General features: G+C 59.4%; 102 protein-coding genes and 3 pseudogenes (2 of these 105 running past the window's edge). 64 read left to right on the top strand and 41 right to left on the bottom strand.

Going from position 1 to position 115,343, the window contains the following annotated elements:
• The 4 genes in view from cobG to EV561_RS15575 are tightly spaced (at most 2 nt apart) and all read left to right on the top strand, a layout consistent with a single transcriptional unit that may run on beyond the window.
• Positions 1-104 carry the 3' portion of a precorrin-3B synthase gene (gene cobG, locus EV561_RS15560; RefSeq protein WP_245512680.1) on the top strand. Its footprint begins 1,312 nt before the window's first position, so only the last 104 of its 1,416 coding nucleotides appear in the window; its start codon lies off the left edge, out of view; it ends in the stop codon at positions 102-104.
• A 2-nt stretch (positions 105-106) separates the two neighbouring features.
• On the top strand, positions 107-739 hold the full coding sequence (locus EV561_RS15565; protein ID WP_132522979.1) for a precorrin-8X methylmutase: 633 nt from the start codon (positions 107-109) through the stop codon (positions 737-739).
• Positions 736-1,473, top strand: a complete 738-nt coding sequence (locus tag EV561_RS15570; protein WP_132522981.1) for a precorrin-2 C(20)-methyltransferase — start codon at positions 736-738, stop codon at positions 1,471-1,473. Before EV561_RS15565 ends, EV561_RS15570 begins: the two co-directional genes overlap by 4 nt.
• Positions 1,470-2,234 (top strand): precorrin-3B C(17)-methyltransferase, encoded by a 765-nt coding sequence (locus tag EV561_RS15575; RefSeq protein ID WP_132522983.1) that lies wholly within the window; start codon positions 1,470-1,472, stop codon positions 2,232-2,234. Before EV561_RS15570 ends, EV561_RS15575 begins: the two co-directional genes overlap by 4 nt.
• Here EV561_RS15575 and EV561_RS15580 read toward each other — a convergent pair.
• Positions 2,198-2,968: a cobalt-precorrin-6A reductase gene (locus tag EV561_RS15580; RefSeq protein WP_132522985.1), complete on the bottom strand. Its 771-nt coding sequence runs from the start codon at positions 2,966-2,968 to the stop codon at positions 2,198-2,200. The genes EV561_RS15575 and EV561_RS15580 overlap by 37 nt on opposite strands.
• Here EV561_RS15580 and cbiE point away from each other — a divergent pair.
• On the top strand, positions 2,967-4,193 hold the full coding sequence (cbiE, locus tag EV561_RS15585) for a precorrin-6y C5,15-methyltransferase (decarboxylating) subunit CbiE (protein ID WP_245512681.1): 1,227 nt from the start codon (positions 2,967-2,969) through the stop codon (positions 4,191-4,193). The genes EV561_RS15580 and cbiE overlap by 2 nt on opposite strands.
• Positions 4,194-4,212: 19 nt before the next feature.
• On the top strand, positions 4,213-4,971 hold the full coding sequence (gene cobM, locus EV561_RS15590) for a precorrin-4 C(11)-methyltransferase (protein ID WP_132522989.1): 759 nt from the start codon (positions 4,213-4,215) through the stop codon (positions 4,969-4,971).
• 343 nt (positions 4,972-5,314) lie between these two features.
• On the opposite strand, the gene EV561_RS15595 is transcribed toward cobM, so the two are convergent.
• Both EV561_RS15595 and EV561_RS15600 read right to left on the bottom strand, forming a co-directional pair.
• Positions 5,315-6,127 carry a TIM barrel protein gene (locus EV561_RS15595; RefSeq protein WP_132522991.1) on the bottom strand — a complete coding sequence of 271 codons (813 nt, stop codon included), beginning with the start codon at positions 6,125-6,127 and terminating at the stop codon, positions 5,315-5,317.
• Between the two features lie 174 nt (positions 6,128-6,301).
• Complete coding sequence (locus EV561_RS15600; RefSeq protein WP_132522993.1) at positions 6,302-7,330, bottom strand: LacI family DNA-binding transcriptional regulator; 1,029 nt, start codon at positions 7,328-7,330, stop codon at positions 6,302-6,304.
• A gap of 150 nt (positions 7,331-7,480) precedes the next feature.
• Here EV561_RS15600 and EV561_RS15605 point away from each other — a divergent pair, with 150 nt between their 5' ends.
• The 6 genes and pseudogenes from EV561_RS15605 to EV561_RS15630 all read left to right on the top strand — a co-directional run bounded on the left by EV561_RS15605 (position 7,481) and on the right by EV561_RS15630 (position 12,821).
• Positions 7,481-8,569: a fatty acid desaturase family protein gene (locus EV561_RS15605; RefSeq protein WP_132522995.1), complete on the top strand. Its 1,089-nt coding sequence runs from the start codon at positions 7,481-7,483 to the stop codon at positions 8,567-8,569.
• Between the two features lie 33 nt (positions 8,570-8,602).
• On the top strand, positions 8,603-8,917 hold the full coding sequence (locus tag EV561_RS15610; protein WP_132522997.1) for a MocE family 2Fe-2S type ferredoxin: 315 nt from the start codon (positions 8,603-8,605) through the stop codon (positions 8,915-8,917).
• 10 nt (positions 8,918-8,927) lie between these two features.
• The gene (locus tag EV561_RS15615; protein ID WP_132522999.1) at positions 8,928-10,154 is read left to right on the top strand and encodes an FAD-dependent oxidoreductase; all 1,227 of its coding nucleotides are present in this window, start codon (positions 8,928-8,930) and stop codon (positions 10,152-10,154) included.
• 29 nt (positions 10,155-10,183) lie between these two features.
• A pseudogene (locus tag EV561_RS15620) lies at positions 10,184-10,986 on the top strand (3-methyl-2-oxobutanoate hydroxymethyltransferase).
• A gap of 218 nt (positions 10,987-11,204) precedes the next feature.
• Complete coding sequence (locus tag EV561_RS15625; RefSeq protein WP_132523001.1) at positions 11,205-11,651, top strand: SRPBCC family protein; 447 nt, start codon at positions 11,205-11,207, stop codon at positions 11,649-11,651.
• A 123-nt stretch (positions 11,652-11,774) separates the two neighbouring features.
• Positions 11,775-12,821 (top strand): adenylate/guanylate cyclase domain-containing protein, encoded by a 1,047-nt coding sequence (locus tag EV561_RS15630; RefSeq protein ID WP_132523003.1) that lies wholly within the window; start codon positions 11,775-11,777, stop codon positions 12,819-12,821.
• Between the two features lie 75 nt (positions 12,822-12,896).
• Here the strand turns inward: EV561_RS15630 and EV561_RS15635 are convergent, their stop codons facing one another.
• Positions 12,897-14,432, bottom strand: coding sequence for an MFS transporter (locus tag EV561_RS15635; protein WP_132523005.1), 1,536 nt, complete (start codon positions 14,430-14,432; stop codon positions 12,897-12,899).
• A 180-nt stretch (positions 14,433-14,612) separates the two neighbouring features.
• Between EV561_RS15635 and EV561_RS15640 the strand changes: the two genes are divergently transcribed.
• Complete coding sequence (locus EV561_RS15640; RefSeq protein WP_132523007.1) at positions 14,613-15,578, top strand: LysR family transcriptional regulator; 966 nt, start codon at positions 14,613-14,615, stop codon at positions 15,576-15,578.
• 676 nt (positions 15,579-16,254) lie between these two features.
• On the opposite strand, the gene EV561_RS37205 is transcribed toward EV561_RS15640, so the two are convergent.
• Positions 16,255-16,764 carry a glycerophosphodiester phosphodiesterase gene (locus EV561_RS37205; RefSeq protein ID WP_165927814.1) on the bottom strand — a complete coding sequence of 170 codons (510 nt, stop codon included), beginning with the start codon at positions 16,762-16,764 and terminating at the stop codon, positions 16,255-16,257.
• A gap of 27 nt (positions 16,765-16,791) precedes the next feature.
• Positions 16,792-17,058 carry a glycerophosphodiester phosphodiesterase family protein gene (locus EV561_RS37210; RefSeq protein ID WP_165927815.1) on the bottom strand — a complete coding sequence of 89 codons (267 nt, stop codon included), beginning with the start codon at positions 17,056-17,058 and terminating at the stop codon, positions 16,792-16,794.
• A 576-nt stretch (positions 17,059-17,634) separates the two neighbouring features.
• On the opposite strand from EV561_RS37210, the gene EV561_RS15650 reads away from it, so the two are divergent.
• Genes EV561_RS15650 through EV561_RS15660 form a run of 3 tightly spaced genes read left to right on the top strand, consistent with a single transcriptional unit; the run spans position 17,635 to position 18,874 of the window.
• Positions 17,635-17,964 (top strand): metalloregulator ArsR/SmtB family transcription factor, encoded by a 330-nt coding sequence (locus EV561_RS15650; RefSeq protein WP_132523009.1) that lies wholly within the window; start codon positions 17,635-17,637, stop codon positions 17,962-17,964.
• The gene (locus EV561_RS15655) at positions 17,961-18,440 is read left to right on the top strand and encodes an SRPBCC domain-containing protein (protein ID WP_132523011.1); all 480 of its coding nucleotides are present in this window, start codon (positions 17,961-17,963) and stop codon (positions 18,438-18,440) included. The genes EV561_RS15650 and EV561_RS15655 overlap by 4 nt, the downstream gene beginning before the upstream one ends.
• Before the next feature lie 17 nt (positions 18,441-18,457).
• Positions 18,458-18,874, top strand: coding sequence for a GFA family protein (locus EV561_RS15660; protein WP_132523013.1), 417 nt, complete (start codon positions 18,458-18,460; stop codon positions 18,872-18,874).
• 130 nt (positions 18,875-19,004) lie between these two features.
• Here EV561_RS15660 and EV561_RS15665 read toward each other — a convergent pair whose 3' ends face one another.
• The 3 genes from EV561_RS15665 to EV561_RS15675 form a co-directional block, all read right to left on the bottom strand.
• Complete coding sequence (locus EV561_RS15665) at positions 19,005-19,829, bottom strand: tetratricopeptide repeat protein (RefSeq protein WP_132523015.1); 825 nt, start codon at positions 19,827-19,829, stop codon at positions 19,005-19,007.
• A 107-nt stretch (positions 19,830-19,936) separates the two neighbouring features.
• Complete coding sequence (locus tag EV561_RS15670; RefSeq protein WP_165927816.1) at positions 19,937-21,778, bottom strand: adenylate/guanylate cyclase domain-containing protein; 1,842 nt, start codon at positions 21,776-21,778, stop codon at positions 19,937-19,939.
• A 125-nt stretch (positions 21,779-21,903) separates the two neighbouring features.
• Positions 21,904-22,881: a D-alanine--D-alanine ligase gene (locus tag EV561_RS15675; RefSeq protein ID WP_132523019.1), complete on the bottom strand. Its 978-nt coding sequence runs from the start codon at positions 22,879-22,881 to the stop codon at positions 21,904-21,906.
• Positions 22,882-23,345: 464 nt separating this feature from the next.
• On the opposite strand from EV561_RS15675, the gene EV561_RS15680 reads away from it, so the two are divergent.
• The 3 genes from EV561_RS15680 to EV561_RS15690 all read left to right on the top strand — a co-directional run bounded on the left by EV561_RS15680 (position 23,346) and on the right by EV561_RS15690 (position 27,044).
• The gene (locus EV561_RS15680; RefSeq protein WP_132523021.1) at positions 23,346-24,890 is read left to right on the top strand and encodes a hypothetical protein; all 1,545 of its coding nucleotides are present in this window, start codon (positions 23,346-23,348) and stop codon (positions 24,888-24,890) included.
• A 995-nt stretch (positions 24,891-25,885) separates the two neighbouring features.
• Complete coding sequence (locus EV561_RS15685) at positions 25,886-26,419, top strand: hypothetical protein (protein WP_132523023.1); 534 nt, start codon at positions 25,886-25,888, stop codon at positions 26,417-26,419.
• A 301-nt stretch (positions 26,420-26,720) separates the two neighbouring features.
• Entirely contained in the window at positions 26,721-27,044 is a 324-nt protein-coding gene (locus EV561_RS15690; RefSeq protein ID WP_132523025.1) for a hypothetical protein, read from the top strand.
• Positions 27,045-27,547: 503 nt separating this feature from the next.
• Here EV561_RS15690 and EV561_RS15695 read toward each other — a convergent pair.
• Genes EV561_RS15695 through EV561_RS15710 form a run of 4 tightly spaced genes read right to left on the bottom strand, consistent with a single transcriptional unit; the run spans position 27,548 to position 30,440 of the window.
• On the bottom strand, positions 27,548-27,988 hold the full coding sequence (locus tag EV561_RS15695) for an RbsD/FucU domain-containing protein (protein WP_132523027.1): 441 nt from the start codon (positions 27,986-27,988) through the stop codon (positions 27,548-27,550).
• 9 nt (positions 27,989-27,997) lie between these two features.
• Entirely contained in the window at positions 27,998-28,582 is a 585-nt protein-coding gene (locus EV561_RS15700) for a DUF1349 domain-containing protein (protein WP_132523029.1), read from the bottom strand.
• Positions 28,579-29,457: an amidohydrolase family protein gene (locus EV561_RS15705; protein ID WP_245512682.1), complete on the bottom strand. Its 879-nt coding sequence runs from the start codon at positions 29,455-29,457 to the stop codon at positions 28,579-28,581. The genes EV561_RS15700 and EV561_RS15705 overlap by 4 nt, the downstream gene beginning before the upstream one ends.
• Positions 29,454-30,440, bottom strand: coding sequence for an aldo/keto reductase (locus EV561_RS15710; protein ID WP_132523031.1), 987 nt, complete (start codon positions 30,438-30,440; stop codon positions 29,454-29,456). Before EV561_RS15710 ends, EV561_RS15705 begins: the two co-directional genes overlap by 4 nt.
• 159 nt (positions 30,441-30,599) lie before the next feature.
• On the opposite strand from EV561_RS15710, the gene EV561_RS15715 reads away from it, so the two are divergent.
• Genes EV561_RS15715 through EV561_RS15740 form a run of 6 tightly spaced genes read left to right on the top strand, consistent with a single transcriptional unit; the run spans position 30,600 to position 36,088 of the window.
• Positions 30,600-31,505, top strand: coding sequence for an aminotransferase class IV (locus EV561_RS15715; protein ID WP_132523033.1), 906 nt, complete (start codon positions 30,600-30,602; stop codon positions 31,503-31,505).
• A 26-nt stretch (positions 31,506-31,531) separates the two neighbouring features.
• Entirely contained in the window at positions 31,532-32,578 is a 1,047-nt protein-coding gene (locus tag EV561_RS15720) for an ABC transporter substrate-binding protein (RefSeq protein WP_132523035.1), read from the top strand.
• Between the two features lie 29 nt (positions 32,579-32,607).
• Positions 32,608-33,687, top strand: coding sequence for an ABC transporter ATP-binding protein (locus EV561_RS15725; protein ID WP_245512683.1), 1,080 nt, complete (start codon positions 32,608-32,610; stop codon positions 33,685-33,687).
• Positions 33,688-33,691: 4 nt separating this feature from the next.
• The gene (locus EV561_RS15730) at positions 33,692-34,591 is read left to right on the top strand and encodes an ABC transporter permease (RefSeq protein WP_132523039.1); all 900 of its coding nucleotides are present in this window, start codon (positions 33,692-33,694) and stop codon (positions 34,589-34,591) included.
• Complete coding sequence (locus tag EV561_RS15735; protein ID WP_132523041.1) at positions 34,588-35,385, top strand: ABC transporter permease; 798 nt, start codon at positions 34,588-34,590, stop codon at positions 35,383-35,385. The genes EV561_RS15730 and EV561_RS15735 overlap by 4 nt, the downstream gene beginning before the upstream one ends.
• Positions 35,386-35,428: 43 nt before the next feature.
• Entirely contained in the window at positions 35,429-36,088 is a 660-nt protein-coding gene (locus EV561_RS15740; RefSeq protein ID WP_132523043.1) for an XRE family transcriptional regulator, read from the top strand.
• A 10-nt stretch (positions 36,089-36,098) separates the two neighbouring features.
• Here the strand turns inward: EV561_RS15740 and EV561_RS15745 are convergent, their stop codons facing one another.
• Positions 36,099-37,070, bottom strand: a complete 972-nt coding sequence (locus tag EV561_RS15745) for a GntR family transcriptional regulator (RefSeq protein WP_132523045.1) — start codon at positions 37,068-37,070, stop codon at positions 36,099-36,101.
• 16 nt (positions 37,071-37,086) lie between these two features.
• Positions 37,087-38,616, bottom strand: coding sequence for an altronate dehydratase family protein (locus EV561_RS15750; RefSeq protein ID WP_132523047.1), 1,530 nt, complete (start codon positions 38,614-38,616; stop codon positions 37,087-37,089).
• Between the two features lie 107 nt (positions 38,617-38,723).
• On the opposite strand from EV561_RS15750, the gene EV561_RS15755 reads away from it, so the two are divergent.
• The 5 genes and pseudogenes from EV561_RS15755 (at position 38,724) to EV561_RS15775 (ending at position 44,642) form a co-directional block, all read left to right on the top strand.
• Entirely contained in the window at positions 38,724-39,647 is a 924-nt protein-coding gene (locus EV561_RS15755; RefSeq protein WP_132523049.1) for a dihydrodipicolinate synthase family protein, read from the top strand.
• Between the two features lie 12 nt (positions 39,648-39,659).
• On the top strand, positions 39,660-40,493 hold the full coding sequence (locus EV561_RS15760) for a shikimate dehydrogenase (protein ID WP_132523051.1): 834 nt from the start codon (positions 39,660-39,662) through the stop codon (positions 40,491-40,493).
• Between the two features lie 49 nt (positions 40,494-40,542).
• Entirely contained in the window at positions 40,543-41,802 is a 1,260-nt protein-coding gene (locus tag EV561_RS15765; protein WP_132523053.1) for a DegT/DnrJ/EryC1/StrS family aminotransferase, read from the top strand.
• Positions 41,803-41,812: 10 nt separating this feature from the next.
• Positions 41,813-43,240: an aldehyde dehydrogenase family protein gene (locus tag EV561_RS15770; protein WP_132523055.1), complete on the top strand. Its 1,428-nt coding sequence runs from the start codon at positions 41,813-41,815 to the stop codon at positions 43,238-43,240.
• Between the two features lie 150 nt (positions 43,241-43,390).
• Positions 43,391-44,642, top strand: a pseudogene (locus EV561_RS15775) (D-amino acid dehydrogenase).
• Positions 44,643-44,827: 185 nt separating this feature from the next.
• Here the strand turns inward: EV561_RS15775 and EV561_RS15780 are convergent.
• Positions 44,828-45,097 (bottom strand): hypothetical protein, encoded by a 270-nt coding sequence (locus tag EV561_RS15780; RefSeq protein WP_132523057.1) that lies wholly within the window; start codon positions 45,095-45,097, stop codon positions 44,828-44,830.
• Positions 45,098-45,781: 684 nt separating this feature from the next.
• On the opposite strand from EV561_RS15780, the gene EV561_RS15785 reads away from it, so the two are divergent.
• From EV561_RS15785 to EV561_RS15795, 3 genes are all read left to right on the top strand, one after another.
• Complete coding sequence (locus EV561_RS15785) at positions 45,782-46,051, top strand: hypothetical protein (protein ID WP_132523059.1); 270 nt, start codon at positions 45,782-45,784, stop codon at positions 46,049-46,051.
• Positions 46,052-46,084: 33 nt separating this feature from the next.
• Positions 46,085-46,327, top strand: a complete 243-nt coding sequence (locus EV561_RS15790; RefSeq protein WP_132523061.1) for a hypothetical protein — start codon at positions 46,085-46,087, stop codon at positions 46,325-46,327.
• Between the two features lie 170 nt (positions 46,328-46,497).
• Entirely contained in the window at positions 46,498-47,511 is a 1,014-nt protein-coding gene (locus EV561_RS15795; RefSeq protein WP_132523063.1) for a LacI family DNA-binding transcriptional regulator, read from the top strand.
• Here the strand turns inward: EV561_RS15795 and EV561_RS37875 are convergent.
• Entirely contained in the window at positions 47,479-47,757 is a 279-nt protein-coding gene (locus tag EV561_RS37875) for a hypothetical protein (RefSeq protein WP_245512692.1), read from the bottom strand. The genes EV561_RS15795 and EV561_RS37875 overlap by 33 nt on opposite strands.
• Between EV561_RS37875 and EV561_RS37880 the strand changes: the two are divergent.
• The 6 genes and pseudogenes from EV561_RS37880 to ugpC (EV561_RS15820) form a co-directional block, all read left to right on the top strand.
• Positions 47,716-48,030: pseudogene (locus EV561_RS37880) on the top strand (extracellular solute-binding protein); the annotation flags it as partial. The gene EV561_RS37875 and the pseudogene EV561_RS37880 sit on opposite strands and share 42 nt — an antisense overlap.
• Before the next feature lie 43 nt (positions 48,031-48,073).
• Positions 48,074-48,772 carry a hypothetical protein gene (locus EV561_RS37885; RefSeq protein ID WP_245512693.1) on the top strand — a complete coding sequence of 233 codons (699 nt, stop codon included), beginning with the start codon at positions 48,074-48,076 and terminating at the stop codon, positions 48,770-48,772.
• 61 nt (positions 48,773-48,833) lie between these two features.
• The gene (locus EV561_RS15805) at positions 48,834-49,679 is read left to right on the top strand and encodes a sugar ABC transporter permease (RefSeq protein ID WP_132523065.1); all 846 of its coding nucleotides are present in this window, start codon (positions 48,834-48,836) and stop codon (positions 49,677-49,679) included.
• Positions 49,676-50,509 carry a carbohydrate ABC transporter permease gene (locus tag EV561_RS15810; protein ID WP_132523067.1) on the top strand — a complete coding sequence of 278 codons (834 nt, stop codon included), beginning with the start codon at positions 49,676-49,678 and terminating at the stop codon, positions 50,507-50,509. Before EV561_RS15805 ends, EV561_RS15810 begins: the two co-directional genes overlap by 4 nt.
• A 28-nt stretch (positions 50,510-50,537) precedes the next feature.
• Positions 50,538-52,649 (top strand): ADP-ribosylglycohydrolase family protein, encoded by a 2,112-nt coding sequence (locus EV561_RS15815; RefSeq protein ID WP_132523069.1) that lies wholly within the window; start codon positions 50,538-50,540, stop codon positions 52,647-52,649.
• A gap of 28 nt (positions 52,650-52,677) precedes the next feature.
• Positions 52,678-53,751, top strand: a complete 1,074-nt coding sequence (gene ugpC, locus EV561_RS15820; protein WP_132523071.1) for a sn-glycerol-3-phosphate ABC transporter ATP-binding protein UgpC — start codon at positions 52,678-52,680, stop codon at positions 53,749-53,751.
• On the opposite strand, the gene EV561_RS15825 is transcribed toward ugpC (EV561_RS15820), so the two are convergent.
• Positions 53,748-55,916: a mechanosensitive ion channel family protein gene (locus EV561_RS15825; RefSeq protein WP_132523073.1), complete on the bottom strand. Its 2,169-nt coding sequence runs from the start codon at positions 55,914-55,916 to the stop codon at positions 53,748-53,750. The genes ugpC (EV561_RS15820) and EV561_RS15825 overlap by 4 nt on opposite strands.
• Positions 55,917-56,134: 218 nt before the next feature.
• Positions 56,135-57,919, bottom strand: a complete 1,785-nt coding sequence (locus EV561_RS15830; protein ID WP_132523075.1) for an APC family permease — start codon at positions 57,917-57,919, stop codon at positions 56,135-56,137.
• A gap of 244 nt (positions 57,920-58,163) precedes the next feature.
• Between EV561_RS15830 and EV561_RS15835 the strand changes: the two genes are divergently transcribed.
• A complete protein-coding gene (locus tag EV561_RS15835; protein ID WP_132523077.1) occupies positions 58,164-60,533 on the top strand; it encodes a DUF1989 domain-containing protein in 2,370 nt (789 codons plus the stop codon).
• Between the two features lie 22 nt (positions 60,534-60,555).
• Here EV561_RS15835 and EV561_RS15840 read toward each other — a convergent pair whose 3' ends face one another.
• The 5 genes from EV561_RS15840 to EV561_RS15860 all read right to left on the bottom strand — a co-directional run bounded on the left by EV561_RS15840 (position 60,556) and on the right by EV561_RS15860 (position 67,644).
• Positions 60,556-61,239, bottom strand: a complete 684-nt coding sequence (locus EV561_RS15840; RefSeq protein ID WP_132523079.1) for a response regulator transcription factor — start codon at positions 61,237-61,239, stop codon at positions 60,556-60,558.
• A gap of 1 nt (position 61,240) precedes the next feature.
• Entirely contained in the window at positions 61,241-61,618 is a 378-nt protein-coding gene (locus tag EV561_RS15845; RefSeq protein ID WP_132523081.1) for a response regulator, read from the bottom strand.
• Positions 61,619-61,620: 2 nt separating this feature from the next.
• Positions 61,621-62,262 (bottom strand): response regulator, encoded by a 642-nt coding sequence (locus EV561_RS15850; protein WP_132523083.1) that lies wholly within the window; start codon positions 62,260-62,262, stop codon positions 61,621-61,623.
• A complete protein-coding gene (locus tag EV561_RS15855; RefSeq protein ID WP_132523085.1) occupies positions 62,259-66,260 on the bottom strand; it encodes a PAS domain-containing protein in 4,002 nt (1,333 codons plus the stop codon). Before EV561_RS15855 ends, EV561_RS15850 begins: the two co-directional genes overlap by 4 nt.
• A gap of 397 nt (positions 66,261-66,657) precedes the next feature.
• A complete protein-coding gene (locus EV561_RS15860; protein ID WP_132523087.1) occupies positions 66,658-67,644 on the bottom strand; it encodes an alpha/beta hydrolase in 987 nt (328 codons plus the stop codon).
• Positions 67,645-67,919: 275 nt separating this feature from the next.
• Between EV561_RS15860 and EV561_RS37890 the strand changes: the two genes are divergently transcribed.
• On the top strand, positions 67,920-68,438 hold the full coding sequence (locus EV561_RS37890) for an AAA family ATPase (protein ID WP_132523089.1): 519 nt from the start codon (positions 67,920-67,922) through the stop codon (positions 68,436-68,438).
• A 172-nt stretch (positions 68,439-68,610) separates the two neighbouring features.
• On the opposite strand, the gene EV561_RS15870 is transcribed toward EV561_RS37890, so the two are convergent.
• Positions 68,611-69,366 carry an SDR family oxidoreductase gene (locus EV561_RS15870; RefSeq protein ID WP_132523091.1) on the bottom strand — a complete coding sequence of 252 codons (756 nt, stop codon included), beginning with the start codon at positions 69,364-69,366 and terminating at the stop codon, positions 68,611-68,613.
• Positions 69,367-69,656: 290 nt separating this feature from the next.
• Here EV561_RS15870 and EV561_RS15875 point away from each other — a divergent pair, with 290 nt between their 5' ends.
• The gene (locus EV561_RS15875; protein ID WP_132523093.1) at positions 69,657-70,112 is read left to right on the top strand and encodes a carboxymuconolactone decarboxylase family protein; all 456 of its coding nucleotides are present in this window, start codon (positions 69,657-69,659) and stop codon (positions 70,110-70,112) included.
• A gap of 62 nt (positions 70,113-70,174) precedes the next feature.
• Here the strand turns inward: EV561_RS15875 and EV561_RS15880 are convergent, their stop codons facing one another.
• Positions 70,175-70,810: an alpha/beta family hydrolase gene (locus tag EV561_RS15880; protein ID WP_132523095.1), complete on the bottom strand. Its 636-nt coding sequence runs from the start codon at positions 70,808-70,810 to the stop codon at positions 70,175-70,177.
• A 110-nt stretch (positions 70,811-70,920) separates the two neighbouring features.
• Positions 70,921-71,403 carry a MarR family winged helix-turn-helix transcriptional regulator gene (locus tag EV561_RS15885; protein ID WP_165927817.1) on the bottom strand — a complete coding sequence of 161 codons (483 nt, stop codon included), beginning with the start codon at positions 71,401-71,403 and terminating at the stop codon, positions 70,921-70,923.
• Between the two features lie 221 nt (positions 71,404-71,624).
• On the opposite strand from EV561_RS15885, the gene EV561_RS15890 reads away from it, so the two are divergent.
• Together EV561_RS15890 and EV561_RS15895 are read left to right on the top strand one after the other, a co-directional pair.
• A complete protein-coding gene (locus tag EV561_RS15890; protein ID WP_132523099.1) occupies positions 71,625-72,086 on the top strand; it encodes an Rrf2 family transcriptional regulator in 462 nt (153 codons plus the stop codon).
• A gap of 742 nt (positions 72,087-72,828) precedes the next feature.
• Complete coding sequence (locus EV561_RS15895; RefSeq protein WP_132523101.1) at positions 72,829-73,947, top strand: porin; 1,119 nt, start codon at positions 72,829-72,831, stop codon at positions 73,945-73,947.
• Between the two features lie 90 nt (positions 73,948-74,037).
• On the opposite strand, the gene EV561_RS15900 is transcribed toward EV561_RS15895, so the two are convergent.
• Positions 74,038-75,345: an aspartate aminotransferase family protein gene (locus EV561_RS15900; protein ID WP_132523103.1), complete on the bottom strand. Its 1,308-nt coding sequence runs from the start codon at positions 75,343-75,345 to the stop codon at positions 74,038-74,040.
• Positions 75,342-76,400 (bottom strand): phosphotransferase, encoded by a 1,059-nt coding sequence (locus EV561_RS15905; RefSeq protein WP_132523105.1) that lies wholly within the window; start codon positions 76,398-76,400, stop codon positions 75,342-75,344. Before EV561_RS15905 ends, EV561_RS15900 begins: the two co-directional genes overlap by 4 nt.
• 108 nt (positions 76,401-76,508) lie before the next feature.
• On the opposite strand from EV561_RS15905, the gene EV561_RS15910 reads away from it, so the two are divergent.
• Positions 76,509-77,720: an ROK family transcriptional regulator gene (locus EV561_RS15910; RefSeq protein WP_132523107.1), complete on the top strand. Its 1,212-nt coding sequence runs from the start codon at positions 76,509-76,511 to the stop codon at positions 77,718-77,720.
• 2 nt (positions 77,721-77,722) lie between these two features.
• On the opposite strand, the gene EV561_RS15915 is transcribed toward EV561_RS15910, so the two are convergent.
• Entirely contained in the window at positions 77,723-78,751 is a 1,029-nt protein-coding gene (locus tag EV561_RS15915; protein WP_132523109.1) for a sugar isomerase, read from the bottom strand.
• Complete coding sequence (locus EV561_RS15920; protein WP_132523111.1) at positions 78,741-79,664, bottom strand: BadF/BadG/BcrA/BcrD ATPase family protein; 924 nt, start codon at positions 79,662-79,664, stop codon at positions 78,741-78,743. The genes EV561_RS15915 and EV561_RS15920 overlap by 11 nt, the downstream gene beginning before the upstream one ends.
• Before the next feature lie 124 nt (positions 79,665-79,788).
• Between EV561_RS15920 and EV561_RS15925 the strand changes: the two genes are divergently transcribed.
• Genes EV561_RS15925 through EV561_RS15945 form a run of 5 tightly spaced genes read left to right on the top strand, consistent with a single transcriptional unit; the run spans position 79,789 to position 84,711 of the window.
• Positions 79,789-81,039: an extracellular solute-binding protein gene (locus tag EV561_RS15925; protein WP_132523113.1), complete on the top strand. Its 1,251-nt coding sequence runs from the start codon at positions 79,789-79,791 to the stop codon at positions 81,037-81,039.
• A gap of 1 nt (position 81,040) precedes the next feature.
• Positions 81,041-81,976 carry a sugar ABC transporter permease gene (locus EV561_RS15930; protein WP_132523115.1) on the top strand — a complete coding sequence of 312 codons (936 nt, stop codon included), beginning with the start codon at positions 81,041-81,043 and terminating at the stop codon, positions 81,974-81,976.
• Positions 81,977-82,021: 45 nt separating this feature from the next.
• The gene (locus EV561_RS15935) at positions 82,022-82,852 is read left to right on the top strand and encodes a carbohydrate ABC transporter permease (protein ID WP_132523117.1); all 831 of its coding nucleotides are present in this window, start codon (positions 82,022-82,024) and stop codon (positions 82,850-82,852) included.
• Between the two features lie 21 nt (positions 82,853-82,873).
• Positions 82,874-83,926 (top strand): sn-glycerol-3-phosphate ABC transporter ATP-binding protein UgpC, encoded by a 1,053-nt coding sequence (gene ugpC / locus EV561_RS15940; RefSeq protein WP_132523119.1) that lies wholly within the window; start codon positions 82,874-82,876, stop codon positions 83,924-83,926.
• A gap of 11 nt (positions 83,927-83,937) precedes the next feature.
• A complete protein-coding gene (locus EV561_RS15945; protein ID WP_132523121.1) occupies positions 83,938-84,711 on the top strand; it encodes an SDR family oxidoreductase in 774 nt (257 codons plus the stop codon).
• Positions 84,712-84,762: 51 nt separating this feature from the next.
• On the opposite strand, the gene EV561_RS15950 is transcribed toward EV561_RS15945, so the two are convergent.
• The 8 genes from EV561_RS15950 to tauA all read right to left on the bottom strand — a co-directional run bounded on the left by EV561_RS15950 (position 84,763) and on the right by tauA (position 92,780).
• Positions 84,763-85,752, bottom strand: a complete 990-nt coding sequence (locus tag EV561_RS15950; protein ID WP_245512684.1) for a beta-ketoacyl-ACP synthase III — start codon at positions 85,750-85,752, stop codon at positions 84,763-84,765.
• On the bottom strand, positions 85,752-87,017 hold the full coding sequence (locus tag EV561_RS15955; protein ID WP_132523123.1) for an adenosylmethionine--8-amino-7-oxononanoate transaminase: 1,266 nt from the start codon (positions 87,015-87,017) through the stop codon (positions 85,752-85,754). The genes EV561_RS15950 and EV561_RS15955 overlap by 1 nt, the downstream gene beginning before the upstream one ends.
• Positions 87,014-87,652 (bottom strand): dethiobiotin synthase, encoded by a 639-nt coding sequence (gene bioD, locus EV561_RS15960; RefSeq protein WP_132523125.1) that lies wholly within the window; start codon positions 87,650-87,652, stop codon positions 87,014-87,016. Before bioD ends, EV561_RS15955 begins: the two co-directional genes overlap by 4 nt.
• Positions 87,649-88,794 (bottom strand): 8-amino-7-oxononanoate synthase, encoded by a 1,146-nt coding sequence (locus tag EV561_RS15965; RefSeq protein WP_132523127.1) that lies wholly within the window; start codon positions 88,792-88,794, stop codon positions 87,649-87,651. Before EV561_RS15965 ends, bioD begins: the two co-directional genes overlap by 4 nt.
• Positions 88,791-89,726, bottom strand: a complete 936-nt coding sequence (bioB, locus tag EV561_RS15970) for a biotin synthase BioB (protein WP_245512691.1) — start codon at positions 89,724-89,726, stop codon at positions 88,791-88,793. The genes EV561_RS15965 and bioB overlap by 4 nt, the downstream gene beginning before the upstream one ends.
• A gap of 302 nt (positions 89,727-90,028) precedes the next feature.
• Positions 90,029-90,871 carry an ABC transporter permease subunit gene (locus tag EV561_RS15975; RefSeq protein WP_132523131.1) on the bottom strand — a complete coding sequence of 281 codons (843 nt, stop codon included), beginning with the start codon at positions 90,869-90,871 and terminating at the stop codon, positions 90,029-90,031.
• Positions 90,872-90,916: 45 nt separating this feature from the next.
• The gene (locus EV561_RS15980; protein ID WP_132523133.1) at positions 90,917-91,708 is read right to left on the bottom strand and encodes an ABC transporter ATP-binding protein; all 792 of its coding nucleotides are present in this window, start codon (positions 91,706-91,708) and stop codon (positions 90,917-90,919) included.
• A 64-nt stretch (positions 91,709-91,772) separates the two neighbouring features.
• A complete protein-coding gene (gene tauA, locus EV561_RS15985) occupies positions 91,773-92,780 on the bottom strand; it encodes a taurine ABC transporter substrate-binding protein (protein ID WP_132523135.1) in 1,008 nt (335 codons plus the stop codon).
• Positions 92,781-93,133: 353 nt separating this feature from the next.
• On the opposite strand from tauA, the gene EV561_RS15990 reads away from it, so the two are divergent.
• The 14 genes from EV561_RS15990 to panB all read left to right on the top strand — a co-directional run bounded on the left by EV561_RS15990 (position 93,134) and on the right by panB (position 111,774).
• The gene (locus EV561_RS15990) at positions 93,134-96,745 is read left to right on the top strand and encodes a hydantoinase B/oxoprolinase family protein (RefSeq protein WP_132523339.1); all 3,612 of its coding nucleotides are present in this window, start codon (positions 93,134-93,136) and stop codon (positions 96,743-96,745) included.
• Between the two features lie 147 nt (positions 96,746-96,892).
• Entirely contained in the window at positions 96,893-97,420 is a 528-nt protein-coding gene (locus EV561_RS15995) for a winged helix DNA-binding protein (RefSeq protein WP_132523137.1), read from the top strand.
• Positions 97,417-99,249, top strand: a complete 1,833-nt coding sequence (locus EV561_RS16000) for an ABC transporter ATP-binding protein (protein WP_132523139.1) — start codon at positions 97,417-97,419, stop codon at positions 99,247-99,249. Before EV561_RS15995 ends, EV561_RS16000 begins: the two co-directional genes overlap by 4 nt.
• A gap of 53 nt (positions 99,250-99,302) precedes the next feature.
• Positions 99,303-100,832, top strand: a complete 1,530-nt coding sequence (locus tag EV561_RS16005; RefSeq protein WP_132523141.1) for an ABC transporter substrate-binding protein — start codon at positions 99,303-99,305, stop codon at positions 100,830-100,832.
• 60 nt (positions 100,833-100,892) lie between these two features.
• Positions 100,893-101,816 carry an ABC transporter permease gene (locus EV561_RS16010; RefSeq protein WP_132523143.1) on the top strand — a complete coding sequence of 308 codons (924 nt, stop codon included), beginning with the start codon at positions 100,893-100,895 and terminating at the stop codon, positions 101,814-101,816.
• Between the two features lie 2 nt (positions 101,817-101,818).
• Entirely contained in the window at positions 101,819-102,670 is an 852-nt protein-coding gene (locus tag EV561_RS16015; protein ID WP_132523145.1) for an ABC transporter permease, read from the top strand.
• Complete coding sequence (locus tag EV561_RS16020; RefSeq protein ID WP_132523147.1) at positions 102,667-104,412, top strand: M14 family zinc carboxypeptidase; 1,746 nt, start codon at positions 102,667-102,669, stop codon at positions 104,410-104,412. Before EV561_RS16015 ends, EV561_RS16020 begins: the two co-directional genes overlap by 4 nt.
• Positions 104,413-104,520: 108 nt before the next feature.
• Complete coding sequence (locus tag EV561_RS16025; RefSeq protein WP_132523149.1) at positions 104,521-105,417, top strand: fructose bisphosphate aldolase; 897 nt, start codon at positions 104,521-104,523, stop codon at positions 105,415-105,417.
• Positions 105,418-105,610: 193 nt separating this feature from the next.
• A complete protein-coding gene (locus EV561_RS16030; protein ID WP_132523151.1) occupies positions 105,611-106,510 on the top strand; it encodes a hypothetical protein in 900 nt (299 codons plus the stop codon).
• Positions 106,511-106,577: 67 nt separating this feature from the next.
• Entirely contained in the window at positions 106,578-107,549 is a 972-nt protein-coding gene (gene nadA / locus EV561_RS16035) for a quinolinate synthase NadA (protein ID WP_132523153.1), read from the top strand.
• Positions 107,546-109,084, top strand: coding sequence for an L-aspartate oxidase (locus tag EV561_RS16040; protein ID WP_132523155.1), 1,539 nt, complete (start codon positions 107,546-107,548; stop codon positions 109,082-109,084). Before nadA ends, EV561_RS16040 begins: the two co-directional genes overlap by 4 nt.
• Position 109,085: 1 nt before the next feature.
• Complete coding sequence (gene nadC / locus EV561_RS16045) at positions 109,086-109,937, top strand: carboxylating nicotinate-nucleotide diphosphorylase (RefSeq protein ID WP_132523157.1); 852 nt, start codon at positions 109,086-109,088, stop codon at positions 109,935-109,937.
• Positions 109,938-110,080: 143 nt separating this feature from the next.
• Positions 110,081-110,956 carry a pantoate--beta-alanine ligase gene (gene panC / locus EV561_RS16050; RefSeq protein WP_132523159.1) on the top strand — a complete coding sequence of 292 codons (876 nt, stop codon included), beginning with the start codon at positions 110,081-110,083 and terminating at the stop codon, positions 110,954-110,956.
• Positions 110,953-111,774 (top strand): 3-methyl-2-oxobutanoate hydroxymethyltransferase, encoded by an 822-nt coding sequence (gene panB, locus EV561_RS16055; RefSeq protein ID WP_132523161.1) that lies wholly within the window; start codon positions 110,953-110,955, stop codon positions 111,772-111,774. The genes panC and panB overlap by 4 nt, the downstream gene beginning before the upstream one ends.
• Positions 111,775-111,837: 63 nt before the next feature.
• On the opposite strand, the gene EV561_RS16060 is transcribed toward panB, so the two are convergent.
• Together EV561_RS16060 and EV561_RS16065 are read right to left on the bottom strand one after the other, a co-directional pair.
• Positions 111,838-113,163 (bottom strand): glucoamylase family protein, encoded by a 1,326-nt coding sequence (locus EV561_RS16060; protein WP_132523163.1) that lies wholly within the window; start codon positions 113,161-113,163, stop codon positions 111,838-111,840.
• Positions 113,164-113,215: 52 nt separating this feature from the next.
• Positions 113,216-115,343, bottom strand: partial view of a phosphoketolase family protein gene (locus EV561_RS16065; RefSeq protein WP_132523165.1) — the 3' portion only. 335 nt of this gene lie beyond the right edge of the window; only the last 2,128 of its 2,463 coding nucleotides appear in the window; its start codon lies off the right edge, out of view; it ends in the stop codon at positions 113,216-113,218.

Consider the following 115,343-nt stretch of genomic DNA (forward strand, 5'->3'; position numbering starts at 1 on the left):
TTTCGCGTCTGGTGCTCAACGAGAAAGGTGCTGGCGAATCGGTTGATGCCTGCCTTACACGGCTTGGCAGCGACTATATCGCGAGTGCACTAAGACAGGGGTAGGAATGCCTGAATACGATTATATCCGGGAAGGCAACGCGATCTATGAGCGCTCCTTCGCGATCATTCGCGAGGAAGCCAATCTTTCGCGCTTTTCACCGGATGAGGCCGATATTGCCGTTCGGATGATCCATGCCTGCGGGTTGGTGGAAGCGGCAGCGCATTTTGCCTTTTCGCCGGACTTCGCGGCTGCTGGCCGAGACGCGTTGAATGAGGGTGCCCCTATATTCTGTGATGCGGAGATGGTGGCGCACGGCATCACTCGAGCCCGCCTTCCGGCTGCCAATGAAGTCATTTGCACATTGCGGGATCCGCGCACGCCTGAGCTTGCCGAAAGCATCGGCAATACCCGTTCCGCAGCCGCCATGGATCTCTGGCTGGATCGAATGGCCGGTTCCGTCATCGCGATCGGCAATGCTCCGACAGCCCTTTTCCGGCTTCTTGAAATGCTGCGGGATGGCGCGCCGAAGCCTGCGGCCATCATCGGCATGCCGGTCGGTTTCGTAGGTGCGGCGGAATCGAAAGATGCGCTGGCGGAAAACTCCTTTGGCGTGCCCTATGCGATTGTCAGAGGGCGACTTGGGGGAAGCGCCATTACGGCTGCGACCGTCAATGCACTGGCGAGGCCGGGACTATGAGGGTAAGCAATAACGGCCGATTGATCGGTGTCGGCACCGGCCCCGGTGATCCGGATCTTTTGACGGTCAAGGCCGTCAAGGCGTTGGAGGCAGCGGATGTTGTTGCTTATTTCGCCAAGCAGGGGCGTAGCGGCAACGGCCGTGCAGTCGTTGAGCATCTGCTTCGACCCGGCATCGTCCTCTTGCCGCTTTACTATCCTGTGACTACCGAAATTGAAAAAGACCAGGACGGTTATAAGACGCAGATAACAGCCTTCTACGATGAATCGGCCAACGCCGTCGCGCGGCATCTGGATGCCGGCCGAACGGTCGCGATCCTTAGTGAAGGCGATCCTCTTTTCTATGGCTCCTACATGCATCTGCATGTGCGGCTGGCGCATCGTTATCAGACCGACGTCATTCCCGGCATAACCGCGATGTCCGGTTGCTGGTCTCTGGCGGGCATGCCGATCGTGCAGGGAGATGACGTTCTGTCGGTATTGCCGGGAACGATGGCGGAGGTCGAACTGACGCGTCGTCTTGGCGATACCCAGGCTGCCGTCATCATGAAGGTGGGGCGGAATCTTCCGAAGATACGTCGCGCACTCGATGCGTCGGGTCGTCTCGATCAAGCGATTTACGTTGAACGTGGAACGATGCAGCACGGGGCGATGATCCGCCTTCGCGAAAGAGGTGACGACGAGGCGCCCTATTTCTCTCTCATCCTCGTTCCTGGCTGGGACGGTAGACCATGAGCGGCCGCCTCTATGTTATCGGCACCGGCCCCGGCAATCCCGAGCAAATGACGCCGGAGGCCTTGGCCGCGGTTTCGAACAGCACGGAATTTTTCGGCTACGGTCCTTATGTCGATCGCCTGTCACTCAGGCCGGATCAGCAACGCCGCATTTCCGATAATCGGGAGGAGCTCGATCGCGCAAGAGCCGCCCTGGATCGGGCGGCTTCTGAAGTGAATGTGTGTGTGGTATCGGGCGGCGATCCGGGTGTCTTTGCGATGGCCGCGGCGGTTTGCGAGGCGATCGACAACGGTCCTGCGGAGTGGCGGGATATCGATCTCGTCATCTTGCCAGGCATTACCGCCATGCTGGCCGTTGCCGCAAGAATCGGTGCGCCACTCGGCCATGATTTCTGCGCCATCTCGCTATCGGATAATCTGAAGCCTTGGGATGTGATCGAACGAAGGCTTCAATTGACGGCGAAGGCCGGCCTGGTGATCGCGCTTTACAATCCAATCAGCAAGGCCCGGCCCTGGCAGCTTGGCAAAGCCTTCGACATTCTCCGGGAGATCCTTCCTGCGCAGACGCCGGTGATCTTCGGCCGCGCCGCTGGCCGGCCGGACGAACGCATTGCTGTGACGCCGCTGGGGACAGCAGAGGCTGCCGATGCCGATATGGCAACATGCGTTATCATCGGCTCGGCAGAGACGCGTATCATCAGCCGCGACGGAAAACCCGACCTGGTCTATACGCCGCGCTTCACTGCCGGAGAAACGAAGTGAGCGATATGGGCAAGCGCCGTCTCGACCGTTTCGAACGTCAGCATGTCGGCGACTTGTGCGCGCTCGACCATGATGACGTCGATACCGAGACTACGCGCCGCCTCGATCTTCGCATAGGTGGCGCTTCCGCCGCTGTTCTTCGTGACGATGACATCGATGTCACGATCCTTCAGCAGATGCTGCTCTCTCTCAAGGGTGAATGGACCGGAGGAGAGGATGTAAGCCGCGTCGGGGACTTGCAGCGGCGGATCGACGGGATCGATGCTGCGTATCAGATAGCTATGCTGCGGGGCGCTGTTGAAATGATGGGCCTCCTGCCGCCCGATGGACAAAAACACTCGGCGCGGAGAGGAACCCAGGGCCAGAACCGCTTCCGGCATCGCGCTGACCAGATGCCAGCGATCGCCATCGACTGTGCGCCATGCCGGCCGCCGCAACGCGATTGCCGCAACATTCGCGGACTTCGCGGCAACGGCGGCGTTGGCCGATATCCTGTTGGCAAAGGGATGCGTGGCATCGACAAGCAGGTCGATAGCCTCCGTTTCCAAGTAGCTGGCAAGTCCGTCGCTGCCTCCGAAGCCACCGACGCGGACCGACCCCGGCTGGGTCAGTGGATCCATCGTGCGGCCGGCAAGGGAGAGAGTGGTATCGAGGTCTTCCCGTCCCACCAGCGCTTCAGCCAGCCGGCGGGCTTCGGTGGTGCCGCCCAGGATCAAAATGCGAGGCTTGGTCATGCCTGATCAGTCATCCGCTCAACGTTGGCTTACTGTTATCGGCATCGGCGAAGATGGTCCAGCCGGACTTGGAGATCATGCCAAGCGATTGATTGCGGAAGCGCCGCTCGTGTTCGGCGGGAAACGCCACGTCGAGCTTGCCGCATCCCTCATCCGCGGTGAAGTCCATACGTGGCTGAGCCCCATCGATCGGTCCATCGACATCATTCTTGCCAATAGAGGCAAGCCGGTTGTCGTGCTTGCTTCGGGGGATCCATTCTTTTTCGGCATCGGCGCGACCTTGTCGAGACGGGTGCCGGCGGCCGAGATGAATGTCATCCCGTCGCCCTCATCCTTCAGCCTGGCGGCGTCCCGTCTCGCCTGGCCATTGCAGGATGTGGCCATCGTTTCACTGCATGGACGGCCGATCGATCTTATCCGTCCTCATCTTTATCCAGGTCGAAAGATACTCGCGCTGACATCCGATGAGAACGGGCCAGCGGCGCTTGCAAAATTGCTGGCTGAGACAGGATTTGGCCGATCGCATCTGACCTTGCTGGAAGCATTGGGCGGTCCGCAGGAGCGGATTTCCGACCATGTTGCTAAAAGCTTCGATGGGACAGGCATCAATCCTTTGAATATCTGCGGCATCGAAGTTCTGGCGGAAGATGGGGCGCGCGTCCTGCCGCTGACATCAGGACTGGATGATGGTCTGTTCGAGCATGACGGTCAGATCACCAAACGCGAGATCAGGGCAATGACGCTGTCTGCGCTGGCACCTCGTCGAGGTGAATTGCTGTGGGATATCGGCGCCGGTTCCGGCTCGATCGGCATCGAGTGGATGCTGGCAGATCCAGCGATGCGAGCCATAGCCATCGAGGCGGCGGCCGAGCGCGTTGCCCGTATCGAGCGGAACAAGGTCGCGTTCGGTGTTCCGGGATTGGTTTTGGTCGAAGGCAAGGCACCCGACGCCTTGAACGGTTTGCCGGCTCCGGATGCGATTTTCATCGGCGGAGGCGGCAGCGAGACCGGTGTCGTCGATACTGCCATATCGGCGCTGAAAAGGGGCGGGCGTCTGGTCGCTAATGCAGTGACGACCGAAATGGAATTGATCCTGCTTGGCGAACATGGTCGCCGGGGAGGATCGCTGGTCCGGATCAATATCGCCCGGGCAGCACCCGTGGGAACAATGACAGGCTGGCGGCCGGCAATGCCGGTGACCCAATGGGTTTGGACCAAGCCGTAAGCGAAATTGAGGTTTAGAGATGACAGTGCATTTCATCGGCGCGGGGCCGGGAGCGGCTGATTTGATCACGGTGCGGGGCAGGGACCTGATCGGGAAATGCCCGGTCTGCTTGTTTGCCGGTTCGATCGTATCGCCGGAATTGCTCCAATATTGCCCACCCGGCGCGCGCATTGTCGACACGGCGCCGATGTCGCTGGACGGGATCGAAGCGGAATATCTGAAAGCTTTCGCAGCAGGGGAGGATGTTGCGCGTCTGCATTCCGGCGATCTCTCCGTCTGGAGTGCGGTCGCCGAGCAAATCAGGCGGTTGGATCGACACGGCATCGACTATACCCTGACGCCGGGCGTGCCGGCTTTTGCGGCAGCGGCGGCAGCGCTTGGTCGTGAACTGACCATCCCGGCTGTTGCCCAGAGCCTTGTGCTGACGCGGGTCTCCGGCCGAGCATCGCCCATGCCGAACAAGGAGACGCTGGAGCAATTCGGGGCGACGGGCGCCACGCTTGCAATCCATCTCGCCATTCATGCCCTTGGCGACGTGGTCAAGGACCTGACACCGCTCTACGGAGCTGATTGCCCTGTTGCGATTGTCGCAAAGGCATCCTGGGCTGACGAGCGGATCGTTCGAGGCACTTTGGCCGATATCGTGACCAAGGTCGAAGCGGACCCGATCGAGCGAACAGCAATCATCTTTGTTGGGCGATCACTGGCCGCAAGCGATTTTCGCGATAGCTCGCTCTACGACCCCGCCTATCAGCGGCGATTCAGGGGGCGGGAATAGGCGTCGATGAGTGCGCTCATTGTCCAAGCGTTTACGGGTTTATAAACCAAGCGTGGGTAAACTCAGAATTGGCCTTCAGGCTCCTCGCTCTGGCTTGTTTTTCGACATTCTGATAGTTTGAAAAAAGAATCAGTAGCGTCTTAGGCTTGAAAACGGCTGAAAATTCGCTCCCGGCAAGTTTTTGATTTTCAATTAAAATTTTATCTATCTGGAACCTATGTCGCCGTTCCTTTCCGTCATGTCGACGGCGCATTTTCTGCCCAGTTCCCCTCTTGAACACTGCCGTAATCTGACCCGCAGCCCTGTCTCCAGGGGCTGCGCAAACCCGGCGGTCTCAACGCATTTAGAGGCGCGCAGTGAGGTAGTTCATGCTCGCTTTCAATGCGCTCGCAGGGTCTTTCAACGCATGCACATCCGGTGCAAAGGGCTCGAAGGAAAGCGGGCCGACATAGCCTGCTTCCAGCAACGCCCGGATCTGTCCGACATTGTCTAGTCGATCGCGCTCGTCAACCAATACTCGATGGGGATCACCCATGTCGGAGACGGAAACTGCGGGATCGCTGACGCCGGATATGTGCACCAGCCCGGTCAAATCGGCAAAGATCGGGGTTTCGCCAGCAAGATGATGATGAAAGGTGTCGTGCACCAGCCTGAATGTCGACTGCGCTCCCATCTGTTCGATTGCGTCGGCGGCTTCCGTCTTTGAACGCAGCGAACAGATCTCGAAACCAAGAGGTTCGACAAGGCCGATGATCCCGGCTGCATCCAACATTGGTTTCAAAGCCTTCAGTGCGTCGCGCAGGTTCGCCTGCCGGACGCCATCCTCGCGCCCCGTGCCGTCGTTCTTCGGTACAAGGACCAGTGCTTTTGCGCCGCAATCGCGCGCATAGCTGATCAGGTCCGCGGCCTCCTTGGCACGGGTTTCATTCCATTCGTTAAAGCGCTGCAGTGCGTTGATCGAGATGATCGTCACGCCGTGACGGGCGGCTGCCGCCCGGATTTCAGTCGCCGATGTTCCATCAAGGATCGCATTGCCATCGAGATCGTTACGGATCTCGACGGCATCGATACCCAACGACTTTGCAGTCGCGAAAAATGTTTCGATCGGCAGCGAGGGGGCGGACATATGATTGAGCGCGAAGCGAACGGACGTCATGGCTGGGGGTCTCCTCTCAGGGGCTTGTCTGTAGCGGTGGAGGCAGGTCAGCCCATCCGCCTTTTCAAAATGCCTATCGAGAATCCTCTCGCCGATCCACGGCCCGCATTGGTCGTTCGCTATCATCGTTGATAGAAATCGAGGCGCGATGAAAGAAATCCATCATCCGCCGAGTTAGATGTTTTCGGATACGAAGATATCGAAGGGAAGGAAGGATTGGCCTGGTACGACGGCTTCGCCCCGCTCGACGCTGCCGACCATGAGGCTCATCAGTTCCTTGCAAAGCGCCGGGAGTGGGGTCCCGATCACCATCGTGACGACATCATCCGCCAATGCAGATTTGGATTCCGGGGTGAGTTCGTTGACGACGATGATCAGCTTGCCGGCAAGGTTCTCTTCTCGGATGGCGGAAATCGCGCCTTCCATTCCGCCGCCGCAAACGTAGAAGCCGACCAGATCCGGGTGCTTCTGCAGCAGATTGAGTGTTGCCTCATGGGTTATTTCGGCGGTGTCGAGATTGATCAAGGTTTCCAGAACCTCGAATTCCGGCGCATTCTCGCGAAAATAGGATCGGAAGCCGATCTCCCTGAGTTCGTGGCCATGAAAGCGGTGGCTGCCGACGAAGCAGGCGACCTTGCCCGGACGCCGCGCCGATTTGCTGATCAGCCACGCCGCCGTGCGCCCCACCTTACGATTGTTCACGCCGACATAAGCCTCGCGCACACCGGTCGCGAGGTCGGAGAGCAATGAAAAGACAGGAATTCCCTTGTCTTTCAGTTCTTCGACTGCGGCTGTGACTGCCGGATAGTCAGGCCCGACTAAGGCGACGGCCTGATTTCTTGCGGCAACGACTTTCAATTTCTCCACGATCGCCGTTGGCGTCGAGGCTGCGACGAATTCCACATGCGGCTGAATACGGGCATTGCTTACTGCCTGCGCGGCGATTTCTATCTCTCGCGCAAAAGATTGGTAAAAGGCTTGTGCGGGCTTCTGCAGGACGAAGCCTAGTCGATATTGCGGCAGGTCTTCGAATACGCGCTGCCTAAGCAGACCCACCGCATGATAGCCGATCGATTGCGCGGCATCGTAGACACGGCGGGCTGTTTCCTCACGGACCCGGTGGCGACCGTTGAGTACCCTGTCGATCGTCGCGACGCTAACGCCGGATGCCTTTGCAAGATCGGAAATGGTCGGTCGCCGCATGGTCGAATCCTGAGAGTTTCTATCAGAAATGAAACCAAGTTCTGATGTGTTTTGATAGATTATATCATTGCTGCATTGAGGCGAGGGGAAAGTCAACCTATCCTTCACGACATGGCAGAGGCGGAGCCGTCGTATCGGTGGAGGAGATTGATGACAGTGGAAGGGAACAAGCGCGACTATAGCCTGTTGGGAGCGAGCGGTCGGGCCGCAGTCGAATCCGGGCTTGCGGCAGCGGAGTGGTACCACACCGACGTCGCGCGCAAGGACATGAAGGCGCTGATGCAGCGGTCCGATGAAGCTGCCATTCGCGATACGGCAATCTGGCTTGGCAGCATGGTCGTGCTTGCGGGCCTTGGGATATATTTCTGGGGCTCGTGGATATGCATCCCCTTCTTCCTGGCCTACGGCGTGTTCTATGGCTCCGCCTCCGACAGCCGCTGGCATGAATGCGGTCACGGCACCGCTTTCAAGACGCGGTGGATGAACGATGCGGTCTATCAGATCGCCTGCTTCATGATCATGCGCAATCCCGTTACCTGGCGCTGGACCCATGCGCGCCACCACACGGATACGGTCATCGTCGGTCGCGATCCTGAAATCGCCGTCATGCGGCCACCGGATCTTTTCCGCCTAGTCCTCAATTTCTTCGGCATTCTCGATGCCGGCTATGCGATGATGGACGTGGTGCGCAACGCCTTTGGCAATGTCAGCGCTGCCGAGCGAAGCTTCATTCCTGAACAGGAACAGCCAAAGGTCGTCCGGTTCGCGCGCATCTGGTTCGCGATCTATCTCGTGACCATCGCGACCGCTCTCATGATGGGGTCTCTGCTCCCGCTGATTCTGATTGGCCTGCCGCGCCTTTACGGGGCGTGGCACCATGTTCTTACAGGCCTCCTGCAGCACGGGGGACTGGCCGACAACGTCATCGACCATCGCTTGAACAGCCGCACCGTTTATATGAATCCGGTCAGCCGCTTCATCTATTGGAACATGAACTATCACGTCGAGCATCACATGTTCCCGATGGTGCCGTACCACGCGCTGCCGAGGCTGCATGCGATGATCAAGCACGATCTGCCCGCTCCTAACCGGTCGATATGGTCCGGCTATCGCGAAATGATCCCTGCTTTTCTGCGCCAGCTTCGCGATGAGGATTATTTCCTCAAGCGCGAATTGCCGCCCACGGCCCGGCCTTACCGCGAGGAGTTCCACCAGGAACTGGCGCCAGCAGCGCAATAGACAGCAGCCAGACAATAAAATTGGGAGGACAAGATGAGCGGAAACTGGATTCAAGTCTGCGCGGCAGACGAGATCGACGAGGAGGATGTCATTCGCTTCGATCACGATGGACGCACCTTTGCGATCTATCGCAGCCCGGAGGACGATTATTTCGCGACCGATGGCCTCTGTACCCACGAGCAGGTTCACCTCGCCGATGGGCTTGTGATGGACGAGATCATCGAATGTCCCAAGCATAACGGGCGTTTCAACTATCGGACCGGCGAGGCCAAGGGCGCGCCGGTCTGCGTCAATCTCAAAACCTATCCCGTGAAGGTCGAAGCCGGTTCCGTTTTCATTTCTCTCTAGGGAGCGTGCGATGTCTCATTTCGTCATTGTCGGGGCCGGAGAATGTGGCGCACGCGCAGCCTTCGCTCTTAGAGAAAAAGGCTTCGACGGAGAGATCACGTTGCTCGGCACCGAACCGGTGGCGCCCTATGAGCGACCGCCTTTGTCCAAGGACGGACTTGCCCTCGCGCTAGAGCCAAAATCTGTCGCAACGCTGGAACGATATGACGAAGCCGGAATTGACCTGCTGACCGGCGTGACCGCGAGGACCCTTGACGCGATGGGCAAGACGATCGCGCTCTCCGATGGTCGGAATCTGGTTTACGACAAACTACTCCTGGCAACGGGCGCCAGGGCTCGGCCTTTTCCGGGCATGGAAGGCGCTGGCAAGCGCATTCGCTTGCTGCGAACGCATGCGGATGCTTGTGCTTTGTCCGAGATGTTGCGTCCGGGGCAGCATATGGCGGTCATCGGTGGTGGTTTCATCGGGCTGGAGTTCGCCGCGACTGCGCGGAAGCTTGGTGCAGATGTCACTGTCATCGAAGGTCTGCCGCGGGTGTTGATGCGTGGGGTGCCTGAGGCAATCGCCGAGGTCATTTCACAACGTCATGCGGACGGAGGTGTAGATCTGCGTTGCGGTCAAGCAATTGCATCGCTTCAGGAAGAGCCGGATAGGGCCCGCGTCCTTCTAAAGTCCGGCGAGATCATCACGGCGGATCTTGTTCTTGTCGGTATCGGCGCCATTCCCAATGCGGATCTCGCGGAGACGGCAGGCTTGAGGATAGAAAACGGCATTGCCGTCAATGAGCTTCTGGAAACATCGTCCGCCGATATCTACGCTGCCGGCGATTGCTGCTCTTTCCCGTTGGCGCTTTATGGGGGACGGCGTGTGCGGCTGGAATCCTGGCGCAATGCGCAGGAGCAGGGCGTGTTGGCCGCGGCCAACATGCTGGGAGAAAACCAAACCATCTCGGCCGTCCCTTGGTTCTGGTCGGACCAGTATGATCTGACGCTCCAGATCGCCGGCCTTGCCGATACTGCGGTGACCACATTGCGCCGAGACCTCGGCGATGGTGCCTTCCTTCTCTTCCATCTGGATGAGACCGGCCGCCTCGTCGCGGCAAGCGGCATCGGTCAGGGCAATGTCGTCGCACGCGATATTCGCCTGGCGGAAATGCTGATTGCAAAGCGCGCATGCCCATCGCCCGATGCGCTGATGGCGAGCACGGTGAAGCTGAAATCGCTTCTTGCCGCTTAATTCTATCCGATCATTCCAGAGGGACTCCGATGAAGAAGTCTAGCCGTCCAACCGTTTCCGATCTTCTTGACATGAAAGGTAAGCGACAACTGACCATGCTGCGTGTGACGACGCTTGACGAGGCCGATGCCGCCGAGCGCGCCGGCATCGACATGGTCTCCGTGCCGCCGGCTCTGCTCGGGCCTGAGTTTCGCGAGGCCGCGCCACATTGCTTTGCTGTCCCCGGGTCTCGAATATGGAGACTTCGTCACGGCCGAAGATTATCTGCGGGGTGCGTTCAAGGCTTTGAAAGCAGGTGGCGATGCGGTCTATTGCGCTGCCAGTCTGCAGACCATACGGCGCCTGCGAGACGAAGGTATTCCCGTCTGTGGTCACCTCGGGTTGATCCCGTCGAAGGCTACCTGGACCGGCGGTTTTCGTGCGGTCGGCAGAACGGTCGCCAGCGCGCTGGAAGTGTGGCGGCAGACGAAGGCGTTGGAAGAGGCGGGCGCGTTTGCCGCCGAAATCGAAGTCGTTCCTGGTGATGTCACTTCAGCCATAGCCTCACGTACCTCGATGCTGATGAATCTCGATGGGCGCCGGCAGCGGCTGTCATGCGCAATATCTCTTGGCCGAGGATGTGCTCGGCATCAACAGGGGACATTATCCCCGGCACGCGAAGGTCTACCGCAATTTGGCCGCGGAATACGACCGGCTGCAGCGGGAACGGATCGCAGCCTTCTCGGAATTCGCCGCGGACGTGAAATCCGGCGTCTACCCCGAGCGTCGGCATCTTGTCGGCATCGACGAGTCGGAGCTGAAGGCCTTTCTGCATCACTTGCACAAGGAATAGCTCTGGAATCCCGTAAAATTCTTCCGTGCGATGTGTGGAGAATGGGCCGTCGACGCGGGTGCACAAATTGACACTTATCGTGCGGGGGAGGGTGAAAGCGCCGCGATTCGACGGCGCCTTGATGCTCCGATCGATATTGTTACTCACGCAGTCGCCGTCAGTAGGCTAAGATTATCGTGCGAAACAATTCATTTGGACATCGAGACGAGGAGAGTTCGATGCAGGAAGTTATGGTTGTTCGTAAGGAGGCTCATATCCCCGCTCCGCCCTCGGCTGTGTTTGCACTGCTGACTGACCCGGAAAGGATTCTTCGCTGGATGGGCACTGAGGCACAAATCGAGCCGCAACCGGGAGGAATATATCTCGTCAATGTCACCGGCGCGCGGATTGCCCGGGGCTCGTTTCGAGAAGTCGTGCCCGTCCATCGCTTGGCCTACAGTTTCGGGTGGGATGGCAGCGACATCGTTCCTCCCGGATCCAGCCTCGTCGAGATTGATCTGATCGAAAAGCCGGATGGGACACTTCTTAGGCTCACCCATTCGGGCCTGCCGAATGCTGACCAATGTGCCGGCCACTCGGAGGGCTGGGCTCACTATATTGATCGACTTGCCACGGTCGCATCGGGTCGTGACCCGGGTCCCGACACATTTGCAGGCAGGAAGTGAGAAGGTTTTCTGTTTAGGCTTGCAAGCCGATCGTGGCGCAACAGCCTTGCCAAAGGTGCAGAAACGCTGATGCCAGGACGCTCGAATGGATGACAGCTGTTGGCTCGCATGCAATGATCAGGCATGCTTCTGCCAAATTCCATCGCCTGGTTAGTCGACGAAGCTGCGGCGTCGCCCAATGCCGAGAGTTTTCTGACGGAATTCAGTCAGCGCCTCTTGGCCGACGGCCTTTTGCTGACCGGAAGTGCTCTGACCATCTCGGTCCCACATCCGATCATTGCGCGCCGTACATTGCTCTGGCGGCCCGAAACCGGAGCCGTCGGCGAACGTCTGGGGTTTTTAGGCGGTGAAGCGCTGAGCAGCGGGCTTGCAGCACTCGGCCCGGTTGAGGAAATCGCCATCCCGATGCTTCAGGGTGCGATTTTGGCTTGGGCAGGCGCGCGGTCGTTCGAAGAAGATGAAAAAAGAAGGCTGCGCGAGGCAGCGCGCTTCGCCTCCGCGCCTCTTGCCGCCATCGCCGCAAAAGAGGCCAAAGCCGCCCTTCTCGAAACCTACCTTGGTCGCCGCAGCGCGGCGCGCGTGCAATCGGGCGATCTTAGCCGCGGCACTGGTGAGACTATTCAAGCAGCCTTACTCTGCGCCGACCTTCGCGACTTTACCGCCATGTCCGAAACCACGGAACCATTGTTGGTGATTGCAGCACTGGATGCGTGGTTCGAGCGGGTGGCCGGAGCGGTCCATGCTTTTGGCGGCGAGGTACTGAAATTCATCGGCGACGGCGTCCTCGCCATCTTTCCGGTCGTTACGACGCCTGGCGATGCTTGCGATGCGGCATTGAACGCTGTCACCGCGGCGCGGGCAGGGATGGCTCACCTCGACGCATCAAGGCAAGCCAACGGTCTCTCCCCCTTGCCGTTCGGAGTGGCGGTCCATTTCGGTGAGATACTGTGGGGGAACATAGGCGCGGCCGATCGGTTGGATTTCACCGCCATCGGATCTGCCGTTAACCTTGTCAGCCGGCTGGAGGGATTGTGCAAACAGCTTCAGCATACCGTTCTCGTCTCGGGGGATGCAGCGTCGAAAGCCGGCTTCCAACTGTCTTTTCTTGGAAGACACGAGCTACGCGGCATTCGAGATCGTTGCGACGTGTTTACCCTGCTCGATGGCTGAAGGCCGTTCCTTCTCGCGGCCCAAACCTCGTTGATTATCCGGCGTTACGCTGAGCGGAAGCGCCGCGAGCAATCTTTAGGACGCGGATTCGGCGGCCGCGGATTCCTCCGCCGACTCGCCGCTTCCGAGAAAGAGGAAGACCACGGTCGCTGTTACGACAGTGACGCCTGCCAGCCCCATCAGAAGCAATCCGAATGCGTTGCTGAATGCATGCGTCAGGCCAGCTTGGCCAAGCGAAGGCATGGACAACACTGCTCGGTCCAGGTTGCCCGTGGCGAGGAACTGTGCGGTTTCGCTGATGACAGACGGGCCGAAGGTGCCTGAGTCCGGCAGACCCGACGCCGACAGGGCCGAGAGGAGTGCAGATACGACTGCCAAAGCCAGACCTTCGCCGGCAACGCGCGTCGTGCTGAAGATGCCTGTCGCCATGCCCGCCCGCTCTTTCGGCACCACACTGACCGCGAGTCCGTCCATCAGCCCCCAGGGAAGGCTGATGCCCGTGCCGATCGTCAGCATCGGTAGCACGATCGACAGTTCGAACTGACCTGCGGGAAAATAGCTGAGCCAAAGCAGGCCTGCGGCCGAGATCAGCAGTCCGGTTCCGCAGATCGTCGAGACGGAGAGCCATTTGGTCAGCCATCCGGCGACAAGGGGCAGGATCAATAGAGGAGCGGACAGGGCAATCATCATCTGACCCGCCGTGACAGCGCTCATGCCCTCGATGCCAGTGAAGCGTATCGGAAGAAGGATCAGCAGGACGACAAAAGCATAGGCCGGAGCAGCCGCAAGCAGTTGCACGCCCACAAATCGGGGGTAGCGGAATAGTGAAAGATCGAGCATAGGCCGGGCCACCTTACCCTCGACGATGACGAATGCGGCCATCAGAAGGGCAGCGCCGACGAGCAGCCCGATTACTGCCGGGCTCGTCCATCCGCTTTCCGGAGCTTCCAGGACGGCATAGGTAAAGAACGTCAGGGCAAGAGTGAAGGTGATCGTTCCGGGCCAGTCGAGGCCTGCTGCGTCAGGGTCCCTGGATTCACGCAGGCACGAGATTGCGAGCAGGAGGGACGCTGTGGCCAGGGCGAAGACTAGATAGAAGATCGTGCGCCAGCCGAAAGCATCCGCCATCAGTCCCGATGCTATCGGGCCGAAGGCAAGTCCCACTCCAAAGCTTGTGCCGACGATACTGAAGGCGCGGACCCGGGAGGTTCCGTCGAATTCCTGCGCCAGCGAGGCCATTCCGGCGGAAAACGCGGCAGCCGCCGCGATGCCCTGACCGCCCCTGAGAAGATCGAACGAAACAATGCCGGAAGCGAAGGCGAGGGCAAACGAGAAGAGTGCGAATGCCGCGACGCCGGCAATGAACGTGCGCTTGCGGCCGTAACTGTCCGCAAGAGCTCCGGCAGCCATCAGCCCGCTTCCGAATGTCAACATGAACGCATTGGTCACCCAGTTGAGGGCGATTGGCGATCCGCCGAGGGAATGGGCGATGGAGGGCAGCGCAACCGCCGGGCCAGTGAATGTCAAAGGCATGGCAGCTGCGGCCATGCAGACGGCGAGAAGTATGAGGTTCTGCTGGGCAGAACCAGCGAGACTCTTGGTGTTCGTCATCATGAGTTTCCGATATCGAATGAAAGCTTGAAGGGCGGCAATATCCCTCGATTCCGATCCGACCGGGCAGCAATCGGTGAACCGATGGGATTGCATTGCAAGATATATCAGCTACAATTTAGGGGAAAACGATAAGAATTCCGCATAATGCGGAATAAAACGCTCGAATTGGATGTGTGCATGGACAAGTTCAACGGGCTGATGCCCTTCGTCCGGACGGCTGAGCTTGGCAGTTTCGTTGCGGCGGGAAAGACTCTCGGCCTGTCGCCGTCGGCGGTCGGCAAGGCCGTTGCGAGGCTTGAGCAGCAGGTCGGGATCAGGTTGTTTCAGCGCTCGACGCGAACCCTGCGCCTGACCGAGGAGGGCAGGGTGTTTCTCGAACGATGCCGTCGAATCCTCGATGACCTCGATGACGCCTACGCAACGATGTTGCGATCCCAGGAGTGCCCGCGAGGTCGGCTGCGCGTCAGCACGCCGGTTGTCACATATCACCTGCTGTTGCCGATCCTTCCGAAATTCATGGAAATGTATCCCGAGATCGAGCTCGACCTCGACTTCAACGACCACCTTGTGGACTTGATCGAGGACGGTGTCGACGTTGCAATCCGCAGCGGCGAGCTGCCGGACTCCCGATTGACGGCGAGAACTCTCCGCCCAATCCGCATCCTGCTGTGCGCCTCGCCCGCATATCTCGCCCGTCATGGTACGCCGGCTAAGCTCCACGATCTCTGTGGTCACGGAGCGATCCGGTTCAGATTTCCGGATGGCGGCAGAATACAGGACTGGCCGATCACCGAGGATTTTGATCTTCGCATAAAGACGATCATGACCTGCAACAATATGGAGGCGATCCTCGGCGCAACGGTAAGCGGGCTCGGCATCGCAGCCATGCCGGATTTCCTGGTGAAGGAGCCGGTCGAGAAGGGAACGCTGCAAGTCATCCTGGCAGACCATGTCAATGGACCCGCTCAATTCAGCCTGCTCTGGCCGTCCAACAGAAACCTGTCGCCGAAGGTGCGCGTATTCGTAGACTATGTCGGGAAACATCTGTTTGCGGATCATTGCGAGCTTCCGCATGCCACAGAGGCGGCGGAAGCCCTTGGTTCGCTGAAGACGGAGACCTCTCGTCCTGTCGGCATCCGGTAATTTCTGAATTATTGCTTCCTTCAAATCCTGCCCTAAATCCCATCTGGAGATAACGAGCAGTGCTTGAGGTTACGAATGATCAGGGAGCATTTACACCCTTCAGACCTTCCGCTTTTTTCTGAGGATTTGGATCTTTGCCAGCAAATATTCGATATCGTGCGAGCGGAAGCGGAAATAGCGCCGGGCAGCCCCAAATCCGATCTATTAGCGTCGCACATCATCCATTTTTACAAGCAAGGAATTCGCAATGCTGCCCAGCTTCTCGCGATGGCCAGGACGGCCGTAATTAGCTAGTTGTTCCCGCCTTGAAAGTAGCTGACAGGTCGCAATGATCACGCTGGCGTCTCCTGCCGGCTGAACAACCATCGCGACGCATGGGCTTACCAGCGCCGCAAATGAGTTGTTGCCGCAGCCAATGGCCGGAAATACCGGATTGGGAACAAACACCGGCGACGGTGGTTGAATTCCAAGGTCGCGATCGTGTCAATCGGACGCGATAGGGATGGCGAACGCATCGGTTTTTCCGGTTTCTCGATGCGGGCAACGAAACGCCAGGCGAGCGCACAACCTGTCCGGTCGCGATCTCAACCGATTACCCGAGAAGGCCTCGCGCTCATCAAGAGCAACCGCCGACGGTCCAGGCACTTGATCGCCGGCGGAAGAGAGATTCAGTCGCTCATTTCGCGATAGCCGCTGCCCTGAGCGCCGCCAGGAAGCCGACGTCGTCGCCGGAAATGGTATCGATGACGCCGTCCGCGATATAACCTGACACCGGTGCAAGCAGATCGATGCCGAGCGCCTTGTGGCGGTCGTAGTAGGCGGGCCGCTGGAGATGGAAACGCACCGCAACGCCTGCCTTGTGCAAGGCAGCTCCATCTTCCGGCACGAACATCTGATGCTCCATCGAAACGGAATCGAGACGCGCTGCCTTTGCGACGCCAACGAAATCGGCGTGGCGTGCATGGGTAATGCCCTCGGTGCGAATGCCGGGCAGCGCATCCTTCAGGTCGCGCAGCATGACATGATCGAAGGAGATCATGACGAGGTGGTTGGCGCCGCCGGTTTCAGAAAGCACCGCACCGAGACGCCGGACGAACCGGTCCATCTGGCGCGCCTCCTTGATCTCGACGACGAGGCCGAAATCATATGTCTTTGCAAATTCGATTGCCTCGGCAAGCGTCGGCACGCGCTCTCCGACAAATCGGCCGTCAAATCAGCTGCCGGCGTCCAGCTTGCGGATGTCGGCGAGGCTTTGAGACGAGACGAGGCCGGTGCCATTAGTGGTCCGGTCCAATGTCTGGTCGTGCATAAGGACGATCTCGTCGTCCTCAGTCAACACGCAGTCGATCTCAGCTGAATTGCCGCCATGTTCCCGGGTCGCGACCAAGGCGGCAATAGTGTTTTCGGGTGCGCCGATCGAATGGCCGCGGTGGCCGCAGACATGAACTCCGGCAGCGTTCTCAGCGAGAAGTTTGAGCATTGAAGTCTCCTTGGGAATGGTGGGATCGGAGCTCGGACGCAATTCCCTGAAATGGGCGAGGACGGGAACCATGCAGGGTCGTTGTGGCCTACGTGGTCGCGTCGGCTTCTGTGATGGTGTCTGGTAAAGGCGGGGCTGGCAATCCTTGGTGGTCACCGAGAGGGATAGCGTTTTCGAGGAAGCCGTCGCCGTGGTGGTGCGTTGCTGGCAAGCGGAATGGAGCGGATGGGTAAAGTGCTCAGACGAATTGCCGTTGACGGTTTGGTGACAATTTCGCGAACAACGAAAATCCATCTTCAGCATGGACATACCGGCGTTTCGACCTGGATATCGATGGACAATCTTGCGTCCACTTGCTCGAATTGTCCTCACGCGCGCCCAGAAACCCCTACCTTTGTTTGCGGCGAACCTGCGCGCAACTGCGGTAAGGGCGCTGGAAATGCGGAATATATGAACGCTTCCGAATGCCTCCGGGCAGACCTGCTTTCCATCCGCTTGGAGCACGCTTACGTGCGTTTACGTGTAGCAAATCAAATAGTCTTGACTAATTGATTAGTGTCCGCTATTTATTGTCCCATGATCGAAGCTGAAACCATAACCACTGTCATGCGCGCCCTCGCCGACCCAACGCGGCGGGCCGTGTTCGAGCGCATCGTCAATTCCGACGAGATCACCGTTGTCGAGTTGACGCGCGGCAGTAATGTCACGCAGGGCGCCATATCCCAGCATCTCAAGTCGCTGAAACAGGCTGGCCTTGTCAGTGAACGACCTGAGGGCCGCAATGTCTACTATCGTGCCCAGCCGGGCGGTCTGGAGCCGCTGGCCGACTGGATGAGCCATTATGGTGTCTTCTGGCCCGAACGCTTCGCCAATCTGAGAAACCTGCTGAAGGAAATAGACCCATGAACCAAGCTGTGAACCCGGACATGCGGGCCATCGTGGTCGACGAAGTCTTCCCGCATGCGCCCGACATCATCTGGAAAACCCTGACCAGCGGCGAGCTGATGAGCCGCTGGTTGATGCCGCCGACGGGCTTCGAGCCGGTGGCTGGCTGCCATTTCACCTTTCAGACGGTGGCGGCGGGCGAATGGGACGGCACCATTCATTGCCAGGTGCTGGAGGTCCTGCCAAATGAGAAATTGTCCTACGCATGGAAAGGCGGCCATGAGGCCAATGAGGGCTACGGCTCAAAACTGGAGACGGTGGTCACCTTTACCCTCTCCATGACCGAGGCAGGCACGCGCCTGCGCCTGGTCCATTCCGGCTTCGTGCTTCCAAAGAACGAGGCTGCCTACCGCAATATGGGCGAAGGCTGGAAGACGGTGGTCAAGAGGCTCGACACATTGGTCGCCGAAGAGGCGTCTCCGCAAACACAGCATTGAAGTAAGAGGGGAGCGACATGAACAAATCCTATACCGGCGGCTGCGCTTGCGGCGCGGTCCGCTACGAGATCTCAGCCGAACCGGCCGTCATGGTCGACTGTCAGTGCCGGCAATGTCAGCGTGACAGCGGCACCGGACACCAATCACACCTGACTTTCGTGGCGGCCGAGGTGAAACTTGAGGGAGAAGCATCGCATTGGCAGACCGTCGGCGATGGCGGAACCATCAAGCGGCGCGGCTTCTGCCCGACATGCGGTTCGTCCGTCTACATGACATTTCCCGATATGCCGGATGTTTTCATCGTAACGCCGGCAAGCCTTGATGACCCCAGTCGCTATAAGCCACAGCTGGTGTCCTGGACCGCAGCCGGACATGCCTGGGATCATCTCGATCCGGCAATCCCGAAATTCGACAGGATGCCAACGGCGACGTGAAAGAAATGTCCTGGTTTGGCGTGATGGATGGGGACGGAACAGCAACTGTTCCGTCCCCTGTTTTGCTGGACCCCAAAGAAAGTTGGCACTCTCGCGTCATTTTTTTGGTCGGTCTCAGATCCCAGGGAGTTCAGTTCGGCCTCAGTCCTGCTTTGCGAAGTCCGTCGATCCAGTGGTATCGTTCGGACGCACTGCCATAGGGATAGGCTGCCGACTTTGCCAATGTCCACTCTGGCTCAATGGCGCTGAAATCCTTCATGATCGTTTTCGCCTCGTCCAACAACGCCGTGTCCGGGTTCGCATCGTCCAGGGTCGCGAGCTGGGCTTTGCTTGCAGCCAATATCAGACGGACATCGTTAGGCTTTTTTTCGCTGGCGATTTGTTCGATCTCGTCTATTGCCTCCTGGTAGCGCGCCGCCTGGTAATAGGCCCTGGCCAAGATCCAGTGAAACCACCAGGCGTGCCCGGGAAAGCGCTTCTTGGCATCGAGAACAAGCTGAATTGCCCGCTTTGGATCGCCGTAATAGATCAAGGCTTCCGCCATATCTGCGTCCAGTTCGGCGGTGTTTTTGTCGAGAAATTCAGGATTGCTGATAAGGGCCCTGGCGGCCTCGTATTCCTGAAAAGCCTTGGGGAAGTCGTTCTGATGCCAAGTCACCATCGCGCGATACCATAGGGCCCTGAAGTCGTTGAACCAGCTTTTGTTTGCATCCTTGCTGAGTTCGACGGCCTTATCGGCCAGTCGGGCGGCCTCTTCAAGTGAATCGGAGTATCGGTCCCAGTCGTTCTCGCAGTCTCGCAGCAAGGCGTAGGCCTGTTCGGCGTAAGCGAGCATGAAATCGGAATCCTCATCGATTGCTGCCCGGAAGAGTCGTTTTGCCTCTCTGTTTCCTTCCAGAGTGAGCGGTTGTCGCCTCGCGAGGCGGTTAGTTACCCTGGCTTGTTCGGTAGTCATTTTTACCCCCTTTGTTTGTACTCCTGGTCAATTGTGAAGCGACCCACTCTCCGCCGGGGCGATCGAATTTTCCGCCAACATGACAGAGCTTTCGGGTGCGTTCGGCTCTACTCCTCCTTCAACCCGGCTTTCCGTAAACCATCCAGCCAGTGCTGCCTGTCACTGTCCTTTACATAGAAATAAGCGGCTGACTTCGCGATCGACCAGTCTGGATCAACCTTGCTGAACTCGGCCATGATTGCCCGAGCCGCCGGTATATCCCCGAGCTGCGCCTTGCTGGCGGCGGTGATCAAGCGAACATCGTTCGGTGGGGAGTTTATCCTGGCTATGGCGTCGATAGCCGCCTGATATTGGCCAGCCATATACCTGGCCTTGCCTTCGTTCCAATCGTACCAGAAAGGATAAAACGGGTTGCGGTTCTTGGCGGCTTCGATCTGTTCTATCGCCCTTTTGGGCTCGCCACCGTAGATCAGCGCCTCCGCCATGTCGGCAGCGAGGTCCGGATCATTGGGGTTTATTCGACGGGCGGTTTCGTATTCCCGGAAACTCTTGTCGAAATCGCCCTTGTTCCAGGCGACAATTGCCAGGTACCAGTGGCTGCTAAAATCATCGCTCAATTCCAGGGCTTTGTTCGCAAGCTCTTCGGCCTTTTGGAGGGCGGCTGCGCCATCGCCCCAGCCGCTCTGATAGGCCCGGACTTCCACGTAAGACAGTTCGGCATAGGCGGACGAATAGTTCGGGTCGAGCGCGATCGCCTTTTCAAAGAGCTGGCGGGCCTCTTCATTTCCCTCGGGCGTGACTTTGGTGGGATCGGCCCAAATCGCCTTGCCCTTCAGATAATAGTCATAGGCGCTCATGTTCTCGGTCGGCTTCTGGTTTGAGCGCTTCTCTTCGGCCGCCGTCACCTTTACCGCGAGCGCAGTCACGATGTTGCTGGTGATATCCTCTTGTACTGTGAACGTGTCTCCAAGCATCTCGTCGTAGCGGTTTGCCCATACGTGATAACCGGTCTCGGCATCGATAAGCTGGGCATTGATCCGCAACCGCTGGGGGGTCTTTTGAACCGTGCCTTCGAGCAGATAGCGGACGCTCAGCGCTTTCCCGATGTCCTGAACCTTTGTCGGCTTGTCCTTGAATGTTGACGCCGAGTTATAGGCGATGACCAAGAGACCGGAGAATTTGGAAAGATCACTGGTGATATCGTTGGTGATGCCATCGCTGAAATAATCTTGCCGCGGGTCATCACTGACATTGTCAAGCGGCAACACGGCTATCGAAGGCTGCGCAGCGACGAGGGGCTGCGGTGTGTTTTCTCCTTTGCCCACTATCTCGGGCTTGTATTTCCACCAGAGAGGTGCAGCAATCGATGCCAGAAGAACCATTGCTGCTGCAGCGAGTCCCCAGGCGGCAACGCGCCTGCGAGAGTGGCCCGGACTTATGCCTTTGAGCGAGTAAACATGGACCGGAACGGGGATATTCTTCAGTCTCTTTGAGCCAAGGTCCTGAAAGCCTAAGTCGGGTAAGTGTTTCACCTGCTCGTAAAGACTGCTCGAGACGCAAATTCCGCCCGGCTCGGACAATCCCTCCAGCCGTGCTGCTACATTCACCGCGTCGCCGAGCAGATTGTCCTGTTCGACAACAACATCCCCCAGATTGAGGCCTACGCGGAAAAGCATCCGCCAGTCTTCGGAAAATTTCTCATCCAGTCGCATAATATGGTGTTGAATTTCCACGGCGCAGCGCATGGCCTCGACAGGGCTGTGAAATGCTGCGATCACGCTATCGCCAGCGCCGCCAAACACGCGGCCGTTATGTGCCTGAACGCGTTCCTGGATAATTGTGGCGCAATCCTTGAACAGCGCGAGTGCGGCCTCCTCATCCTTCGCGACGAGGCGGCTGTACCCGACAGCGTCAGCTGCTAAAATCGTTACAAGGGTGCGCTGCAGCATCGTATCTTCCCCTATGCTAATATACCATAAATTTGAGGGGCGTGACCAACTGACGGCTCTAAAAAATGAGGTCCAAATCTCCGATATGCCGTGCATCTTGGAAATAAAGGAGAGCCGTTCAAAAACTATCTAGCTGCACGTGCCGATGCAGAAACTACAACCTCTTCGATCAGCGAGTGGTAAGACAGACCGACCATTCGGGCGATGAGCGGGAGATCTGAATCCTTGGGATGCATGCCGGCGAGTGGATTGGCTTCGATGAAATTGACGTCACCGGCATTGTCACAGCGCACATCGACACGACCTCCATCGCGCCCGCCGAGACACTTCCATGCCCTAAGCGCCAGTTCCTCGGCAGATTTGCTCACCGTGTCGTTCACCAGCCGCGGAGCAACCCTGTCATCGAAATATTTCTTGTTGTCGTAAGAGTATATTTCAGGCTCAGGCCCGTCCTTGAGGAGTATTTCCATTGTCCCAAGCACCCGGGCGGCCATTCCCGTTCCCAAAATGCCCACCGTGAATTCACGGCCGGGCAAATAGACCTCTGCAAGCACCGGCTGTCTGTATCGGGCAAGCAACCGCTCGCATCCCACTTCCAATTCTCCGCAATCGTGGATTTTCGATGCCCCGGAGATGCCCTTGCTGGTGCCCTCGGCAATGGGTTTTATGAACAAAGGAAACGGCAGAGCGACATTTGCAACATCGGCAAGGATCTCTACGACAGCAAAATCGGTCGTCCGGATACCGTTGTCGCGAACAACCCGTTTTGCGGTCGCCTTGTGCAAGGTGACGGCAAGGGTGAGCGGATCGGAAAACATGTAGGGAATCTCATAGGCATCCAGCAGGGCTGGTGCCAGCGCCTGGCGGCCGAAACCGTACATTCCCTCGGCGCTGTTAAAAACGAGGTCCCATCGATCGCCTTTACTCAGGCGCATTGCCAGCGCTTTCGCCGTACCGATGCGTTCCGTCGAGTGACCAAGTGTGTGTAACGCCGATTCAATTGCCTCGATCGTCTCCAGCCTGTCAAATTCGGCAATCTCTTCCTCGGTGTAGCCTTCCCTTGCGTAGTCTTCCCGGAGATCGAATGTAATGCCAATTTTCATCGCTTGGACCGCCTTCGCAATCTCACAATCTTCAGCGCGTCTTTCAGTCTACCATCTAACGGTCTTTCGAACATAAGAGTGTATGAAGTTACCACGTAGATGCGCTGCTACTCTCGCGCGATCCTGCTCCTGGCAGATGCCTGCCAAGCACCGGATGCGGCCATGGATGTTCGGGCACGCCGTTATGAAGCTTGCTAGGAGTACGTCAGGGTTGTATATAAATAATCGCTTTATTAGCTCTGCGAGCCGGTTTTCTTGGTTATTTTTGGGAGGGATTCTGACCACAAGCCTTTGGTCAGAATTATATTCGCGCTGGCAGCTCTCTCAACGGATAGGACGACTTCGACAGCATTTATCCTTCGCTAATGCGCTTCAATAGCTTCGACGAGATAGGCCCTGGCATCTACCAGGTTCCACGCGTCGGTATGAGATTGTGAAAGCCAATCAAGAGAGGGGAATAAGTCATGAAAAGACGCGAATTCCTTACCTGCGGAGCGACAGGTGTAGCAGCCTTGTCTGCCCAAACAGTGTTTGCTCAATCGCCGCCGGCGCCGGGTCAGCCGCTCGCGCCAACCGATATCGCCTCAGCCGCGGCGCGATATCGGGCCCAGTTCGCGAAGGAGTTTGAGCCGGACTATATCGAGAATGTCATTGTTCCCTACTTCCTTGTGAGCGTCTACCACGGTGAGCAACCAATGCTTCCGATGATCGGCGTCGAACTCACAAAAGAGAATGCCTTGCCAAACGACCTGTGGGGGCTTCTGAGCGAAAATTGGCGGCCCGCCCCTGAGGATGGAGTAACCGTATTTCTCCAGGGTCTTGAAAAGCGCGGTCCCGATAACCGCCGCAAGCGCATATACATGAGCGCAGTAACCCCCGATCTCTATGACGCCAACTACCGTGAAAAGGTTGAGCATTTTTTTGACGAGCTGATGTCCGAGGCCAATATGGGCAAGCCGCTAATGCGGCCCTATCTCAGTGGATACTGGGATATTTATTGGGATCTCCATCTCGGCGTGAAAGGCGACGACATTCCCGACCGCGTCCGCGAGATTGGTGAAAGCTTCAACACCGTTCTGGCCTATCGTGACCCGACGCAGAGGATCGTCCACGACAACTACATGATCGTCCGCTCTCATCTGGACTTTCTCAAATCCTGGATCGATGAAAAAATCACGGTGATCAAGGAAGGAAAAATGCCGGGCGGCGAAAAAACCTTCGTCTGGTTCTGGATCAAGAATGCCGGGGATGGCGAGTACTTTAGCCCGAAGGACGTTGTATTCGAGTGCTTCCATAACTTCGTTGCATTCAGCCAGTGGGGCAACACGCTCTACAACATCATGCAGACACTCGGCCGGGATACCGGCGACCCGGTTGCCAAGGACTGGTTCCGGAAGACGATGCAGGGTGATTTCGACAATGCCGACGGCGCTCCATTCACACCATTAGAGCGGTTTACGATGGAGCTGTTCCGTACGATATCCCCGAACGGGGGAAGCATATCCGCGTTGACCGAGACGCAAACGCCGCCCTTCGAGCGGTTCGGCTACATTGTCAGCCCACACACCTCTACAAGCCACAACCCTGTCCTTTGGAAAAACCCGAAGGTTTTTGATCCCTCGCGCTACGAAAAGGCACCCACCAGCCACGATGCGGACGAGGCCAAGGCGCTGTCGATGGGCTTTGCCAAGTGTCCATTCGACCCGACATCCTTCGACCTTCAGGACGGGCGCAAGGGCGCGATGCACAACAGTGCCTTCGGCACCGTCTTCGGCGTTGTCGATGGCAAGCCCCTTCCCGTTTGCGACTACGCAGGTTTTGCGCCATTCGGGTTCGGGTATCGTCGCTGTCCGGGGGAGCAGCTGACCATTCAAGTCTTCGAAACCTTCCTGCGCAAAACATGGAAGGATAAGTTAGAGTTCGTGAAACTCGATATCGTCAATCCGGTGCCATTGCCCATTGGGCCAACCACGGTAATTGGCGACGATATGGGCTTTGTGCGCGCATGAGCCGGGATTGTCGCCGAGCCGGTGCTTTTGCACAAAGCTGAGGCCTGGTCGGCGCCGATCTTGGGCGTAGCATCCCTAATGCGGAGAGCAATCGGCGTTAGTCATCGGCTGCACCGGGCGGCGAAGATATCCATCGCTGAAGGTTCTGCAGACTCCATAGGGGCCGGGGCATTTGCTGATCTCGTTGGTCGCCGATACAACGCGCGAGAACCATTACTCTGCTGCGATAGTTCCTCTAAGCTGCCACGATGCAAAGTTCGGGCCTCTGGCCTGCAACGAGTCAAGATATCTCACGTCATACAGCGAGGCGACGAATAACACCGCACAGCCACCGGCTATCAAAGTGCTCCTCGCGACTTCCCGAAATTTCGACATGTCGATTACTCTATGTTTCGAAAGGCGCGTGTAATTTCACCACCGCTCATGGATCGGTTTCGTTCCCGCGCAATCATAAGGGCCAATGTACAGGTCGAATGGCTACAAATTCATAAATAAGTCTGATCGGCAGGCATCGGCGGTTCACATCCTTTCAATCCGATTACCGCCAAGCAAACGGATTGATTGCGTTGAGCCTGCATGTTTCGATGAGCGAAGTAACGGACGCCCAGTTTGCGGCTTCGCCGTTGTGCCCGGCAAAAAGAGAAACTCCCAGCACCCTCTTAGGTGGAGGGGTTGAAAGAGTATTCTTGCAAATATTGTGGGCATTATGATGCCATAGGTTGTCGTCACCGATGATGGTTTAAAGTTCCTAAAGACCGCGGAATCGCCGACGGCCTTTCACCGCAAATTGGCACGCGGTTGCGCGAATTCGATACAACTTCGACCATATCAACGCTGGCATCCCTAGTTGCGTTCGTCCAAGGAGATATAGTCATGAGGTAGATGCTTCTTGTGCTGATCATTTTGACCGCGGTCCCAACCGTGGTTTCCGCGGAGGTTCCGTGCAACCCTGCACGGACCGGTTGTCGATAGACCCCAGCGATCTGGGGCAAAAGATGGAAGACGTCGCGGCCTTGTTCTTCGGGGCAATCATAATCATGTTCTTCTCATACGAGCGCTTCAATCGCGTGACATATGATGGCGGCCCGCAGTTGAAACGGCTCATCACCATACTGTCACCCGACAGGCTACGAGCGCGCCGCGTCGTGGTGAATGCCTATCTGTTCTATGCGCTGGCACTTGAGGTCATTTATTTCTTCCTGTGTATTTATGCGAAGCCGCTGCCCGCCCTCGGGGGGCCAAATCTGTTGTCCGCGGAGGTCGGCGCTAGCAAGCTCCCGACCGACTCCTCCGAGACGGCGAACAGTCTTGTCAACGGTTTCGACCAGGCGACGGACCTTTGGGTCCGTACATTATCGACCTCTGACGCCGCCTTGGCGGCCAATCCCGGGGCGGCACCGCACTGGACAAGTCGTCCCGCCAACAGGATCTTCGCTGGAAAAATTAGAGGAAGTTCTCGGCCACCACGCGATGCCCGGGCAAATTCGTTCTTACACATTGGTGAGCGTAGGGTGGACAGGCAGGTGTGACGGTGTTGGTCCTGCTCCTCTGGAGCCTGTTCCTTGGCGGTTATCAATACGAATTGCAGTTCAACGCGGCGGGCGACGTATACTGGAGGTCGCTGAACTATATATTTGATGGGTCCATCAGTCTCTTCATCCCTGTCCTGTTGGCTCTTGCGCTGCGCGCTGCGGGCCTCCAATCACGAAGCTGGTACGGCAAAAAAGCGCATTGGACCATGCGCCTGCCGCAGATGGTTCTTGTTTTTCTTGTCTCCTGGGGGGTGGCGTCGCTTTTTCGAATTGGGATTGCTGGTCATAGGAGTGCTGGATGCCAAGCTCGCCGCGGGCTCGAGGCCCGGTGCAGCGCGTGCGAGCTGGGGTCAAATGCCCGGCGGATCTCTCCAGTACCGGCAACGGGGATTATGAGCCATACGCGGTCGTTCTGTCGTCAAAGCACATTCCTGCTTTTCCGGAGAGGTTTACTCTGGCCCTTTATGGGATGTTCGAAGACGGCACTATAGAGAGACTTTTCAAAGGGCATTTTCCCGACGAGACGCAGAAATCGCAATATCTCACGATCCTCTTTGCCATCAATAGCATTCCGGCCGGCGTTCCACCTCCTATCAAAAGTCCCTCGGATGGCTCGAACTAACCGGGCTTTGTGCACAAGCCGCAAAAGGCGCCAAGCCTCAATCTCAGTTTCCACGTTACGAAAGAACAATTCAACGAAATAGATTCGCCGTTCAAGGACCGCTTGCTGAAATATCCTCGCTTCAAAGTCGGACTAGAGACCAAGAGACGCTACCACTCGAAAGCGAAAGCAATCGTCAGTGTCTGTTATTGAATAGAGCGTTGATTGACGATGTCCTCGGATAACAAAATGGTTCTGCAAAGACGTCGGTCGCCTTTTGACAGTTTTGCGGTGCCGTCAATTTTCGCCGCGGCGTCGGCCGTCTGAACTGGTGGTCTGATGACAGATTCGCCGAAAGTGCTTTCTGGATACACGCGTAAGGCTGTTCCGGTCCAAGGGTCGAACAAATCCTTTCGGAGCTTCGAACGCACCGCACGTCGCGTGACCCGTCGATCCCGGAGCCCCAAGCTATCTCCGGCAGCGCCCAATAACGCGCGGCCGGAGATCTAAACTGCGACCTGCTTTTAATTGCCGCCGAGATTGACCGTCCCCTTGCGGATGATCACGTTGCCGTAGAAGAGCGTTTCACCCGTGGAGATCACCGCAAAGGCTTCCTTGGTGCGTTCGTAAAAGGCGAAGCGTTCGATGCGCGTCAGTCTGACCGGTTGCCCGGGCAAGGCATCGAGCGCCTCCTGGATTGCGACATGTGCCGGAACAATCGTGTCCGGCTCGCCGATCACTTCCATGCCAATCACCGGATCAGGCTCCGATTCATCGACCGGCATGACGGAAAGGACGGCCTTCAGCATGCGGGGCAGATCCGCGGCCTCCATGCGGATGAGGCGTTTTGCGACAGTCTGGGCTGGAAAGCTGCCGTCGGCGATGACGATTTCGTCGCCATGGCCCATTGCGCGCAGTGCGTAGAGAATGTCGGCATTCAGGATCGGGTCGATACCTATCAGCATTATTCGTCCTCAGGTCAGGTCGTGAAGGTCTTTGGTGATCGCAGGGCCGATCTCGAATTCCGAGAAATGGACGGTCAGTCCACTGCGCTCCGGTGTGCAGGCGGTCGGGCCTACATCGTAACGATCAGCGACGGGGAAGGGTGCAAGCCGCAGCAGTGGCCAGAAGCTGCCGTTGCGCGAAGCCTGGATGCGCATCGCGCCCTTGGCAAGCGTGATGCGAATATAGAAATCCTCAAGCTCCTTGAAGGGCTGCGAGACGGACCAGTCGGAGGTGCCATCGGTAATGACGGTGCTGAGGAACAACTCGCCATCGGTAAATTCAACGCCTGTCTTGACCCAGCGCTTCTCGTCGATGCGCACCATGAGCCCGGCCTGGTCGTAAAGCGTGCGGAACTCGCCCCTGATGCGAATTTTCGCAGTGAAGCCGTCGGCGGTGGGAAATCCGAGGAAATGGCCCGTGTCACGCGTAAAGCCATAATAGGTTTGCCGCCAGAAATCGGTCTTCTCGTCGGTCGTCATCGTAAGACCAGAAGTAGAAGCGTCCCAGTTCGTCGGGGTATTCAGCCATTTGCCGTCTTTGAAATTGATGCTCATTTCGAAATTCCGTCCGTTGAAAGATGATAGGCGTCGATTGCATTGCGTTCGAAGAAACGGTCACTGATATCCGGCGCGACGGTATTCAAGCGCGAGGCGATCGCCTTGACGTCAGAATAGGAGGCCGCAAGCGTCGAGACCGGCCAGTCGGAACCGAAGATCAGCCTGTTGGGGCCAAAGCATTCGAAGGCAATCTTGATGTATGGGTCGAAATCGGTTGGTACTGCGCCGTTCCAGTCGGCTTCGGTGACGAGGCCCGAGACCTTGCACCAGACGTTGCCGCATCCTGCAAGTTCCCTGAACGCACTCTCCCAGGCGGCTAAGAAGCCGGCTGCAATTGGCGGCTTGGCCATGTGATCCAGTACGAAGCGTCCAGTCGGAAAGCGGCGCACGAGGTCGGTCGCGGCGGGCAGCTCACGCGTTCGCACCAGCAGATCGAAGCTCAGTCCCGCCTGCAAAACGGCGCTGACGCCATGATGGACAGCGGGCCGCCGGAGCCAATCGGCATCCGGTTCGTCGTGGACATTGTGGCGGATGCCCACGAGGCGCGGTCCACCGGGAAGCGTCCGCAGTGCCGCGATTTGCGCAGCGACATCATCAGCCTGGAGATCAACCCAGCCGACGACGCCGGCAACGAAGCTATGTGCATGGGCTATCGCCAGGAAGTCGCGCGTTTCGTCGAGATCGTGGCGACATTGCACGAGAATGGTCGCATCCACGCCTGATCCGGCCATGAGCGGCAGGAGGTCGGCGGGACCGAAATTGCGCCGCAACGGTAGCATCCCGTCGCCTTCCATCCAGGGATACGTTCCGGAGGTCAAATCCCAGAAATGCTGATGCGCGTCGATCACCCGGTTCACCATCTCGCGGCTCATGCGGTCGGCGCATCGGCAGCAATCAGGCCCTCTGCCTTCAACTCCTGCCAGAGAGCCGCTGGGATGGGCTGACGGAACCGGGCGACGTTCTCCCGTATCTCTTCGGGGCTGCGGGCGCCGGTGAGGATGCTGGAAACGGCCGGATGGGCCAGCGGAAACTGGATGGCAGCGGCTTTCAGCGGCACGTCGTGGCGAAGGCAGACCGTCTCCAGCCGGTGTGCGCGCTCGATCAAGGCCTGGTCGGCATCCTGATAGTTGAATTTCGCGCCGGCCCGCGGGTCGGCGAGAAGACCGCTATTATAGACCCCGCCGATGATAACGGAGATGTTCTTTTCGACGCAGAGCGGCAGGAAATCCGAAAGCGCTCCCTGTTCCAGCAGTGTGTAGCGGCCGGCAAGCAAAAAGCAGTCGAAATTTCCGTTGCGGGCAAATTCGGCGAGCATTTCGCTCTGGTTCATACCCGCGCCTACCGCGCCGATGGTCCCGTCGCTCCGAAGCCGGTCGAGCGCTTTGTAAGCGCCGTCGATCGCTTCGGCATAATGGTTGTCCGGATCGTGGATATGCAGCACGTCGATGCGATCGGTATCGAGGCGCTTTAGGCTTTCCTCGACGGAGGTCATCACACCATCATAGCTGAAATCAAAGACAGGCCGCTCGGGCGGAGTTCCCTTGTAGTACGCGTCTTCCCCTTCGGGTGTCTCCGGCAGACGGAGCAGGCGTCCGACCTTGGTGCAGAGAACATAGTCCTGACGAGGCTTGGTTTTCAGGAAGGCGCCGAGCCGCTGCTCGGCCATGCCGTTGCCATATTGCGGGGCGGTGTCGAAGAAACGTACGCCGAGTTCCCAGGCTGTCTCCATCGTCTTTTCGGCGACCGTTTCGCTGGTTGCCGAATAGAGACCACCAATTGCGGTCGTGCCAAAGCCCAGTATCGTCGCCGACAGGTCTGTAGCGCCAAGGCGGCGTTTCTCAAATTTTTCTTCCATGAAAATTCCATCCCGAAAAGTGCCGAAAACCAGGCTGCTTTTTAATTTTCATTCTCTTTCCGTTCTGTCAATAAATTTCTTTTGAGAAAATTTGCTTGCGTATCTGCAAAATTTTTGTCAGCTTCCGAATATCGGTTTCGAACATAGAAGTTCTCAAGCATGACCACCGACTTTTCCAAGGGCGCCGCATTTTGTGAGGGGAAATTCGTCCCGATCGCTGAAGCGGCAATTTCCGTTCTGGATTGGGGATTCACCCGGTCGGACGTGACCTATGATGTTGTCCATGTTCGCGATGGCGGGTTCTTTCGGCTGCAGGATCATCTGGACCGGTTCGAGCGCTCGCTGACCAGCCTGCGTCTCTCACCTCAGCATTTGATGGTCGAAATTGGCGAGATTGCCATGCGCTGTGTGGCTCTATCCGGCCTCCGTGATTCCTATGTCGCCATGATCTGCACCCGGGGGAAGCCCCGCATTTTCGGTTCGCGGCGGCCGCAGGACTGTGACAATAAATTGATCGTCTACGCGATCCCATGGATCGACGTGATCCCGCTCGACGTGCAGGAGAGGGGCGCGCATCTCCATATTGCGTCTATCCCCCGCATCGCTCCGGCTTCGATCGATCCGACGATCAAGAACTATCATTGGGGCGATCTCACCCGCGGCCTCTTCGAAGCCCATGATGCGGGCGCGGATACCGCGGTTCTGCTGGACGCCGAGGGCTTCGTAACAGAGGGGCCTGGATTCAACGTTTTCATCGTCAAGGACGGCGAGGCCCTGACGCCGGACCGTGGTGCCCTGGAAGGCATCACCCGTCGCTCCGTGCTCGAACTTTGCGGATTGCTGGGCATTCCTGCCCGCATCGCGCCTCTAAGGAGAGAGGATCTGGAATCGGCAGACGAAATGTTCTGCACGACGACAGCGGGCGGCGTCATGCCCGTATCGAGGATCGGCGACCATATCATGGGCAACGACAGGCCAGGTGCGGTCAGTCTCAGGCTCAAGTCGTCTTACTGGGAAAAACATAAGGCCGGCTGGCACCGCACGCCGGTCGACTATTCAATTTAAACAACCACGTTCTAAGGGGAACGACAATGAAAAGACGTGAATTTCTGACCGCTTCAGCAGCGGTTGCTGTCGGTACGCTTGCGGCTCCGGCGCTCGTGCGTCCGGCGCGCGCGGCCGGCAAGGAGCTGCGTATGTTGACCTGGGAGGGTTATGCCGACGATCAGTGGGTGAAGGCTTTCGAGGAAAAGACGGGCGCAACCGTCAGCGTCAGCTATACGGGCAGCGTCGATGAAATCTTTGCAAAAATGACAGCCTCCGAAGGCGCGGATTTCGACGTGATCGCGATAGAGACGTCATCCTACAAGCGCCTGACAGAGGAGAAGCTGATCCAGCCGCTGGATAGCGCCAAGCTGCCCAACATCAAGAACCTCGCCGGCGCCTTCAAGCGTGTTTCGGCCATCGTTTTCGACGGCAAGACCTATGCCACGCCCTTCGCATGGGGCTCGATCCCACTGATCTATAGTGCCGACACTTTCCAGACGCCTCCAGATAGCTGGGAAGTGCTTTGGGATGAGAAATACAAGGGCCGCATCATCGTCATGGACGACGCCAACAATGCGATCGTGACGGCGGCGCTGACACTTGGCATCCGCAATCCTTTCAATCTCACCGATGAGCAGTTCGATCAGGTGAAGAAGAAGCTCCTGGCGCAGAAGGCGAACGTTGCCAGCTACTATGCCGGTTTCGATGACGGCGTCAGTATCTTCGCCCAGGGCGGCATCGACCTGATGATGTCGATGGGCGAGCCGCAGGCACCGATGCTCAAGAAGCAGGGCGCCAATGTCGGCCTCGTCATTCCGAAGGAAGGCGCAATCGGCTGGATCGACTGCTGGGCAATCAGCGCTAAGGCGCGTGATCTCGACCTCGCGCACGCCTGGATCGACGCTATGCTTGAGCCCGCCGTCGGGACCTATATCAGCACGAAGACAGGTTACGGCAACACGACGAACCAGGCAGTCAATATCGACGCCGGCCTAACCTATGCCGACAAGCTGGTCTTCTTGCAGGCGCCCGAAGACTTTGCCAAGCGCATCGAGCTTTGGAACGAGATTAAGGCTACTCCGGTACAATAATGGTTGCGTTGGTTTCAGATAGTTCGGATTTGGCCGCCGGGAGACAGAACGTCATCCAGCTCGTTCGGGTGACCAAATCCTATAAGGCCGTCGACGTGCTGAAGCCCGTCGATCTCGATATCCGGGATGGTGAGTTTCTCACCATCCTCGGTCCTTCCGGCTCGGGCAAGACGACGATCCTGCGCATGATCGGCGGTTTCACACCGCCGACGTCAGGCAGGATATTGCTGCGCGGCGCTGACATCGCGCAGGTCCCGATCTATAAGCGGCCGTTCAATACCGTCTTCCAGGACTATGCGTTGTTTCCTCATATGACGGTTGCCCGGAATGTCGGCTACGGCTTGCGCATCCGAAAGACGCCGCCCGGCGAAATCAAGCGGCGGGTAGAGGCGGTTTTGGAAACGGTCAATCTCGCCGACAAGGCGGGTCGCTATCCGGCGGAGCTGTCCGGCGGTCAGCGGCAGAGGGTGGCGCTTGCACGCGCCATCGTCTGCGAGCCACAGGTGATCCTGCTGGACGAGCCGCTTGCGGCGCTCGATGCGGAACTTCGCCGCTCGATGCAGGAGTTCCTCAAGGATCTGCAGCGGCGCATCCGCACGACCTTCGTGTTCATCACGCACGATCAGGAAGAAGCCATCTCGATGTCGGACCGCATTGCGGTCATGGACCATGGCAACCTGGTGCAGGTCGGCACGCCCCAGGAGATCTATTACCAGCCGAAGAGTGAGTTCGTTGCGAAATTCTTCGGCGAGAACAATATCCTGCCGGCATCCGCCGGCCGCCACGTCCCCATGATCGAGAGCCCGCTCGGCAAGCATACGGCCTCTTCCGGTCAGCAGGGCGACCTGCTTCTGGCGATCCGTCCCGAGAGCTTTCGCCTTCATGACGGCAACAATTTGCGTGACGACGAACGCATGGCGAAAGCGCGGCTGGACTCCGTCACCTTCCTTGGCGCGACCACGCAGCTCTCGCTGTCTGTGGGCGCCGGCAGCGAACATCGGATCAAGGTGCGGATACCGACGGCGCTGTCGGTCCGCAATCTCGTGGCGGGAAGCGATGTTATGCTCAGATGGTCTGAGACCGATGTCAGCTTCCTATCGAAAGGGTGACGCCATGAGCATCGCGACAGCCCCCTCCGATATCGCAATCGAGCAGGCAGCCTCAAAGCCATCCCGCAGCCTCGGCAAACTCGTCGCGAGTGTGCTGGTTTACGGCCTGCCGACCGTGATGATCCTGTTGCCGCTCGTGTCCTTCCTTGCCTCCAGTTTTCTCGAGCAGGACAATGGCAAGCTGACGGGCGCACTGACTTTCGCCAACTATGCCGCCTTCTTCACGAGCGGGAGCTATCTCTACGTCTTCTTCGGCACGCTGAAGCTCGCCTTCGTCGTGGCGCTGATATCGCTCGTCTTCGGCTATATACTTTCGTACCTGATCTGGCGTCTGGACGGCTCCGTTCGCTACTTGCTTTTGCTCTTGAGCGCGCTTCCGCTGGTCATGAACTATGTCGTCAAGATCTATGCGATGCGCAGCATCCTCGGCTTCAATGGCTTCCTGAACTCCATACTGCTGTCCCTCGGCATTATCGACGTGCCCAGCAAGCTCTTCATATTCAACCAGACAGCGGTGATGATGACGATGGCAGTGATCTATCTGCCCTTCGGCATCCTGCCGATCTTTTTGGCGTTGGAGCGAATTCCGCAATCTCTGATCGCCGCGGCCGCGGATCTCGGTGCAAAGCCCGGGCAGATATTCCTGACGGTCGTCCTGCCGCTCAGCCTGCCCGGCTCGATTGCCGCGGCGCTCTTTGTCATGGTGATTGCTCTCGGCGATTATCTCACGCCTCAGATGGTCGGCGGCAGCGAAGGATTCACCTTCGGTCGCGCCGTCTGGAGCCAGTTCGGCATGGCCTTCAACTGGCCCTTCGGCGCGGCTCTCGCCGTTATGCTGCTGATTGCCGTCGTCGCGCTGATTGCGCTTGCATCTCTCATTTCACGCACCGCGAGGATCAAATGACCTTGCTCGAACGAATCACCATCACCCTGCTCTGGATAATAGGTGGCATCACCTTTGCGGTGCTCTATGCACCGGCGGCTATCGTCATCCTGCTTTCCTTCGTGGGTATCAAAGACCGCAAGCTGGACTGGTCGGACTTCAGCCTGCAATGGTACGGCAAATTCGCAAGCAATAGTCAGTTGATCGACGCTCTGTCCAATTCGCTGATCGTCGGCGTCTGCGCCGTTTTGATTGCCAGCGCGATTTCGCTCGGTCTCGCATACTACATGAAGACCGGCGCGCGCAGTGGTCGTTCCTATGTCGAATTCGTGATCTTCCTGCCTTTCGTCCTGCCTGCGATCATCACCGGCATCTCGCTGCTGGTTGCCTTCCGCGAGATCGGCATCGAACGCAGCCTGGTCACTGTCACCGCCGGCCACGTCGTTCTGATTCTGGCGGTGATCTACAGGATGGTCACGATCAGGCTCGACGCGATGGAAAATTCGCAGATCGAAGCCTCCCTCGATCTTGGGGCGAACGGCTGGGAAACCTTTGTATATGTTGTGTTTCCGCAGTTGCGCTCAGCCCTGGTCACCAGTTCCCTACTTGCTTTTGCCCTCTCCTTCGACGAAACATTGGTAACGTTTTTTCTCGTCGGAGGGGAAACAACACTCCCCATGCGGCTTTGGGCAATGATGCGAACTGGCTTCACCCCGGAAATCAATGCGCTTGTTTCCGTTGTGCTTTGTGTGACGTTTCTGTTTGCGGCTCTAGGCGCTATGTCTCTGCGCAAGAGCATCGAGCGGAAATCATGACTTCTGCAAGAGGCACCGGCAAGATTGGAAAACACGGCAAGACATGAATGAAAAAGTAAAAAACCTCGGAAAGCTACTGAAGGATCGTCGAGCCTACCATGGTTGGACGCTTGCTGAAGTCAGCTCTATGACGGGCATAGCCACCTCCACCCTGTCCAAAGTCGAGAACGGACATATCTCACCGAATTTCGATACGATCCTCAAGCTGTCGCATGGGCTTGGTGTCGAAATCGGCGATCTGCTGAACTCGTCGCCGAATGAGCCGACGCCGCCCCTTGTCGTCGCGCGCCGCAGCATCAATCGCAATCTCGAAGGACAGCAGCTCGACCGGCAGTACTATCGTTACAGTTACCTGTCTTCCGACGTCGCCCATAAACGCATTATCCCGATTCATATCGAGGTGCGCGCGCTGACGCCGGAGCAGATGGGGCCGCTGACTGCCCATGTCGGCGAGGAGTTCATTCTCGTCCTCAGCGGCAGAATCCGCCTCTTCAGCGAGTATTATGAGCCGACCGATCTCGAACAGGGCGACAGCGTCTATCTCGATAGCACCATGAAGCACGGCTACATGTCGCTTGAGGCGCCGAGCAGTTCTATCATGGTCTGCTGCTCCAGCGCCACGCCGAACCTTGCGCAGACGCTTCGAGAGGTGATCAAGGAGCAGATCATCTCCGAGCAGCAGGCGAAAGGGAAGGGCAGCTAAACGGTCCGATTCAGTCGAGCACATAGGATATCGGTGTAACATCTGACATGGCGAGATAGGCCTGTAGGCGTTCCTTGGCCTTGATGCTGGATTGTTCGAGGTGGGATGTCAGGGCCTGTTGGGCGAGCGGGTAGTTGTACGCGGCGACCGCGTCCATGATCGCCAGGTGTTCGTCCATAAAGGCATCGATCGGCAAAGTGCCCCGGACAGCGCGTTGGATGTGTTTTCCGGCAACAAGCACGCATCGCGTGCGCTTTAGGGCTTCGAGAATCTCGGGGTTGGCGCTGTATTGCAGCGTGGCGACGTGAAGGTCCTCTTCAAGCGTGTCGAGTTCGGCGCTCGCTACCGCCGGAAAATGTTCCGATGCCGCAACCAGACGCTTTCGCATCGTGCTTAAGGCTTCCGCAGGAATGCGTAGCATGGCGGTTCTGAGCGCTGCCGGCTCGAGGAGCATGCGGACCTCGTAGAGATCGTGAAAACGATCCTCGCTGAGGGGATTGATCCACCAGCGGGACTTCTCGTCGCGCGTAACGATGCCGTTTTTTACGGCGTGATTGAGGATGTCGCCGGCAACGGTGCGACCGACATTGTAATGGCGGGCCAAAGCGAGTTCGTTGATGCGAAAGCTGCCGAAGACGGCGCGCAGGATGACGGTATTTTCGAAGTCGTAGTAGAAATTCTGCCAGGCGAACGTCTTGGGGCTCGTTATGGTTTCGTCTTCCAGCTTCAGCATGTCAGGCGTTATCTTGAGGCGCTGCGGCTCGCCCGTCTTGCCCGCGAGCACGCCACGTCCGTCGAAACGACGCACGAGGCCCTCGGCTTCCAGCGTCGCCAGCGCTTGCTTCACGGGCGAGCGGCTCGAATCGAAGAGCGCCGCGATCGGTCCCTCGAGAAGGACCGTGCCTTCCGGAAGGCTCCGCGACGTCACAGCCTTGCGCAGCGTGTCGGCGATGGCTTCGTAGGCGAGTGTTCGGTGCGCCATTTCGTCCTTTCCCGTCTCAGGTCACCGCACCTATTTGCCAAGGAACAAATTCGAGGTCACCATAATTGTATCCCTCGCTCAGTGTCCGCTCCCCGGAGGCGACGGCAATGATTCTCTCGAAAATGCGCTCGCCCGCCAGCTGGATGCTGTCGCTGCCGTCGACGATACCGCCACAATTGATATCCATGTCCTCGCTCATGTGCTCGTACATCTCGTTGTTTGTCGCAACCTTGATGCAGGGCGCAGGCTTAAAGCCGGAGACGGAACCGCGGCCGGTGGTGAAGACGACGAGGTTGCAGCCGCCGGCGACTTGCCCTGTGACGGCGACGGGATCGTAGCCTGGCGTATCCATGAAGACGAAACCGGGTTCGGTGATGGGTTCTGCATATTCGTAGACTTCCATCAGCGGCATTGAACCGCCCTTGGCAACCGCGCCAAGCGACTTTTCGAGGATGGTCGTGAGGCCGCCTTCCTTGTTGCCGTGCGAGGGATTGTTATTCAGCTCAGCACCATTTTTTGCCGTGTAATCGCGCCACCAATCGATGCGCGTCATCAGCTTTTCGGCGATGGCAGGCGTGGCGGCGCGCCGTGTCAGAAGGTGCTCGGCGCCATAGATTTCAGGGGTCTCACTGAGAACGGCCGTACCGCCGCTCTTCACCACGAGATCGGCGGCATAGCCGAGCGCCGGGTTGGCGGTAATTCCGGAATAGCCATCAGAGCCGCCACATTGCAGCGCGACCTTGAGACCGGACAATGGCTGCTCGGTCCGCTTCACGGCATCGATTTCCGGCAGAAGCTCCTGGATGATCGAAACGGCTTCCTCGATCGTCTTTCTCGTCCCGCCCATGCGCTGGATGGTCATCGTGCGCAAGAGAGGGCCTTCCTCCAGTTCGAAGGCTTTGACCAGATGACTGATCTGGTTCGTCTCGCATCCGAGCCCGATCATCAGGATGGCCGCGAAATTCGGGTTGCGGGCATAGCCGTTCAGCGTGCGCCGCAGATAGGCGTAGCCTTCGGTGTTGGTCGGGATGGCGCAACCGGTGCCATGCGTCAGCGCGACGACGCCGTCGACATTGGCATAGTTGCCGAAGCCGTTGATCTTGAAGTAGTCGGCAACCGCCCTGGCGACGGTGGCAGAGCAGTTCACCGAAGTGATGATGCCGACGTAATTGCGGGTGCCCACGAGGCCCGAGGGGCGCAGATAGCCTTTGAAGCTTCGTCTTTCGCTCTCGGGAAGAAGCGGCGTCGGCCGACCGTCGGCGGCGAATTCGTGCGAGACGGCGCTGTCGAGCATCGCAAGGTTCTGCAGATGAACATGCTCACCGGGAGCGATGTCGCGGCTGGCGCGACCGATGACCTGCCCGTACTTAAGGACGACCTCACCTTGAGGGATCGTGCGCACGGCGATCTTGTGGCCGCTCGGGATAGCACTCAGCGCCGAGACCTCCCCGATCGCCTCGCCTGCCACGATAGGGCGCGTGGCGACGACCACGTTGTCCATGTCATGCAGGCGGATGACGGCGGGGCCGGATTGATGCTCGGGCATCGATATCTCCTGAAATTGACCATTGCGTGCAAAAATCATTCGTGATACCGCTTCAGAAGTCAAGTGCAGACTTGAGTTACACGAAAATTTGCGGGGCATTTTTAAAGATGGCGAGTGATCGACCCTATTCCGGACTCTACCCAGTGGCGCCGACACCTTTCACTGAAACGGGAGATGTCGATTTCGACGGCCAGCGCCGCGTGCTTGATTGCATGATCGACCAGGGTGTCGACGGTATCTGCATTCTGGCGAACTATTCCGAGCAGTTTCTTTTGTCCGACGAAGAACGCCTGCAGCTGACCGAGCTCAGCCTCGCTCATGTCGCAGGCCGCGTACCTGTCATGGTGACCTGCAGCCATTTCAGCACACAGATCGCCGCTGCCCGCGCCGAGCACGCCTCGAAGCACGGCGCCAAGCTCATCATGCTGATGCCGCCTTATCATGGCGCAGGCATCAAGCTCGATGAGACATCAATCCGCGAGCATTTCGCCCGGGTCGCCGATGCTGCCGGCGTTCCGATCATGATCCAGGACGCCCCCTTGAGCGGCGTTACCCTTTCAGCCGATTTCATGGCGCGCATCGCGCGCGACCTGCCGCTCGTGCGCTACTTCAAGATCGAGGTCGCGGGGACGGCCGCGAAGCTCCGCAAGCTCATCGAACTCGGCGGCGAGGCGGTCGAGGGACCGTTCGATGGCGAAGAGGCAATCACCCTGATGGCGGATCTCGATGCTGGTGCGACCGGCGTCATGTCGAGCGCAATGCTGCCCGATCTGATCCGCCCTGTGATCCAATATCATCGCGCCGGCGACCGCCAGCAGGCCGCAAATGCCTACGAGCGCATCCTGCCGCTGATCAATTATGAAAACCGGCAGTGCGGTCTTCGGGCTGCCAAGACTGTCATGATGGAGGGGGGCGTCATCAAGTCCGATCACGTCCGCCATCCGCTCGAGCCGCTTCATCCAGCAACGCGGGCTGGCCTCCTGGAACTCGCAGGCGGCGTCAATCCCCTGGCACTCTCCTGGGGCAAGTGAGGGCAGGGCAGCATGTCGATCATTGAAGAGCCCAAGATCGCTGAAATCCCCAAGGTCGTTGAAATCAGCGGCCGCACGCGCGTCCTCGGCATCCTTGCGCATCCGACCGAACACGTGAAGGCGCCTCCCGGCATCAATCGCATCGCGATGATGCGCGGCAAGGACGCGGTCATGGTGCCGCTCAATGTTGCGCCGGCCGATCTCGACGGTTTCGTCGCCAGCCTGCGTGTGCTGAAAAGCTTCGATGGCGCCATCGTCACCGTGCCGCACAAGCAGTCCATCATCCGGCTTTGCGACGAGGTGAGCCCGCAGGCGCTGGCTGTCGGCGCCGCAAATGTCGTGCGACGCGAAGCGGACGGCCGGCTCGTCGGCGACCAGCTCGATGGCATAGGTTTCGTCGAGGGCCTGCGCGGTCAGGGCATCGAGGTGCGCGGACGCTCCGTCTATCTCGTCGGGGCAGGCGGGGCGGCCAACGCCGTCGCCTTCGCGCTCGCCGAGGCTGGGATCACGAAGCTGACGCTGGCCAACCGCACGGTCGACAAGATCGAGACGCTGGCCGCCAAGCTGCGCACCGCCTATCCGGCAATCGACGTCGCAATCGGCTCTGTCGATCCGCGCGGGCACGATCTCGTCGTCAACGGTACCACTCTCGGCATGAACGTCACCGATCCCCTGCCGCTCGATGCTTCGCTGCTCGAACCGAACATGATTGTTGCCGAAGTCATCATGGAACCGGAAATCACGCCGCTGCTTCAGGCCGCCCGCGACGTCGGATGCCGCATACATCTCGGTCGCCACATGCTCGACCACCAGCTTCAGCTGATGGCCAATTTTCTCGGACTCTGAGCCTTTTTAGCCGGCTACGGCCTCACTTTTAGTTTTGGGAGACATCGGAATGCAGGATTTGGCAATCAACGGCGGCCCGCGCGCGATCGACGGCACCTTGCCGAGTTTTCGTGACGCCTCTGGCCGCACCTTCGGGCAGGAAGAACTCGATGCGCTGGCGGAGGTCATAAAGTCGGGGCGCCTGTCCTTCCTGACGGGGAAGAAGACCGCGGAATTCGAGCAGGCATTTGCCGAGAAATACGGTGTCAAACATGCGGTCGCCGTCGCAAACGGCACTGCGGCGCTTCACACCGCGGTGATCTATCTCAATCCCGAGCCGGGCGATGAGATCATCCTCTCGCCAGTCACTGACGTGGGCACCGTCATTCCCGTTGTCGCCCAGCTCGCAATTCCCGTCTTCGCCGACGTCGATCCGATTACCCAGAACATCGATCCGGCCTCAATCGAGCGCAACATCACGCCACGGACCCGCGCAATCATGGTGACGCATGTTTATGGCCACCCAGCCGACATGGACGCGATCATGGCGATTGCCCGCAAGCACGACCTCTTCGTCATCGAGGACTGCGCCCAGGCGCATCTCGCCTATTACAAGGGCAAGCTCTGCGGCACTTTCGGAGACGTCGCCTGCTTCAGCTTCCAGCAATCGAAGCACATGACGACCGGCGATGGCGGTATGGTCATCAGCAACAAGGACGAACAATTCGGTCGAGGCTTGCGTCATTGCAGCGACAAGGGCTGGCCGCGCGAGCGAGGCGGGCGCGATCACCTGTTTCTCGCGCCGAACTACCACATGACCGAACTTCAGGCTGCCGTCGGCCTCGAACAGCTGAAGAAGCTGGAACAGTTTGTCGACGCCCGCGTCGCGTCCGCGGACCGGCTGACGCAGCTTCTTGCCGGCGTCGGTGTGCAGCCTGTGCTGCCGCTTGAAGGCACGACCGGCGTCTATTTCTTCTATTCGTTCCGGCTCGATCCGGCAAAGCTCGTCGTCCCCGTCACCGAGGTGATGAAGGCACTGACTGCCGAGGGCATCGACGGCTTCATCGGCTATCCCGGCCAGATCCCGCTCTACGCCTATCCTGTTATCCGCGAGCACAAGACCTTCGGCGCATCAGGATGGCCGTTCACGCTCGAGGGCGTGCGCAAGATCGACTATGCCGACGGACTTTGCCCGGAGGCGGAACGCGCCTGCAAGGAAACGATCTGCATGTGGTGGACGGACCGCCTGGAAGAACGCCATCTGCAGCAGATTGGCGCCGCGATCCGCAAGGTGGTCGCGGCCTACGCCAAGCCCGCCGTTGCAGCGTGAGGGAGCAGATATGTTTCAGAACCTGATTGCCGGCGAGTGGACCGGTTCGAACGGCGCGGAGAACATCAACCCGTCGAATACGAATGAAGTGGTCGGGCTTTATGCGAGCGCCGATGCCAAGGATGTGGCCAACGCGATCGCAGCTGCCAAGGCTGCTTTCCCGGCCTGGTCGCGCTCGGGCATCTGGGAACGCCATGTCATCCTGAAGAAGGCGGGCGACGAGATCATGGCGCGCAAGGACGAGCTTGGCGCGCTGCTTGCCCGCGAAGAGGGAAAGACCCTGCCGGAAGCAATCGGCGAGACGATCCGCGCCGCGCAGATCTTCGAATTCTTTGCCGGCGAGGCGTTGCGCCTTGCGGGCGAAGTGCTTCCCTCCGTGCGTCCCAATATCGGCGTCGAGATCACTCGCGAGCCGATCGGCGTCATCGGCATCATCACCCCCTGGAATTTCCCGATCGCCATCCCGACCTGGAAGATCGCGCCGGCGCTCTGCTACGGCAACACCGTCGTCTTCAAGCCGGCCGATCTCGTGCCCGGCTGTTCCTGGGCGATCGTCGATATCCTGCATCGCGCCGGCCTGCCGAAGGGCGTGCTGAACCTCGTCATGGGCAAAGGCTCGGTCGTCGGCCAGGCCATGCTCGACAGCCCGGAGCTGGCGGGCATCACCTTTACCGGCTCGGTCGGCACGGGCAAGCGCGTTGCGGTTTCGTCCGTCGAGCATAATCGCAAGTATCAGCTCGAAATGGGCGGCAAGAACCCGATGGTCATTCTCGACGATGCCGACCTTGCCGTCGCCGTCGAGGCTGCCGCCAATTCGGCCTTCTTCTCGACCGGCCAGCGCTGCACGGCATCCTCGCGCCTGATCGTGACCGAAGGCATACACGACCGCTTCGTCGCTGCCATGACCGAGAAGCTGAAGACGCTCAATGTCGATGACGCGATGAAGCCGGGCACGCATATCGGCCCCGTGGTCGACGAGAAGCAGCTGAAGACCGATACCGACTATATCGAGATCGGCAAACAGGAAGGCGCAAAGCTTGCCTTTGGCGGCGAACTGATCAAGCGTGACACGCCCGGCTTCTACCTGCAGCCGACGCTGTTTACCGAAGCGACCAACCAGATGCGCATTTCCCGCGAAGAGATTTTCGGGCCGGTCGCATCGGTCATTCGCGTTAGGGATTACGAAGAGGCGCTGGCCGTCGCCAACGACACGCCGTTTGGCCTGTCGTCGGGCATCGCGACGACCAGCCTGAAGCATGCGACGCATTTCAAGCGCAATGCCGAGGCCGGCATGGTGATGGTCAACCTGCCGACGGCGGGCGTCGACTTCCACGTGCCCTTCGGCGGCCGCAAAGGATCGTCCTTCGGCTCGCGCGAGCAGGGCAAGTACGCCGCAGAATTCTTCACAACGGTCAAGACAGCATACACGCTGGCTTGACCACAACAAAATGTCTGACGACCTCCCAGGGAGGTCGTCGCAGTCATTGGGAACTCCAGGGCTAGCGTCGGACCTCCCGGCAGCCGCTCCCCCTTTGCAATCCATCATCGCCGATAGCGCAATGGACGTGTCCCATCCGTCGAGGAAAACATGAAAGTCATCGTACTGGGGGGGCGGCATCATCGACGTGACATTCGCTTATCAGCTTGCAAAAGCCGGTCACGATGTCACCGTGGTTGATAGGCAAAAGGCGCCTGCGCTCGAGACAAGCTATACAAATGCCGGCGAGGTTTCGTTTGGATATTGCTCTCCCTGGGCCGCCCCTGGGATCCCGCAAAAGGCGCTGAAGTGGATATTCATGCGGCACGCGCCGCTGATCCTGAGGCCGAAGCTTGATGCGGCCATGGTCTCATGGCTTTTCAAGATGCTTTCGAACTGTACCTCGGAGCGGTACCCGATAAACAAGAGCCGCATGTTACGGCTGGCCGACTACAGCCGGCAGACGCTAGCGGATGTTCGAAAAGAAACCGGCATTCGCTATGACGAGCGGATGAAGGGTACGCTGCAATTGTTCCGCACGCAGCAGCAACTCGATGCCTGCGCAAAGGATATGAAGGCACTCGCCGCGGACGGAATTCCCTACAGATTGTTGGGACGAGACGACTGCACTCACTTTGAACCGGCTCTCACGCATGTGCGCGAAAAATTCGTCGGAGGGCTGCTGACGCCCATGGACGAGACCGGCGACTGCTTCAAATTCGCCAATGCCTTGGCCGAGAAAGCCGGTAAATTTGGCGTCCGTTTCCTCTTCAACACGGTGATACAAGGCTTGAATGTTGAGGCTGGGCGTGTCCGTGGCATCACGACCGATCGTGGGCGTCTCGATGCGGACATCATCGTCGTCGCGCTTGGGAGCTTTTCACCGCTTTTGCTGAAGCCCCTGGGAATCAAACTGCCGGTCTATCCTGTGAAGGGGTATTCGCTGACAATTCCAATCGCGGACGCCTCCAGAGCTCCGGAATCGACGATCATGGACGAGACTTACAAGATTGCGATCACGCGCCTCGGCGATCGTATCCGCGTCGGAGGCATGGCTGAAATCTCAGGCTATACCAACGATCTCGGCGAAGCGCGCCGTCGTACGCTGGAGCATTCGGTAACGGATCTCTTCCCCGGTGGGGACGTCTCAAAGGCACTGTTCTGGTCGGGACTTCGGCCGATGACGCCGGACGGAACCCCGGTCATCGGGGCGACCAGAATTGCAGGCCTGTTTCTCAACACCGGCCACGGAACCCTGGGTTGGACCATGAGCACCGGATCGGCGAAAGTCCTCAGCGACATCGTCAGCGGCAAAGCACCCGAAATCGACGTGCATGGACTTGCAATCAGCCGCTATGCTTGACGTGTGGTCGATTGCGGAAGTCTCGGATGCAGTGAAGAGCAAGGCATCGAAAGCCCGCCCGTAATCCGACGCCATCTTTCGGCGCGTATTTGACGCCGCTAAAAATGAATCTCCGGTGGTCAGAACAAGTTCGCCACAGCAACGCACCTGGAGTTGAGATCCGATGATCGGGTCTGCGAGATCAGCTAATCGAACGGCGATTCTATATAGACGCGGCTGACAAGCCTCAACGTCCGGTCCGGCTGGATGATGTACGTCTCACGAACTCTTTCACCCCACTGATCCGTGAAGATATGTGGCACCTGGCTTCCGATCGGAGACTTGGTAAGTTTCTGTGTCGGTTGGCCACCATAGGTGATACTGCCGGGGATAGGCTCCAGGGAGATGCCACCTGAAGCCTGGGCGCAGGCGGTCAGCAGCGTCGTGACGACGAAAAGGGCTGCAAAGGGCTTCATCTCTATCTCGATCTCTGGTGTTGTCGTTTGCCGAGCAAACCCTAGGCAATGAGGTAGGGTAGGAGCGATCGGTTGCAAGCGCTACTACTGAACTCCGAAGTGTGTGTCGACCGCTGCACGACTTCTGAACGGCGGGTTATTTCGCGCTCGGATAAGGTCATCCGGCTAATATTATTTGAGGTCGACCGAGCGGCGAATTTCAGTCCGGCCGCCGGACGGGATGTAGATTTCTCCACCATAGAAACGCCGTCAGAAGACAAAGCCCGCCGTGGTCTACTATGAGATTCTTATACAGTCTCGCTATTTCCGTAATGGAAATCCTACGTCCCTCGGGCCTACATCCACAAGCGAAAGAGTTCACAACTCACGCACCGTCCGCCGAGCGAAAGAGGGCCGGCGAATGGGCTCATGTCGCCTTGGCGCTCTCCCCTGCTTAAGGAGGCGTCAAAGGTAGTTGTGTCCGACATCCTTCCTGCGAGGAATTCATGAAGCCTGGCGCCAAGCCTTTTATCATCGAGATCAGGCCCTCTCGGCGGCTTGTCAAAATCCGGATGAAGCAGCGATTGCGAGAGCAGTCTGCGGCAGGGCCGATGACGATCTCCGACAACAGCGATGACAAGAACTCGGCCGACGCCGATGCGGAAGTTTCGGCGTCATCTCGCGAGCGAACGACGGTATCTCTTCATGGCGATTGAACTCGACAGCGTCTCACGGGCAACCGTCGGCAGATTTGTCGTCAAGGTCAATTTGTCTCTGTTGATCGCGCTGTTCTCAAAATCCAGCCTTCTTCTTTCCGCGTCGCGGTGTCTGCAACTCTACGCCCTGTTGATGGCCGCGATCGCAGTTCTCACCCGCCAGCGATACTCGCCGGATTCGTTCAATCACTGGAGCGAGGCTCTATGGCTCGCCTTCGTTGCTGCGGGACTTCAACTGCTTCAACGCGCTTCGTTGTAGTCCCGACCATCTCTGAAATTGAATCCCAATTCCATGGTAAGCCGAAACCTGCCTTTCGAGTATTTCATCCTCAGCAACGTCGAGCCGGATGGCCCGGTCGTTGGTTTTGTCGCCGACCGACCGGTCCGTGGCTCCGTTGTCGATGGGCACGGCCGACGATATCGATTTTCCGGCTTGGCGCGCCGGGATGGGAGCGGGCGGCTTGATGTCGAGGATCTGCGGACAGGCGAGTGGATCGTCCTGCCGGATTTGGTGTACACCAGAACGAAGACTTAGAACGAGACGCTTCGGACTATGGTCCCGATGAGCACCGATGCTCGTTCTCGCCACCGTGGGGGTCCCTCATCTGGCGCCCCTGACCATTTCAGAATTGCGAGAGGGACTTGACGAATTAGGCGCTGTCTGATTATTGATACGTATCACTAATACGTATAAGTGAGATTACATTGACGGGCACGCGGGCGACGCAGAAGGATGTAGCAAAAGCAGCGGGCGTCTCGCAGGCGACCGTTTCGCTGGTCCTCAGCGGTGGCGCACCATCCATTCCGCCGGAGACTTGGGCGCGAATAACCAAGGCGGCAAAGGACCTCGGCTATGTGCCGAACCGCTTCGCTCAGGCATTGAAGACGAGCCGATCGATGACGATCGCCTGCATCGTGCCTGACATAACCAACCCGTTCTATCCGTCGCTGATCCGCGGCATACAGTCGGTCACCGATGGCCTGAGTTATGACGTGATCTCGGTCAACACCGACGGCTCGCCCGAACGCGAGCGGCATTTCCTGGACTGGGCGCGACAAGGGCGTGTGGATGGCGTGATCGGCGTGTTCTTCACGCTGCGTGCCCAGGATTTCAGTCCTCTGATCGAAGCCGGCGTGCCGGTCGTGCGTATCGAATCCTCGAAGAAGCAGGGCGGCGAGATTGCCGTCGATGATATCTTCGTCGACAGCCGTGCCGCGGCCTATGCGGTTACCGAATATCTGATCGCGCAGGGTCATCAACGCATCGCCATGGTGGCCGGTCGGGGTGGCCCGCAATCCACCCGGATCGAGGGATATCGCACCGCGCTCGCCGCGGCCGGCCATAAGGACCATGTCGTTGTCGACGAGGAATTCAGCGAGATCGGCGGCACGCGAGCGGCCGAAGCCATTCTCGCGAATGGCTTCGAGCCCACTGCGATCTTCGCAGCCAACGACTTGATGGCGATCGGAGTCATGCAGGCGCTTCGCGAGCGCGGCATAGAGATCCCCAGGGATATCGCCGTCGTCGGTTTCGACGACATTTCCGCTGCCAAGCTGGTCACGCCGTCGTTGACGACGGTTGCTCAGTTTCAATGGCAGATGGGTGAACGAGCGGCCCAGACGCTGATGGAACGGTTGCGAGGTGAAAAAACCGGTCCCGGAACCGCGGTCGAAATGCCGTTCAATCTAATCCAAAGGGGCTCGACGAAGGCCGCCTGAGGCAAGCTGGAGGAGGAAAACATGCAACGCCGTACTGTATTGAAAGCCGGGCTTGGTCTTGCGACCCTGCCGTTCATGGCCCGCTTCGGGTTCGCAGCCGACCCGAAGCCCGTCAGCTTCTGGTATGAGTCCGCATCGCCGGAAAATCAGGACAATCTCAAGAATATCCTGGTCGATTCGTTCAACGCCGCGCATCCCGAGGATATGCTGAGCATCGATTTCCGCGGTTCCGATCTCGACAAGCAACTGCGCATCGCCATGCTGTCGGGAACCGGTCCGGATGTCGTCTTCACCGCCGGTCCGAGCTATGTGGCTGCAATGGCCCAGGCCGGCCAGCTGCTGCCGCTCGATGACTATGCGAAGAAATACGGCTGGAACGACAACCTGCTGCCGCTCTTCCTTGAGCTCGGCAAGTATGACGGCAAGCTCTATGCGCTGGCCAAGACCTATGAAACGCTGGGGCTTTTCTACAACAAGACCCTGTTCAACACAAACAATTGGAAGGCGCCGACCACTATCGCGGAGTTCGAAAGCCTGGCCGATGAAATGAAAGCCAAGGGGCTTGTGCCTTTCGGTCTACAAGGCGCTGACCGGCGCGATCCCGTGGACGGACCCGGCCTTCGTGGCTGCAATCGACAAGCTGGCGCAGTGGTGGGACAAGGGCTATTTCGGCGACAATTACTTTTCGCTGACGCTGGAACAGGCGTTTGCCCAGATCGCGACCGGCCAAGCCGGCATGGCGCCGACGGGCACCTGGAACTTCACCAATATCCCGACCTATTTCCCGCAAAACAACGCGGAACCCGGCTTCGTCGGCTTCCCGAGCATGAGTGGCGATCCGATCTATCCGCTCGGCATCGGCTCGACACTGTCGGTCAATGCCAAAGCCGGCAATGCCGACGGCGCGGCCGCCGTCCTCGACTACATCTTCAAGGACGATTTCTACAGCAAGATGAACTCGGTCTGGCAGGGCGAATGGAACCTGCCCCTGAAGGACCTCTCCAAGGTCAAGCTCGCCGATAATGTGCAGCCGCTCTACATCGAAGTGATGAAGAATCTGTCGTCCGCGGTCAACGCCGGCAAGTACGGCTACACGACCTGGACTTTCCTGCCCCCGGCGACCGACACCTATCTGGTCAGCGGCATGGAAGAGGTCTGGCTCAAGAAGCAATCTTCGGCCGATTTCCTGAAGAAACTCAATGAAACCTTCAAGCAGGAGAAGGACGCCGGCAAGGCTCCAGCCGTCCCCGCGCGCACCTGATCAACGTTAAGCAGCAGAGGAGCGGTGCCTGCCGCACCGCTCTTTTCCTGGAGAAGAACCCATGCATCGGCTTTATCTCGTCCCAACGATGATCATCAACGTGGTCGTCGTGCTGGTACCGGCACTCCTGACGGTCGTGCTCGCCTTCTATAATTGGGATGGCATTTCCACCCCGACCTTCGCCGGACTCGACAATTTCCGGGCACTGGCGGCCGATGGCGTATTCTGGTCGGCGCTGGGTAACAACATCATCTGGACGGTCATCTTCCTGACTGTCCCAATCGCGATGGGATTGCTCGCCGCCTCCATGCTGCTCGTCGTTCGTCGCGGCAGTAATGTCTTCCAGGTCATCTACTTTCTGCCCGTCGTCATCGCGACGCCGATCACCGCGCGCATCTGGCAGGGCATGATCTACAGCCCGGTCACCGGCATCTTCGGGGTTCTCAAGAAATACGGAATGCCTTTTCCCAATCCTTTGACGCAGCCCTCGATTTCCCTTTTCGGCGTCGCGACCGTCGACCTCTGGCACTGGTGGGGATTTCTCTGCGTCATCTTCTTCGCAGCACTTCGCCAGGTTCCGCAGGAGCAGATTGAGGCCGCTCGCCTCGAGGGCGCCACCTATTTTCAGATGATGCGCTATGTACTTCTGCCGGGGATCAAGCCGACGATTACCCTGCTGATGATCATGACGGTCATCTGGTCGTTCCTGGCTTTCGACTTCGTCTATATCCTGACACAAGGCGGTCCGGCCTATTCCAGCGAGATGCTGTCGACGCTCGCCTATCGTCACGCTTTCTACGACCTGAATGTCGGACAGGCAGCGGCGGCCGCGCTCGTCATCAGCGTCTTCGGTCTGGTCGGCACGTTCTTCTATGTTCGCATCCAGGGCAGGGAGGCCGAGCAATGAGATTGGTCGAAAGCCGTGCAACGCTGACGCTGTCCTATATCCTGCTTGCTCTCTTCGCATTCATCGCACTCTTTCCGATCGCGCTGCTCGTTCTGAATTCGCTGAAGCCGGCCGCCCAGATCGTGCAGAATCCGCTGGGCATGCCCAATCCCATCCGCTGGCAGAATTTTGCCAATGCCTGGAAGCACGCGAAGTTTTCCCAGACCTTCATCAATTCGGTCATGGTCAGCGGCACCACCATCGTCCTGGTGTGCAGCACGTCGTCGCTGACGGCCTATGTGCTCGCCCGCAGGAAGATCAAATCCTGGAAGATCTTCACCTTCTATCTGATGGCGACAACGACAGCGCCGATCCAGCTTTATATCTTCCCACTCTACTTCGGCTTTGCCAAACTCGGACTGATCAACAACGTCTTTGCTGTCGCCCTGATCTACACCGCGCTCTACAGCCCCTTTGCGGTCATGCTGCTGCGGACTTATTTTCTGGCCGTTCCGAAGGAGCTGGAGGAAGCCGCGATCGTCGACGGCGCGACCGCCTGGCAGGTCTTTTCCAAGGTGATGTTGCCGATCGTCTCGCCCGGCATTCTGACGGTCGCGCTGATCATCGGGCTCAATTCGTGGAACGAATTCCTGATTGCCACGACCTTCCTGCAGAAGGCCGAGAACGTCACAGCCGTCATCGCCTTTTATCTTCTTTCCGGCCAGTACAGCTCCGATTGGGGTGAGATCATGGCCGCCGCCCTCATCATCGTCATCCCGGTCGTCGCCCTCTTCGTCTTCATGCAGAGACGCTTCATCGAAGGCATGGCCGGTGGCTCGGTGAAGGGCTGACCTTTTGAAATATATGGAGGAAATTCGCATGCAACTTCCGAACGATTACCTGGAACGCGTCTATGCCGGCGTCATTGGCAAACTGGTTGGTGTCTATCTCGGCCGCCCATTCGAAGGCTGGACCTATCAGAAGATCATGGAGGAGTTGGGCCCGATCGAATATTACGTGCATGAGCGCCTGAACCAGCCGCTTGTGGTCACCGACGATGACGTTGCCGGCACTTTTACCTTCATTCGCGCGCTCGAAGATTATGGCATCAAGCCGGACCTTTCGGCCGAAGAGATCGGCAAGGCCTGGCTGAATTATATCGTCGAGGAGCGTTCCATCCTGTGGTGGGGTGGCAATGGCAATTCCACCGAACATACTGCGTGGCTTAACCTCAAGAAGGGTGTTGCCGCTCCGGCGTCCGGCTCGATTGCCACCAACGGACAGGCCGTTGCCGAGCAGATCGGCGCACAGATATTCATCGACGGCTGGGCGATGGTCGCTCCATGCCAGCCGGAACTTGCCGCCAGGCTTGCGGAGCAGGCCGGCAAGGTCAGCCATGACGGTGAATCCGTTTACGCCGCCATGCTCTGGGCGGCCATGGAAGCCGAGGCTTTCCGGTCCTCCGATATCGATCATCTGATCGACACCGGCCTTGCGCAAATCCCGCGCGACAGTCTCATCGCCAAGCTGATCACCGACATCAGGGGTTGGCACAAGGCCAATCCGGACTGGCGCGATACCCGCCAGAAGATCGAGGACGAGTATGGCTACGACAAATATCCGGGCAATTGCCACGTCGTGCCCAACCATGCGCTGATGGTGATGGCCGCACTCTACGCGCCGCACGACTTCCAGCAGGCGCAGATGATCGTCAATACATCAGGCTGGGATACCGACTGCAACGCCGGCAATGTCGGCTGCCTGCTTGGCATCATGAACGGTCTCGAAGGGCTGGAGGAAGGCCCGGACTGGCGCGGCCCGATCGCCGACCGCATGCTGATCTCGTCTGCAGATGGCGGTAACTCCATCAACGATGCCGTCCGCCAAGCCTATTTCCTGACCAATCTCGGCCTGCAGCTCAGCGGCGGCCAGAAGCTCGATGCGCCGAAGGACGGCGCACAGTTCCATTTCTCTTTGCCCGGCAGCCAGCAGGGTTTCCGCCCGCAGACCGGCCTGGATGTCAGCGATGCGATCCGTGTTCGCAATGCCGAATTTGAAGGTAGCCGGGCGCTCGCGATCGACTACGAGGCACTGGGTCCGGCACAGATCGCCGCAGCCACGACCCCAACCTTCTCGCCGCGCGAAATGCTCAACATGCGCACCTATGACCTTATGGCCACGCCTCTCGTCTATCCCGGCCAGATCGTAAAGGCGCGCGTTCGGGCCGGGGCGGAAAACCGCGGCATCGTGGACGTAAAACTCCGTGTCCGCGTCTATGATGAGCGCGATCAGCTGAGAAATATCGATGCGACCGCTGTCACCATCGAGCCCGGAAAGGAAGCGGTTCTGCAGTGGACGTTGCCGGATACCGGCGGCCAGCCGATCGCCGAGATCGGGATTACGATATCGGCAAAGGGCAAGCGCGCCGACGGTCGGCTGCTGGTCGATTATCTCAGGTGGGACGGCGCTCCGGCGCTTACACTGAAGCGTCCCTCCGGCGATTGCGACTTCTGGCGGATGTCCTGGGTGAACGGTGCCAGCTTCTTCTCGAAGCGCTTTCCGGCCGCATTCCGCATCGCGCAGAACAGCGGTGAAGGCATCATCATCCACGGGACGCGCCAGTGGACTGATTATCAGGCGGCCGGCAATGTCATGCTGCATCTCGGCAATTACGGCGGCCTTGCAATCCGCGCCCAAGGCTTGCGCCGCTATTACGGCGCTCGCGTCACCCGGGACGGCAGGATGCAGATCGTGCGGGTTCGCGACGAGGACACGAAGGTGCTCGCCGAGACCGCCTTCAACACCGAGTTTGAGAAGCCGATTTCCATGCGTGTTTCGGCCAAGGGCGATAGCATCGTCTTCGAAGCCGATGGCGTATCGATCTCCGCGCGGGACAACAGTCCAGAAGCCTTTGGCGACGGCGGCGTCGGACTTCTCGTTCACGAGGGCGCACTGTCTTCAAATGAAATCCGCGTTGGAGCGGTTCAGTGACGATGCGTGACTGGAAAGGAAACTAGCAATGGCAACAGTCACGATCGACAAGGCCCGCAAGGTCTATGCCGCTCTGGAGGTGCTGCACGGGGTTTCGGTCGACATATCGGACGGCGAGTTCGTCGTTCTTGTCGGCCCCTCCGGCTGCGGCAAGTCCACGCTTCTGCGGATGATCGCCGGCCTTGAGGATATTTCGGGCGGTACGATCAGCATCGGCGGACGGGTGGTTAACAACCTGCCGCCGAAGGAGCGTGACATCTCCATGGTTTTCCAGAACTACGCGCTCTATCCGCATATGACTGTCGCCGAGAATATGGCCTTCTCGCTCACCCTCGCCGGTGCGCCGAAGGCGGAGAAGCAGAAACGGGTAGGTGAGGCTGCACAGATCCTCGGGCTTACGCCCTTGCTTGAACGCTATCCGCGTCAGCTCTCCGGCGGCCAGCGCCAGCGAGTGGCCATGGGGCGATCGATCGTCCGCAACCCGCAGGTCTTCCTGTTCGATGAGCCGCTGAGCAATCTCGACGCGAAGCTGCGCGTCGCCATGCGGGCGGAGATCAAGAACCTGCACCGGCGCCTTGCGACCACGACGGTCTATGTGACGCACGATCAGGTCGAGGCGATGACCATGGCCGATCGCATCGTCGTCATGAACGAGGGCAAGATAGAGCAGATCGGGGCTCCACTCGAACTCTACGACAATCCCGGCAGCGTCTTCGTCGCCGCCTTCATCGGCTCGCCATCGATGAATTTGCTCAATGGCAAGGTCGAAACGTCCGGTGGCAATCCGATTTTTCGGCTTGGTGCGGAGGCTTCGCTGCTGATGCCCAACGGCCAGGGCTCATCTCTCGACAAGGCCACGGTTTACGGTATACGACCGGAATATCTGCACCTCACCGAGCCCGGCAAGGGCGTTGCCGGCAAGGTCATTGTGGTCGAGCCGCTTGGTTCGGAAACGCAAGTGATGGTGTCGGTCGCCAATCAAACGGTCGTAGCAGTCTTTCGCGAGCGCGTCCGCGTTCAACCGGACGAGACCATCTGGCTCGCGCCGGAGGTCGACCGCGTTTGCCTGTTTGACGAAAGCGGCCATCGAGTCCGGGCTTAGGAAGCCGCTTCCCCGCCTGCTTCCTCGTTTAATATCCGTTTCTGGACGATCGCATTGTTGGTCGCGGCTGCCGCGGCCAGAGCAGCGACGCGCTCGTCATTGGCCACCTGAACGGTCGGCGAGGCAAATTCGATATTATTGGCGTCAAAGACTTCTCGGATCATCGCAAAGGCGCGCCGGCGAATGGTCGACTGCTCCCCTGGCTTCGTGGTCATCGCAAAGCTCAGATTGATGCCGTAGTCGCCGAATTGTTCGACGCCCTTCATCTTCACGGTTTCGATGATCATCGGGCCAAGCTCCGGATCCTCCAGAAGCGCGGCGCCGACGCCTTTCACCAGTTTCCTCACAAGCGCGATATCCGTCTTATAGCTCACCGAGATCAGGAATTTGTCGATCACCCAATCCCGCGACATGTTTTCGACTGCGCCCAGCGAGCCAAAGGGAACGGTGAAGATCGGTCCGCGGTGATGACGAAGTTTCACCGAGCGGATGCTGAAAGACTCGACCGTACCCTTGTAGTTTCCGCTCTGGATATATTCGCCGACGCGAAAAGCATCATCCAGCATGTAGAAGATGCCGCTGATTACATCCTTGACGAGGGTCTGCGATCCGAAGCCGATGGCGACACCGAAAATGCCGGCGCCGGCGATCAGCGGCCCCACCTCCACGCCGAGACCTGACAGCGCCATCATGATGGCGATGGCGGCGATCAATACGGCCAGGAAATTGCGCAGGATCGGCAATAGCGTCAAAAGGCGGCTGCTCCGGGCAGCGTCCGCGGCGCTTCCCTCTCCCAGCCGGGCGCGCTCCAACTGATGGGTAATCAGCGCCTTGACCACCTGCCAGAGAATATCGGCGGCAAGCAGGATTGCGATACCGCTCAATATGCCTCGGGTGATGCGGCTTGCCGCGGCCTGCTGCATCATCTCGGCCGAGTGGGTTTGCAAAACCGCTGCAAGCCAGAGAACCGCAAGGCCGATGATGGCAGCACGCACACCGCGTTCGACCAGCACCTCATAGACGGCGCTGTCTGAGGACGTGGCCATTTCCTCTCTCCGGCAGGCCGTTCGAATGATGGAACTTGCAAGAGGCAATGCCGCCGGTATCAGGATGACATAGGCAGCGAGCCACATGGCGAACTTCAAGTCTGCCACCCAAAGCAACCAGATGACCGACAGCCAAAAGATCAGCATCCAATCTTTTGCGGTGCGTCGTGTTGGTTGCTCGACGCTGCGAGGCCGGTTCCAGACGGTTTCAACTGTTACGGCCCAAAGCAGGATACCGATTGCATAGCCCACCACGGCTGCGACGGTTGGCTGGAAGGTGAGCCCGCGCATGATGCCATCCGAGGCCCAGCCGATGAAGAAAATCAACGTGAAACGCACGACGCGCCAGAACCAGAAACGCGCGGCCTTGTCCTCGATAGGAACAAGCCGGATGAAGGTTTCACCCGATGCCGCTCGAAACGGCGCCAATATTACGCGGCTGAGCCGGATGACGAGACGGCCAGCGATCAACCCCAGAAGCGTCGGCACGATTAGCTGGCTTAGAAGCGGTGGCCAGCTCATCGTCAGAAACAGGCCGACCGTGGCAACGCCGAAGATGACGAGCGGCGCGAGCTCGATGAACACATGCCGCCCGATCGCGTAGAAACGATCAGTCACGCTTGCTTCAGTTTGGGCGTTGGCCCTTCGTGCCCGGATATGCCGGGCGACATGGCTAAAGGCCCATTCCGCGATAAGACCGATCGCAACCAGGCCGAAGAACAATAGCAACAGGCTGCCCGGGCTGCGGCCATTGAGGCTGGCCATGGTTTTTTGATCGATCCGCGCGAGCTCACCCGGCACCAGCGGAATCGCTTGTCTTACGTTGAGCAGATGCGCCTGAACGGAATTGAGCCAAACCGTGAGATCGCTCGCGGACATGCCCTGCATGGCCATTTTCGGCAAAGCCTCGGGCTGCTGCTTTGCCTGTTCCTTTGTCTGTGTCGCCAGAAGGGTGCGGATGTCAGGATCGTCGAGCAGCTTGATGAGCTGATCGACCTTCTGCTGGGTGGCCACGTTCGCGTTGTCTGATTGGGCAGCGACGGAGCCAGCCATCCCAAGCAGCAAGGCGAGGAAAAGAAACAGTTTGCGTCCGCAATCAAGCTTTCCGATCGGTCTCATCTCTTTCCCCGAGAAGCGTGGTTGGTTTCCGGTCGTGACGACGGAAAGCCTCTTCAGAGACACGTTTAGGAGAGAAGCCTTTCTCTTGAAAGACCGATATTCCCATGATGCTTTCAAAAGACGCAAGCAGTCGATTTTGCGGAAGTGATCCCGTTGCGCGTCAGCAATCTATCAAGTTGACGGGGCTACTTGTGTCGCAGCCCCGTCAATCCAAGCGGTCAAGCTGGGAGCTGGAATACCCAGTTCGCGATCAGCACGATGGCGAGACCACCAGCGAGCGCGACATAGGGCAGGATACCCGCTTTTTTCACGCCGAGATCCTGTCCAACAAGGCCGAGATCGGCCATGGCACCTTCCGGAAATTTGCCGCCGTCGCGGACATAGTGACGATAGGCAAAGACAGGCAGGATCAGGGCCGCAAAGAAGAAGCCGATCCATAGCGCGTTGGCATAGCCCCACACCTTCGCACCGGCGCCGAGGAAGAGGGCGTTGACGAATGCAAGGATGGTGTTGAGGCCGATCAGCCAGCTCGGCGCCTTCCAGGGGCGCTCGACATGGCCTGAATCCATGCGGTGGATCCAGCCGGAATTCAGGTTGAGGAAATTGAAGATGATGTAACCGACGTTGGAAACCGCGAGCACGAAGAAGTAGCCGCTGACGTCGGAGGCGATTGCAAGCAGGGAGAGATTGAAGGCAAAGTCCGTCCACATGGCGCGGGTCGGGGCGCCGTTCTCGTTGACGTGTTCGAGATATTTCGGCAGCCAGCCGTCTTTGGAGCCCTGATAGAGCGTCCGCGACGAGCCTGCCATTGCCGTCATGATGGCAAGGAAGAGCGCCAGGATCATCAGGATGACGAGGAGCTGGGTGACGATGCGGCCGGCGCCGATCAGGCCGCCGAGTGCTTCGGCGACACCGGTGCCGTCGACGATGCCTGTTGCCAGCATACCCTCATGGCCGAGCACGCCCTGGAAGGCGAAGGGAACGAGGAAGAAGAACAGGCAGCAGACGAGGCCGGAATAGAAGATCGCCTTGAACGTATCCGTCTTCGGGTTCTTGAGTTCACGCGTGTAGCAAACGGCGGTTTCGAAGCCGTATGTCGACCAGGCAGCGATGTAGAGGCCACCGAGGAACAGTGTCCAGCCGCCATTGCTCCAGCTGCCGTCGGTGACGGCATAGGCTGCCGTCGGCGGCACGAGACCCGTGACATTGGTGGAAACGATCTGGCCGCTGATGATCGGATAGATGCCGATGATCAGAAGCGGGACCAGAACGATGATTGCCAGCCATTTCTGCACGCTTGCCGTCTCGGAGATGCCGCGATGCTGGATCGCGAAGATGATCAGCATCAGGATGCCGCCGATGAAGAAGGTGGCGTTGATGTTGGCGGTCGCGAGAAGGGGAATGTTGAAGGTGAGCAGCGACCAGTTGCGAATGGCCGGCGTCAGGGCGGCAACGCCATCGGCACTCAGCAGCGCCTTTACCGCGTCCGGCGCCGATGTTCCTGCGTGAGCGGCGATGTATTCCGTAACCCGGGGGCTATCGGCCGCAATCGACGTGGCATGCGCGCTGATCCAATCGAGCACAGCATGCGAATCCGCGGCCGGGATGGGGAAAAAGGCATTGAGAATATAGCCGGCCGCAATAGCGCAGCCGAGGGAAAGCACCGGCGACCAGGCAAACCAGTTGCACCAGACGGAGAGCGGAGCGATGAACTTGGAATAACGCAGCCACGCCGTCGCGCCGTAGACCGAGGCGCCGCCCGACTTGTTGCCGAACATGCCGGCAATTTCAGCATAGGTGAAGGACTGCAGAAAGCCCATGACCATCGAGATGATCCAGACCAGGAAGGCGAGCTTGCCGGTGGTCCCTGCGATGCCGCCGATGGAGAAGAGAACAAGCGGCGGCACCCCGGCGGCTACCCAAAAGGCGCCTTTCCAGTCGAGTGCACGTATAAGTTTTCCTTCGCTGCCGGTCGTGACCCCGGCGTCGACTATATCCGTCATCGATGAATTCCCCATAAATTGTTCCGGACGTATCTATCGTACGTCTCCCTGAACGGTGCCTCCCATGGCATTTCGGGGCTGCCCGGTGCTTTGGTGATCCATGTTCCCGCATGGATTCCGGGTCTGAACCCTTGCTGCATAGTGAAGATATTTTCTTTATAGTCAACATGCCTTTACTTTACGGTCGCATTTTGTAACGTGCTTGTGGATGCTTTCGGGCAACTCAATCCGCAACGAGGGTCAAATGCGAGATCTCCATCCGGCGATGGCCATGGCGCGACCAGTTTTGCCAAGCATCGTCCGCTACCCCGGCATGCCGACACTGCCCAAGGACACAGAGCGCTACCGCTGCAAGGGCGGCGGATCGCTGGTCGTGCGCGTCGAGCCCGGCGACCATGTGACAGTGATTGATAGCGAGGGTGGCCAGCCCTGCGAGCTATCCTTTCTCGACGAAACCGGCCGCTTTCAATCCGCCGGTCTTGGTGCGGCCTTCACCAATGGTGCGGAGGGGTTGAAAGCCATCCTCGCGTCGAATGAAGAGAGTGCCGCGCGGGTTCGCACAGCACTCCAGCGCCGCGGCGCCGATCTTTCGAGCGCAGGAGCGCTGCGCATCTTTGGCGAGACATCCGCGCCGGGAGAAAAGGCCGAGTTCACGATTGCGATGAGGGGGCTGTTGATTGCTGTTGCGCCAGGAAGTGCCATGTCGCCGGAGACGCAGGATACCGCAACGCCTGTCGAAATCAGGATCAGGCGCAGCAAACTGATCCGTGACTATAGCTGGGCGTTGCCCGAACCGATCGCGGATCCGATCGAGGACATCAGGATCAAGGCAGCGACGGCATCCGCCTATTTCGTGCGCGCCGGCGAGTTCATCCAGATCATCGATGTCTACGGCCGGCAATGCACCGACTTCCAGGCCTTTGCCGCGCGCAAGGTCGACAAGGGTCTCGACCGCGCGCTGGATTCGACGGTGACGCGGACCCTCTTAAGTCGCAGCTACCCGACGCCCGGCCTGCCTTCCAAGGCGTTCGATCGGGATTTCGAACCGTTGATCGAGATCGTGCAAGACACCGTTGGTCGCCACGATGCTTTCGCGACCGCCTGCAACTCGCGCTATTACGACGACATGGGCTATCCCGGCCATGTGAACTGCACGGACAATTTCAACGGCGCGCTCGCACCCTATGGCATTGCCAGTCGCAAGGGTTGGGAAGCAATCAACTATTTCTACAACACCAATATCGACCACAACAATCAGCTCTATCTTGATGAGCCCTGGTCGCGGCCGGGCGATTATGTGCTGATGCGGGCACTGACCGATCTCGTCTGCGTGTCTTCCTCCTGTCCAGACGATATCGATGCGGCGAACGGCTGGGATCCGACGGATATCCATGTTCGCACCTTTTCCGGCAAAGAGAAATTCTCACGAGCGGTGGCCTATCGCATGACCCCTGAAGCAGACGCTGAACTGACGCGTGAAACCGCCTTCCATCCGCGCTTTTCGGCGCTGACGCGGGACTACACCGAATATCGCGGCTACTGGCTGCCGAACCGCTTTACCGCCGAAGGCCCGGTCGAGGAATATTGGGCCTGCCGGGAAAAGGCGGTCGTGATCGATCTCTCGCCTCTGCGCAAATTCGAGGTGACGGGCCCGGATGCCGAGGAGCTTCTGCAATATTGCCTGACGCGTGACGTCCGCAAGCTATCGACCGGCCAGGTCGTCTATTCCGCAATGTGTTACGAGCACGGCGGCATGATTGATGACGGAACCCTGTTTCGTCTCGGGACCACGAACTTCCGATGGATCGGCGGGGACGACTATAGCGGCATATGGCTGCGGGAGCAGGCGGAAAAGAAGGGGTTCAAGGCCTGGGTGCGCTCATCGACGGACCAGATGCACAATATTGCGCTACAGGGACCGAAGAGCCGCGACATCCTGAAGGAGATCATCTGGACCGCGCCGCGGCAGCCCGAGATCGGCGAGCTCGAATGGTTCCGTTTCGCCGTCGGCCGCATCGGCGGTTTCGAAGGGGCGCCCGTGGTCGTTTCGCGCACCGGCTATACCGGCGAACTCGGCTATGAAATCTTCTGTCACCCGAAGGATGCACTGATCGTCCTCGATGCTGTGTGGGCCGCCGGCGAGCCCCATGGGCTGAAGCCGATGGGGCTCGAAGCGCTGGACATGGTCCGCATCGAGGCCGGTCTCGTTTTCGCCCACCATGAATTTGACGACCAGACCGACCCCTTCGAGGCCGGTATCGGATTTACCGTTCCGCTGAAATCCAAGCAGGACGATTTTATCGGCCGCGAGGCGCTGATCCGCCGCAGGGAAAATCCGCGACACATTATGGTCGGCCTGGATGTCCAGGCAAACGAGGCGGTTGGCCATGGCGATTGCATCCATATCGGCCGCGCCCAGGTCGGCGTGATCACCAGCGCGACACGTTCTCCGATCCTCGGCAAGACGATTGCGCTTGCCCGCGTCGATGTCACCCATGCGGCAGTCGGCACGGCGGTGGAGATCGGCAAGCTCGACGGCCACCAGAAGCGCTTGCCGGCGGTGATCGTGCCGCTATCGCATTACGACCCGCAGAAAACACGGCCGCGATCCTGAGCCCTTTGATGGTCCAGACGCGCTAGGCTGCCTTTAGCTCTGCGGGCAATCTCTCCCAGGCCCTGATCAGCTCGCCGATCGAGCCGGCTTCCATCTTGCGCATGACATTGGCGCGATGCAGCTTGACCGTGACCTCGCTGATGCCGAGGTCGAAAGCGATCTGTTTGTTGAGGCGTCCGCGCGTCACCTCGCGGAGAACTTCACGCTCCCGATGGGTCAGCGTCTCGAGGCGCTCGATATTGCGCTTGACGACAAGCGCGTCTGCCCGCCGCGTTGCGTCGAGCTCGATCCCGGCGATGACAGCGTCGAGTAGCGTCTGGTCCCGTACCGGCTTGGTGAGAAAATCGACTGCGCCGGCCTTCATTGCCTGAACCGTCATCGGAATATCGCCGTGACCGGTCAGAAAGATGATGGGCTTGGCGATGCCGTTCTCAGCCAGATGGTGCTGCAGGTGGAGCCCGCTTGCTCCCGGCATACGCACATCCAGGATCAGGCAGCCCGGGCTGTCCAATAGATCGGCAGCGTCGAGCACTTCCCGCGTGGACGCAAAGCTGACGGGATGAAAACCTGCCGAGAGGATCAACTCCGACAAGGCCTCCCGCACGGCTGCATCATCATCGACAATGATGACGACGGGTTCGTTTGTATCGTTCTTATGCTGCGGTAACAGCTGCGCCGATTTTCGCAACGGCTGATCAACTCTCATGTCACCCTCCATCTCTCGATTTTTGCAAGGCTTCGCCTATGGCGATCAGCAGGGCAGGGGCATCGAACGGCTTGCGGAAAAAGCCGTTGATACCCTGAGCGCGGCCCTGGTCTGCGATTTCATGACGACCGGTAACCAGGAATACCGGCAATCCCGGTCGCGTCTTCTTCACCTCGTCACGAAGTTCGAAGCCATTCATACCGGGCATGCCGATGTCGGTGATGAGTAGGTCCAGATCCAAAAGTCCGTAGTCGAGCAGCCCCCTGGCCGAACCGAAACAGCAAGCCGCATATCCGGCGGATTCCAGAAGCTCTTCCAGCGACTCGAGCAGCCTCGGATCGTCATCAACAATCGCGACCATCGGCCTTGTCTTCTCCATGCTTAATTTCCTCCTGCCCGGCGCGAGTGGGTTATGGGTATTCCCAGTCGCTCCGCTATCCGCACCAGATCGGCGAGCGATGCCGCCGCCATTTTTTGCATCACATTCCTCCGATGGATCTGCAGTGTAACTTCGCTGATCCCCAGCTCGGACGCCGCCTGCTTGTTCAGAAGGCCGCTGATGACGAGTGGCAGCACCTCCCGCTCGCGCCGCGTCAGTTCGAGATATCGCTGTTTCAGCTCGCTCAGTTCGGCCCGCTCCGACCGCTTTTTCCGATCTTCGCAGATGGCCGCATGGACGGCTGCCATGAGATCCGCATCGCTGAACGGCTTCGTGAGGAAATCCACCGCGCCGCGCTTGATGGCACGCACAGAAGAGGGGATGTCACCATGTCCGGTAATGAAGACGATGGGCGGATGATCGCCCTCGGCGATCTGCCGCTGCAACTCGAGGCCGTTGATATCGGGCAACTCGACGTCAAGGATCAGGCAGGCGGGGATGTCCGGCTTCTCAGCGCCCACATACTCGCCTGCCGAGCCGTAGCCGATGGCGCGTATGTCGTGGGCTTCCAGGAGTTCGCCGAGCGCTTCCCGAACACGTCCGTCGTCATCGACAATGAAAACAACACGATCGTCTGTCATCATGGCGCGGCTTTCGCTGTTATTGGCAAGATGAAAATGAACCGAGCGCCGTTCGGTTCATTGTTTTCGGCCCACAGCCGCCCGCCATGTGACTCGACTATCGAGCGGCAGATGGCGAGCCCCATGCCCATTCCGGTTCCCTTGGTCGTGAAGAAAGGCTCGAATATCCTGTCGGGAAATTCGATGCCGCGTCCGTGATCGCTGATTTCCGTCTGAATTTCATTCCCGGCGCGATGCGCGCGCACTTCGAGAATTTTTTCGCCTGTTGTCGGATCCATAGCCTCCATGCCGTTGCGGATGAGATTGATGAGGACCTGCTGAATCTGGATGACATCGAGCGTGACGGGCGGAAGATTGCTCTCGATATAGATATCCATGCGAATGCGGCGGCGAGCGGCCTCTTCGGCCATGAGGCTACCTGCCTCGGCAATAACACCAGCAAGCGTCGTGCTGATCCTTGCCTCCACGGATTGCCTGAACAGCGCACGAACGCGGCCGACGACGTCTGCCGCCGCATTGGCGTCCCGGATGATGCGCTCGGCGACGATTTTAGCGCGCGCGACATTCGGAGGATCGACCGAGAGCCAGCGATGGCAGGCATGCGAATTGGCAACGATCGCAGCCAGCGGCTGGTTCACTTCATGCGCGATCGATGCCGACAGTTCTGCAAGGCTTGCCGCCTGCGAGGCGACAGCCAGCCTCTCCTGCGTGCGCCGCAATTCCTCCTGGGTGCGCACGTCGTCATCGATGTCAAAGCTCACGCCGTACCACTGCAGCACATAGCCGCTCGCGTCGCGCAAGGGTTCGGCGCGGCCGTTGATCCAGCGATAGACACCATCGGCCCGCCGCTGCCGATATTTCATCGCGAAGGTCTCGCCTGTAGCAAACGAGTGAACGAGCGCGTGTCCGACGGACGCCGCATCGTCGGGATGGACGGAATTCTGGATGGCCATCTGCAACCGGCTGGCATCGGGCGAATTGAGATCGGCCAATGTCAGCCCGACATACTCTGCCAGGCGTCTGTTGAGATAGGAGGGCTCTCCGTCAGGCTCGGCCGCCCAGATCAGTGTCGGTAGCGCGTCCACAAGTCTTCTCAGCTGCTTCTCGCTCTCCCTGAGCGTCTCCTCGGCGCGCAGCTGGTCGTCCACATCGTGCGAAAGACCGTACCATTGGACGATGCGCCCGCTTTCATCGCGCAGCGGCTCTGCGCTTCCCTCGACCCAGCGGTAGGCGCCATCGGCTCGCCGCAGGCGGTAGCGTCGCGAAAAGCGCTCACCGGTATTGACACTGTATTTAAGCGCCTCCGCCCATCCGGCCGCATCGTCCGGATGGATTGCTGCCTCGATGATGGCGGCCATCTGGTGCGCGTCGAGCTCGTCTGCCTTCGCCATACCCACGCCGAAAAAATCCATCAGGCGCTTGTTGAAGAAGGTCGGTTCACCGTCCGGACTAAGCCGCCAGAGAAGGCTCGGCACCATGGCCACAAGCTGCGAAAACTCCCGTTCACGGTTGCGCAGCGCCTCCTGCGCATTCATCTCATCCTCGATGTCGATCGAGGCGATGTACCATTGTACGACCGCGCCATTTGCATCACGCAGCGGCTGCGCACGCGCTTCGATCCAGCGATAACCCCCATTCATGAGGCGTCTGCGAAACCGGTTGACGAAGGGTTGGCCGGTCGCAAAGCCATTTTTTGCCTTCGCAAACATTGCCGGAAAGTCTTGCGGATGCGCTACGTCTCGGGCCAGCATGTCGAAGTCCTCGATCTGCGCCATCGGCGTACCAGCTTGCTCCTGATATCGCTTGCTGACATAGGTCATCCTGCCTGAAGGGGCGAAGCTCAGAATACTGAAGGGCACGGCGTCGATCATTTGCTCCAGCTGCTGCTTGCTGTTCCGTAGCGCTTCTTCAGCCTGCACAAGGTCGTCGATATCGTGTGAAAGCCCGTACCATTGGACGATGCGGCCGTCGTCATCCAGCATCGGCTCTGCGCTGCCTTCCACCCAGCGGTAGACACCATCTGCGCGTCGCAGGCGATATTTCATGGAGAAGCGTTCGCCGGTTCCTACGCTGTGAAACAGCGCCTGGGTCATGCGTGTTGAGTCGTCCGGATGTACGGCGGCCTGAATGATAGCCGCCAAGGGATGGACGCCTTCAACATCGACGTCGCCCAAATCCAGACCCAGAAAATCGATGAGTCGTTGGTTGAAGAAGTTAGGCACGCCGTCGGGCGTCAGCCGCCAGAGGTAGCTGGGCACCATGTTCACGAGCTGCGAGAATTCCCGCTCCCGCGTGCGCAATGCCTCCTCGGCCTTCACCTCGTCATCGATGTCGATAGAGATTGCAAACCATTCCACTATGGTGCCGTCATCATCCCGCGATGGTTCCCATCGACCGTCAACCCAGCGATAGACGCCATCTGCTCGAAGCATACGATATTTCATCGCATTGGGTTTGCCGGTCGCAACCGAGTGGCGGACTGCGTCCAGTAGCCTGGTCGAATCCTCGGGGTGCACGTAGGTGTGCATGGCGGTTGCCAAACGACTGCGGTCCGGATTGTCCAGTTGCGTGAGACTGTCGACGCCGAAAAAATCGAGCAGGCGTTTGTTGAAGAAAGTCGGCTGGCCCTCGGGGGTCAGACGCCTGATCTGGGCGGGAACCATGTTGATGAGCTGTGAAAGCTCCCGCTCCCGGTCCCGCAATGCCTCTTGTGCGATCACCAAGTCGTGGATGTCGAAGTTTATACCGTTCCATCGCGTAATCTCGCCATTGGCGCCACGCATGGCGGTGGCATGTGTCTGTACCCACCGATAAGTGCCATCGAACAGCCGTTGGCGATGCCTAACCATATAAGGCTCACCGGTGGCCAAGCTCTTGGCGAACAATGTTCCCGCGACCTCAAGGTCATCCGGGTGAATGGTCGCGGCTAGGATGTTGGAGAGCCGAGCGTGGTCAGCCTGATCCTTTTCGTCCATGTTGAAGCCGTAGAACTCACGCAACTGCTTGCTGAAGTAGAATGGCTCGCCGGTTGGTGTCGTGCACCAGATACGCGCCGGGAGTGTTTCAACAAGCTCACGTAGCGAGCGCTCGCTTTCGCGCAGGGTAGATAACGCCAACTGATGTTGACGGGATATGGCGGCGACGATGAGTGCCGAAAACGCAGAGATCACCAGAAAGAGCTGCAGCATGATCTGCCTATGGCGCTGAGTCTCGGGATCGCCAACAAACTGGCCGGCGCCTGATATCGTGAAGACCGCTGCAAGCAGCGCCAACAAAGCCAGCGTCACAACCGCTCCCTTGAACTCGAAGCGTACTGCTGCCCATAACAGGGGAGGCATGATGATGTAAGCGAAGGGCAGGTAGCCGCTGAGCGAGAGGACGGCAATGCCGAGGAAGATCAGCCCGAGAACCGAGGCTTCCGCCCATCGCGCCGGCGAGAATTCGGTTTTGTCACGCCAGTCCTGAAACACGAGCAATGCCAGCGGCGCGACGATCAGGACACCGGTGGCGTCCCCGATCCAAAAGAGGGGCCAGGCGCCCGTGAAGGTCTGCGAATATATGCCGAACCAGGCCAGCGTCGCACTGCCGATCGTCGCGCTCACAACAGGTGCAATTCCTGCGCACAGCACGATGAAGGTGATGACTTCGTGCAAGGTTTCCAATCGCACGGATCGGTTTAAGGCCCAGTTCACCAGCCATGCGCCAAGCATCGCTTCAAGGGCATTCCCGGCATAGATGAGAACGGCCGCAGGGAATGGACTATGGAACCACAGGACGTTGCTGAGTAGCTCGGCAAAACAGCCCGCCAGCACCCACCATGGCCAGCTCCGCATGGGAGCGAGGATCAGCGTTGCGATAAAAAGCCCGCTCGGAGGCCAGATGGAAATACCCGTTCCGGGAACGATTGCAAGCGCTTGAGCGAAACCGCAACCCAGGACATAAGCGATAAAAAAGAGACCCAGATGCCGAAGGTTGGGACGGTACGGCCAGGCGGGCGTCATCGGCTGCTCCTGCAGGACAAAGAAAGCCTGGGATCGCCAGCGTTTCGAATGGTTTAGTCTCGACATTGACGCTGATGAGCCCACGCTGCAGCCTAGTCTGGCCACCGCGCCGCCGCAACTTATGGAAATCCATGTATTGGCGACCACGTGATCGCTTCGTCGCTTTGATAGAAGGCCGACGAGCCTCCATGATGTCCGACGTCCGCTCGCAGCCTGTCGTGATATCGCCGGCGGGACGAAGAGGTATGCACGTTGATGACCGGCAACGGGGCCGGCGTTCCAATAAGAATGAACTGCATGCTCGGTGTCGGGATCAGCAGAAACATGCTGATCCCGACTGAGGCGTAGCGGAGCAGGAGCACGGGGCGGCGATCCGTTCCGTAGGCGCTAGGCGCTGCTAGCCCTTGATGAAGGCGAGCAGATCGGCGTTGACCTGGTCCTGATGCGTCGCGGTGATGCCATGCGGCGCGCCCGGATAATAAATATCCTTCGCACCCTTGATCAGCCGGGCAGACTTGACGGCGGAATCCTTGACCGGAACGATCTGATCGTCCTCGCCGTGCAGGACGAGCGTCGGCACATCAAATTTCTTGAGGTCTTCCGTGAAGTCGGTTTCCGAGAATGCCTTGACGCTTGCATGGGCGTTCAGGAGCCCGGCCTGCATGCTCCAGAGCCAGAATTGGTCGAGGGTGCCCTGGGAGACAACAGCGCTCGGCCGATTGGCCCCGTAGAATTGCGGAGCCAGATCGCGGTAAAACTGCGAGCGGTCCTTGACCAGGCCGGCGCGTATCGCGTCGAAGACCTCGATCGGCAGGCCTTCTGGATTGGTCGCCGACTTCACCATGATCGGCGGTACCGCGGCGATCAGTACGGCCTTGGCAACGCGGCTCGTGCCGTGCCGGCCGATATAGCGAGCGACTTCGCCGCCGCCGGTCGAATGGCCAACCAGCGTCACGTCGTTGAGATCGAGCGCCTCGATAACGGCCGCCAGATCGTCGGCATAACCGTTCATGTCGTTGCCGGACTTTGCCTGGCTGGAGCGGCCATGGCCGCGTCGGTCATGCGCCACGACGCGAAAGCCCTGCTGGGCAAGGAACAGCATCTGCCCGTCCCATGCATCGGAGTTCAGCGGCCAGCCGTGGGAGAATGTGATGACCGGACCGGTACCCCAGTCCTTGTAGTAAATCTCTGTGCCGTCCGCGGTGATAATGGTGCTCCCGGCTTGCTTTATGGGGCCGCCGGCGGGCGAGGGGGCATTTTGCTTCGACGCGGCCTTGGCTGCTGCCGCAGCGGGCACGCCGATCGCAACGCTCGCGGCAATACTGCCCAGCAGGAGCCCTCGGCGGGAAGCGCTTGCGGTCGACAGATCTGAAATATCTCGCATTCTCTATCCTTTGCTATGGAGATGACTAGGGAAGGAGGATGCCGACCGCGGCTGCGGAAAACTATCGGACCGAAGCATTTCCCGGCTGTGCGAAAGGTTAGGCCACCAGGTCGAATGATTAGGGAGCGTTGCTCTTGGGAATTGGTGTCGGGCGTCACTCCCGGACGGCAAACGCATCGCGCTTAAGCCCAAAACAAAACACTGTCACATAAGCTCCCTATGCCTGCTGTTGACGCTCCCGGCGTCGCGAACAAGCTTTTGAGATCGGGTTGGAGATGGGCGTTAAGAACTATTTGATCGAGGGTGTTTCTGGGACCGGAAAGACATCGGTTGCCACCGAACTGCATCGACGCGGCTACCACGTTATCCATGGCGACCGCGAGCTGGCTTATAAAGGCAATTCAGAAACGGGTGAGCCAATGGACGGTTCGGTGCTTGAGCAGTCCATTCTGGATGTAGGCTTTGGCCATAAGCACCACCTTTGGGATGTCGACAAAGTCAGATCCCTGGTCGCTGACCGAAGCCACGCGATCTCCTTCTTCTGCGGAGGCTCCAGGAATTTCAATCGCTTCATTGATCTGTTCGATGGGGTTTTCGTTCTCGATGTCGATCTGGACACGCTGGACAGACGGCTTGCCAGCAGACCGGAAGACGAATTTGGCGGAAAGCCGGCCGAACGAGAATTCATTCGGCGGCTGCACGCAACGCAGGAGGATGTTCCGAAGAACGCGACGAGGATTGACGCCAATGCTCCGCTCGCCAGCGTTGTCGATGATATTCTCTCTAAATGCTGAGATTAGGTGGGTCTGCTGATCGCACGTTGAGGGAAGCTCTTTCCGGCTGGCCGACATCTCTTCGGCTATCGATAGCCGACCCCGCGATATAGTCGGCCAGCATGCTCCTCGAACTCTTCCTGCTCGAAAAGCGTCGTGGCCGCGCCATTTCAGCTGCGGCCACGCCGAGCAATTACTTTCTCGATTGGTAGTGGCTGAACCAGCCTTCGAAGCCGATATGGCCGAGCCGAGCATTGCCAATGGGCACAAGCGAACCGTCAAGCAGCTTCGTGCCGAAATAGAGCGTGTTAGGATCGGCCACGACCTTGCGGGTATCGTTGGTCGCCTTCATGAAACGCGCCGCGATCTCGTTCAGGCGAATTTTTTCGGGACCGGCAATCTCGATCGTGCCGTTGATCGGCGCGCTGGTTGCCACGTCGGCCATCGCGTCGGCCACGTCCTCCGAAGAAATCGGCTGCACATAGGCCGACGACAGATGGACCGTGTCGCCGACCGTACCGGACTGGACGATGCCGGGGAGAAATTCGAAGAACTGCGTCGAATGTACGATCGTGTAGGGGATCCGAGAACCCTTGATCAAATCTTCCTGCACCAGCTTGGCGCGCATGTAGCCACTATCCTGCAGCCGCTCCACGCCGACGATGGAAAGGGCGATATGATGTTGAACGCCTGCCGCTGCTTCCGCCTTCAGCAGGTTGTGTCCGGCGGTCTGGAAGAAATCCATCACGGCCTTGTCTTCGAAGGAGGGCGAATTGGCGAGGTCGATCACGACATTTGCGCCAGCCAGCGCTTCGTCCAGCCCCTTGCCGGTCAGCGTATCGACGCCGGAATTCGGGGAGGCGGCGAGAACGTCGTGTCCTTTTTTTCTGAGCCGCTCGACTGTCTTCGAGCCGATGAGCCCAGTGCCACCAATGACGACGATCTTCATGTCCAGTCTCCTTGTCGTGGTTGATTGAAGGCTCGATTGCCCCACGGGAGAATGCGTCGGATCGCGATGCCGGACCATTCTACGGGGGGAGCGGTCATCTAATCCGGAAGTATAGGAATAGCTGTCCCAAACGATGGGAAGCTCGACCGCTCACGAGGATTCCACTCCGTTCAGCATTAGCCGAACGCACCGTCTGGCCAGATGGATGGGCAGGAGCAGCACGTTACTTTCCGTCGCGGGTGAGAGCCCTGTGGCATCAAGCCCGATCAAACCACTTCTCGGAGATTGCAATGATTAAGCGCCTAAACATATTCGCCAGGAAAAACGACGGCATCGAAGGCCTCGCTGCCGTCGAGGGATGGATCGCCAAGAGCTTCGATCCCAAGTTGATGGAACTGATTAAAGTACGGGTGTCCCAGATCAACGGATGTACCCATTGCCTGCACATGCATCGTCAGGACGCACTCAAAATGGGCGAGACCGACGAGCGGATGCTGCTCCTCAGCGCCTGGCGCGAATCGCAGCTCTATACCGAGCAGGAACGTGCCGCACTCGCCTGGGCCGAGGCGCTCACCAACATCAGAGAGGGTCATGCATCGGATGCCGACTACGAGGCTGCACGGACTCAGTTCTCGGAAGACGAGCTTCTGACGCTTTCCATCGGCGTCGCAATGATCAACGCCTGGAACAGGCTGGCAATCGGCTTCCGGCTGCAACATCCCGCCGATCACAAGCGCGCTGCCTAATTCGGTTGCATAGATATTGACCGGGCGAATGTGTTCGTCCGGTCGCCTCGCAAAGCAATAGGCTAGAGCCGACGGCTCCACGCGGCCACGCGTTTCGCCACGGTCTCGATATGTTCGGCCTGAGTGAATCCGGAAACAGTCTTGCGCGGCTTCAGATCGTGGTCGCCATCCTCAAGCCATAGCATCTCGATGTGATTGGATAGATGATATCCATCGACTTCTTCCCGCGATCCGAACTGATCCCGGGTTCCCTGGCAGACCAAGGTAGGTGTCCTGAGGTCCGCCAAGTGCGCGGTGCGGAGGCTGTCGGGCTTGCCGATGGGATGGAATGGGTAGCCCAGACACAAGAGGCCGCGGATCTTTCCGGAATCATAAAGGTCATCGGCGATCATGCTGGCAACGCGCCCGCCCATCGACTTGCCGCCGATGACTAGGGCATGCGACGCCGGGACATCGTCGATCGCTGCCCTGTACTCCTGCTGCAATATTTCCATACGCGGCGGAGGCGTCCGCTTTCCCGAAGAACGCCTTGCGGCCATGTAGCCGAATTCGAAACGCAGAAGTCTGATGCCGTTAGTCGCAAAACTGAGTGCAATCGCCTGCATCCACGGAGTGTCCATCGCGCCGCCAGCTCCGTGCGCAAGCAAGATCGTAACGTCGGCATCGTCCGGGCCTGTCGCGAGAATGTCGAGGGGCATATGCGGCACTCCAAAGCTTCGGATGACGCGTTGTACATGCATTGATGATGCCGTCAAAGGTTGGGAAAGGCGGCTTTGCTCGCCGGACTGTATCGGAGGTCGACGCCGGATCAGGCGAGCGGCGACAGGGACTCTCTGAATGCGACGAGCATTGCTTTCGTCTCCGGTGAACCACCGATATTGAAACCGACTCGGTCCAGTACGGCGGCGGCCCGTTCCACCAGACCGTAGCCGGTCTCCGTTAGCTTGACAATTTTGGCGCGGCGATCGTCGGGAAGAAACTGCTGTTCGATCAGACCTTGGCTCCTCAATCGGCCCGTCAAAGCGCTCAGCGTACTCTTGTTGAGGAAGAGATTCGTGAGCAGATCCGCGTGCCTCACCGTCCCTTGATCAGCGACGGCCAACAGCAGGCGATATTCGGTGAAGGTGATGTCCAGCTCCGCCTGACGCATGGCGTCGTAAAATTGCTCGCGAACAAGCCGCGATGTGTCGACCAGAAGATGCATCAGGTCAAAATGGCCGCTGGGTTCGATAGATCGGGCGTCGTCATTTGCGCTCAGAGGGATGACCACCGGCCGTAATGCCGTCTTCACTCCGCGCTCGGATTCGGTGAAGGTTAGTGACAGTTCGTCGTCAGGCCGCGCACGCTTTAGCATGGCGGCGACCGGTCCGTATGAAGGCGCGAACGGTGTCGTGCCGCCAATAACTCCGGGCGGGCTTGTTCGGTCAGCCGGTCGCGGAGCCCAATCATGCGCCCCTCCCCGCCATCAGAAGGGAAGTGGATTTCCATGAGATTTCGCTATATAAAACTGTCATGATTGACACTCGTTTTACAACGGCCCTTCAAATTGTTGTGAATGTCGCTGTCGACGGGCAGCGCGGAGTGCGCAGCACGAGCCTGACTTTGGCCGAGCGGTTGAACACGAACGCGAGTTTTATTCGGAAGCTTCTATCGCCGATGACCACCAACGGGCTGTTGAACAGCGCAGCCGGAAATGGCGGCGGTATCAAGCTTGCCCGGCAGGCGGCCGATATTCGATTGAGCGAGATCTATCGATCGATCAACGCCGATAGTCCCCTTTGGAACGCAAGGGACGATGTGCCCGGTATTTGTTTCGTTTCCAACAATATTGAGCGTCTTTCTAATTCATTGTCCAAGCAGGCAGAGCACGCCGTTCTGGAGACCCTCGACAATGTAACAGTCGCGGACGCAATCGTTGAGTTGCAGCGTCTGGATGAGGAAAGGGAGGCATCAATCGAGCCTCCGCACCCCTAAATCGCATAAACCGAATTGATGAATGGCAAGGGGAGGCCGGTAGGGAACTCCAGCCTCCCCCCTATCTGATCGGAGGTCAAATCGGATCAGATGGTTACGCTGTCGCCGCGGGATTTGCGGCCAATTGTATTTTGTAAGCGATGCGCTTGAACCGGGCGCTGCTTTCGGCTGATGCACCGACGACGGTATAAAATTCCGTCTCATCAACATCGCGTCCGTCGCACTCATCCTGAAAATCCACGTATGGACGAAGCGCCTTGCAGCGCCCGCCAACTTCGTTTGATGGCGGGACTATATAGATTGCGCTAAATGTATCAATAGTGGGTACGATAAAAAATATGCTTTACTTAGTAATTGGTATGCGGCAAGCGATGGCTGGTACTCGGTAGTGCCTGACCAAGGGTGCGAGACTCGTTACGACATGATCGGAATCGCAAGCGATAGCGACCATGCACCGACGCTTCGGATCGAGTTCCGCGTTCGATGATTTGCGAATGCGGGCAGGCTGCGAGGGACAATCCGATCCTGTTTGGCAGCTGTGATCTTTAGGCAACATCACCGACGCAAGCGGATAATTAGTAAGTCCATAAATGTATTTTTTATTGATACATTTCGACCGCAGTGCGATGACTACGCTGCGGCGCTCGCCGTATCGCCCGTAAGGGCTCGTTAACAAGGAAGGCAAGCTCAAAACGTCGATTCACGGCGCGGATAGCTGTGCCCGCTTGATAGAGGAATAACAATGAATCTCAAAATGCTACTCCTAGGTACCGCGGCGGCTCTCGCGTCCGCTTCAGCGTCCTACGCCGCCGATGCAGTGGTGGCAGCAGAGCCGGAACCCGTGGAATATGTCCGCGTTTGCGATGCCTACGGCGCCGGCTACTTTTTCATTCCAGGCACGGAAACCTGCCTGAAGGTCGGCGGCATGGTGCGCACCGAAGGTTATTGGGGCGACGCGTACCAGCCTGACCACCGGATCGGAACGCTCTGGCATACCCGTTCTGAACTCGACATCGATACGGCGACCGACACCGAATGGGGCCCGCTGAAGACAGATACGGTCTTCCGTTGGGACTTCCAGGAAGGCACAAACAGCACCAAGCTGCTTTGGTCCAACATCAGCCTCGGTGGCTTCCTGGTCGGTAAGGCCGACTCGCAGTTCTCGTCCTTCCTCGGCTACGCCGGCGACATCATCCAGGACGACGTTGTCTCCTACGGCCCTGGCCCGACCAACACTGAACTCAATCAGCTGACCTACACCTACGACGCCGGCAACGGTTTCCAGGCCATGGTCTCGTTGGAAGACACCGATTCAGGATCCGATACCTTCTATGACAGCTCCTTCGTCCAGAAGAACGGCAAGAGCTGGCAGACCGGCAAGGAAAATCACTACGCTCCCGATGCAGTCGTCGGTGTCCTCTACAAGACTGGCATCTGGCAGTTCGGCGTCGTCGGCGGTTATGATTCCATCGTCGAAGAAGGTGCCATCAAGGCACGTGTCGACGCCGATCTCGGTGCTCTCTCCCTCTTCCTCATGGGCGGCTGGAACACGGATGGCGACAAGCTCAACAAGTTTGCATCCGGCTACGTCGTCGACGGCGCTTGCCCGGCTGACCGCGAAGAGCTTTGCGGCTGGGGTGACTGGGCTCTCTGGGGCGGTGGTGCCTACAAGATCAACGACAAGCTGAAGGCCGATTTCCAGGTCGCCTACACCGACTCGAAGATCCTGGCTGCTTCCGCAAACCTGAAGTACAACCCGGTCAAGGGTCTGACCGTGGAGCCTGAAGTCAACTACACGCGCTGGGATTCTACCGACAACGACCAGTGGGCTGGTATTCTCCGCTTCCAGCGCAACTTCTAAGCAGTATCAGGTGCGAATTGCTTCGCCCCTGATGCCAAATCCGGAGCGCCGCCAGTCGTGCGGCGCTCCATGCCATCCGCGACATGCCTCCTAAGACATATCCGCCAAGGCCGCATGGAGGGCATCGATGAAGGTGTCTGCATTCGCCCGCGAAAAGACGAGGGGCGGTCGAATCTTCAGAACATTTGCCTGCGGTCCGCTCGCGCTGATGAGCACGTGGCGTTCGCGAAGCCCATTGACGATCCGCGCTGCTGCCTGTGCGGAAGGCTTGCCGTCTTCGACAATGTCCATTCCGATGAAAAGGCCGGCGCCGCGCACGGAGGCAATCAACGGCGAGCGGTTTACATATTCTGCCAACTTCTCTCTGAGATAAGTCCCGACGGTTCGGGCATTTGCGATCAGCCCTTGTTCTGAAATGACGTCGAGCACTGCCTGGCCCGCTGCCGCCGCGACGGGGTTACCGCCGAATGTGTTGAAATAGCGGGCGTTTCGGCCGAAGTCAGCGATGATCTCAGGCCGCGCGATCAGGCCGGCCATGGGATAACCGTTGCCCATCGGCTTGCCTATGGTCACCAAGTCCGGAACGATGCCGTGCCGCAAAAAGCCCCACATGGCATCCCCTGTCCGCCCGAACCCGGGCTGGACCTCATCGGCGACAAAGATGCCGCCAGCCTCGCGAATAGCGGCAACGGCGGATTTGAGGAAGCCGGGCGGCTCGGCGATCACGCCATCGCTTGAAAAGATCGTGTCGACGATGAGCATAGCGGGTTTCAAGCCGTGCCTTTTGAGATCGGCAATGGCAGCTTCCACCCCTTGCGCGAAATCCGCTTCGATTGCGTCAGCAGGCAGATTCGGGTTCGGCGCTGCTACCGTTCTGACATGGACGCCGAGATCAACGCTTGGCCCGAGCGACGGGGAAAACTCGGCAACCGTGCTGGTGACGCCGTGATAGGCATGCGACGTGACGATGATGCCGGTTCCACCCGTGTAGGATCGTGCAATACGGACTGCCAGATCGTTGGCCTCGCTTCCCGTGCAGGTGAACATGGCCTGGCTGAGTTCGGGCGGGCAGGTCGCCGTCAACGATTCGGCATAGGTCAGGATACCGTCGTGAAGATAGCGGGTGTGGGTGTTGAGGGTCGCCGCCTGTCGGCTTATAGCGTCGAGGACCTTCGGGTTGCCATGGCCGACGGATGCAACATTATTATAGGCGTCGAGATAGGCCTGACCGTGGCTGTCGTAGAGCCAGACTCCCTCGCCACGGACGAAATGCACCGGTCTCTCGTAAAACAGGCGGTAGGCTGGCCCGAGCACGCGTTCCCGCCGCGCGATCATCGCCTGCTCCTCCTCGCTCAGCCTGGCAAAATCCGCGGCGCCGAATGCATTGGCCATCGTCATGACAAGTCTCCAATTTTTTGCTGAAACAAGGTGCCAAGATCCTTATCGGAATAGTCGGCAAGGCGCGTCAGCCCTGAAAGAGCGATCGGGTGGTTCCGAAGAATATAGTCTCGATTCTCCGGATAGAGGCTGGCTCGCCATTCGGTGATGACGACGGTCATGGCAAGCCTCGTACGCAACAGGGTCGGCAGGCAGGCGATCTCGAATTGATCGAGCCGTCTTATGCGGTGATAGGCGGAAAGCATGGCAATGGCGTCCTCAAAGCCTGTTTCAGCGCCGATCTGATAGGAGAGAGCAACCGCAAGATCATTGATCAGGGGCGCCTCCACCATATCGCCGAAGTCGATCACACCTGTGACGACCTCCGGGTCGGCTTGGGAAACGAGAACATTGTGCGGGTTGAAGTCATTGTGGATGACCTGTCGGGGAAGGGCATTGATTCCCCGATCCGCAAGTCTGACGAAGCCATCGAGCGCATGCCGAACCATCAACTGCCGCGAAGGCTCGACCTCGGTAACGAATTCGGACAATGCCGTGGCGTTGCAGATATCCCAAAGCAGATCCTGCTGCGGTACCTGCGGTTTGAAATCGGCCAGACCCTTTCCGAGAAGGGCAAGTGCCTCGCCAAGCGCCCGCATCTGGCCGCTGGACCGTGGTGCCTTGTAGAGCTGTTGGCCATCGAGGAAGGTCAGCATGCGCCCTATGCGCTGCTCATTTCCGAAAGGCAGGAGAACGAGCGTTTCTCCCTTCCTTGTCGGGACAGCGTTTGGAAGTGGCAAGGGCAGCCCCTTTGCCTCGAGATGAACCAGGGCCTGCGTCTGGAATTCGAGCACGTCGAGCCGCTCGGCCGGATTGGCGATCTTGAGAATATAGCCGCGGCCGCTGTCTGCGTGGATGAGAAAGGTCTCGTCCCGCTCGCTCGACAACGTGACGGCGCTGCCGGCTACGCCGAAATGTTCCCAGGCGATGGCTGCCACTGTCGCCAGCGGCGTTTTTGCAACCGTGGCATTGAGCGCATTCTGGTTTTGCTGAATTGGCTCGGATGTCGACGACATGGAATCACACCTTTATTGACACCGGGCTGTGGAGAATGATTGAAACTGCCGGGTGTGATTTGCATTTTGTGGCGAAGAACCGCCGGTTTTCCATCGAAAAGAGCCAGGATGCCCCTCAGTCCCATTCCCTCCCTGACGGAAAGCTCGCGCCAGGTACTGCGTGTGGTTGCGTCCTCGGGGCCGATTACCCGCCCGCGGCTCGGGGCAATTCTCAACCTGTCGAAGCCGACGATGACCGCCGTCGTGAACGAGCTCGGCGCGCTTGGTCTGGTTGCCCCGATCGGCTCGCAACAGGGCGCCATGGGCCGCTCGGCGGCGGTCTATGCGCTCGGCCCTGCCGCCGGCTATGTCATCGGTATCGATGTCGGTGTGGCGCAGGTCCGCGCGGTCGCGCAAGGGCTTGACGGAAGTCCGCTTGCCGCCGTCGAACTGAAAATCGGCAAGCAGCAGCGTGCCACTATCGAAGAGGTGGCCTCGATCGTCGATGAAGCGGCCAAAGCGGCCATCCTTGCCGTCGGCAGTCGCGGCCAGGTTCTCCGCAGCGTCGCGGTCGCGGTTCCGCGCATCGTCTCGAAAAGCCGGCTTGGCCAGAACAAGCGCCGCTCCCCCGAAGCGGTGCTGCAGCGGCTGCGCCACTCGGTCGATGCACCGATCCTGCTTGAAAACAACGTCAATTGCGCAGCCTTTGGCGAGCTCCACAATGGCGTCGCGAAAGGCCGCGATATCTTCATATTCCTTCAGGTCGGCGTTCGCATCGGTCTCGGCATCGTGATCGGCGGCAAATTGTTTCGCGGTTTCAACGGTGCGGCCGGCGAGGCTGGCCGCATACCTTTCCCCTGGTCTGCAAACGAGGTGCCGGAACGCGAAGGCATTGAACATTACCTCGGCTCCGATGCTTTGATGGAGCGCTGTATCGCCGGCTGGTCGACGAACGAGCCCCCAGCCTCAGCGAGGGAGCTTTTCGACCGGGCCGAGCAAGGCGAAAAGGAAGCCCTGGCCTGGGTCAATAAACACGCTGCCGATATTGGACGAATGGTGGGTGGTTGCATCGGTTTGTTCGATCCGGGTCTGGTGGTGCTCGGTGGCGGCGTTGGGCAGAATCCGTTCATCCTGGAGGAGGTCCGGCATGTTTCGCGTGAGCTGACCTGGGCAACGGAAATTGCCAGCAGCACCCTTGGCGCGAATGGTACGGTTATCGGCGCGACACGGCTGGCGGCGGATTACGCCCTGGCGACAATTCTCGGAGAGGCTCCGGATGCGACCGTTGTTCTCTCCTCGAACGAGGCTGCGGGCGACGAGCCGCAGCCGTCGTTCGGCTAATCCTAGACCTCCGTCGGCGACCATGCCTTCAGTTTCGTGTCGGTCTGTCTGTAGCGAAACGTGATGTCGGTCAGTCCCGCCGAATCCTGCATGTCGCCGACAATCATCTGGAGCGCGACGATCTGGATGATCGCGTCGGCCACGGGATTGTCGAACCCCGGAACGGTGATGACCGTAAGGTTCGGGCGGTGAGGCATGTCGGATCGATCGGTGATCAAAACGGATGGGCAGCCGAAGCCTGCCATATCTTCTGCGATTTTCACCTCGCGGCCGTTGCCGAAAGCGATCACACCGGTACGGCTGTCCTGCGACTCCATCGGCCCGTGAAGATAGTTCATCGTATCCCAGCCGGCCGCGGGAATGCGCACAGCTTCCCGGATCAGCATGGCGCCTTCGCCGGCAGTCGCAAATCCGGCGCGGGCACCGACCAGATCGATCGAGCTGCAGGCTTGCAGGCTTGCCGCGGCGGCGTTGGCCATATTGCGCGTTGATTGCAGCATTTGGCCAACAGCCGCCGGCAGATCGGCCCATCCGCTGAAGGTCTTGCCCGCAAGGGCATCGCAGAGAAGTCCGATCGCAAGCACCATGCCGGTATAGCCCGTCGAGCTTGCTCCGTTGTCCGCTCCCGAACCGCTCGGAATGACGGCGCCGGTCAGTTCCGCAAGCGGGTTTTCGGCGCTCCTGCAAATCGCAATGCGGGGCATAAGAGCCCGCAGCGCCATGACATCGGAAATCTCCTTGCTCTGGCCCGAGGCCGAGAGCGCCACGAAAGCCTGCGCAGCGCTGTCCACGGCTTCATAGAGGTCCGTCGGGCAATAGGCAAAAGACGGAATACCGAGCAGCCGCAGGTAACTGGCGCCGACCATCGCAGCCTGATAGCTGGCCCCGATTCCCGCAAAACCGATCGACTTGCCCCGGAACGGCCGGATATCGATCGTCTCCAATGCGGCCGTCACGATCTTGAGACCGTGCGCAAGGCTCTCGGGCTGGCGGGCAACCGCGCTGCGATAGCCTATCCGTTCATTTGCCATTGAATTTCTCCATTTCACGAATCTCGGCGCGAAGGCGTTCAGCTATGGCGAGCGCTCCGTTGACAGGCGGCGCCCGCAGCAGCGTGATCTCGCTCGCCGGCGATACTTTCGACATGGCGGCGACGAATGCGTCGAAGAGCAGGGGTTGTTCGACGACAACGCCGCCGCCGATCACCACGTGGCTCGCATCCGCTCCACGGCTGATCAGGACCCCGATAAGACCGGCGAGCGCATCCGCGCCCTCGCGGATCACCCGATTTGCGAGTGCCGACCCTTGCCGCGCGGCATCGAACACCGCATCTGCATATCCGCCCCAGATGGCAGCGCTTCGGGTAGCGTTCAAAAGCCGGCCGATTTTGGTTGCATCTTCTGTCTCAAGCTTTGCCATCAATTCCGCTATCAGAGGGTCGTCCATCTGGCCGAGATCGATCGCGCCGCGAATGGCACGGGCTGCCTCCCTGACGAGGGCTGCGGCACCACCTTCATCTCCGAGGATCCAACCCCATCCGCCGGCCACAAGCATTTCATCGTTTGCCGTGCGGGCAACCGCGATCGAACCGGTCCCGGAGACGACGCCGATACCGGAGACGAAACCCGCTGCCGGAACGAGCAGTTCAGAATCGTTGACGACCTTTATTCTTCCCTCAAGGCCGGAAGCGAGGTCGGCTTCCAGTTGCTTGCAGTGCTCATCAGTGTCGCAACCATGCGCGCCGATTGCCGTTGCACAGAGTTTGCCGCCGGCAATCTCCTTGATGAGCGCGGCAAGCGCCACGGCATCCTTTTCGCGCTCCCATACGCGCCAGTCGGAAGAGGGGACCACCTTGTCCGCGATAACGCGGTTCGCGTCCTTGATGAGGACGTGCGTTTTTGTCCCGCCGATATCGATCCCTGCAATGAGGTCAGCTTGCTTCATATGGTCTGGCGCCTGTGAATAAAAAATATAGTTCGGCAAATTTACAAACTATCTAGCCAGAACGCAAGAACTATGATTTGTTAATGATCGTGGACATGCTCTAGAACGAAAAAAGGGGAGCACAATGAAACTGACATCGATCGCAGGGCTGCTGACCGCAGCGACAATCGCCTGGGGTGTTTCGGCGCCCCTTACCTACGCGACTGACATCTCTTTCTGGACATGGCGCCAGGAAGACAAGGCTGCTTACAACGAGCTGTTTTCCGATTTCACAAAGGAAAATCCGGACATCCACGTGAAGTTCGAATCCTTCCCGGACGAGAATTATCCGACGATCGTCTCCACTGCGCTTGCGGGCGGCAAGGGCGGCGACGTCATTCACACCCACGCTTATGGCTGGCTGGAGCAATTCGTAAAATCCGGCTACTTCGTCAAGCAAGACAGCTCGAACATGCCCTCGCTCGCCAATATGTCGGCCGACGCGTTGCTTGCCGGCACCTACCGTGGCGACGGCCAGGTTTATTCTCTCCCCTTCGCATCTCAGACCCTCGGCCTGTTCATCAACAAGGACGTTTTCCAGAAGGCCGGCCTGACGCCGCCGACCACCTGGGATGAGTTCATCACCGTATCCAAGGCGCTGAAGGAAAAGGGCATCACTCCGCTGGCAAACGGCCTCGGCACCAGCTGGTTCAACGAAATGTTCGTCGCCGCTTTCACCGGCCCGTTCCTCGGACAGGATTTCGTCTCGGATCTGAAGACCGGCAAGGCAACCTTCAAGGACCCGCGCTATATCGCGGCGCTCAACAAACTGCTTGAGCTGCGCGACTACATGCCGACCGGCTTCGAAGGCGTTGATTACGATACCGCGGGTCAGCTTTTCGTCAGCGGGCGCGCGGCCATGCTTGCCGGCGGCAGCTTCGACATCGCCACCTACAAGAGCCAGAATCCGCAGCTCGACATGGATTTTGTCGCCCCGCCAGCCGCCAAGGCCGGTGATATTCCGCAGGCGACGAAGTTCTTCGATGGTGGCTACGCCGTAAATGCCGCCTCACCGAACAAGGAAGCTGCCCTGAAATTGGTGGCCTGGATGGGTACCAAGGAATTCGGCGACAAGTTCACCGCTCTTCTCGGGAATATCTCGCCGATCAAGGGCGTCGAAGTGAAGGACCCGCTGCTTGCCGAGGTTGCCAAGCTCAACGAGACGGCCATGCCGCATATCAACGTGGTCTACTTCCGTTTCGAAAAGCCGACCGGTTCCGAGTTGCTGCAGACCGACATTACGAAGATGATGAGTGGATCGATTACGCCGGACCAGCTCGGCGCCGACCTCACCAACGGTCTCGCCAAGTGGTACAAGCCTTTCCAGGGGAAGTAAGATGAGCAACGACCGCCGCCGCTCCAGATCCTTTTGGCCGCGGCGCCGGTCGTTGTGGATTCTCTTCCTGCTGCTGCCGGCCCTGACCGTCATGACGCTCTTTGTCGTATGGCCGCTCTTGTCGGCCCTGCGCTTCGCGTTCTACGACTTCAATGGTCTGTTGCCGTCGCATTTCATCGGTCTCGAAAACTTCCGAAAGGTGCTGTTCGAAGAGCCCTATAGCGGTTGGACCTACAATGCCTTCTGGCATAACGTCATCGTTTTCGTCTCGCTGATGATTTTTGAAAATGGCACGGCCTTTCTCGTTGCCTTCGCACTGCTGAAGGGCCTGCCGGGACATCGCATTCACCAGGTGATCGTCTTCCTGCCGGTCGTTCTGTCTTCGGTCATTGTCGGCTTTCTCTGGAAGCTTTTCCTGAACCCGATCTTCGGTCTGGTGAACGGCGCACTGGCACTTGTTCACATTCAGGGGCCAGCCTGGCTTGGCAATGAAAACACGGCGCTCGGCAGCATCATATTTGCCAATATCTGGCACTGGCTCGGTTTCCCGACGCTCGTCCTTCTTGCCGGCATGCAGCGGATTTCCGCGGAAGTGATCGAGGCCGCCCGTCTGGACGGCGCCGGCGACTATGTTCTCTTGCGACGCATCATCTGGCCGCTGATCGCGCCGAGCGTCACGATCGTCTGCATCCTGACCTTCATTGGCAGCTTCAACTGGTTTGAAATCCCTTATGTCATGGCCGGCCTCACCGGTTCGCCTGGCGGTTCGACCGACGTTCTGGGTCTCTATTTCTACCGCACGGCATTCGGCAGCGTGACGAACGGGATCCAGGATTTCGGGCAGGGTAGCGCCCTCGCGGTCCTGATGTTCATCTTCGTGGCCGGCTTTTCGTTCGTTGCCTTGCGTTTCCTTCGCCGCCGCGAAATTCAGCTCTAGAGATCGGGCCTTGCTGTCGTCCCTTTCAACCCTGCGAGACAAGACATGAACAATTCCAACGAGTGGGTGAAGAACGGCTTCATTCAGGCGCTGCTCGCGCTGAATGCGCTGATCATGCTCTATCCGCTCTTTGTCATGGTGCTTTCGGCTTTCAAGACAAATGCGGAGATCTTCAGTTCGCCCTTCGCATTGCCGAACAGCCTTTCCTTCGCAAACCTGCAGAAGGTCTGGGACCAGACGAATTTCCTTCGCTACATGCTGAATTCCTTTGGCGTTACATTTGCTTCGATCGCGCTGATCCTGATCTTCGGCACGATGGCGGCCTATGCGATTGCGCGCTACGAGTTCCGGCTTGGAGGCGCCGTGCTGATGTTCTTCATCAGCGGCATGACGGTGCCTCTGAAGCTTGCGATCATTCCGCTCTTCATCCAGCTCAACGCCTTGCATCTGATCGACACCTATGCCGGTCTCGTCCTTGTCTATGTTGCAATGGGACTGCCGTCGGCCGTCTTCATCCTCACCGGCTTTCTGCGGACCTTGCCGCGCGAACTGGAAGAATCCGCCCGCATGGACGGTGCGAGCGAATTGTTGATCATGCTTCGCATCATGCTGCCTCTGGCAAAGCCCGCGATGGTCATCGTGATGATCCAGAACGCCGTCCCGATCTGGAATGACTTCTTCTTCCCGCTGATCCTGATCACCTCCGATGACCTGAAGACATTGCCGCAGGGGCTTACTGTCTTCATCGGCGAATTCACCACCGATTGGGGCGTCATGTTCACGGGCTTGACGCTCGCGGCGCTGCCGATCACGCTGCTTTATATCGTCCTCTCCAAGCAATTCATCGCCGGCATCACGCAAGGCGCGGTGAAGTAGGTTGCCCAACAAGGAAGTTCCATGAGCTCTGTCCAAATTCGCAATGTCAGCAAGAGCTATGCCCAGACCAGCATCATCAAGGACATTTCGGTCGATATTCCCGATGGCGAGTTCGTCGTTCTCGTCGGCCCTTCCGGTTGCGGAAAATCGACGCTTCTAAGGATGATCGCGGGTCTGGAAGAGATCACCGGCGGCGAAATCGAAATAGCGGGAAAGGTGATCAACGACGTCGCGCCAAAATCGCGCGATATCGCCATGGTATTCCAAAACTACGCTCTCTATCCGCATATGACTATCCGGCAGAACATGGAGTTCGCCCTCTCGCTGAAGAAAGTGCCGAAGCCGGAGATCGACGCCAAGGTGAAACGGGCCGCCGCAATCCTTGGCCTCGGCGACCTGCTGGAACGCTATCCGAGGCAGCTTTCCGGCGGCCAGCGCCAGCGCGTTGCCATGGGGAGGGCGATCGTGCGCGACCCCAAGGTATTTCTGTTCGACGAGCCGCTGTCCAACCTCGATGCGAAACTGCGCGTCCAGATGCGGGCGGAGATCAAGGCCCTGCATCAGCGGCTGAAGACCACGACGGTCTATGTCACGCATGATCAGGTCGAAGCGATGACCATGGCGGATCGGATCGTCGTCATGCGTTCCGGTGTCGTCGAGCAGGCCGGTGTCCCTCTCGAGCTCTATGACGATCCGGCGAATATCTTCGTCGCACAATTCATCGGCTCGCCCGCCATGAACCTCATTGAAGGGAAGATCAGTGCCGGGGCATTCGAAACGGAGGACGGCGTGAGACTTGCTCTGCCCGTCTCTGATGTCGTCGACGGCCAGAAAGTGTCCTACGGCATCCGGCCGGAACACATTCGGCTTTCGGATGAGGGCGTTCCCGGCACGATCTACATCATCGAGCCGACCGGCGCTTCGACTGAAGTGATCGTCCAGGCAGGCGCCCAGCAGATTGCCCTTACCGCGCACGAACGCCTGCACCTTCAACCCGGACAACAGGTCTGCCTGGCGATCGACACTGCCAAGGTGTGTCTGTTTGACAGCGACGGCCGGCGGATCAGGTCTTGAGGAGATAACCCATGGCGGATAGCCAGAGAAAATGCGCGGTTATCACCGGCGGGGGGTCCGGCATCGGGGCGGCGACGTCCCGCGCCCTTGCCCGCGCGGGCTATGACGTCGTCATCAATTATAGCCGCAATCGCGATGGCGCCGAGGCCGTTGCCGAGCAATGCAGGGCAGAAGGCGGCGAAGCGATCACCGCTGTCGGCGATATTGCCGATGATGAAGCGTGCCGGGCGATCGTCGATGCTGCCCTCGGGCGCTTCGGCCGCATCGATGCCTTGGTCAACAATGCCGGTGTGACGCGCCATGCCCCGGCGGCTGATCTCGCCGCATCGAACGCCGTGGATTTCCAACATATCTTCAGCGTCAATGTGACCGGCACCTATCAGATGATCCGCGCTGCCGTCCCCTTTCTCAAGCAGACCGACAGCGGTTCCATCGTGAACGTGTCTTCGGATTCGGCCTTCTCCGGCGATGGCTCGTCGCTTGCCTATGCCGCCTCAAAGGGTGCGGTCAACACCATGACGATCGGATTGGCGCGGACGCTGGCGCCGGCAATCCGCGTCAATGCGGTCTGCCCCGGCTTCGTCGATACGACATGGGCGCTCGCCTGGCACGACGAGGAATCCTACAGGGTTTTCAAAGAGGGCTTGATCGCAGCCGCGCCGCTCCACAGCATTCCAGATGCGCTAGACATCGCCGACGCCATTCTCTGGTTGACCGACCGGGCGACAAGAGTGACCGGTCAGTGCCTTGTCATCGACAGCGGAATGCATCTCACAGCTGGATAGCAAGAGATATCGGGCCAGTTTCGGCAAGGTATTGGACAACGCCGCCCGACCCTAAGCCCGAATGATCACGGATCCTCCCGAAAGGCCCGCGCCGGCAGCGGTCAAAAGCAAAGTTTCACCCTCGGCGAATCTCGTTTCGCGGTTGGCAAGAGACAGGGACAGCGGGATGGTTGCCGCGGATGAATTGCCGTAGGTTTCGATCGTCCTGACGATCGTGGCTTTCTCGATGCCGAGATTGTCGCAAACTGCGTCGAACATTCGCGCATTGGCTTGATGGGGTATGAAGCAGTCGATATCCCCCGCGGACACGCCTGCCTGTTCCATCGCCTTCCGCGACGTCCTAGTCATCAGATCGACCGCGCGAGAAAAAACCTCGCGCCCGTTCCGCATCGTCATCAGAAATTCGACCGCACCGATCTCCGCGGAAAAAGGCCGATTGCTGCCGCCGGCTGGTATCTGGATCAGATCATAGCCACTGCCATCCGACGAAAGATCCGCAGAGAGAAGGCCGCGCTTGATATCTCGATCCGGCACGAGCACGACTGCGCCTGCCGCATCGGCGAAAAGTACGGCGCTTGCCCTTTCGGCAGGATTGATGCGGCGGCTGAGGATATTGGCAGCCACCACCAGCACCGGGCAGCCATGTGCTTTTACGAAGCCATCTGCCAGCGTGAGTGCATAAAGAAACCCGGAGCAGGCACCCGCAAGATCGATCGCACCGGATTTTTCAAGACCCAGCTTGTGCGCGAGCAGCGGCGCCGATGGCGGCAGAAGATGGTCGGGCGTTGAGGTAGCGAGTAGCGTCAGTGCGACGTCCGACCGGGTGAGCGCCGCATCATCGAGCGCCATCTGCCCGGCTGCCGCAGCAAGGCCGCTCAACGTTTCGCCGTCCTCGGCCCAATAGCGCGTGCGGATACCGGTCCGGCGCTCGATCCACCCTGTCTCAAGCCCGAGGCGGGCTTCGATTTCCTCATTGTCGACGCATCTTGTCGGCACCGCGTGTCCGAAGCCGGCCATATGGGAAGAAGGGCTCGGGACCATCAGACGCTATTCCCGATGATTGACGCCACCTCGTCGATGGCCTCATAGGCGCGCGCAAGCTCATCGTCGGTAACGCAATAAGGCGGCATGAGGTAAAGGACGTTGCCGAGCGGACGGATGAGCAGGCCGCGCTCGCGGAACAATCTGCGCATACGCGGACCAACATCGGCCAGATAGCCGGACGATGGTACTGACAAATCGAGTGCTGCAATCGTCCCTATTTGCCGAACGTTGTCGAACCTCGCATCCTCGGCATATCGCGCCAGGATCTGCCGATGCGCGACTTCAAGATTCCGAACGCGATCCAGAACCGGCTCACTACGCCAGATCTCGAGATTGGCGACCGCCGCAGCGCAGGCGATCGGATTGGCGGTGTAAGAACTCGAATGAAAGAAGGTCTTCCGTCTGTCCGTCGACAGATGGGCGTCAAAGATATCGGCGGTGCAGAGCGTGGCCGCGAGCGGTATCGCGCCGCCGGTCAGTCCCTTGGATGTACACAGGATGTCAGGGACGATCTCTGCCTGCTCACAGGCGAACATCGTGCCGGTCCGGCCCCAGCCAGTCATCACTTCGTCGGCAATGAAAAGGCATCCATATCGCGCGGCGATATGCTTCAATCCTGCAAGGACGGCCGGGCTGTATGTCCTCATCCCGCCGGCCCCGAGAACCAGGGGCTCGATCAGCAAGGCCGCGACGCGTCCCTTGCGGCAGAACGCCTCGAACCGATCGAGCGTGTCTTGCTCATGTCCCCTTTCTGGAAAGGGAATCCGATCCACGTCAAACAACAGCGGCTCGTAGGCGGCGTTGAAAACACCGCGCTCCCCAGCCGACATCGTACCGATCGTATCACCGTGATAGCTGTTCTCCATCACCACGATGCGATTGCGCGGTTCGCCCTGATTGTGGAAGTAGCCGAGCGCCATTTTGATAGCCACCTCGACCGAGGTGGAGCCGCTGTCGGAATAAAACACATGCTTCAGTCCGGGCGGAGCAATCTCGATCAAACCGCTGGCGAGCCGCTCGGCCGGCTCGTGCGAGAACTCGGCGAAAATGATCTGGTCGAAACTCTCGGTCGCAGCGCGAATTGCCTCCATGATTACAGGATGCCGGTGGCCATGCGTAATGACCCACCATGACGAAATGGCATCGAGAATGCGCTTGCCCTCCTCGTCGACGAGATAGGCGCCTTTCGTCGATACGATGCGTTTCATCGGCGGTTCGAGTGCGTGTTGTGTGAAGGGGTGCCAGACCGCTGATCGGTTCATTGCGATGCCTCGACAAAGGTCGCCAGATCGAAATTCTGCAGGAATGCCTGACGAAGCGTGAGATGATTTATGACCGGAAGCGGCGGCAGGCGACCAAGTGAACGAATCCCGCTCATTTCCATGATGATGCGTTGTGTCTCGTGGTTTTCGTCGCCGATGAACGCAATGCCGAATATCGGAATAGCGCGGCGCTTCATCGCTTCGAGCGACAGAAGCGTATGGTTGATCGTACCCAGTGATGTTCGGGCACACAGGATGGCTGGGAGCTGCCATCGGGCGAAAATATCGGCGAAGACCATCTTGTCTGAGAGCGGCACCAGAAGTCCGCCCGCCCCTTCGATAACCAGTGGGCCACTGGTTTGCGGTGGAGTAAGACTGTCGGCATCAATCGAGATACCGTCGATGCGGGCGGAGAGGTGCGGCGAAGCGGGTGTCGCAAGCCGGTAGGCCTCCGGCAGGATACGTCCTCTGGGCGCGCCTGAGAGCCGCAGCACGGCCTCGCTATCGGTCTCCTCATCGAGACCCGACTGCACGGGCTTCCAATAAAAAGCATCCAGGGCGACCGTCAGCGCGGCCGAGAAGATCGTCTTGCCGATGCCGGTATCCGTGCCGGTGATGACATACCTCGGGATCACGATTTCACTCCCTCGAACGCGTCGGCAAGTCGCTCGACCATGCTAGCAATCTGGTCCTCATCAACGTTGAGAGTGATGGAAATTCTCAGACGCGCGGTTCCATCAGGCACGGTCGGCGGCCGAATGGCTCTTACGTCGAAACCGTCAGCCCGCATGCGCTCGGCAATTCGGAGCGCGCGGTCATTGTCGTTAACGATGACCGGCATGATTTGCGAACCGCTGGGATCGATGCCGAGCTTCGATTTCAATTGTTCGCCGGCAAAGTCGATCAAGTTTTTGAGGCGCAAGCGGCGCTCAGGCTCAGTGTCGATGATCCGCAACGCCTCGCGCACGCCGGCTGCGATTAACGGAGACGGCGCGGTCGAATAGATGAAGTTGCGCGCGCGATTGATCATATAGTCGGCGAGAACCGCCGGCAGCTCCAAAAGCGCGCCGGACATTCCCATAGCCTTGCCGCAAGTGTGCAACACCAGCACGTTGCCGCGGCTTTCCAAGCCTGATGCAAGGCCGCGACCTCCGGGACCGAATACGCCCGTGGCGTGTGCCTCATCGACGACCAGAAATCCCTCGTACCTATCGGCGAGCTCCGCAAGCTCGGATACCTTCGCTCGGTCCCCGTCCATCGAATAAAGGCTTTCGACGGCGATCCAGGGAGAACCTCTACCGCCGCGTGCCCGCCAATTCCGGATCGCTACATCGAAGGCCCCCACATCATTGTGCGGGACGGCCAAAGCCTCGGCTTTGCTTGCGGAAATGCCATCTCGGGCGCTCGCATGGATCAGCGTGTCGTAGACGATGAGGTCGTCGCGCTGCGGCAAGGTTGAAAAGAGCGAGACGTTCGCCGCAAATCCATTGCTGAAATAAAGGGCCTTCTCCACTCCGAAGAACGCTGCAGCCTCCGCCTCGAGTTCTTCATGTTCGGGATGATTGCCCCGCAGCAACCGGGATCCGCCCGCGCCCATTGGAACCCCGCGATCGATTGCGGCCGCTGTCGCCGCCTTGAGACGCGGGGCATTGGCTAGCCCGAGATAATCGTTGGAGGTGAAATCTACGCCTTGCTGCGAGGCGAGAGTGCGAAACCGCGATCTACGCGTTAAACCGGCAAGCTTAGCCTCGTAGCGGGCGAGTGCCGGAGAATTCATCGTGATCTCTCCAGTTCCATCGGCTTCAAGCCGAGCCGGCGGAAAAGAGCCGTATCGTGATCCTCGCCAGGATTATCCGCAGTCAGGAGCGTATCTCCGACAAAGATAGAATTCGCCCCGGCAAAGAAACAGAGCGCCTGCAACTCGTCACTCATGTCGGTGCGGCCGGCAGACAGGCGCACATGCGAGGTCGGCATCAGGATTCGCGCGAGCGCGATGGTGCGGACGAATTCGATCGGGTCGATCGGCTCGGCATTCGCCAGCTTGGAGCCGGGGATCGGAATCAGCATGTTGATCGGCACGCTCTCCGGTGCCGCAGGCAAGTTGGCAAGCGTAACCAGCATCGAAACGCGATCCTCTGCCGTTTCTCCCATCCCAAGTATCCCGCCTGCGCAGACCTTGATGCCCGCATCCCGGACATTGGCAAGTGTTTCCAGCCGGTCCTCAAAAGTGCGCGTGGTGATGATCTCCGAATAGAAGCGCTCGGAGGTATCGAGATTGTGATTGTAGTAATCGAGGCCGGCATCGGCGAGCCGTGCGGATTGTTCTGATGTCAGCATGCCGAGGGTCATGCAGGTTTCCATGCCGAGCGCCCTGACGCCCTCGACCATGGCGACGAGACTATCCATGTCGCGGTCCTTGGGATTGCGCCAGGCTGCGCCCATGCAATAGCGCGTCGCCCCGCTCTCCTTTGCCTTTCGTGCCTCTGTCAGCACGCGCTCGACCTCCATGAGCTTCGAGGCCTTCAGCCCGGTCGGATAGTGCGCAGACTGGCTGCAATAGCCGCAGTCCTCGGCGCAGCCACCGGTTTTGATCGACAGAAGCCGGCTTATCTGGATGGCGTTCGGGTCGAAATTGTCGCGGTGAACGGTCTGGGCTCGATAAAGCAGATCGTTGAATGGCAAATTATAGATAAAATTCGCTTCTTGAATGGAGGTGGTGCGAGAATCGGGCTTCGAATGCTGTCCCTGATGTACTGGCTTGTCGAAAGATTGATCCAAAACGTTCCCCTGCCCTGAGTCTGTAGATAATTATCGTTTTTATCTATAATTTTCTCGGAAGGGAAGCCTCTTTGCAGGTGGAGCCTGAGAAGCGAGATTTCTCCAGGAATCAAAAGACCTGTCGAGTGGCCTCACACGACAGGTCTTTGCTTTGCTTCGTGGTGTGACTGCCCCTCTCTAATGAGCAGCCATGGTTCGCGATGGTACGCGCTAAACGCGTTGTGTCCTCGACTTCAAAGCTTCCCCTTCCAGGGGATCAGGCGCTGCTCCAGGAAGCGCATAGCCATCGTGAAGGCGCAGGCGAAAACCGCGATCACAATCAGGCCGACAAAGACGACATCCGTGGCGAGGAAATTGGCGGCCGACATGATCATGTAGCCGACACCGGATTGTGCCGCGATCAGCTCAGCGGCCACCAATGTGGACAACACCGCGCCGATCGCGATGCGAGTTCCGGTCAGCACTTCGGGAAGCGCCGACGGTAATACGATCGTTGTGAAGATCTGCCTTGCGTTCGCTCCGAGAGAGCGAGCGGCGTTGATGCGCTCCTGCGGCACGGAGCGGACGCCGGCTTGGGCAGCGTAGCATATGGGTGCGAAGGCAGCGAGGCTCAGAAGCAGGATCTTCGATGACTCGCCGATGCCGAGCCAGATGATGAGGAGCGGAAGATAGGCAAGCGGCGGCAGCCCCCAATAGATATCGATGGGAACGCTCAGGATGCCCCTGGCCCAACGATTGAGCCCCATGAGCAACCCCACGGGTACGCCGAGACCGATACCGAAGGCCAGGGCCACGCTGACGCGACCGAGGCTGGCAAGGACGTGGTCGAGAAGCGTCCCATTCGCATAGCCGTCGGAAGCGATCGCCAGGGTCTGCGTGAGGACCTCCTTCGGCGAGGGTAGAAACAGCGGGGAGGCGAGGTGATATCTGGTCGCCGCGACCCAAGCCACGAGCAGCGCGACAAGGGTCGCTGCGCTTATGGCCAACGTGCCACCAGGTTTGCCGAAGGAGCGGACCGGCGAGCGCTTTTGTTTTTCTTCCGCGGTCGGCAGGCCGGTGTCTGTTGCGACGGTCATTTCAAAATCCTTTGTCTCGATGATATCGGCCGGTTCGTGGTGCCATCAGGCCACTTCGAACTGGGACCGCGCGGGCTTATGGATCAGCGAGCGGATTTCCCCCCGCAGCGCGACGAATTCGGGATTTGCCAGCACGGGGCCAATATCTCCGGCCACAGCGAATTCACGAACAAAATTGGCCTGATATCGGGCAACGATCCGGCCCGGCCTTGGCGACATGACCAGGATATGCGTGCCGAGCGTCAGCGCTTCCTCGATCGAATGCGTAATGAAGAAGATCTGTTTTCCGGTCTTTGCCCAGATGGAGGCGAGCAGCTGCTGCATGTTCTCCCGCGTCAGGCTGTCGAGAGCGCCGAAGGGCTCGTCCATCAGCAGCACCTTGGGGTCGGTGGCGAGCGCCCGCGCGATGCCGACGCGCTGCCGCATGCCGCCCGACAATTCATATGGCGGCTTTTTCTCGAAATCGGCGAGGCCGACGAGATCGAGCAGCGCGCGCGCCTGGCGATGTCGTTCCACCTTCGCGACGCCGCGATAGCGCAGGCCAAGCGCGACATTGTCGAGGACATTGGCCCAGGGCAGCAGCGTGTCCTTCTGGAATACGACGCCGCGATCCCCGCCCGGGCCTTCCACAGATCTTCCGTCAATGAGAATTTCGCCATCCGTCAGCGGCTGAAACCCGGCGATAGCGCTGAGCAAGGTCGATTTCCCGCAACCCGATGCCCCGAGCGCAACGACGATCGAAGCCGGCGGAATGTCGAATGAGACATTATCCAGCGCATGGACTTCCGTTCCGTCCGTAGCCTGGAATTTTACGGTGGCGTTTCTGATTGAAAGCATGGCCTGTCCTCGCCCGAATACGGCGGCTCAGGTTTGAGCCGCCGTCCTGTGCTTGTGGGTTACGTCAGTTGGACGCGAGTGCTGCCGCGGCGAATTGCGGGTCGACAAAGGAGGCGTAGCTGTCCTTGACGGCAGTGATCTTCTTCTGCTCCTTGAGGAATTGCGCCGTGTCCTTGAGTGTCTTGGCGATGTTTCCCTTGTCTCCACCGCCGAGCCATGCATCCGTTACCTGCTCCTGAAGCGGAACGACGACCGTCGTCTTCAGCCAGCCGGCATTCTCCTCGGGCGTTCCGCCCTGGAGTTTGGCGATCAGCTTGATGTTGTCGGAGGTCGGTCCCCAGGCGTCCGGATGCTTGGCAAAGTCGACATAATATTTGTCAATAAGGCTCACATATTTCGTCAGGAATTCCGGGTTCTTCTTAGCGAAATCGGAGGTCGCGACGAGGGAGCTGAAAACGGGGGCGCCGGCCTTGGAGACTTCGCCCGAGGTCACCAGCACCTTGCCGTCCTTTTTGAGTTCCGTCAGTGCCGGATCCCAGACGAAAGCGCCGTCGATGTCGCCGCGTTTCCACGCCGCGACGATCTGTGGCTGCGGCATTGCAATGACCTGCGCATCCTTCTCCGTCAGCCCTTGCTGTTTCAGATAGGCGAGCAACTGATAATGGTCGGTGGAAACGGGAGCGGCCGAGAACTTCTTGCCCTTCAAGTCAGCAGCCGATTTGATCTCGGGCCGCACGACCAGCGCTTCGCTGTCGCCGGCGCCGGCGGTGATGTAAATGCCCTTGACATCGAGATCGCGGCTGACTGAGGCCGCATAGGGGCTGGAGCCGACATCGCCAAGCTGCACGTCGCCGGAGGCAATGGCCGCGAAAATATCGGCTCCGGAGTTGAAGCGGCGGAATTCGATATTCCAACCGGTCTGCTTGGCGAGCTCGCCGTTTGCGATCCCGACCAGATAGGGAACCGCACCGGTCTGATAGGCGATGACCACCTTCTTGGCGTCTTCCGCGTGAGCGGATGTGAGGAGCGAGGCAAGCAAGCCGACGGCCCCGAGAAATCTCTTGATATGCATGGTTCTACCCTCTCGAAATCATCCATCGGCCGGTGTGGCGAGGAACGACAGATAGGTTTCCATATTGTCTATGTTATTTGTAGATTATTAATTCTAAATTTTGTGTCCACCGGGAAACAGGCGTTTCGCGTTTGAACGGAACCGAGCAGCAATGCGCTGATGGCCACGCCGTCTTGTCGCCGCAGGCGTTTGGCCACAGAGTGGGGACGCTTTGCCTCTCGGCAGAGCTGAACAGGGGAAACAGTATCGCCGGAGATGATTGTTGTTGACGACAAAACGTTGACGATTTATCGATATTTTGTCTCGATAAAAATAAGCATCCTGGCGGAGGTTGGGCGTTGAGCGGTAGTGAAATGAAGCGCTGGGATTTCTGGATCGATCGCGGGGGCACGTTCACCGACATCGTCGGCCGCGACCCCGATGGCGCGCTACACGCCCGCAAGGTGCTCTCCGAAAATCCCGCCGCCTATTCCGACGCCGCCGTCCAGGGCATCCGCCTTCACCTCGGCCTCACCAATGGCGAGCCGATCCCTGCCGGTCTCATCGGCGAAGTCCGCATGGGCACGACGGTTGCCACCAACGCGCTGCTCGAGCGCAAGGGCGAGCGGCTCGCACTCGTGACGACCAAGGGCTTCCGCGACGCGTTGCGCATCGGCTATCAGGAACGCAAGAAGATCTTCGCGACCGAGATCGTCAAGCCGGAAGCGCTCTACGATACTGTCACCGAGATCGACGAGCGCGTGCTCGCCGACGGCACCGTCGAGCAGGTGCTGGACGAGGATGCGGCGCGAAAGGCGCTCCAGCAGCTGCGCGACGAAGGCTATCGCGCCGTCGCCATCGTCTTCATGCATGCCTACAAGTTTCCCCCCCATGAGGCTGCTGTTGCCCGGATCGCTCGCGAGATCGGCTTCGAGCAGGTCTCCGTCAGCCATGAAGTCTCGCCGCTGATCAAGCTGGTCGGCCGTGGCGATACGACCGTCGTCGATGCCTATCTCTCCCCCGTCCTCGGCCGCTATGTCCAGCAGGTCTCGCAGGAACTCGATGTCGCCCGCACCGGCGCCCGCGTCATGTTCATGATGTCGTCGGGCGGTTTGACGGCGGCCGACATGTTCCAGGGCAAGGATGCGATCCTGTCGGGTCCGGCTGGCGGCGTCGTCGGCCTCGCCAAAACAGGCGAACAGGCGGGCTTTAACCGCGTCATCGGCTTCGACATGGGCGGCACCTCCACCGACGTCGCGCATTTCGACGGCGAATATGAACGCGCCTTCGAGACCGAAGTTGCTGGCGTGCGCGTCCGCGCCCCGATGATGCTGATCCACACCGTCGCTGCCGGCGGCGGTTCGATCCTGCATTTCGACGGCGAGCGCTTTCGCGTCGGCCCGGACTCAGCCGGCGCCCATCCCGGTCCCGCCTGCTATCGCAATGGCGGACCGCTCGCCGTCACCGACGCCAATGTCATGACCGGCAAGCTGCTGCCGGAATTCTTCCCCGCCATCTTCGGCCCCCATCAGGACCAGCCGCTGGACGTCGAGACGGTTCGCAGCAAGTTCTCGGAGCTTGCGACCCGCATCGGCGACGGTCGCAGCCCGGAAGAAGTCGCCGACGGCTTCATCCGCATCGCCGTTGCCAACATGGTCGAGGCGATCAAGAAGATCTCGGTCCAGCGCGGCTATGACGTGACCCGCTATGCGCTGAACTGCTTCGGCGGCGCCGGCGGCCAGCATGCCTGTCTCGTGGCCGACGCGCTCGGCATGAAGAGCATCCTGCTGCATCCGATGTCCGGCCTGCTCTCGGCCTACGGCATGGGTCTGGCGGACATCCGTGCCACCCGCCAGAAGGCGCTCGGCGTGCCGCTCGACGATGCCGCCCCATCGGCAATCCTTTCGCTCGGCAAGGCGCTCGAAAGCGGATGCAAGCCGGAACTGGAAGCGCAGGGCGTCGCATCTGCCGAGATCCAGACGGTGCTTCGCGCCCATATCCGCTATGCCGGCACCGACACGCTGCTCTCGGTCGAAGCGACCTTCCCCGCGGTCGATGACGCTGTCCGCCTGCGTCGGGAATTCGAGGAACTGCACAAGCGCCGCTTCGGCTTCGTCGCCGAGGACAAGCCGCTCGTTGTCGAGGCCGTCGAGGTCGAGACCATCGGCGGCGCCACGGCCGAGATCGAAGTCGAGACGGCGGCAAACGGCAAGGGCGAGGCAACGCCCGCCCGCCGCACCCGCTTCCATTCGCAGGGCGAGAGCCACGACGCCGCCGTGGTGCTGCGCGAAAAGATCCTGCCCGGTCAGACCGTAACTGGCCCGGCGATCGTCATCGAGAAGAACCAGACCATCGTCGTCGAGGACGGCTGGCAGGCGACGCTGACAGCCAAGGACCATGTGGTCATGAGCCGCATCAAGGCCCTACCGGATCGCACTGCGATCGGCACCAAGGCCGATCCGGTCATGCTGGAGATCTTCAACAACCTCTTCATGTCGATCGCCGAGCAGATGGGCGTGACGCTGCAGAACACCGCCTATTCGGTCAACATCAAGGAACGGCTGGATTTCTCCTGCGCGGTCTTCGATGCGGAAGGCAATCTCGTCGCCAATGCGCCGCATATGCCGGTGCATCTCGGCTCTATGGATGCCTCGGTCGCGACCGCGATCCGCGAAAATCTCGTCATCCATCCCGGCGACGTCTTCCTGATCAACGCGCCCTACAACGGCGGCACGCACCTTCCCGACCTCACGGTCTGCACGCCTGTTTTCGACGAGACCGGCAGCCGCATTCGCTTCTGGGTCGCGAGCCGCGGCCATCACGCCGACATCGGCGGCATCTCGCCGGGCTCCATGTCGCCGCTCGCAACCCATATCGAGGAAGAAGGCGTCTATATCGACAATTTCAAGCTCCTCGATCGCGGCCATTTTCGAGAAGACGCGCTCGCCGATCTCCTCACCGGCGCCCGCTACCCCGTCCGGCAGCTCGCCCAGAACGTCAACGACCTGAAGGCGCAGGTCGCCGCCAATGAAAAGGGCGTCGCCGAACTCAAGAAGATGATCGCCCTCTTCGGCGAAGACGTGGTCGATGCCTATATGGGCCACGTCCAGGACAATGCCGCCGAAAGCGTGCGCCGCGTCCTCGACCGCCTACCCGGCGGCGAGTTCAGCTATGAAATGGACCAGGGCTGCAAGATCGTCGTTAAGGTGACGATCGACAAGGAGAAGCGCGAGGCGACGGTCGATTTCACCGGCACCTCGGAACAGCGTGCTGACAATTTCAACGCGCCGCAGCCTGTGACCCGCGCCGCCGTTCTCTATGTCTTCCGCGTGCTCGTCGAGGCCGACATTCCGATGAATGCCGGCTGCCTCCGACCGATCCGCATCGTCATGCCCGAGGGCACCATGCTGACGCCGAAATATCCGGCAGCTGTGGTCGCCGGCAATGTCGAGGTCAGCCAGGCCGTGACGAACTGCCTGTTCGGCGCGGTCGGCGCGATGGCAGCGGCGCAAGGGACGATGAACAACCTGACCTTCGGCAACGACCAGTATCAATATTACGAAACCATCTGCTCAGGCGCGCCGGCCGGCCCCGGCTTCAACGGCGCCGATGCGGTTCATACGCACATGACCAATTCGCGCTTGACCGACCCCGAAATCCTCGAAACCCGCTTCCCCGTCGTCTTGGAGGACTTCCACATTAGGCCGAACTCGGGCGGGCGAGGAAAATGGTCGGCCGGTAACGGCACCAAGCGCACCATCCGAACTCTTGAAAAGCTGGAATTCGCTGTTCTGTCCGGTCATCGCCGCGTCGCGCCCTTCGGCCTCGAAGGCGGGGAAGCTGGGCAGACCGGCCGCAATCTCGTGCGTCGCAATGACGGCACCGTCGATGAACTGATCGGCAGCGCCCATACGGTTCTCGATTCCGGCGAGGCCTTCATCGTCGTCACCCCGACGGGTGGTGGGTACGGAAAAGCGGAAAATTGAGAGAGGTCTTTGGAGCGCTGGAGCCGCCTCGGGTGCGGCTCTCGCGGACCAAAGGTTAACAATTGAATCTTAGCGATAATTTGTTGACAAAATGTCGCTGTTCGATAACCTGCCCATTACCCCGAGGGGCTAGCGTGAGAGGGCTCATTGGATAAGCCGAAGGACAAGAAACCGCGCGAATTGATCGTATCGTCCGCCCATCTGGCGGTCGGCAGTTCTCCCGCCCTTTCCGAGCTGGAATACGGGTTGATCCTCTTCTCCCACGCTTTCAATCGCTGGATGGTCCGCTGCATGTCGGCGGCCGGCGCGCCTGGTCTCTCCCCGATCGAAATCCTGATCATTCACTCGGTGCGTCACCGCGACCGGCCGAAGACGCTGTCCGATCTCTGCCTCGTGCTCGATATCGAAGACACGCATATCGCCAATTATGCCGTGAAGAAGCTGGAGAGCGCCGGCCTCGTGAAGACGGGCAAGTCCGGCAAGGAAAAGGTGATCCAGACCACCGAAAAGGGTCTGGAGGCGCTGAAGCGCTACTCCGAAATCCGCGAACGGCTGTTGGTCGAGGCGACGAAGGTTTCCGGTCTCTCCCAGGACGACCTGTCCGACATCGCCTCGCATCTCAGGGCGTTGTCGGGCTACTACGAGCAGGCAGCGAGGTCGGCAGCAACCCTATGAGCGTGACACCGGAGAAGCCCACCTTGCCACCAGTCCTCTCTGTACGCTCACTGTCGGTCGATTTTCCCTCCCGAGGTCAGGTCTTCCAGGCCGTCAAGTCGATCAGCTTCGACGTCCAGCCCGGCAAGACGCTCGCCATCGTCGGCGAATCCGGCTCCGGCAAGTCAGTGACATCGAGAGCGATCATGCGCCTGACGGATTATTCCGGCGGCACGATCAGCGGCGGACAGGTGCTCTTCCAGAGCCGCAACGGCCCGCTCGATCTCATGCAGGCGTCACCCGAGCGCATGCGACAGATTCGTGGCGGCGAGATCGCCATGATCTTTCAGGAGCCGATGACCTCGCTTGATCCGGTCTTCTCGATCGGCGACCAGATCACCGAGGCAATCCTCCTGCACCAGAAGACCTCCCGCGAGGACGCGAACCGCATCGCCCGCGAGATGCTGGAAAAGGTGCGCATCCCCGACGCTGAGACCATGCTGAAGCGCTATCCGCACGAGCTGTCCGGCGGCATGCGCCAGCGCGTGATGATCGCCATGGCGCTCTCCTGCCGGCCGCAACTGCTGATCGCCGACGAGCCGACGACGGCGCTCGACGTGACGATCCAGGCGCAGATCCTGAATACGATCCGCGAGCTTCAACGAGAGCTCGGCATGGCCGTCATCTTCATCACTCACGACATGGGCGTGGTCGCCGAAATGGCCGACGACGTCATCGTCCTGCGCAATGGCGAAAAGCTCGAGGACGCGCCCGTCCGCCAGCTCTATGCCAATCCGCAGCATCCCTATACCAAGACGCTGCTCGCAGCCGTCCCCCGCCTCGGCAGCATGACCGGCAAGCCCTCGCCCAACAGCGCCGCGATTTCGGCCGAGCGCACACAGGCCGTGCAGCCGCTGCTGCAGATCGACGGGCTGACCGCGCATTTTTCGGCCCGCAAGACCATGTTCGGCCGCGTTACCCATCGCGTCCATGCCGTCGAGCAGGTCTCTTTTGATATCCGTCCGGGCGAAACGCTGGCGCTGGTCGGCGAATCCGGCTCGGGCAAATCCACCACCGGACGTATGCTGCAGCAAATCATGCAGCCGACCGGCGGCAAGATCCGCTATCGCGGCCGCGACGTCGCCGAAATGAGCGCGGGCGACCGGCATTCCCTGCTGCAGAAGATCCAGTATATCTTCCAGGATCCTTTCGCCGCGCTCGATCCGCGGCAACGCGTCGGTTCCAGCATCGCCGAGCCGATGATCGTGCATAAGCTCCTGCCGACCAAGGCCGCGATCTCGGCGCGCGTCGATGAACTGCTGGACCGCGTCGGCTTGCCGCGCGACTATCGCACCCGTTTCCCGCATGAGCTTTCCGGTGGCCAGCGCCAGCGCGTCTGCATCGCCAGAGCCCTGGCGTGCGATCCGGAACTGATCATCGCCGACGAATCCGTCTCAGCGCTCGACGTCTCCATCCAGGCGCAGATCCTCGACCTCCTGCTCGAATTGCAGAGGGAAAGGGGTCTTTCCTACCTCTTCATCACCCATGACATGGCGGTCGTCGAGAAGATCGGCCATCGTGTCGCGGTCATGTATCTCGGCCAGATCGTCGAGATCGGAACGCGGCAGGAGATCTTCGAGAACCCGCAGCATCCCTATACGCGCAAGCTGCTCTCGGCGATCCCGGTGCCGGACCCGGATCGCGTCATCGACACCTCGCTTTTGACCGGGACGATACCGAGCCCGATCCGCGAAATCGGCGACGAGCCAGCTCTCGTGGAATATCGCCGTTTTTCGCCATCCCACTTCGTTGCGGCCAATCCGCAGAAGTTGTCCGAAACCCTCCCATAGGACAAATGCAGACCCGAACGCCAATCTTTAAAAAACACTGGGGAACCAAAGAAATGAAAGCCAACCGATATCGACATCTTCTCCTGGCAGCCGCCGTGTCGCTGCTTCCGCTCGCAACCACGGCGAACCTCGCCCATGCCGCCGGTACCCTGACTGTCGCCCTGGAGCGGGATGACGGAAGCTGGGATCCGATCGATACCTTTACCCTTACTTGGGGCCGCATCGGCAGCAATCTCTATGATGGCCTCGTCATGCGCACGCCCGATCTCAAGCTCCAGCCCGGCCTGGCGACGAGCTGGGATTTCCTCGACGACAACAAGCGCATCCGCTTCCACCTGCGCCAGGGCGTGAAATTCCACGACGGCGAGGATTTCAACGCCGCGGCCGTGAAGTTCACTTTCGACCGCCTTCTCGGACCGGAAGGCGCCAAGGGCCCGCAGCAGGCAAACTATACCTCGATCGGCTCCGTGACTGTCGTCGACGACTATACGGTCGACTTCACACTGAAGTCGCCCGATCCAGTGCTGATCACCAAGCTTGCCGGCTATGGCGCGATGATCGTTCCGCCGAAATACATCCAGGAAAAGGGCGACGAATATTTCAACCTGCATCCGGTTGGAACGGGCCCGTTCAAGTTCGTCGATTACAAGCCGAAAGTCAGCCTGACGCTCGAAGCCAATCCGGACTATTGGGGCGGTGCGCCGAAGCTCAGTGGCCTGGTCTACCGTTTCATCCCTGAAGCCGCGACCCAGGTCTCGGAGCTGCAGTCCGGCGGCGTCGATATCGCCACGCTCGTGCCGATCAGCCTGGTCAAAACCATCGCCGACGATCCGAAGCTTGCTATCGAAAGCATCGTCGGCCCCACGGTGACCATGCTGCGCTTCAACACCGCCGACGGCATTACCAAGGATCCGGCCGTGCGCAAGGCCTTGATCGAGGCGATCGATCGCGACGCAATCATCGACCAGATTCTGCAGGGCAACGGCAAGCCCATCGCCAGCCTGCAAAGCTCCCTCTCATTCGGCTATGATCCGGCCCTCAAGCCTCTGCCTTTTGACCCCGCCGCCGCCAAGGCGGCGCTGAACAAAGCGGGCGTTAAGCCCGGCACGACAGTCGAACTGTCCTATGTCGGCGCCGACGCCACGTTCCGAGAAGTTGCACAGACAGTCGCCGCCTACCTTCAAGGCGTTGGAATCACGGCGACATTGAAATCATACGAGGCGAGCGTCTTCTATTCGGACGTCATCCCCCACGCAAAGACCGGATCATTGTTCCAGTACAACTGGGGCGGCTGGACATTTGATTTCGACAATACGGCCTATCTCCTCTACCACAGCGGCCAATTCTGGAATCCGTACATCAAGGATGTCAAGATGGACCAGCTGCTGGAGGCTCAGCGCGCGACGTATAACGTCGACGAGCGCAAGAAGATCCTAGCTGAAGTCGCCGCCTATGCTGCCGATCAAGCCTACGAAATTCCGCTCTACAACAACAACACGCTCTACGGCGTAAGCAAGCGCATCCACAACCTACCGCCGACACCGGATATCCGCTTCCGCTTCGTCGATACCACTGTCGAGTAAACAACGCCAGGTGACTGTCTGCCTGGTGGCGGGCAGTCATTCCTTCGGCAGAGGTCAATCATGCCAGTCTATATATTGAGACGTCTGTTTCAGGCGCTCTTCGTTGTGATCGTCGTGACATTGCTTGTCTCCTACGCCATCAGGCTATCGGGGGACCCGACCAGCATGTTGATGAGCGGCGGCGGCGCCATCAGCGAAGACGATCTGCAGCATATCCGCGACGGCCTCGGGCTAAACCAGCCGTTTCACATGCAATATATCCATTTCCTCGAAGGCATCCTGACGGGCGACTTCGGCAGGAGCTTCTTTGGCGGGGGCTCCGTCTGGAGCATGATCGCACAGGCGCTTCCCGCGACCCTGCTGCTCGCCTTCCTGTCGCTCATCCTCTCCTTTCTGATCTCGATCCCGCTCGGCATTCACGCGGCGGTCAAGGCAGGCTCCCTCTCGGATCAGTTGATCCGCATCCTGTCGCTGGTCGGCCTTTCCTTCCCGAATTTCTGGCTGGCGATCATGCTGGTCCTGATCTTCTCGATCAAACTCAACCTGCTGCCGGCAAGCGGCTTCCTCGAATATACCGGCCTCGTCATGCCGGTGGTGACGCTCGCCCTCATCCTTTCGGCGGTCAACGTGCGCATCGTGCGCTCGGCGATGCTGGAAACGCTGTCGACGCAATATATCCTCGTCTCCCGCGCCAAGGGCCTGAAAGACCGGGTCGTGCTCTACAAGCATGCGCTGCGCAACTGCCTGATCCCGCTGCTCACCTTCGTCGGCCTGCAGTTCGGCGATCTGCTCGGCGGCGTCGTCATCGTCGAGCGGGTCTTCAACTGGCCCGGCATGGGCAGCCTCGCCTTCGATGCCATCTCGTCGCGCGACTATCCTGTCCTGCAGGGCGTCATCACGGTCATGGCGCTGCTGATCGTCATCACCAACCTTTTGATCGACGTCGCCTACGGCATCATCGACCCTCGCATCGGGAGAGGCTGAGCATGGCGACCTCGACGACCAAGACCGCTTCCGTCTTCCGCCACACCCCGCTCGAACTCATCCTCGGCCTGATCTTCACGATCGGCATGGTGCTGCTCGTCGTCTTCTCGGACGTCATTTTTGGCAGCAAGGCCGACATGATGGACCTGCGCGCGCGCCTGCTGCCGCCCTTCGTCAGCCTTAACCACATCCTCGGCACTGATCCTCTCGGACGTGACGTGCTTGCCCGCATCGCCGCCGGCGGCAAGATTTCGCTGATCGTCGGCCTGGTATCCGTCGCAGGAGCCACTGTGATCGGCACCATCGCTGGCCTGATCGCCGGCTATTTCCGCGGCATAGCCGACATGATCCTGATGCGCATTGCCGACATCCAGCTGGCCATGCCCTTCATCCTGATGGCAATCACCTTCATCGCCATCGTCGGCCCCGGCCTGTCGATCCTGATCCTGCTTATGATCGTGGCGCAATGGGTGCAATATGCCCGCCTTGTGCGCGGTCTTGTGCTCTCGCTCAGGGATCGGGAATTCATCCAGTCGGCTCGCGCCATCGGCGTTGGCAATCTGCGCATCATCGTCCACCACATCGTGCCGAATATCATCGGCCCGGTGATCGTGCTGATGACGCTGAATATCGCGACCAACATCCTTCTTGAAAGCAGCCTGACCTTCGTCGGCCTCGGCGTCGATGCGACGATCCCGAGCTGGGGCGGAATGCTCGCCGACGGGCGCACCTATGTGCAGTCCGCCTGGTGGGTCACCGTCTTCCCCGGCTTCGCCATCATGTTCACCGTGCTCGGCCTCAACCTTCTCGGCGACTGGCTGCGCGACTATCTCGATCCTACGAGGGAAAAATGACCAAGCTTCTCGATCTCGCCGTTCCGCGCACGCTCGACGTGCTCGTTTCCGATCTGCTGCAGCAGAAGCCCGTCGCTCCGGTCGAGGCCTGGCTCTTCGATGACGGTCCGTCCCGCAGGGCAGCAGAGGAAAAGCTGGCCGCATCAGGCCTCAAGGCCCGCATTCGCAGCGCCTACAAGCCGCTCGTCTATTTCTTCCTGGAAGAGGTGGACATCGCTTCGCTCGCCCGCATCGAGATCGGCTATCCCGTTCATGCTGCCGCAGCACCCTCGCGCTTCCTGATCGAGGCCTATCCGCTGGCGGCACTCGTCGGCGATGCGGAAATCTCCTTTTACACGAACGATCTCGACCTCACCTACGACGTCAAGCTCGTCACTAAGAGCGGCGAAACGGCGACGCATCATGTCTTCGCCCCGAATGTCGTCGAGGACGATCATGTCGGCACGACGGTACTGCGCTGCTGCGGCTGGCGGCGGACGGAAGGCGAGATAGGCGAGCGTCTGAAGTCGGATTTCGAGACGCTGTTTCTGGCGGCCATCGATGCCATCAAGACGCATGAATGGCAGCGCAAGGAACCCTATTTCGATCGCCTGCGCATCGTGGTGGAGCTCCCTGCCAAGGATTTGACGCTTGATTTCTGCAGCGAAGTCATCAGCCTGCGCGAAGCCATGCATGAAGACCTTTTCTTCAGCGTGCGCGAATGCCTGAACGCGACCATGGGCGCCATGGCCGGCCGCGGCGGTGCTCGCCCGGGACAGGTCGTGCCCGATATCAAGGGCACCGACGGCACGCCGCGCATTGTCATGACGGTGGAGGATTTCGGCGAGCATGGCGAGACCGAAGGTGCTGCCATTCCGATGGAAACCGCCGACCGCCCCCTGAAGATCAGCCAGATCAGGCAGGAAGTCTCCCGTATCGATGGCGAGGAAATCCATGCTGTCTCCCGCGAAGGCCGGAATGTCGTCGGACGCTACAAGAAGGGTTCCGGCCCCGCGGTGCTGATCTCCTCCGGCCAGCACGCCAACGAGACCAGCGGCCCTGTCGGCGCACTTCGCGCGACGCAGAAGCTCGCCGCCGATCCGGAAGCCCATTTCGCCATCATCCCTGTCGAGAATGTCGACGGCTACGAGCTGCACCAGCGCCTGATCGTGGAGAACCCCTTCCATATGCACCATGCCGCCCGCTACACGGCAATGGGCGACGATCTCTCCTTCACCGTGCCGGATCCGAACTCGATCTACGAGCGTGCGGCACGCAACAAGGCTTTGGCCCTTTCCGGGGCAAAACTGCATCTTAACCTGCATGGCTATCCCTCGCATGAGTGGACGCGTCCCATGTCTGGCTATCTGCCGCGCGGCTTCGAAATGTGGACGATCCCCAAGGGCTTCTTCCTCATCCTTTGCGCCCATCCGGGCTGGGAAGAAATCGGCGAAGCCCTCATCGACGAGGTGGCGCTCAAGCTTTCCGCCGACAAGAACCTCGTCGCATTCAATGCCAAGCAACTGGCATGTGTGAAAGTTCACATGCCGGAAGCGCCGTTCGAAGTGCGCTACGGCATTCCCTGCATCCGTCAGGTGAGCGAATATTATCAGGCGCCGCTGACGATCATCACTGAGGCAACCGACGAAACCGTCTATGGACAGGATTTCATCGATACACACGATGCACAAATGAACACGGTTCTACACGCGGTCGAAGTCTATCGGCGCCTCGCCAAGGAAAGTGATTTGCCGATAAGCTGATTTTCTCTATTTGCAGAGGCGCCCCTGAAAGCGAATCCAGGACCTAGTCCGTGTTCGTCCTGTCAAAGCAGGGCGCTAAGAGTTTTCCCTTGAGCCAAGGAGAAAGTCATGAACGTTCAGCAGATGTCTGCCCAGATGTCCGGCAAGCCGGGTTTCGTTGCAGCCCTTGACCAAAGCGGCGGATCGACGCCGGAGGCGTTGCGTCTCTATGGTATCCCGGACACGGCCTATCATAGCGATGCCGAAATGTTCGAGCTCATTCATCAGATGCGCTTGCGCATCATTACAGCTCCGTCCTTTTCCGGCGAAAAGGTCATTGGGGCAATCCTCTTCGAACGGACGATGGACAGCGATATCGGCGGCAAGCCGATCCCTTCCTATCTCTGGGAGGATCGCGGTGTCGTGCCCCTGCTCAAGGTCGACAGCGGTCGTGAGCCAGAGAGCGACGGCGTATTGATGATGAAGCCGATGCCGCGGCTCGATGCGCTGCTTGAGCGTGCCGTGAACAAGGGCATCTATGGCACGAAGATGCGATCGGTGGTGAGACTTCCGTCCGCCAGCGGGATTGCTTCCGTCGTGGCTCAGCAATTTGAAGTCGCCCGCCAGATTTCGAGTTACGGCCTGACGCCGATCGTCGAACCCGAAGTGTTGATCAGCAGCCCCGACAAGGCCGGTGCCGAGGCGATCCTTTGCGAGGAGATAAGCAAACAGCTCGCGCTCCTGCCTGCCGACGTCAAGGTGATCCTCAAGCTGACGATCCCGACGGTCGCCGATCTCTACAAGGGGCTGGTCGAGCATCCGAATGTCGTACGCGTGCTTGCGCTTTCCGGCGGTTATAGCCGTCACGAGGCGTGCGCGCTGCTCAGTCAGAACAAGGGCATGATCGCGAGTTTTTCGCGCGCACTGATCGAAGAACTCCGCCATGACATGACGGATGCGGCGGTCGATGAAGCGCTCGTTCGCAGCATTGACGAGAGCTATAAAGCAAGCGTGACGAAGGCTTGACGTTAATATCCCACGTATCATCGATCGCGGCTTTTCGATGCGGCGATCGATGATTTTGTATTTCGCGGTCCGCTGTATTGTCACTATGGCCTTTCGATAAGATCATTGTTGGTTGCGAACTTTGCCGCTGCTGTTGGCGAAGCGCTGCGGCTGTGTCAAAAGATTTGCGGTCAGTTCATCCAAGGGAATCAATGTGACGATCGGGCTTGCCCATGCCGAACTCATGGCCGTCGTGACGGCGGTGACTAAGGATGAGCCGCGCATCATGACTGTCCGATCCGGAGAAGCGCTGCCATCCGGTCCCTTCGAACTCGGTCACCGAACCCTGCAGAGCGGTCTGCGCGAATGGATCCAGGAGCAGACCGGCCATCCGATCGGTTATCTAGAGCAGCTCTACACATTCGCCGACCGCGACAGGAACAACGAGATCCTCGGTGGCAGGACGATTTCGATCAGTTATCTCGGTCTCGTTCGCGAGCAGGACGCACCCGGCACCGGACGGCCGGCCTGGCATGGATGGTACGAATACCTGCCCTGGGAAGACCAACGGCAGGGGCCGCCCGAAGTGCTGGCAAGCCTCATCGACAAGCTGCGACTCTGGGCTGACGCGGATCCCGCGCGGCGTGGAGACCGGCACAAGCGGGCCGACTTCATCTTCGGGCTTGATGGCGGCGGCTGGAACGAAGATCTCACCTTACAGCGCTATGAGCTGCTTTACGAAGCCGGGCTTGTCGCGGAGGCCGGCGGCGAGGGCGGCAATTTCGGCCGGCCGATGTTTGCCGATCACCGGCGCATTCTTGCGACCGGCGTGGCGCGTCTACGCGCAAAGATCAAATACCGCCCGGTCGTTTTCGAGCTCATGCCGGAAACATTTACGCTGCTGCAACTCCAGCACACCGTAGAGGCGCTCGCGGGGCTGGGTCTCCATAAGCAGAACTTCCGCCGCCTTATCGAGCAGCAAGACCTAGTCGAGGAAACCGGCGGAATGACCGGTGAAACCGGCGGCCGCCCGGCCAAGCTTTTCCGCTTCCGGCCGACGGTCGTCGAAGAGCGCGCGCTCTCTGGAACAAAACTGCCTCTCTCCCGCAATTGACATATGCTCACAATGAGAATATCTCCGCGTTCGTGATATGCTCAAACTGAGTATAAAGGAGATTGCTGTGAACCTCCCCCTTTCCACTTCCTCTCTCTATGAACGGGTCAGCCGGGTCATTCCAAAAGCAGAATGGATGATGTTCGAAGACGACGTTCAGGCAATTCTTGAACTCAAGCGCAAGCGTAACGCCGTCATCCTCGCGCATAACTATCAGACGCCGGAAATCTTCCATGGTGTGGCTGACATCGTCGGCGACAGCTTGGCGCTTGCCCGCAAGGCGATCGATGTCGACGCCGACGTCATCGTTCTTGCCGGAGTGCATTTCATGGCGGAGACGGCAAAGCTTCTCAATCCGGCAAAGACTGTGCTGATCCCCGACATGGCCGCGGGGTGCTCTCTCGCCGAGTCGATCACACCCGAGGATATCGCGCTGTTGCGACAGGCCCATCCCGGCGTTCCCGTGGTGACCTATGTGAACACGTCAGCTGCGGTGAAGGCTGCCTCCGATATCTGCTGCACGTCAGGCAACGCAAGACAGGTCGTGGAGGCTCTTGGAGTGCCGAAAGTCCTGATGATCCCGGACGAATATCTGGCGCGCAACATTGCGAGGGAAACCAAGGTGGAGATCATCGCATGGCACGGGCATTGCGAGGTGCACGAACTTTTCAGTGCCGATGATGTCCGCCAACTTCGCGAAAACCATCCCGGCGTAACCGTGCTCGCGCATCCGGAATGTCCGCCCGATGTCGTGGCGGAGGCGGACTTTGCCGGCTCGACGGCCGCGATGTCAGACTATGTCGGCGCAAGCAAGCCGGCGCGGGTGGTGCTTCTGACCGAGTGCTCGATGAGCGATAATGTTGCCGTCCATTATCCGGATGTCGAGTTCATCCGCCCTTGCAATCTCTGCCCGCACATGAAGCGCATCACGCTTGCGAATATCCGCACGGCGTTGGAGGAGAACCGTCACGAAGTGACAGTGGATGCGGGGATTGCTGCGGCGGCGCGCCGGGCTGTCGAAAGGATGTTGGCGATATGACCGAGATCCTGCATCAGTTTAAGGGCCGCCCGGTCGTTGTCGGCAGCGGGCTTGCGGGTTTGATCGCGGCGCTTACGCTTGCGCCGGAACCGACCGTGATCGTCACGCGCGGTGCGCTTGGCGCTGAAACCTCGAGCGCGTGGGCTCAGGGCGGTATTGCCGCCAGCCTTGGCGCCGATGACAATCCGGGCCTGCATCTCGCCGATACGCTTGCGGCCGGCGACGGCCTTTGCGATCCCGGTGTCGCCGGCGGCATCATCGGCGAAGCGCAGGACGCCATTGCCCTCCTGCAGCGCTACGGTGTCCGCTTTGACCAGAACCCCAGCGGCGAATTCGCACTCGGCCTGGAGGCCGCCCATTCGCGCCGCCGCATCGTCCATGCCGGGGGCGATGGATCGGGCGCCGCGATCATCCGGGCTCTGATTGCAGCTGTTGCCAAGAGGTCTTCGATTGCCGTGCTTGAAGGCTTTGAAGCACGGCGGATACTGACAGCGGATGGCAGCGTCTGCGGTCTGCTTTGCTCTGGCCCCACCGGCGATATCGTCCTGCCGTCATCGCGCGTGCTTCTGGCAACCGGCGGCCTCGGCGGCCTCTATGAGGCCACGACCAATCCCGCCTCGAATTTTGGTCAGGGCATCGCGCTTGCAGCGCGAGCCGGCGCCGTGCTTGCGGATATGGAATTCGTGCAGTTTCACCCGACGGCGCTCGATAGTCGCCGCCGGCCGCTGGCACTTGTGAGTGAAGCGGTGCGTGGCGAAGGCGCCGAACTCGTCAATGAAAGGGGCGAGCGCTTCATGGCGGATACTCCCGGCGAGGAACTCGCGCCGCGGGATGTGGTCGCCCGTGCCATCAGCGCCGAGATCGCCCGGGGCGGTCGCGTCTTTCTCGACGCACGCAGGGCTCTTGGTCCTCGCTTTGGTGTCCGGTTTCCGGCGATCGCGGCGCTCTGCCATGAGGCAGGTATCGATCCCGGTAGCGCACTGATCCCCGTCCGTCCGGCCGTCCACTATCACATGGGCGGCGTTGCGACGGACGAAGAGGGGCAAAGCAGCGTAGCCGGCCTGTGGGTCGCAGGTGAGGTTGCGTCGACCGGCTTGCATGGCGCCAACCGGCTTGCCAGCAATTCCTTGCTTGAAGCGACCGTTATGGGCGCACGTGCCGCCCGCAATATGAGCTTGTTCCGCTCGCAGCCGGCACTCGGCGACATTCCATCGACGCCTCCGATAGCCGACAGCGCATCTATTCGAACCGTAGTCTCACGTCATCTCGGCGTGCTGCGCAATGCAGGCGCCATGCATGGCGCGATTGCCTCGCTTTTGCCGCTGGCAGAAGGAGATGGCGCGTCGTCCGATCCGGCGATCGTGGCGTTGCTGATCGCCGTCTTCGCAAGCCTGCGTACGGAGTCGCGCGGCGCCCATGCGCGCACCGATTTTCCGCTGAAACAGCTCGTAGCCCGGCGCCGCAAAATGGCGCTCGACGAGGCGCTGGCAATAGCCCGTGCCGCGACATCCCAAGACTTTGCAAGGAGCGCATGACATGAGCCTCGTCCCCCTTCCACGTGTGGTCATCGAACCGATAGTGCGGACTGCACTCATCGAGGATCTCGGCCTTTCCGGCGACATAACCTCCGCTGCCGTCATTCCGGAAGACCACCGGTCCACCGTCGTCTTGGCTGCACGCCAGCCGGGCGTGATTGCTGGGCTCGATGCCGCGGACCTCGCCTTTCAACTCGTCGACCCCACCATCGTCATGACGCGCAACCTGAAAGACGGTATGGCGGTCAGGCCGGGCGACGTCGTCGCAACCATCTCCGGACCTTCGCGTGGCTTGCTGACGGCAGAGCGCACGGCGCTCAATTTCCTGGGCCATCTCTCGGGCATCGCCAGCGTTACCGCGTCGATCGCCGCGGCAATCGCAGGAACGAAGGCTGCTGTGGCCTGCACCCGCAAGACGACGCCTGGCTTGCGCGCGCTTGAAAAATATGCGGTCAGAGCAGGCGGCGGCATGAACCATCGCTTTGCCCTGCACGACGCCATGCTGATTAAGGACAATCATGTTGCGATTGCAGGTGGTGTCCGTGAAGCTCTTCGTCGCGCCAAGACCTCGGTAGGGCACATGGTGAAAATAGAAATCGAGGTCGATACGCTGGACCAGTTGGTCGAGGTCATGGAGGATGGCGTCGATGCGGTCCTGCTCGACAACATGCAGCCTGGCGAATTGCGGGAGGCCGTTCGCATCGTCGACGGACGGGCAATCACAGAAGCCTCAGGACGCATCACTCCGGAAACCGCAGCCGCGATAGCTGCCTCGGGCGTAGACCTTATCTCCGTCGGCTGGATTACCCACAGCGCTCCTGTCCTCGATATCGGCCTTGATTTCGATAGCTGATATAAAAGCTTTGAAGGTGTTCCGATGGACGGGCATCTCCAGCACGTCCATCGGTCATCTAATCGTTTTTATCAGCCGCAGCTCATTGACGTTGCGCGCTCGTTGCAATTTCTATGCGCCCGAGGTGGAGTGATGGAGGAAGAATGCGCGTTTTCTCGAACATACGCGAGTTGCGCAGAGCGCTCGATGCGTTGAGACGGCACGGGCGCGCGGTCGGGCTTGTTCCGACCATGGGCTACCTGCATGCCGGACACATGGAACTCGTCTCGCGCGCACGGGCCGAAAACGACATTGTCGTCGCCTCGATTTTCGTCAATCCGTTGCAGTTCGGGCCAGCGGAGGATCTCAGCAAGTATCCCCGCGATCTGGAACGCGACACCGCCATGCTAAGAGAGGCAGGCGTCAACATGCTCTTTGCCCCTGGTGTCGAAGACATGTACCCGCAGCCGATGCTGACGGTGGTCGATGTCCCTGAGATCGGCAGCGAACTTGAAGGCGCCGTGCGGCCGGGGCATTTCGCCGGAGTCGCGACCGTTGTCTCCAAGCTTTTCAACATCGTACAGCCGCAGCGGGCCTATTTTGGCGAGAAGGATTATCAGCAGGTCGTCGTCATCAAGCGCATGGTCGAGGATTTGACGATGCCGGTGCGGATTATCGCCGTGCCAACGGTGAGGGACAAGGACGGCCTCGCGCTCTCCTCGCGCAACGTTTATCTCAGCGAGACGGAGCGCCGTGCCGCCATTATCGTCCCGCAGACGCTTGACGAGGCGGAGCGACTGGTCGCGGACGGGATGACGGATCCGCAAGATCTCGAGGACAGGTTGACGGCTTTCCTCGGCCGCGAACCTCTGGCCAATGCGGAGGTCGTTGCCGTCAGGGATGCCTCGACTTTGCGCCCTGTTACTGAGATCAAGGACCCGGTCGTCGTTGCCCTGTTCGTGCGGATCGGCACGACACGGCTTCTCGATAACCGCGTTCTCGGCGGACAGGGCATGGTAAGGAAAGGAGCTAGTCGATGAGTGCAACCGGGATCCAAAAGCGCCTGACGCCATCGCGCATTACGGCCATGAAGGGAACCACGCCAATCGTCTGCCTGACTGCATATACGACGCCGATCGCGCGTCTGCTCGATGAGCATTGCGATCTGCTCTTGGTCGGCGACTCGCTCGGCATGGTGCTCTACGGCATGGAAACCACCACGGCCGTGACGGTCGACATGATGATCGCGCACGGCCAGGCGGTCATGCGCGGCGTCGGCCACGCATGCGTCGTTGTCGACATGCCGTTCGGAAGCTATCAGGAATCGAAAGAGGTCGCCTTTCGCAATGCCGTTCGCATCCTGCAGGAAACCGGCTGCGATGCGGTCAAGCTCGAAGGCGGCGAAGAGATGGTTGAGACCATCGCCTTCCTGACGGCGCGGGGCATTCCGGTTCTCGGACATATCGGCCTGATGCCGCAGCTGGTTCATACGGCCGGCGGCTATCGCTCGGTCGGCCATTCGGAACAGGAGGCTGCAAAAATCCGCCGTGACGCGAACGCGATCGGGAATTCCGGTGCCTTTGCAGTCGTGGTCGAGGGTACGGTGGAGCCCCTGGCCCGCGAAATCACAGCCGCAATGCATGTGCCGACGATCGGTATCGGCGCGTCGGTGGCCTGCGATGGCCAGGTTCTGGTTTCGGACGACATGCTCGGGCTTTTCAATGAATTCACGCCGCGCTTCGTCAAGCGCTACGACGAACTTGGAAAACGGGTTGCCGCTGCTGTCGCGGAATATGCCGGGGATGTCCGGGGACGTCGATTTCCGGCGCTGGAAAACACGTTCAAGCGGCGGCCTTGAAGAGAGCGAGCGTTCAGGCGGCGCGTTGGTGTCGCCTGATCATAGATCATTCTTTAGGCGTGACTAATCCCCAAGCCAGCCCCCGGTAAATCCGGCCCGGCGCAGGCCGACCACAACCGGTTTGCAGTGGCGCATGATATTCCACAGCAGCCCCGTCCTGTAGTTTTCGATCATCAGGACGACCGGGCCCTGGTCGATGCCGAAATGATAGGGGCTGACCCACCATCCGGTTTCGCTGCTTTCCAGCGGGTAAGTCTGATTGAACGAGGGCTTGAAGCCGTATAGACGCGCCATGCCGAGGCGCATTTTCGAAAAGCTCCGGATGGTCGGAATGACGATCTCGGGGGCGAAGGGCAGGGAGGCGACCGCTACCCACGGCGAGACGGTTCCGTCGTCCGGTCCGAAAGGTGCGCCCCTTGCGACATAGTCGAAGAATTCCCGCTCCACGCTGTCGATCGTCTTTTTGATCCAACCAGGTCCGTCGCTTGCCGTGAATCCCCAGCAGTGCTTTCCATAACCAACGAATTTCTTCGGATTACGGATGGCGTATTCCTGATGGACATAGGTCGCGTGACGGCTGTTCTGGAAGTAGTCGCTATCGTGATCCCGCATGAATTCGTCGCGGATGCCGCGGAAGTCGATCCACATATGCGAGAGCTGGTGCGTGAACAGCGGCCCGGAATAGAGCAGCTCGCGCCCGTAGATGTTTCTCCAATCGTAACTTTCGGTATAGGCGGCATATGCTTCGGGCGGCAAGGGATGGGTCGGCGACCCCAGGCCGAGAAAATAGAGCAGCAGCCCTTCGTCATATCCCCGCCAACGATAGGGAATGAACCCGTTTTCCGGTCGCCAGCCGTGCGTGAGGGTCAGTCCGTTATCGCAAGCCCAATTCCAGTCGACTCGTTCGTAGAGTTCATTGGCGATCCGCCGGATTTCGATCTCATCCGGGGTGTCGCCGTCGAAATAGGCGGCCACCGTGAGTGCTCCGGCAAACAGGAAGGCCGAGTCGATAGTGGACAATTCGCACTGCCAGACCCGACGACCGGTTTCTATGTCGAGGAAATGATAGAAGAAGCCCTTGTAGCCCGATGCATCCGGCTCCGGACCCTGAGGGCATGACAGCAGGAATGCTAGGCGCCTTCGGGCAATCTTGGCAGCGAACGGCCGGATGATGATGCCGCGCTCCACCACGACAGGAAGCGTCGCCAAAGCCATTCCGATAGCGGCGATGCTGGCCGGCGCATCGATTTGCGTCTTGTCGCGCACCAGCCCGTTGTCCGGGTTGGTGCATTGCAGATAGTAGAGGATCGTCGTGAACTGAAGCCTACCGAGGTCCTCCTCGGTAGGCATGCGATCAAGATCGGAATTGGTCGAGAGCCTTTGGGTCATAGGTGGCCGGCAATCGCTAGGACGCCGCGTGAGGGCCGCCATTCTGCGTCTTTCATACGTTGTCCCCCTCCGTAGATGTCGTGCGGGACGATTCCGCGGGGCTCTTCAGACCCCATTTCCATCCGCTGATCGCCGGCATGTCATCGCCATATTGCTCGATGTACTCGCGATGCTCGATCAGCTTGGCATGGAGTGCCTGCTTGAAATAGGCGGCACGAGCACCGAGCTGCGGCAACCGGTCAATGACGTCCTCGACCAGATGGAACCGATCGAGCTCATTCATAACCACCATGTCGAAGGGCGTGCTTGTCGTGCCTTCTTCCTTGTAGCCGCGCACATGGAGATTGTGGTGGTTGTGCCTGCGATAGGTGAGCCGGTGGATCAGCCACGGATAGCCATGGAAAGCGAAGATGATCGGCTTGTCCTTGGTGAACAGGGCGTCGAAATCAGCGTCCGACAGTCCGTGAGGGTGCTCTTCTTTTGGTTGCAATTTCATCAAGTTCACAACATTGATGACGCGCACCTTCAGCTCGGGCAGATGTTCACGGATGAGTTGGACTGCGGCGAGTGTTTCGAGGGTTGGAACATCGCCGCAGCATGCCATGACCACATCCGGCTCGCTGCCCTTGTCGTTGCTCGCCCACTCCCAGATGCCAAGGCCCATGGTGCAATGCTTGACGGCTTCCTCCATGGTCAGCCATTGCGGCGCGGGCTGCTTGCCGGCAACGACCACGTTGACGTAGTTGCGGCTGCGCAGGCAGTGGTCGGTGACAGACAGGAGCGTATTGGCATCCGCCGGCAGGTAGACACGGACGACGTCAGCCTTCTTGTTGACGACGTGGTCGATGAAGCCTGGGTCCTGGTGGCTGAAGCCGTTGTGATCCTGTCGCCAGACGTGGGAACTCAGGAAATAGTTCAGCGAGCCGATCGGCCGCCGCCACGGGATCTCGTTGCAGACTTTCAGCCACTTGGCATGCTGGTTGAACATCGAGTCGATGATGTGGATGAAGGCTTCGTAGCAGGAGAAGAAGCCGTGGCGACCCGTCAGGAGGTAGCCTTCCAGCCACCCCTGGCATTGGTGTTCGCTGAGAACTTCCATGATGCGGCCATCGGGCGAAAGATGGTCGTCCTCCGGATAGATCTCGGCCATGTAGCAGCGATCGGTGACTTCGAGCACATCCTGCCAGCGGTTGGAGTTGTTCTCGTCAGGACTGAACAGGCGGAAGTTCTTGCTTTTAAGGTTTGCCTTCATCACGTCGCGCAGGAATTTCCCCATCACGCGTGCCGATTCAACCATCGTTGCGCCGGGGCTCGGGACCTCCACCGCATAGTCGCGGAAATCAGGCATCTTGAGATCACGCAGCAGCAACCCGCCATTGGAGTGGGGATTGTCGCTCATCCGGCGATGGCCCGTGGGCGCCAGCGCAGCCAATTTCGGCTTGAAGCTACCATCCTCCTCGAAGAGCTCTTCGGGCCGGTAGCTCTTCATCCATTGCTCGAGGATGTGAATGTGCTCCGGCTTGTCCATCTCGCCCATGGGCACCTGATGCGACCGCCAGTAATCCTCGCATTTCTTCCCGTCGATCTCCTTTGGGCAAGTCCATCCCTTTGGGGTTCTGAATACGATCATCGGCCAGGCGGGACGCTTGACGTTGCCCTTCGTACGGGCCTCGGCCCAAATCGATCGGATTTCGGCGATGACCGTGTCGAGAGTTCCGGCGAGTTGCTGGTGAACCTTGTCGGGATCATGCCCCTCGACGAAATAGGGCTTGTATCCCATGCCCTCGAAGAATTTCTGCAACTCCTCCTTCGGGATGCGGGCGAGGAAGCATGGATTGGCGATCTTGTATCCGTTGAGATGAAGGATCGGCAGAACGCAGCCGTCGCGGGCCGGGTTGAGGAATTTATTGCCGTGCCATCCGGTCGCGAGTGGCCCTGTCTCGGCCTCGCCGTCGCCGACAATGCAGGCAACGATCAGGTCCGGATTGTCGAAGGCTGCGCCATAGGCGTGGCTTAAGGCATATCCAAGCTCTCCACCCTCGTGAATGCTGCCGGGCGTTTCCGGCGCGACATGGCTCGGTATGCCGCCTGGAAAGCTGAACTGCTTGAACAGTCTCTTCATGCCTTCCTTGTCTTGGCCGATATTCGGATAAACCTCGCTATAGGTGCCTTCCAGGTAG

Origin of the sequence: Rhizobium sp. BK376, assembly GCF_004341625.1 — a bacterium.
GTDB lineage: Bacteria > Pseudomonadota > Alphaproteobacteria > Rhizobiales > Rhizobiaceae > Rhizobium.

Bases quoted from the DNA above. Each gene is read 5' to 3' on its own strand.
- panB (WP_132523161.1), top strand. From the start codon at position 110,953: ATGAGTGCAACCGGGATCCAAAAGCGCCTGACGCCATCGCGCATTACG.
- EV561_RS15900 (WP_132523103.1), bottom strand. From the start codon at position 75,345: ATGACGATGGCCAATGCATTCGGCGCCGCGGATTTTGCCAGGCTGAGC.
- EV561_RS15600 (WP_132522993.1), bottom strand. From the start codon at position 7,330: ATGCGGCGACCGACCATTTCCGATCTTGCAAAGGCATCCGGCGTTAGC.
- EV561_RS15945 (WP_132523121.1), top strand. From the start codon at position 83,938: ATGGCGGATAGCCAGAGAAAATGCGCGGTTATCACCGGCGGGGGGTCC.
- EV561_RS15575 (WP_132522983.1), top strand. From the start codon at position 1,470: ATGAGCGGCCGCCTCTATGTTATCGGCACCGGCCCCGGCAATCCCGAG.
- EV561_RS15570 (WP_132522981.1), top strand. From the start codon at position 736: ATGAGGGTAAGCAATAACGGCCGATTGATCGGTGTCGGCACCGGCCCC.
- tauA (WP_132523135.1), bottom strand. From the start codon at position 92,780: ATGCATATCAAGAGATTTCTCGGGGCCGTCGGCTTGCTTGCCTCGCTC.
- EV561_RS15635 (WP_132523005.1), bottom strand. From the start codon at position 14,432: ATGACGAACACCAAGAGTCTCGCTGGTTCTGCCCAGCAGAACCTCATA.
- cbiE (WP_245512681.1), top strand. From the start codon at position 2,967: ATGCCTGATCAGTCATCCGCTCAACGTTGGCTTACTGTTATCGGCATC.
- EV561_RS15780 (WP_132523057.1), bottom strand. From the start codon at position 45,097: ATGAAGCCCTTTGCAGCCCTTTTCGTCGTCACGACGCTGCTGACCGCC.
- EV561_RS15810 (WP_132523067.1), top strand. From the start codon at position 49,676: ATGAGATTGGTCGAAAGCCGTGCAACGCTGACGCTGTCCTATATCCTG.
- ugpC (WP_132523071.1), top strand. From the start codon at position 52,678: ATGGCAACAGTCACGATCGACAAGGCCCGCAAGGTCTATGCCGCTCTG.
- EV561_RS15705 (WP_245512682.1), bottom strand. From the start codon at position 29,457: ATGAGCCGCGAGATGGTGAACCGGGTGATCGACGCGCATCAGCATTTC.
- EV561_RS15650 (WP_132523009.1), top strand. From the start codon at position 17,635: ATGATCGAAGCTGAAACCATAACCACTGTCATGCGCGCCCTCGCCGAC.
- EV561_RS15615 (WP_132522999.1), top strand. From the start codon at position 8,928: ATGTCTCATTTCGTCATTGTCGGGGCCGGAGAATGTGGCGCACGCGCA.
- EV561_RS15695 (WP_132523027.1), bottom strand. From the start codon at position 27,988: ATGCTGATAGGTATCGACCCGATCCTGAATGCCGACATTCTCTACGCA.
- EV561_RS15815 (WP_132523069.1), top strand. From the start codon at position 50,538: ATGCAACTTCCGAACGATTACCTGGAACGCGTCTATGCCGGCGTCATT.
- EV561_RS15910 (WP_132523107.1), top strand. From the start codon at position 76,509: ATGCCCCTCAGTCCCATTCCCTCCCTGACGGAAAGCTCGCGCCAGGTA.
- EV561_RS15720 (WP_132523035.1), top strand. From the start codon at position 31,532: ATGAAAAGACGTGAATTTCTGACCGCTTCAGCAGCGGTTGCTGTCGGT.
- EV561_RS15770 (WP_132523055.1), top strand. From the start codon at position 41,813: ATGTTTCAGAACCTGATTGCCGGCGAGTGGACCGGTTCGAACGGCGCG.
- EV561_RS15785 (WP_132523059.1), top strand. From the start codon at position 45,782: ATGGCGATTGAACTCGACAGCGTCTCACGGGCAACCGTCGGCAGATTT.
- EV561_RS15880 (WP_132523095.1), bottom strand. From the start codon at position 70,810: ATGCCCCTCGACATTCTCGCGACAGGCCCGGACGATGCCGACGTTACG.
- EV561_RS15895 (WP_132523101.1), top strand. From the start codon at position 72,829: ATGAATCTCAAAATGCTACTCCTAGGTACCGCGGCGGCTCTCGCGTCC.
- EV561_RS15760 (WP_132523051.1), top strand. From the start codon at position 39,660: ATGTCGATCATTGAAGAGCCCAAGATCGCTGAAATCCCCAAGGTCGTT.
- EV561_RS15855 (WP_132523085.1), bottom strand. From the start codon at position 66,260: ATGACGCCCGCCTGGCCGTACCGTCCCAACCTTCGGCATCTGGGTCTC.
- EV561_RS15630 (WP_132523003.1), top strand. From the start codon at position 11,775: ATGCTTCTGCCAAATTCCATCGCCTGGTTAGTCGACGAAGCTGCGGCG.
- EV561_RS16015 (WP_132523145.1), top strand. From the start codon at position 101,819: ATGGCGACCTCGACGACCAAGACCGCTTCCGTCTTCCGCCACACCCCG.
- EV561_RS16040 (WP_132523155.1), top strand. From the start codon at position 107,546: ATGACCGAGATCCTGCATCAGTTTAAGGGCCGCCCGGTCGTTGTCGGC.
- EV561_RS15680 (WP_132523021.1), top strand. From the start codon at position 23,346: ATGAAAAGACGCGAATTCCTTACCTGCGGAGCGACAGGTGTAGCAGCC.
- EV561_RS15980 (WP_132523133.1), bottom strand. From the start codon at position 91,708: ATGCTTTCAATCAGAAACGCCACCGTAAAATTCCAGGCTACGGACGGA.
- cobM (WP_132522989.1), top strand. From the start codon at position 4,213: ATGACAGTGCATTTCATCGGCGCGGGGCCGGGAGCGGCTGATTTGATC.
- EV561_RS15875 (WP_132523093.1), top strand. From the start codon at position 69,657: ATGATTAAGCGCCTAAACATATTCGCCAGGAAAAACGACGGCATCGAA.
- EV561_RS15610 (WP_132522997.1), top strand. From the start codon at position 8,603: ATGAGCGGAAACTGGATTCAAGTCTGCGCGGCAGACGAGATCGACGAG.
- EV561_RS15685 (WP_132523023.1), top strand. From the start codon at position 25,886: ATGGAAGACGTCGCGGCCTTGTTCTTCGGGGCAATCATAATCATGTTC.
- EV561_RS15850 (WP_132523083.1), bottom strand. From the start codon at position 62,262: ATGATGACAGACGATCGTGTTGTTTTCATTGTCGATGACGACGGACGT.
- EV561_RS15660 (WP_132523013.1), top strand. From the start codon at position 18,458: ATGAACAAATCCTATACCGGCGGCTGCGCTTGCGGCGCGGTCCGCTAC.
- EV561_RS16000 (WP_132523139.1), top strand. From the start codon at position 97,417: ATGAGCGTGACACCGGAGAAGCCCACCTTGCCACCAGTCCTCTCTGTA.
- EV561_RS15675 (WP_132523019.1), bottom strand. From the start codon at position 22,881: ATGAAAATTGGCATTACATTCGATCTCCGGGAAGACTACGCAAGGGAA.
- EV561_RS37210 (WP_165927815.1), bottom strand. From the start codon at position 17,058: ATGCTCAAACTTCTCGCTGAGAACGCTGCCGGAGTTCATGTCTGCGGC.
- EV561_RS15890 (WP_132523099.1), top strand. From the start codon at position 71,625: ATGATTGACACTCGTTTTACAACGGCCCTTCAAATTGTTGTGAATGTC.
- EV561_RS15605 (WP_132522995.1), top strand. From the start codon at position 7,481: ATGACAGTGGAAGGGAACAAGCGCGACTATAGCCTGTTGGGAGCGAGC.
- EV561_RS15670 (WP_165927816.1), bottom strand. From the start codon at position 21,778: ATGCTGCAGCGCACCCTTGTAACGATTTTAGCAGCTGACGCTGTCGGG.
- EV561_RS15870 (WP_132523091.1), bottom strand. From the start codon at position 69,366: ATGAAGATCGTCGTCATTGGTGGCACTGGGCTCATCGGCTCGAAGACA.
- EV561_RS15950 (WP_245512684.1), bottom strand. From the start codon at position 85,752: ATGGTCCCGAGCCCTTCTTCCCATATGGCCGGCTTCGGACACGCGGTG.
- EV561_RS15905 (WP_132523105.1), bottom strand. From the start codon at position 76,400: ATGTCGTCGACATCCGAGCCAATTCAGCAAAACCAGAATGCGCTCAAT.
- EV561_RS15735 (WP_132523041.1), top strand. From the start codon at position 34,588: ATGACCTTGCTCGAACGAATCACCATCACCCTGCTCTGGATAATAGGT.
- EV561_RS16010 (WP_132523143.1), top strand. From the start codon at position 100,893: ATGCCAGTCTATATATTGAGACGTCTGTTTCAGGCGCTCTTCGTTGTG.
- EV561_RS15565 (WP_132522979.1), top strand. From the start codon at position 107: ATGCCTGAATACGATTATATCCGGGAAGGCAACGCGATCTATGAGCGC.
- EV561_RS15830 (WP_132523075.1), bottom strand. From the start codon at position 57,919: ATGACGGATATAGTCGACGCCGGGGTCACGACCGGCAGCGAAGGAAAA.
- EV561_RS15595 (WP_132522991.1), bottom strand. From the start codon at position 6,127: ATGACGTCCGTTCGCTTCGCGCTCAATCATATGTCCGCCCCCTCGCTG.
- EV561_RS15920 (WP_132523111.1), bottom strand. From the start codon at position 79,664: ATGAAGCAAGCTGACCTCATTGCAGGGATCGATATCGGCGGGACAAAA.
- EV561_RS15930 (WP_132523115.1), top strand. From the start codon at position 81,041: ATGAGCAACGACCGCCGCCGCTCCAGATCCTTTTGGCCGCGGCGCCGG.
- EV561_RS15805 (WP_132523065.1), top strand. From the start codon at position 48,834: ATGCATCGGCTTTATCTCGTCCCAACGATGATCATCAACGTGGTCGTC.
- EV561_RS15665 (WP_132523015.1), bottom strand. From the start codon at position 19,829: ATGACTACCGAACAAGCCAGGGTAACTAACCGCCTCGCGAGGCGACAA.
- EV561_RS15790 (WP_132523061.1), top strand. From the start codon at position 46,085: ATGGTAAGCCGAAACCTGCCTTTCGAGTATTTCATCCTCAGCAACGTC.
- EV561_RS15975 (WP_132523131.1), bottom strand. From the start codon at position 90,871: ATGACCGTCGCAACAGACACCGGCCTGCCGACCGCGGAAGAAAAACAA.
- EV561_RS15640 (WP_132523007.1), top strand. From the start codon at position 14,613: ATGGACAAGTTCAACGGGCTGATGCCCTTCGTCCGGACGGCTGAGCTT.
- panC (WP_132523159.1), top strand. From the start codon at position 110,081: ATGCGCGTTTTCTCGAACATACGCGAGTTGCGCAGAGCGCTCGATGCG.
- EV561_RS16025 (WP_132523149.1), top strand. From the start codon at position 104,521: ATGAACGTTCAGCAGATGTCTGCCCAGATGTCCGGCAAGCCGGGTTTC.
- EV561_RS15655 (WP_132523011.1), top strand. From the start codon at position 17,961: ATGAACCAAGCTGTGAACCCGGACATGCGGGCCATCGTGGTCGACGAA.
- EV561_RS15925 (WP_132523113.1), top strand. From the start codon at position 79,789: ATGAAACTGACATCGATCGCAGGGCTGCTGACCGCAGCGACAATCGCC.
- EV561_RS15765 (WP_132523053.1), top strand. From the start codon at position 40,543: ATGCAGGATTTGGCAATCAACGGCGGCCCGCGCGCGATCGACGGCACC.
- EV561_RS15965 (WP_132523127.1), bottom strand. From the start codon at position 88,794: ATGAATTCTCCGGCACTCGCCCGCTACGAGGCTAAGCTTGCCGGTTTA.
- EV561_RS15860 (WP_132523087.1), bottom strand. From the start codon at position 67,644: ATGCGAGATATTTCAGATCTGTCGACCGCAAGCGCTTCCCGCCGAGGG.
- EV561_RS15845 (WP_132523081.1), bottom strand. From the start codon at position 61,618: ATGGAGAAGACAAGGCCGATGGTCGCGATTGTTGATGACGATCCGAGG.
- EV561_RS15990 (WP_132523339.1), top strand. From the start codon at position 93,134: ATGAAGCGCTGGGATTTCTGGATCGATCGCGGGGGCACGTTCACCGAC.
- EV561_RS15935 (WP_132523117.1), top strand. From the start codon at position 82,022: ATGAACAATTCCAACGAGTGGGTGAAGAACGGCTTCATTCAGGCGCTG.
- EV561_RS15580 (WP_132522985.1), bottom strand. From the start codon at position 2,968: ATGACCAAGCCTCGCATTTTGATCCTGGGCGGCACCACCGAAGCCCGC.
- EV561_RS15730 (WP_132523039.1), top strand. From the start codon at position 33,692: ATGAGCATCGCGACAGCCCCCTCCGATATCGCAATCGAGCAGGCAGCC.
- EV561_RS37890 (WP_132523089.1), top strand. From the start codon at position 67,920: ATGGGCGTTAAGAACTATTTGATCGAGGGTGTTTCTGGGACCGGAAAG.
- EV561_RS15710 (WP_132523031.1), bottom strand. From the start codon at position 30,440: ATGGAAGAAAAATTTGAGAAACGCCGCCTTGGCGCTACAGACCTGTCG.
- EV561_RS15690 (WP_132523025.1), top strand. From the start codon at position 26,721: ATGCCAAGCTCGCCGCGGGCTCGAGGCCCGGTGCAGCGCGTGCGAGCT.
- ugpC (WP_132523119.1), top strand. From the start codon at position 82,874: ATGAGCTCTGTCCAAATTCGCAATGTCAGCAAGAGCTATGCCCAGACC.
- EV561_RS15700 (WP_132523029.1), bottom strand. From the start codon at position 28,582: ATGAGCATCAATTTCAAAGACGGCAAATGGCTGAATACCCCGACGAAC.
- EV561_RS16060 (WP_132523163.1), bottom strand. From the start codon at position 113,163: ATGACCCAAAGGCTCTCGACCAATTCCGATCTTGATCGCATGCCTACC.
- EV561_RS16020 (WP_132523147.1), top strand. From the start codon at position 102,667: ATGACCAAGCTTCTCGATCTCGCCGTTCCGCGCACGCTCGACGTGCTC.
- nadC (WP_132523157.1), top strand. From the start codon at position 109,086: ATGAGCCTCGTCCCCCTTCCACGTGTGGTCATCGAACCGATAGTGCGG.
- EV561_RS15745 (WP_132523045.1), bottom strand. From the start codon at position 37,070: ATGGCGCACCGAACACTCGCCTACGAAGCCATCGCCGACACGCTGCGC.
- EV561_RS15750 (WP_132523047.1), bottom strand. From the start codon at position 38,616: ATGCCCGAGCATCAATCCGGCCCCGCCGTCATCCGCCTGCATGACATG.
- EV561_RS15835 (WP_132523077.1), top strand. From the start codon at position 58,164: ATGCGAGATCTCCATCCGGCGATGGCCATGGCGCGACCAGTTTTGCCA.
- EV561_RS15740 (WP_132523043.1), top strand. From the start codon at position 35,429: ATGAATGAAAAAGTAAAAAACCTCGGAAAGCTACTGAAGGATCGTCGA.
- EV561_RS16005 (WP_132523141.1), top strand. From the start codon at position 99,303: ATGAAAGCCAACCGATATCGACATCTTCTCCTGGCAGCCGCCGTGTCG.
- EV561_RS15915 (WP_132523109.1), bottom strand. From the start codon at position 78,751: ATGGCAAATGAACGGATAGGCTATCGCAGCGCGGTTGCCCGCCAGCCC.
- EV561_RS15825 (WP_132523073.1), bottom strand. From the start codon at position 55,916: ATGAGACCGATCGGAAAGCTTGATTGCGGACGCAAACTGTTTCTTTTC.
- EV561_RS15840 (WP_132523079.1), bottom strand. From the start codon at position 61,239: ATGAGAGTTGATCAGCCGTTGCGAAAATCGGCGCAGCTGTTACCGCAG.
- EV561_RS15755 (WP_132523049.1), top strand. From the start codon at position 38,724: ATGGCGAGTGATCGACCCTATTCCGGACTCTACCCAGTGGCGCCGACA.
- EV561_RS15715 (WP_132523033.1), top strand. From the start codon at position 30,600: ATGACCACCGACTTTTCCAAGGGCGCCGCATTTTGTGAGGGGAAATTC.
- EV561_RS15625 (WP_132523001.1), top strand. From the start codon at position 11,205: ATGCAGGAAGTTATGGTTGTTCGTAAGGAGGCTCATATCCCCGCTCCG.
- EV561_RS15955 (WP_132523123.1), bottom strand. From the start codon at position 87,017: ATGAACCGATCAGCGGTCTGGCACCCCTTCACACAACACGCACTCGAA.